Below are 113,391 nucleotides of genomic sequence, written 5' to 3'. Positions count from 1 at the left end.
AGCCGTCGGTTTCCGGGCGAACCGTGACCGTCACGTCCTTGGCTTCAAGGCGCTCGGTGAGCGCCGTATCGACGGATGGCGCATAGGTCTGGAACGTTGCGCCGCTTTCAGAATAGCTGCCGATCACTTTCGAGCCGGTGATCACGACTTCCTTGACGCGGCTCGCATCCACGTCCTTGAGGAATTGCGAGAACGGAATCTCGCGCGAGCCGGTGCGCTCCGTCGGCTGCTGGAACATGCTGAACAACGCGATCAGCAGAAGCGCTATGATTGCCCAAAGGGCAAGATTACGAAAATTAGGGTTCATCGAACTCCCCGGAACCTGTCACGGCCCGCGCATTTCGCCGGGCCGCTGTCTTGCTCCCTAACATAGGGTTCTGGCGACGCATTGCCAAGGCAAACCGGCTTCTACCGTTCCATTTCTGTCAATAGATCGTGAACCGGTGGCGGAAGATAACGCTCTCGTCCGAACAATCCCGCGATCCTGTCCGCCATGATCCTGTCGAAACTCGGCAAAAAGGTGTCGTAGAGGCCGATCCTCGGTTCGATTGTGGCAGATGCGACATTTTTGACGTCGTCGGACACGATGCGGGGCGCCGACAACGACACACGACCGGCAACGCCCGGTGGCAGGCCTGCGGCAATAAGTCTCTGTTGTTGTGGTCCGTGACCACCTTCCACGGTCAGCGCAAGAGGACCGTCGCCAGCATTGCGGATCAGAAAGCGGTCATCCCAGACGCCGGTTTGCCCAGCCTGCACCGTCAGATCCTCGATACCGCGCGCCTCGCGATAGAGATAGAGCCCGGTCGAGCGCCGGTCGAAGACGACGCGTCCCGCGGTCAGCCGGCCCGGTGTCCCTTGCTCCAGGAAATCTACCAGCCGTTCCACGGTCACGGCCGCAGGCAGATGTGCACGGCCGCCGAGGACGGTCGCCAGCGCAAGCAGCGCCCGTTGCCAATCGATGTCGCGGCATTGGCCGGCCATCGACGAAGGGATTTCCGCGACCAACCCCGCATGCACCCGCACGTCCCGTTCGAGCAGGGCGGCGGCAGCTGCCGACGATCGCGCCCGGGACCGGGCGTCCCAGGCGCCGGCACCGGTCTCCAGCGAAGATGCCAACGCGGCCCGCGCACGTACCCGCTCGAAGCGCGTGTTCAGGTTGCTCGGATCATCGAACCAGCCGACTTTGCGGTCGGTGAGAAAGGCGCGAATGGCTGTGCGGTCGACCGCGAGGAACGGTCGCAGCACCCAGATGCGCCGGTCATAGAGCGTGGCCTCCGCCATGCCCGCGGCACCGGGTCCCTCCCCGCGCTGTGCGCGCATCAGGATCGTCTCTCGCTGGTCGTCGAGCGTGTGACCGGTGACGATTGAGGACGCTTCGAAGCGCTGCGCAGCGTCGGCCAGCAATGCATAGCGCGCCTCGCGCGCCGCTGCCTGAATGCCGGTCTTGGGCTTTGGCCCGTCCCATCGGGTGATGATATGCGGTACGCCCAGGCTCTCGCAGAACGCCGCAACACCGCGCGCCTCTTCGGCCGATTCCGGCCTCAGCGCATGATCGACCGTGCAGGCGGCCAGGGAAAACTGTGTGGGCTTGGTTGCCTCGATCGCCTCGTTGAGAGCGAGAAGCAGTCCTTTCGAGTCGCTGCCGCCGGAGACGGCCACGAGAATACGTGCTGGTCTATCGAAGGAGGCAAGAAATCGTTTTGCCGTTTCGACAACGGCCAGTGGCGGGTGGGCCTCAGCAGCCAAAACGGCTCTGCTCGCTCGTCACCTTTGCCTTTACCGCCGGCGAAGCCTTCGGGTAGCGCTTGTTGACCTCGCGCAGCGTGGCGCAGGCCGTTTCCTTGTTGTCGAGCGCACCGAGCGACATGCCGAGCTTCAGCAGCATCTCCGGCGCCTTCGGCGACTTGCCGTGGGCCTGGTGCGCGTTCAGGAAGGTCTTGGCCGCGTCACTGTATTTGCCCTGCGAATATTGCGCCTCGCCCAGCCAGAAGCTGGCATCGGCCGCCTTGTCGCCCTGCGGGAACGCGGCCAGATAGTCGCCGAATTCCTGTTCCGCCATGCTGTAGTCACCGGAGAGAACGTGGCCGTAGGCCGACTGGTAGAGATCGCCGGGATTGTCGAGCGAGGCGGTCTGCTGATTGCCCGGGTTAGCGTTCAGGCCACCATCGTCGGCGGGCAGGCCCGCACCGGCTTCGACACCCGGAGGCGTTGCGTTCGCGCCAGGCTGAGCATCGGTCGTCGCCGAAACCGGATTGCCGCTCTGGTCGAAGACGATCTGGCCAAGCGTGGTCGGCGCAGCCGCGCCATTGGAACCCTGGCTACCAGCCGGAGGAAGACCGGCGGCAGCCATGTCGCTGCCGCCGCCTGCCGGTGCCATCGTCTGGCTATCCGTCACCCCGGGGGTGACGGACGCCTGATCGCTGGTCTTCGGCGTCTGCAATGCGCCGCTCTTCTTCGGGGAGGCCTTGCCGCTTTCCAGGTCCTGGAAGCGGAACTCGTTGTCCTCCTGGAACTTCCGGATCTGCTCTTGCATCTGCAGCAGCTGGAAGCTCATTTCCTCGATACGCCCGTTGAGCGAGCGGATCTGTTCCTCAAGCTGGCCAAGCCGTGCGGTCTCGGCCGACTGCACCTTCACCACGGGCAGGTTCTGCGCGCCGGCTTGAGTTTCAGTCGTTCGGGCCAGCAGCCCTGAAAGCGGCATGGCGTTCGCCGTCTGGCCCAGGCCCGCAAGGGCCGCAAGACCGATCAGCCCCGCCACGACAAATTTCTTCATTTCATTTGTCCTGTTCGAATACCGGTTGTCCCACCCTTGACCAGGGGCCCGCAATACATCTCGCCGAGTCAACTGGGTGATTGCCGCACAGTTTTCCAATTGCCCTGAAAAAGCAACGGAGTTCGGCCAAAGTGTGGTAAAAAAGCAAAGGGCGGCTGAGAGCCGCCCTTTTAATTTAGAAGTCTGTGATCTTAGGAACACGGTGTGTTCCCTGGAACACGGGCATTCCCCCGAACACGTCATGCTACCCGACCGAGCCAGGCTCGGCCGTGAGATTACATGCCAGCGCCACCGAGGACGGTAACCGCGCGGCGGTTCTGCGACCAGCACGAGATGTCGTCGCAGACGGCAACCGGCTTTTCCTTGCCGTAGGAGATCGTCTTCATGCGGTTTGCCGGAACACCCTGGCTGACGAGGTAGTCGCGCGTGGAGGCCGCACGGCGGGCGCCGAGCGCAAGGTTGTATTCGCGCGTGCCGCGTTCGTCGGCATGGCCTTCGATCGTGATTGCGTAGTTCGGGTACTTGGCGAGCCACTGAGCCTGGCGGGCGAGCGTCTGCTGCGCGTCGGCACGGATCGAGGTGGAGTCGGTGTCGAAGAAGATGCGGTCGCCGACATTGACGGTGAAGTCCTGCTGCGAACCCGGCGTTGCGGCGCCCGCGCCGCCGAGGCCGAGCTCGTTGGCATTGTTCGGCATGTTCTTCTTCGATGCACAGCCAGCGATAGCAAGCGTCATGACCAGGGCGATCATGACCGGGTTGCGAGCGATGGTCTGCATGCGGCCTACGGCCGGGGTGTCAATTCGGCTCATGCGCCGGTCTCCTTGGGAAGTGTCTGAATTCACGGTTGCCAGACTGTAACCGGAAGCGGTTAATCGCTTTTCAACAGTTATGGTTAACAAATCGATAATTTTAGCTCGGCGCCTGCTAGACCAGCACTTTGCGGCGAGAAAGCGGCATCGCTGCCACATTTTCCCGCAGCAAAACGGGTCAGACCGGAGCGGGATGAGGAAAAGTGTGTGCGGTTTTCCGCCCGCATCCCGCTCCTCACCGTGATCTACTCAAGCAGCGGCGACCAGGCCGGGTCGGATGCGAAGCCCTGCGTCTGGATCGGCTGCTCGTTGTAGCCGGAAATATCGATCGAATAGAGCTGCGGTCCGCCGGCACCGGCGCCCTGACGGAAGAACATCAGCACGCGGCCGTTCGGCGCCCAGGTCGGCCCCTCGTTGTGGAAGCCGGTGGTCAGGATGCGTTCGCCCGAACCGTCGGGCTTCATCACGCCGATCGAGAACTTGCCGCCCGACTGCTTGGTGAAGGCGATGAGGTCCCCGCGCGGCGACCAGACCGGCGTCGAATAGCGACCGTCTCCGAAGGAGATACGGCGCTGGCCCGAGCCGTCGGCACCCATCACGTAGATCTGCTGGCCGCCGCCACGATCGCTCTCAAAAGCGATCTGGCTGCCGTCAGGCGAATAGGACGGTGCCGTGTCGATCGCGGCCGTGTTGGTTAGGCGTGTCGTCGTGCGCGAGCGCAGGTCCATCGTATAGATGTTGGCGTTGCTGTCCTGCTGAAGGCTCATGATCACGCGCTGGCCATCAGGCGAGAAGCGCGGCGAAAACGTCATGCCGGGGAAGTTGCCGACGACTTCACGCTGTCCGGTCTCGAGCTGCAGCAGGTAGACGCGCGGCTGCTGGTTTTCGAACGACATGTAGGTGACTTCCTGGCGGTTCGGCGAGAAGCGCGGCGTCAGAACGATGTCGTTGGAATTGGTGAGAGCGCGGGCATTGAAACCGTCCTGGTCCATGATCGCCAGCTGACGCTTGCGCGCCGTCTTCGGGCCGCTTTCGGCGACATAGACGATGCGCGTGTCGAAATAGCCCTTTTCACCGGTGACGCTCTCATAGATGGCGTCGGCGATGATGTGGGCGACGCGGCGCCAGTTTTCCGGCTGGGTGAAGAACTGCTGGCCGGTCATCTGCTTGCTACCGAACGTATCCCACAGGCGGAACTCGGCCTTCAGCCTGCCGTCACCTTCCTGCGTCACGCGGCCGGTGACAAGCGCCTGCGCATTGATGACCTTCCAGTCCTCGAAGCGCGGCGTGGCGTCAGGATTGCTGATCTTCTCGATGAAGGCGCCCTTGTTGATCGGTGCGAATAGGCCGGACCGCTTGAGGTCGGCTGCGACAACGTCGGAGATCTTCTGGCCGAGTTCACCCTGAAGGAAGTCGGTAACCGCGATCGGCAGGGGCTCGACCTTGCCCTTGTTGATGTCGATGACAACTTCCGCGTTTGCGGGCGCTGCCGCCACGACGGCGACCAACATGCCCGCAGCCACCATCAGGGCACGGAAAAGAGAGACCTTGATCATAGAGACAAGCCTTTCAGCTTAGTATGAAGGGTTTGCAGGGTTGGTTTGCTATCCGGCATGGGTTCCAATCCCGGCAGCGTTAAAGCGCGAATTCCGAGGGGTCGAAATTCAGCACGAGGGTATTCCATCCTTTTTCGCCTTCATATTTTTCGGGCGGCAGGTTTTGTAGCGGAGCTGAGCGACGGAGCGCGCGCATGGTGCTGCTTTCAACAGCGCGGCGCGTACCCTCAGGCCCGCCAGTTGCAGTGACCTCAGGCTCGCCGACGATGTTGCCGGCCGGATCCAGCTGTACGCGGATCGTGACGCGAACCTCCGCGACACCAGTCAAGCCGGCGGTCAGCGCCCAATTGCTCTGGATCTGGCCCTTCACGCCGTCGATCTCGTTGGCGCTGAGGCCCACGCCGACGGTCTTCTTGCCGCCGAGCGCCGCCTCTTGCGTCGAGCGCTTTTTGCCACCGGCGGACGGATCCTGCCGGTTGAGAAGGGCTGCAATCTCGTCGGCGTTGAACTTGCTTTCCTCGGTGGAGGCCTGCTTCTTCTGTTCCTTCGGCGTCTGCTCGTCCTTGCGCTCGGGCGTCTTTGCGCTCTGGGCCGGCTTCTCGACCTTCGGCTTTGCAGCCGGCGTCGGCACCTTCTCAGGCAAGGCTTCTGCTTCCGGGTTCTCGGCCGGCTTTTCTTCGGCGGGCGCCGGATCCGGCTTCGTTTCCGGCTTCACTTCCTGTTTCGGTTCAGGCAGCGCCGCCACTTCGGTCGCCGGTTCGGAGGCGGGCTTGCTCTCCTCGACCTTCTTGATTTCCTGCTCGACCGGATCGGGCGTCGGCTCGGGCTTTTCGTTCTTTTCCGGAGAGGCCGTGGCTTCGCTCTTCGACGGCTTGGCGTTCGGCGTCGGCGGCGTCTTCAGGTCCGTGTCGTTGTCGCCGACGTTTTCGGCGGGCTGGTTCGTTTCCGGACGCTTGGTCGGCACCGGCGAAGACGTCTCCTTCTTCGGTGCCTTCTTGTCGCCCTGCTGGACCTGCGTCATTTCCGAATAGGGAACGATGTCGACAGGCAGAGCCTCGACGTCGGCGACCTGGAAGTCAGCCGGGCTGCCAAGCGACACCAGCGCCCAGGTCAAGACCATGGCGTGGAGGACAGCAGATGTAGCGAGACTGCCCTTCATCGTGGACGATCACTTTTCCTGTTCTTGCAGCGTCACGAGGCCGAGGTTCTTGAACCCGGCCGCCGAGATGCGTGCCATGACCTTCATCACCGTGCCGTAGTCGGCATTGGTGTCGCCACGAACATAGATGCGTTCGTTGTAACCGGTGGTGGCAATCGCCTCGAGCTTCGGCACGACCTCTTCGATCGCGATCGGCGTTTCCTGCAGGAAGATCTCGCCGGCCGGATTGACCGAAACGGTGATCGGCTGCGTATCGGAGTTGAGCGCCTTGGCCTGCGTTTCCGGCAGGTCGATCGGCACGCCGACCGTCATCATCGGTGCTGCCACCATGAAGATGATGAGCAGCACCAGCATCACGTCCACGAAGGGCGTGACGTTGATTTCGCTCATGATCGCTTTCTTGCCGCCGCGGCGACGACGACCGCCGCCCGAACCTTTGGCTCCGCCAACCGACATACCCATCAGCGTGGTCTCCGTGCTCTCTGGCGATTATTGCGCGGCCTGACGCGGGCTCTGCAGCTTCTCGTCGATCTGCCGCGACAGGATGGCGGAGAACTCGTCGGCAAAAGCTTCCATGCGCGCCGAGAGCTTGCCGGCGTCGGCCGAAAACTTGTTGTAGGCGATAACCGCCGGGATAGCGGCGAGAAGGCCGATTGCGGTGGCGAGCAGCGCTTCGGCGATACCGGGCGCCACGACCGCAAGGTTGGTCGACTTCGAACCGGCGATCGCCTGGAACGAGGTCATGATACCGACGACCGTACCGAAGAGGCCGATGAAGGGTGCGGCCGAACCGATCGTCGCGAGCGAGCCGAGGCGGGCTTCGAGCGATTCCGATTCCCGTGAAAGCGTCACGTCCATGGCGCGGTCGATACGCATCTGCAGGCCGATCGGCGAGCGGGCGCCGCGTTCGAAGCTCTTCTTCCATTCGCGCATGGCGGAAACGAAGATCGCCCCCATGCCGGCGGTCTGCCGGTCGGCAAGCGTGCGGTAGAGCTCTTCCAGCGACTGTCCGGACCAGAACACCTGCTCGAAGCTATCGAGCTGACGGCGCACACGGCCGTAGTTCAGCGTCTTGTCGACGACGATCGCCCAGGTCCAGACCGAGGCGGCAATCAGCCCCAGCATGACCAGCTTCACGACAAAGCCCGCCTGCATGAACAGCGACCAGAGGGTCACATCGTGCGTCGCAGCGGCCAATCCAACCTGTTCCATCGTCTTCAGTCCCCGAATCCAAACACCCGGCAAGAGCTGCTCATGCTCGTGACCGGGTAGCCCAAACGTCCTGTTTGCAAGAATGCCCGGCACCGCCGTAGATCGCACCATCGCGACCTTTATTAGCCTTAGGTTGCCTTCTTGCCGTCAATTTTGGTCAAAGGATGACGTGCACTGCACAAATCCTGATGCAGTGATTAAGACACCATTATGGTTAAGCAACCGTTACCGAACTGTGTCTTTGCAGTATCACCTGGCCGCCGGAACTTACGTTCGCCGGGCACGTTTCTTCGCCATGGCTCAGCAGACGACACGACAGCGCGACAAACGGCCCTCCTCACCGCATTTTGATCCACGGGACCGGCTGATCCTGGCGCTTTACGCCCAACTCAAGGCCGAGCGCGAAACCCGCGCGGCGTTGGAGGACGCGCTTGCCCACGGCGTTCTGTCGTCCGATGTCCTTCAGGCAATCATCTCCGATCCAGTTCCGGTTGTCACAAGCGAGGATATCGCCCACATCGAACGGGCCCTCGCCCACGAGACCCGACCGGCTGAATCCCCTGATGGGACGCCAACCCTCCGACGATTGAGTGGAGGCGGGTAATGGCTGCACGCCGTGATCCGCTCGCCGAATACAACAAGCGCCGCGATTTCAAGGAGACCCGCGAGCCCAAAGGCAGCCGCAGCCGCAGCCGGTCGAACCGCAAGCGCTTCCTGGTGCAGGAACATGACGCGACGCGCCTGCATTACGATTTCCGCCTGGAATGGGACGGCGTGCTGAAAAGCTGGGCCGTCACCCGCGGGCCCAGCCTCAACCCGCAGGACAAACGTCTCGCCGTTCGAACTGAAGACCATCCGCTTGCCTACGGCGACTTCGAAGGAACGATCCCCGAGAAGCAATACGGCGGCGGCACCGTCATGTTGTGGGACACCGGCTGGTGGGAGCCGGAAAACGATCCGGATGAAGGATTGCGCGAAGGCAAGCTGACGTTTCATCTGCACGGTGAGCGCCTGCAAGGTAGTTGGGCGCTGGTCCGCATGCGGCCACGTCCGGGCGAGAAGCGCGAAAACTGGCTGCTCATCAAGGAGGGTGACGACATCGCCACCGAAGATGGCGAAATTCTCTTGGAGGATCATCAGACGAGCGTCACCACCGGCCGGACCATGGACGAGATCGCCGCGGGAGAAGGCGAACGGAAGAAACATGTCTGGGCTTCCAACAGGAGCACATCAGAGAACCTCAGGGCCGGCGCAGTCGATCCGCCGTCGACGAAACAGAGCAAATCGCCCACACTCTCGACCAGGACGATTTCCGAGGGGCAACGGAAGCGCAAGGAGGCAAGTGCCGTGACACCCGAAACGCCGAAACCGGCAACGAAGTCCCGGGGCAAATCCCAGGTGAAAGCCGCGAAGGCGTCGAGCACGAAAGATAGCTCGAGCGCAGCAGAGGAAACGGTCCTCGGCGTGCGGATCACCCATCCGGAGCGGATCCTGTTCGAAGGTCAGAGCATCAGCAAACTCGATCTCGCCCGCTACTATGCCGTCGTCGCGGATCGGATGTTGCCATACGCCGTCGAGCATCTGCTGTCGCTTGTCCGCGCCCCGCAAGGCGTCAAGGGACCACGTTTTTACCAGAAGCATGCGAGTGAAGGCTTCCCGGACGAGATCAAGGAAGTTCCCGTCACGGAGAGCTCCGGCGAGACCGAGAACTACATGTATGTGCGCGACGCCAAAGGAGTGGTCGCTGCCGTGCAGATGGGCACGCTGGAGTTCCACATCTGGGGCTCGCGCTTCGACAAGCTTGAGACCCCCGATCGGCTGATCTTCGACCTCGACCCCGATGAAGGCCTCGACTTCGCGGTGGTCAAGACGGCGGCCGTGGCGCTGCACGACGCGCTCGACGAGATCGGGCTGAAATCGATACCGATGGTCACGGGCGGCAAGGGCGTCCATGTCATCGTGCCATTGGTAGCGCGGGCCACCTGGCCAGAAGCCAAGGGCTTCGCCAAGACCTTTGCCCAGGGTTTTGCCGAGCGCGAACCGGACAATTTCGTCGCCACCATGTCGAAGGAGAAGCGCAAGGGCCGCATCTTCATCGACTGGCTGAGGAACGAGCGCGGCGCGACCGCGATCGCCCCCTATTCCACGAGAGCACGATCCGGCGGACCGGTGGCAACACCCATCAGCTGGGACGAGCTTTCCGCGCTTGAAGCCGCCAACGGCTTCCGGATCCCCGACATTCTCGAACGGATTGAAAGCGGCATAGATCCCTGGCGGGACCTGGCGAAGGTCAGGCAATCCCTGACCAGGAAGATCCTGGACAAGCTCGGAGTCGAGGACGTCGACTAAACCGTGTTTGTCGAGGACGTGCCGGGCTGGCCGGCGCTCTCCTTGGCGTGATGGAACTTGTAGGCTAGCGCCTCCGGCAGCCGCCGCGGCCGGCCCTGGCCGTTGATGACGGCGATGATCACCTTGGAGGCGATCAGCAGTTGCTCGCCGCGACGGATTTCCTGCAGCAGCACCATCTTGGCGCCGCCGGCCTTCTCCGTGACCGTGGTGATCGTCAGGATATCGTCCATACGCGCAGGCAGCTTGAAGTCGATTTCCATGCGGTGGACGACGAAGACCAGACCTTCGCTGTCACCTTCGATCGCGAGCGTCGCCTGTTCGACGCCGAGCAGGCGCAGGAAATCGGTGCGGGCGCGCTCCATGAAGTGCAGGTAGCGGGCGTGATAGACGACGCCGGAAAAATCGGTGTCTTCGTAATAGACGCGCTGGATCAGCCGATGGCCGTTTTCGGTCAGTTCGCCTGCAAGCGAAATCAGGGACATGCTTTTCTCCGCAAGTACATCCCGTTTCCTGTGCAGGAACAAAAAGCCATTTGCAAGCATTGCAGCGTTGTCACAATCCTATCCTATCACGTGACGGACTTCCTTCCCTCGATCAGGAGAACGTGCATGAAGATTGCGATTCTCGGTGGCGACGGTTTCGTCGGCTGGCCTACGGCTCTTCACCTGTCCGATACGGGCCACGACGTCCATATCCTCGACAATCTCTCCCGCCGCTGGATCGATACGGAACTCGGCGTACAATCGCTGACGCCGATGGATTCGATCCAGGAACGTACCCGCATCTGGCATGCAGAAACCGGCCGGCGCATCCATTTCAATCTCATCGATCTTGCCCGCGATTACGAACTCCTCAAGAATTGGCTCGCCGAGCATCGCCCTGATGCGATCGTGCATTTCGCCGAGCAGCGTGCCGCGCCCTATTCGATGAAGAGCGACCGCCACAAGAACTACACGGTCAACAACAACGTCAACGCCACGCACAATCTCCTGAACGCGCTGGTCGAACTCGGGCTCGACGCCCATCTCGTGCATCTCGGCACCATGGGCGTCTATGGCTATTCGACCATTGGTGCTGCGATCCCCGAAGGCTATCTGCCTGTCGGTATCGAAACGATGGGCGGCGAGACCGTCAGCCAGGAAATTCTGTATCCGTCCAATCCCGGCTCGATCTACCACATGACCAAGTGCCTGGATCAGTTGCTCTTCCAGTTCTACGCCAAGAACGACGGCCTCAGGATTACCGACCTGCACCAGGGCATCGTCTGGGGCACCCATACCGAGCAGACGCGCCGCCACGCCCAGCTCATCAACCGCTTCGACTATGACGGCGACTATGGCACCGTCTTGAACCGTTTCCTCATTCAGGCGGCGATCGGATATCCGCTGACGGTACATGGCACCGGCGGCCAGACGCGCGCCTTCATCCACATCCAGGATTCTGTCCGCTGCATCGAGCTGGCGCTGAAGAACCCGCCCGCCCGCGGCAGCCGCGTCGAGATATTCAACCAGATGACCGAGACCCACCGGGTGCGCGACCTCGCCGAGATGATCGCAGCGATTTCAGGATCGCAGATCGCCTGGCTGCCGAACCCGCGCAAGGAAGCGGCCGAGAACGAACTCGTCGTGCACAATGAGAAGTTCTTAGGCCTCGGCCTCAACCCGACGCGGCTGCAGGACGGGCTGCTGTCGGAAATCGTCGATGTCGCGAAGAAATTCGCCTATCGTGTCGATAGAACGCGCGTGCCTGCCGTCTCCGCCTGGACCAAGGACATCGCGCCGCTGATCAACCACGACCCAGAGGGCAAGCGGCTGAAATCCGTTTCATGACATCAAACGACCCTTCGGAGGGGCTGCGCCCCTCCTCGCCACCCTTGGCCGATCATGCCTTCGTGACGCTCGTCACTAATGCCGACTATGCGCGCGGTGCCCGCGCGCTCGCACGCTCCATCCGGCTCACGAGCACCAAGGCGGATATCGTCGTGCTCCATACGGGCGGCGTAGCGCTCGAAGCACTGGCGCCGCTGGCCGAGTTCGGCTGTCGCCTGATCGAGACCGATCTCTTGCCGCTTTCCGATGCCTTCAACGAGCGTCATCAGCGCCGGAACGTGCATGAGAAGGCACCCTTCACCAAGGGCCGCAAACCGGCCTTCCACTCGCCGCTCGACAACTTCTGCAAGCTCAGGCTCTGGCAATTAACCGAATACTGCCGCTGCGTCTTCATTGATGCCGACGCGGTTGTGCTCCGCAACATCGACCGGCTGTTTGCCTATCCGGAATTCTCCGCGGCCCCGAATGTCTATGAAAGCCTCGCCGACTTTCACCGGCTGAATTCCGGCGTCTTCGTCGCCGAACCGTCGTTGGCGACATTCGACAGGATGCTCGACCGGCTCGACGCACCCGATGCCTTCTGGCCACGCACCGACCAGACCTTCCTACAAAGCTTCTTCCCGGATTGGCACGGCCTGCCGGTGACGATGAACATGCTGCAATATGTCTGGTTCAACATGCCCGCGCTCTGGGACTGGCGCTCGATCGGCGTGCTGCACTACCAGTATGAAAAGCCCTGGGAAAAAGACCATCCGCGTGCCGGGGCCCTGCGGCCACTGATCGACCTCTGGTTCGCCTACCTGACCGGGGACGACATTCCGGAGATCGCCTCCCTCCCCAATCCGGCGCACCGATGAGCAGGGTGCTGGTCTCCGGCGGCACCGGCTTCGTCGGCCGCTTCATCGTCGAGCATTTGATCGCCCATCGCTACGAGGTGATCGTTAGCGGCCGCCATCCCCCCGATAACAGCTTTTTCTCGCGCAACCTCCCCTTCGTTCCGCTCGTCCTCGATCTGGATCGCGATCAGTCCGCCGCGTTCGATGGCATTGACGGCTTTGTTCATGCCGCCTTCGACCATGTCGAGGGCAAATATCGCGGCGGTGAAGGCGATGATCCGGAGGGCTTTCGCCGTGCGAACATCGATGGCTCGATCCGCCTGTTCGAGACCGCTCGCGCTGCCGGCGTCAAACGCTGCGTCTTCCTGTCGAGCCGCGCCGTCTACGGCAGCAGGCGCCCAGGCCCCATCGACGAGACATTCGCACCCGATCCGGACACGCTCTATGGCGCGGTGAAGGTCGCCGTGGAAGATCACCTACGCCTGCTTGCGACCGAGGATTTCAGCGTGGCAAGCCTGCGCGTCACCGGCGTTTACGGCGCGGCCGCTCCTGGCAGGCAGCACAAATGGGCCGAGCTGTTTGCGAACTATCTTGATGGAAAACCGATCCAGCCTCGGATCGGCACCGAAGTTCACGGCGACGACGTCGGCGCCGCAGTACGGCTCATGCTGGAAGCGGATAGCGACACCGTGCGCGGTGAGGTCTTCAACGTTTCGGACCTGCTGCTCGATGTCAGGCAAATCCTGTCGGTGGTGCAGACGCTGACCGGGTCTCGGCACCCATTGCCGGAGGCCGCTTCAGCGGATGGCTATCTCGTCATGTCGACCGAAAAGTTGCGCCGGCTTGGCTGGCAACCCGGCGGATCCGAGCTGTTGGCGACGACGATCAGGGAGTTGGTCACAGACAGCAAGTCGGCGTAAAACCCCCGACGCCTGACCGGGCTAACCGAGGTCGATGACGACGATCTCCGGCGGCACGCCGAAACGGACCGGTGCAAGCGAGCAGCCGAGACCGCCGGAGACGATCAGGTTGCGGTCGTCCTCGACCATGTGCCCATAGGCATAGCGATCGCCGAAACGCGAAGGCACCACGGGCGCGAAGCCGAGAAGCCGCACCTGCCCGCCATGGGTATGACCCGACAGTGTCAATGCGACCCGTGGGGGAACGCTCGGGAAGATGTCCGGCTCATGTGCCAGCAGAACGACCGGATCACCGTCATTCACCTGTGCGAGCGTGCCGTCGAGATCGTCGAGACCCGCCATGCGCTGGCGCTGCCACTTCTTGCCCGGCACCAATGCAAGCTGGTCTTCGAGACCGGCGATCCAGAAGCCCTGCCCGTCCTTTTCCAGCCGGATTGCCCGGTTGCTGTAAACGTTGATGCCGACATCCTGCAGCGCCTTGTGCCCGAAGGTCGGACCGCCGCCATTTTTCTGCGCGGTCTTGTCCTCCCACCAGTCGTGATTGCCCATGACGGCATGCACGCCGAGCGGCGCCGAGAGGGTCGCAAGCGCCTTCGCCCATTCGCTGGAATGCACGTAGCGGGTCACGAAGTTCATGCCGGCCGCATAATCGCCGAGCAGCACCGTCACGTCGCCGCCCAGCGCGTTGGCCTGACGGCAGATCGAAGCGATGCGACCTGCCGGCATCCAGGGCTCGCAGGCATGGATATCGGCGAGCGCGACGACGCGCAGCTTCAACCCGGGCGTCCAGCCGGGCGGCGTCAGGGTGTAGCGGGTCACGTTCAGCCGGGCCAACGGCTCGACGGCGAAGGCGTAACCGCCGAGCGCCGCCATGCTGGCGATACCGCCGCCGATCACTTTCAATAATCCGCGGCGGGTAATCATCTATTCGTCCTCGAGTGTCAGCCGGAACTGCGTCGCCTCGACCTCTTTCGGCGGGTTGAGGCCGATATGTTTCCAGGCATTTGCGGTCAAGATACGACCGCGCGGCGTACGCTGTATGAAGCCCTGCTGGATCAGGTAGGGCTCGATGATGTCTTCGATCGCATCACGCGGTTCCGAGAGACCGGCGGCGATGGTTTCGATGCCGACAGGCCCGCCGGCGAAATTCTGTGCGATCATGAAGAGATAGCGGCGGTCGAGCTGGTCGAGCCCCATATTGTCGACCAGCAGCCGCGTCAGCGCCTCGTCGGCGATCTTCCTGGTCACGGCTTCGGCGCGCGCCACTTCGGCGAAATCGCGCACCCGCCGCAACAGCCGGCCGGCAATACGCGGCGTACCGCGGGCGCGGCGGGCGATCTCGCGCGCGCCATCGTCTGTCATGCCGAGGCCCATCAGCCGGGAACCTCGGCGCACGATCGATTCCAGTTCCTCGACCGTGTAGAAGTTGAGACGCACGGGAATGCCGAAACGGTCACGCAGCGGCGTGGTCAAGAGGCCGAGGCGGGTCGTCGCCGCGACCAGCGTGAACTTCGACAGATCGATCTTTACCGAGCGCGCCGCCGGGCCTTCCCCGATGATCAGGTCGAGCTGGAAATCTTCCATCGCCGGATAGAGAATTTCCTCGACCGCCGGATTGAGCCGATGGATCTCGTCGATGAAGAGCACGTCGCGCTCTTCGAGATTGGTAAGCAAGGCCGCAAGGTCGCCAGCCTTGGCGATAACCGGACCGGAGGTCGAGCGGAAGTTGACACCAAGTTCCTTGGCCATGATCTGCGCAAGTGTCGTCTTGCCGAGGCCGGGCGGGCCAACGAACAGCACGTGGTCCAGCGCCTCGCCACGGTTCTTGGCCGCTTCGATGAAAATCTTCAGGTTGGCGCGCGCCTCGGCCTGGCCGGTGAATTCGTCCAGCGACTGCGGGCGCATCGTCGCATCGAGATCTTCACCGCGCTTTTCCGGCGTTATCAGACGTGCCGCGTCAGTCATGCATTCGTTCCAATTGGTCGGTCGTCATGGCGCAGGTACCCACCTGCGCCCGGCCCTCTTCCGTTCTGCCTTGAGCGCCCCGCCAAGGCAAGCGATCATCGCGCCAGTTCCTTGAGGCCGAGGCGAATGAGCTTGGCACTGTCGCCCCCCTCACCGCCATTCTTCAGCGCGGCGGCCACCGCATTGGCCGCCTGGTCGCGTGAATAGCCGAGATTGGTCAACGCAGAAACGGCATCCGATACCGGCGCGGACGCAACGCCTTCGCCGAGTTCCTGCTTGAGGCCGATCGATGCCGCCATCTCGCCGGCAAAGGACGGCGCCTTGTTCTTGAGCTCGGTGACGATACGAACCGCAACCTTGGGCCCGACGCCCGGCGCACGCGAGACCGAGGTCTTGTCCTGCAACGCAATTGCATTTGCCAGTTCGCCCGGCGTCAAGGTCGAAAGTACCGCGAGTGCCACTTTCGAGCCGACGCCCTGCACGCTTTGCAGGAGGCGGAACCATTCCCGCTCCAGCGCAGTCAGAAAGCCGAAGAGCTTCAACTGGTCCTCGCGCACATAGGTCTCGATGAAGAGCATCGCCGCCTCGCCGGCCGATCCGAGCTTGGACAGCGTGCGCGCCGAACAAAAGGCGACATAGCCGACGCCATGCACGTCGAGCACGACATGATCCTCGCCGATCTCGTCGATGGTACCCTTCAATTTGCCGATCATATGGCGTCTCTCGCGGTGGGCTGGGATGGTCGCTCAGACCATCGGAAAATTTCTTGTCTACAGTGCCGCGCGTCTACAAGACTCGCTAAGGTCGCTTTAACACTTTAGATCTGCTGCAACTACGCCATCAATGCGGCGAGCCGGCTTGTCACCGATTGGCGGTTGTGAGCATGACAAATGGCGATGGCCAATGCGTCCGCCGCATCGTTGCCCTTGAATTCGACCTTCGGCATCAGAACCTTGATCATCATGTGGATCTGCTGCTTCTCGCCGTGGCCGACGCCGATCACAGCCTTCTTGACCGCGTTCGGTGCATATTCGGCGACCCTGAGGCCCGCGCGCGCCGGCACAAGCATCGCAATGCCACGCGCCTGGCCGAGTTTCAGCGTCGCGGTTGCATCCTTGTTGACGAAGGTCTGTTCGACCGCCGCCTCGTGCGGCTGGTAGCTGTGCACCACCTCGGCAAGCCCGTCGTGCAGCTGGCAGAGTCGCGAGGCGAGATCCATCTCGCCATCGGAGGTCACCGTGCCGGAGGCCACGAAGCGCAGCGAGTTGCCGAGCGTCTCGATGATGCCCCAGCCGGTACGGCGGAGGCCCGGATCGATGCCGATGATGCGAATCGTGTTCTGCATGAAATTCACCCTATGATGCTCGCCCGGACGCTGCCAGCAAAAAGTGAACAAAACAAAAACATACGCACAGGTGAGACGGGCTTCAGGATTTCTTCGCCACTGCCCTTGGATTGAGGAAAATTGAGCTTACATAGCCTTTCATCAATTTCCCTCAATAAAGGGCTCCATGCCATGGCGACTTTCTCCGTCCTCGATCTTTCCCCGATCACGCAAGGAGGCAGCATCGCCCAATCACTCGAAAACTCGCGCCGTCTGGCCCAGGCTGCCGAGGAAAACGGCTACCAGCGCTTCTGGCTCGCTGAGCATCACGGCATGAAAGGCATTGCCAGTGCGGCGACCTCGCTGGTGATCTCGCATGTGGCCGCAGCCACGAAGACGATCCGCGTCGGCTCCGGCGGCATCATGCTGCCTAACCATTCGCCGCTGGTGATCGCAGAACAGTTCGGCACGCTGGCCGCACTCTATCCCGGCCGCATCGACCTCGGCCTCGGCCGCGCACCCGGCACCGACATGCGCACCGCCCAGGCGCTGCGGCGCAACATGGAAGCAAGCGGCAACAACTTCCCGAACGACGTCGTGGAACTGCAGGCCCTGCTCGGCCCTGTCGCAGAGGATCAGAAGATCATCGCCGTTCCGGGCGCCGATACCAACGTGCCGATCTGGCTGTTGGGCTCAAGCCATTTCAGCGCTCACCTCGCCGGCATGCTCGGCCTTCCCTTCGCCTTCGCATCGCATTTCGCGCCAGACATGCTGCTTTCGGCGCTGGAGATCTATCGCGAGCGCTTCACGCCGTCCGAGACGCTCGACAAGCCGCATGTCATGGTCGGTGTCATGGGCGTCGCCGCCGATACGGACGAAGAGGCCAACTATCTCTTCACCTCGATGCAGCAATCCTTCGTGGCGCTGCGGCGCAATGCGCGCGGACAGTTCCCGCCGCCGGTTCAATCGATGGATGGGCTCTGGAGCTATGACGAAAAGATCTTCGTCGACCATTCGATGATGTATGCCGTCGTCGGCGGGCCCGAGACGATCCGCCGGAAAATCGGAACCTTCCTCGATCAGACGAAGGCCGATGAACTGATCATTTCCATGCCGATCTTCGACATGGAGGCGCGCCTGCATTCGCTTCGCCTCTTCGCCGACGCGCAGAAGGAACTCGTCAAGGCCGCATGAAGCCGCAATCAGATCGCTCCGAAGGCCGGGGCGATTTCGTCCATGCGTGAAAAGAACCGGTCCGGTCCGAGCCCCTGCAGAAAGTCCGGATCGGCATAGCCCCAAGAAACGGCGCCAGCCGCCACGCCAACCTTGCGCGCAGCCTCGATGTCGCGCGCCTCGTCGCCGATCGCCAGCACGCGCGCCGGATCAAGACCGGAGTGACGGATCGCCCGCTTGAAGTGCTGCGCCTTGCCGAAAAGCGCCGCGCCACACTCATAGAGATCGACGGTCGCCGCCACGTCGCCGAGCGCGGCGCGAATGCCCTCCTCCGCGTTCGAACTGACAATCGCAATGCCGATGCCTGCCGCCTTCAATCGCAAAAGCAGATCGGCCGCACCTGGAAACAGCCGCACGGACGCGGCCTCGGACGCCATGGCCCGGCGCATGAAGCCGGCAATCTGCGGCAGCTTCCACATTGGCACGCCGAGATGCGCGATGATCTCGCGATTGCCCATCGTCCTCAGTGACTGGAATTCCTCGACGGAAAGCTCGCGGAAGCCGTAGCGCCGTGCAGCACTGTTGCACGCGGCCATGAAGCTCGCCGCCGTGTCGGCAAGCGTGCCATCGAAATCGAAGATCGCGAAGTCATAGGTCATCGGGCCATCCAAAGAAAAACCCGTGCCCTTTCGGACACGGGTGCATATTCCGGTAACGATAGGCCGTCCGATCAGGCCGACAGCTTCGCCAGGATCTCGTCCGACACTTCGAAGTTCGAATAGACGTTCTGGACGTCGTCGTCGTCTTCGAGCGTGTCGATGAGCTTCATCAGCGACTGCGCCTTTTCTTCATCGACCGGCACGGTGTTCTGCGCCTTCCAGATCGCATTGACAGTCTCGGCTTCGCCGAGCGTGTCTTCGAGCGCCTTGGAAACGTCGCCGATCGCTTCGAAACCGCAGATGATGGTGTGGCCGTCCTCGTCGGTGGTCACGTCGTCGGCACCGGCCTCGATCGCCGCTTCCATCACCTTGTCGGCGTCACCGGCGGAGAGCTTGTAGGTGATTTCGCCGACACGATCGAAGGAGAACGAAACCGAACCGGTTTCGCCAAGCGCGCCGCCGGCCTTGGTGAAGGTCGAGCGCACGTTGGAGGCGGTACGGTTGCGGTTGTCGGTCAGCGCCTCGACGATAACGGCAACGCCGCCCGGGCCGTAGCCCTCGTAGCGGACTTCTTCGTAGTTTTCCGCGTCGCCGCCGGAGGCCTTCTTGATCGCCCGTTCGATGTTGTCCTTCGGCATCGACTGTGCCTTGGCGTTCTGGATCGCCAGACGCAGACGCGCGTTCATGGCCGGATCGGCCATGCCGGACTTGGCGGCAACCGTGATTTCGCGCGCGAGCTTGGAAAACATTTTCGAGCGCACCGCATCCTGACGGCCCTTGCGGTGCATGATGTTCTTGAACTGTGAATGGCCAGCCATGGCACCCTCTGCATGCATGAATTTGAATGGAATGGGGCGCCTTATAGTTTTATTGCTGCTTTCCGTCCAGCCGGGGCGCGGCTTTTCAGTCGGCAGAGACCTGCGCACGGCTGAGCAGAAAGCTGTGTCCGTCGTCGCGGCGACAGGAAAGGCCGGTGCGTTCGGAAGCACACGCGAACGGCCCCCGTGACCAGCTTTGCCCATAGTCGAGCACCTGAGCTGCCGAGCAGCAGCTCGGATCGCCAACGGCGTGATTGAGTGTGGCGGCCCCTGCACGGCCGAGCGTGGCGCGCACATAGCGCGGCGCGACGATATCGCAGGCAAGCTCAGGCCCACCGTCCTGAGGCTGGTACACCGCGGTGCCGCCGGCCGGCGTGTAGACGCAGCCGATATTGCCCGACGGCATCATGAACATCTCCTGTTCGCCCACGGGCTGTGCTGCCGTCTCGGGTAGACTTTGCTGCTGTTGTCCTTCGGGAGAGGGCATGCGCGGTGGCGGTGCGCCGCCCGCCGCGGCAAGGGTCGAAAGGGAGAGAAAAATCGAAACGCCGACCACAAGCAACTTCATTGGGCGATCCTGAGTGTTCAGACGCCCTTGAGAATATAAATCAATGGTTTGCTTGGCAAGGAACGCAACGATACTTTGATGCTGGCGCTGTCAGCGAAGCGTTTGTCGTAGTCGTCGCCAAACATGTCCAGAAAGGCGTCGATCGGCGGGCCACGGCGGTGCATCGGCAGGATCAGCGAGGCGCGCAGCCGGCTGACCACCCGGCTCATGCTCTCGGCACCCATGGTCAGGCCGCCATCGACAGGCACCATGAGCACATCGAGCCGGCCGATCTGGCGGTAGTGGCTGTCGTCGAGCTCGTGATGAAGATGGCCGAGGTGACCAATGCAAAGATCCGCTACCTCGAAGATGAAGATCGAGTTGCCATCGTGCTCCATTGCGCCACCCGCACGGATATCCGTCGTGACGTTACGGATATAGGTGTCGCCCACCACGAGGTCGTGACGGGCGGGTACGCCGTTCTCGCCCCAGCCATGCAGCACATTCTTGATCGCCGGGTCAGGCGCCAGCGTATAGTGGCTCGAATGCGCCTTGTTCATCGTCGCGACCGTCGGAGGCGACGAGGGCGCGAACCAGCCATTGTAATCGGTCGCGATCGACACGCCGTCTGGCGTCTCGATCAGAAAGGTGGAATGGCCGAGATAGGTGATCGTTACCTCACCGACCACGGCCTTTCCCTTGGTGGCAGCAACGGGCGTGAAGCTGGCGAAGGTCGCCTGCGGTATGGCTTCTGCAATCGCCTGGCACTGACTGACATGGCGGGGTGGTTGCTGCGCATGCGCGACCGACGGCCAGAACGCGTGAATGAGCCAGATGGCGGCGAACGTGTAGACAAGGTACCGGAGCATCAGCCTTCACCTCTCTCACTTGCTTTTCTGACCTCGGGCCCGAAGGGCACGTGGCAGATAGCCGTTGCACAGCGAATGGAAGCCTTTGCCTTCGCTCGGCCTGATGATGGCGTCACGGGCAGGGAGAGAATTGTTCAAGGGCCTGTCTGCGTCCAGTTACAAACGGCTGCCCGTGCTCACATTTGCGTCACCGCCCTCGGCAGGAACAAGGAAACCTGACTCGTCCAACGACAACGCCCCGGCATTGCTGCCGGGGCGTTGCAACCTTGCGATTGCGTCCCGCTACTCTGCTGGATGGGGCGCCGGTTCGGTCATCGTCGCCGGCTTGCGCCGCCGGAAGGACCTGAGCGCGACGTAAAAAACCGGCGTCAGGAACAGGCCGAGGAAGGTCACGCCGAGCATTCCCGAGAACACCGCGGTGCCGAGCGACTGGCGCATTTCCGCGCCGGGACCGGTGGCGATCATCAGAGGCACCACGCCGAGGATGAAGGCAAAGGCCGTCATCAGGATGGGCCTGAGGCGGAGTTGGCTCGCCTCCACCGCCGCCTCGATCGGGGTCTTGCCCTCGTCCTCACCTTGGCGTGCGAACTCGACGATCAGGATCGCGTTCTTGGCCGCAAGGCCGATCAGAACGATCAACCCGATCTGCGTCAGCACGTTGTTGTCGAGACCGCGGATGGACACGCCGACCAGCGCCGAGAGCACGCCAAGCGGCACGATCAGGATAATCGCCAGCGGCAGCACCCAGCTTTCGTACTGGGCCGCCAGCGCCAGGAACACGAAGACCACCGACAGTGCGAAGATGAACACCGCGGTGTTGCCCGTCTGGCGTTCCTGGAAAGCGAGTTCCGTCCACTCAAAGGTCGTGCCCTGCGGCAGGATCTGGGCGGCGAGCGCCTCCATCTTGTCGAGGGCTGTGCCGGTCGAGACGCCCGGCGCAGGGTTGCCCTGCACCGGAACCGATACGTACATGTTGTAACGCTGCACGAGCGTCGGACCGGCGGTGTCGCGGATCTCGACGAGCGTGCCCATCGGCACCAGCGCACCGGTCGCGGAGCGAACCTTCAGCGCCAGAATATCGTCGCGCTCGATACGGTACTGCTGATCGGCCTGCGCCCGCACCTGGTAGACACGACCGAAGGCGTTGAAGTCGTTGACGTAGGAGGTGCCGAGGTTGATCGACAGCGCCTCGAAGATGTTGGGGATCGGCACGTTGAGCGTGCGCGCCTTGTCGCGGTCGATCGCCAGGAAGTATTGCGGGCTGGAGGCTGAGAAGGTGGTGAAGACCCCGGTCAGCCCTTCCGTCTGGTTGGCCGTACCCATCATCTGATAGGCAAGCCCCAGCGCGCGCCGCATGTCGGCGCCCTGCCGATCCATGATCTGCATCTTGAAGCCGCCGGAGTTGCCGATGCCGCGCACCGACGGTGGCGGTACGGCAATGATAAAGGCTTCCTGGATGCTCTGCAGGCTGCCATAGAGCTGGCCGATGATCTGGTTGGCACTCTGGCCGTGCTTCAACCGTTCTTCGAAACTCTCGAAGGGGGCGAAGACCACGCCCGAATTGGACGCGTTGGTGAACGTCGCACCGTTGAAGCCGGCAAAGGCGACGGCACTCTTCACTCCAGGGACGTCCTGGATGATCTTCGACGCCCGCTTGACCACCGCATCGGTGCGGTCGAGCGAGGCACCGTCTGGAAGCTGGATGACGACGATTGCGTAACCCTGGTCCATGGTCGGCACGAAGCCGCTCGGCACGATCTGTGCCATGTACCATGTGGCCCCGAGCAGGCCCACAAAGACGAGGAGCGCCGCGGCCACTGCCGTCTTCGTCGACACCAGTTTGCGCACGATCCAGGCATAGCCTTCGGCCATGCGGTCGAAACCGTTGTTGAAGCCGTTGGCCAGTGCCCGGCCGAAGCGCGTCAGCGGGTTGCGGCTCTCGTGATGGCCGTTTTCGTGCGGCTTCAAGAGGATCGCCGCCAGTGCCGGCGACAGCGTCAGCGAATTGAAGGCAGAGATCACTGTCGCCACCGAGATCGTCACGGCGAACTGCAGATAGAACTGGCCGGCGATGCCGGGGATGAAGGCCGTGGGCACGAAGACGGCGGTCAACACCAGCGAGATCGCGATAACAGCGGCACCCACTTCGTCCATGGTCACATGCGAGGCTTCGCGCGGGGTCATGCCGCGCGCGAGGTTTCGCTCGACGTTCTCGACGACCACGATCGCATCGTCGACGACGATACCGATCGCCAGCACCAGGCCGAACAGCGTCAGCATGTTCAGCGAGAAGCCGAAGGCGTAGAGGAAGGCGAAGGTGCCGACCAGCGACACGGGGATGGCGACGATCGGGATGATCGCCGTGCGCCAGGACTGCAGGAAGACGAGAACGACGATGGCGACGAGCAACGCCGCTTCGCCGATCGTCTTGTAGACCTCGTTGATCGATTCCGAAATGAACTCGGTCGGATTGTAGACGATCCGGTATTCGAGCCCTTCCGGGAAATCACGCGCGACGTCGGTCATCACCTTCTGGATCTGCTCGGCAGCGTCGAGCGCATTGGTGCCCGGCCGCGAGAAGATGCCGAGCGCCACCGCCGGGCTGCCGTCGAGATAGCTGTTGTTGACGTATTCGCGGGCACCGAGCTCGACGCGGGCGACATCCTGCAACTGCACGAGGCGACCGGTTTCCGTCGCCTTGACGATGACGTAGCGAAACTGCCGCGCATCGCTGAAGCGACCGTCGGTGGTGACGGTGTACTGGAAGGCGCTGTCGCCCGGCGCCGGCGGACCGCCGATCGAACCGCCGGAGACCTGCACGTTCTGCTCGCGCAACGCTTGCACCACGTCACCGGCCGTCATGCCATAGGCGGACAGTTTTTCCGGATCGAGCCAGACACGCAGCGCATATTCGCGCTCGCCGAACAGGATGACGTCGCCGACGCCGTCGAGCCGCACCAACAGATCGCGGATGCGCGTGCGGGCATAGTTCGAGACGTAGAGCTGGTCATAACGTTCGGTCGGCGAGAGCAGATGCACGACCATCATCAGGTCGGGCGAGCTCTTGGCCGTGGTGATGCCGATGCGTCGGACCTCTTCCGGCAGGCGCGGTTCGGCGATCGACACGCGGTTCTGCACCAGCACCTGTGCCTGGTCGAGATCGGTGCCGAGCTTGAAGGTAATCGTCAGCGCCATCGAGCCGTCAGCGGTTGAATAGGAGGACATGTAGAGCATGTTCTCGACGCCGTTGATTTCCTGTTCGAGCGGCGTCGCCACGGTGTTGGCGACCGTATTGGCGTCGGCGCCGGGATAGGCCGCCCGCACGACAATGGTCGGCGGCGCGATTTCCGGGTACTGCGCCACCGGAAGCTGGAAATAGGCAATGCTGCCGACGATCAAAAGGACGATCGAAAGCACCGACGCGAAGATCGGTCGATCGACGAAGAAGTGAGCGAACCTCATTGCGTCGTCCCCGCCGCTTGCGCCTCAGGGGGAAGCTGAATCATCTCGGGCTTTACCTTGCTGCCGGGGCGCGCCCGCATCAGGCCGTTGACGACAATGGTCTCGTCGCCCGTCATGCCGCTGCGGATGACCCGATAGCCATGCAGTTTCGGTCCGAGCCGCACGGGCTTGGTCACCACCGATCCATCGGCTGTCACCTCATAGACGATCCGCTCGTTCTGGTCGGCGCCGATCGCCTCATCCGGAATGAGCACGGCCTTGTAGGTGTTCGAGCCTTCGATCTGCACACGGCCGAAGAGACCAGGCTGCAGCACCAGCTTCGGGTTGTCGAGACGGGCGCGCACGCGCATGGTGCCGCTCTGCGGGTCCACACGGTTTTCGGCGAAGTCGAGCTTGCCCTTGAACGGTTCCTCCTGCGAGTCGGCGATTGTGACGAGTACCTCGAGCGCACCGCCGCCTTCCTGCAACGCACTGCCGCGTTCGCGCGCGACCCGCGCATAGGACAAGAGCCGCCGTTCGTCGACGTCGAAGTAGAAGTCGATCGGATCGAGCGAGACGATCGTCGTCAGGACGGTCTGGTCCGCCTGCACCAGGTTGCCCGTCGACAGCAAGCGCCGGTCGACGCGGCCGCTGAGCGGCGCGGTTATGGTCGTGTAGTCGAGGTCGAGCTTGGCGCGCTCGACCGCCGCTTCCGAACCGCGCACCAGCGCCTGCGCCGAAAGCAGCGCACGACGATGATCGTCAAGCGTCGAAACCGACAGCGTGCCGGTGCCCGTCAGCGATTGCGTGCGCTTGAACTGGGACTCGGCGAATTCCAGCGTTGAGCGCGCCGATTCCAGGGTCGACTCGGCCTGGGAGAGGGCCGTGCGGTAGGGACGCTGGTCGATGACGAAAAGCTTGTCGCCCTTCTTCACCAGGGCGCCGTCAGTGAAATTGACCTCGTCGAGATAGCCGCCGATGCGGGCGCGAACCTGCACCTCGTCGACCGGCTCGAAGCGGCCGATGAACTCGTCGCTGTCGATCACGTCACGCACGACCGGCTTGGCGACGGTCACGACAGGCAATTGCGCGTCCTGTGCTTGGGCACCGACAGAGGAAAGAAGGGAAAGAGAAGCGCCGACGATCATCGGCAAATGCCACTTAGACAACATGCACGCCCTCCGAATGCACTTTGGATGGCGGTGAGCAGCCGGACCGACCAACCACCGCAATCGCTTTGAATACTTCAGAACAGGACATGAGCGGAAAATCGCCGCATCACTCTCCCGCTCCGCACAAATACTCGGATCGGCAGCGACCCAAGAGGCAAAGTCACACAAGCAATTAAATGATACAGCGGTCCCCGCTCTGGGCCGGCGAACGCTGTTGGATCGAGATCGCCGGGCAGAGAGCGCCTGCTCCCGATTGTCCGGTGTCGGCAGCACAAGCCCGCAATTCAGGACTGCGGACGGTATTCATCACTGGAAAACACTCGAATACATCACGCCCCGGCCCGGCGTGATTTCGCGATAACCTGCCATCATTTGATGGGGTTGTCACCTTGAAAAAAATCAATTCCCGGAAGGCGATACGTGGCAGCGCGCGCTTCAACCGGAAGCGCGTTCGACAAGCAGGCGGTGCTGCTGGCTTCGTTTTTTTAGGACCAGAAATCCGGGATCGTCTCGGCCAGCCGCGGGCCGAGGCGCAGCGGCGCGATCTTTTCGGCAAGCCCGGTGCGGTCGGAGATCTCGACGCCAAGCCCGCAGATGGTCGCGGGACCGGAGGCCGCCTCGAAACGCCCCTTCGGCATCTTCGAAATGAACCGGTTGAGCGGCTCTTCCTTGTCCATGCCGAGCGAGGAATCGTAGTCGCCGCACATGCCGGCGTCGCTCATATAGGCCGTACCGCCATTGAGGATCTGGTGGTCGGCGGTCGGCACGTGCGTATGGGTGCCGACGACGAGGCTGGCCCTTCCGTCGACGAAATGGCCGAAGCACTGCTTCTCGCTGGTGGCTTCCGCATGGAAATCGAAGACAATTGCATCCGCCTGCTCGCCGAGCGGGCAGGCGTCGAGGATGGCTTCCGCCGTCTTGAAGGGATCGTCGAGCTCCGGATGCATGAAGACGCGGCCCATGACGTTGGCGACCAGCACGCGGGCGCCGTTGCGGGCGAAAAATAGGTTGGAGCCGCGGCCAGGTGTGCCGGCCGGATAGTTGGCAGGGCGCAGGAACTGATCGTGCCGTTCGCAAAAGACGACCGCTTCCTTCTGGTCCCAGACGTGATTGCCGGTCGTCACCACGTCGGCGCCGGCGTTGATCGTCTCGAGAAAGATGTCTTCGGTGATGCCGAAACCGCCGGCCGCATTCTCGCCGTTGACGACGACGAAATCGAGCTTGAGGTCACCAACCAGTCCTGGAAGCCGCTCCCAGACCGCCGTACGGCCCGTCTTGCCCACCATATCTCCCAGAAACAGAAGCCTCATGCTCGCTCAAATCCCACCAGGGCAGCCCGGCGGAAGCGCGTCAGCGGTTGTTGCGTCCGGAACTGCGTAAAACAAAGAGATAGAGCGTCTACACGATCCCGACCGCGCAGGAAACGCCTTAGATGAAATCAGCGAAAACCGCGCAACGACCTGCCGCCCCGACCTCTGCGGTCTCAAGGCTTTAGCCCACTCCACGGTCTTGGCGAAATGAACTCAGAAATGCCGAAACCCGCTCTCGGTGAGCACGGCGTCGAGCGCGACATCGTGCGGTTCGGCCGGCACGGATGTCACTTCCTGGCAGTCGAAGGCGATGCCGATCAGCTTTGGCAGGTGGCCCTTGTTGCGCAGCCGGTCGATGGCGCGGTCGTAATAGCCGGCGCCATAGCCGATCCGGTGGCCGGTCGAATCGAACGCGGAAAGCGGTACGAGCATGATATCCGGATCGAGTTCAGGTGCGTCCGGTCCCGGACCTGTCGTGCCGAATCCGGTGGCGATGACGTCAATGCCATCGAGCAATTCGCGGAAGATGATCGTCTGCTTGTCCATGATCACGGGAAGGCAGAGCCTGGCACCACGCTGCTTCAGCCGCGCCATCAGCGGCCGGATGTCGACCTCGGAGCGGATCGGCCAGAAGCCGGAGACGATGTGTCCGGGATCGAGCGCGATGACGTCGCCAGCGTGATCGGCCATGGTCAGGCTCGCTTCGATCCGCATCTCCGCCGACATTGCATCGCGCAATGCCAGCCTCTCCTTGCGCAGTGCTGCCTTCAAATCCCTCGGTGACATCGCGTCCTCTCCTGCCAACCCGCCGCCCGCCATCGTCGCCGGAGAAAATCACTTCCCGAAATGGCACAAGTTCCCCATCTCTCGCCGATTCCCGGGCCGGCCACCAGCCTGTTTACGCAATGGCATCTTTCGCCCACCCACCGGCATCGCCGCATTTGCAGCAGTTTGCGACAATCATGCCACCTCCTTCCCGGTTCGGCACAGCATTAGCTTTCCATTCATCATGGGCAAGGGTTCCGCTTTCGCGAAACATGAGCCGCGTGCAAATAAGGACACGATTTCAAATAATTAGCAGGAACTAATGCCCGTGTTCGATGTATGGACGCGCTCCTGCAGGCAGCAGTGGAAAAGCCGACGTCCATGAAGGACCAGATGAACGAACTCGACCCGTTGGAACTGCGTTGCCTGACGCTCGCCGCACGCGGCCGCACGCGCCAGGACATGGTGCGCGAGACCGACATTCCGCTCGATCGGATCGATCGGGCACTAACGGATGCCATGCGTAAGTTGCAGGCGGGCAATCTCGCCGAAGCGGTGTTTCGCGCCGCCAGGCTGGACCTCATCTCCTAGAGCATCCCGCTCTCAAGTGGAATCACTGGAGGCGGAAAGATGCTCTAGAATCAAAGTGCTAAAGCGTCTTTGTGCGTTCACCTGAACGCACGGCGCTCTAATCCCGTATCTGCCGGTAAGATCGCTCACAACAGCCAGTGCGACCGGTAGGCGATCGCCAGCTTTTCCCGCTGCATCATGTCGGCTGCCTCATGATAGATCCCCGCATCGCGCAGGAGCGCCGGCTTGCCTGATGGCACGTCCACCGGCACCTCGGGAAACAGGACGTCGCAAGACCATTGCATCGCTCGACGCCGGAGCGCGATGGAGGCTTCGGAAAACGCGAAGAGGGCAAGCACGCTCATGGAGAATGACCCTGCGCAAGATGATCGAACCAGCCAATCTTCGTCCTCGCGTTGACATCTGACAAACGAATTGCGAGCATGGCTGCTATCAGAATTTCTGATGGATACAACCATGTCCCTCCCCCTCGACAGCGAATTGCTCAGAACCTTTCTTGCGGTCGTCGACACCGGCAATGTCACACGCGCCGCCAATATTGTCGGGCGCACGCAATCCGCCGTCAGCATGCAGATCAAGAAGCTCGAGGACATGCTCGGCGACGCGCTGTTCGAGCGCCACTCGCGTGGCGTCGTGCTGACGCCGCAGGGATTGCGGCTGCTCGACAATGCCAGACGCATCGTCACGCTGCTCGACGACACGGCCACCGCGATGCGCCAGCCCGCTCTCGACGGCGCGGTCCGGATCGGCATACCCGAGGAATACATCAACTCTACCCTGCCGAAAGCGCTCGGAACCTTCGCCGCCATCCACCCCGGCGTCGAAGTGACCGTTCAGCAGGGCGCTTCGATGACCAACATCGCGGCACTGGAAGCCGGCGAGCTCGACCTCGCTGTCGTCTTTGAACCCGGCGGGCGAACGAAGAACGAAGTGCTGATGATGGACCCGACCGTCTGGGTGACCTCGGAGCAGCACCGCACCGACGAGCGGCGACCGCTGCCGATCGCCACCTATACCTATCTGGAAGGCGGCTGGTGCGACGACCTCGCCCAGCGCAATCTCAGGAAATGTCGCCTGGAAAGCCGCGTGGCCTATGTCAGCCGCACCAGCGGCGGCTTGATGGCTGCCGTGGTGTCGGGCCTTGCCATTGCGCCGCTCGCCCGCAGCAGCATTCCGGCCGGGTGCCGCGAACTGACGGCCGATGACGGCTATGAAGTGATCGACCACTCGAACGTCGTGTTGCGGGTATCGAAAGCGGGGAACGGCAAGGACCGGATCGTCGAGGCCATGGCCGACGCCATTCGCCGGGCCTTTGCCGGAGATTGAACGGCTGCCTGAAGGGGGCGAGAAGGTGCGATCCACACAACCGATGGATAGTTTACGATCCCGGGTACCTACAAAGTAGGTGGGCGCCATGTGTCCAGACCCACGAGCCCGGACAGGGACGGCTCCCTTGAGATCGAGTATGGCCCCGGGGATTGTGGTTCCTGTCGGGAAGCGCAGACCGCAGTCGATATATAAAGTGTCTCGGTGCTTCGCGCCAGAGGCTCGCCACCGAAACCTTTAGCTTGCCGGTGTCGTGGTGCGGCCGTTCAGCTTGGCGGCAATGCTGTGGATCTGGGCGGTGACTTCGCTGAGCGCAGAGGCCAGCGCCTCCTCGCTCTTCATCTGGTCGGAAAGTGCGGCATCGCGACCATCAGTCAGATTGCCGACCTCGGCCTCGAGGCTCTTCAGCCGGCGGTTGACCTCGCTGAGCTCGTCCATGACCATGATGCCGGCCATGACGGTGAGGCGCAGATCGCCGATCTCGCCAAACTGGCTCTTGAGATGTCCGACATACTGATCGAATTTCGTGGCAAGCTCGGTCAGGTGACCTTCCTGCCCTTCCTCGCAGGCCATCCGGTAGGCCTTGCCGTCGATCGATACTGTGACCTGCGCCATGTCGCTTTATCCTAGCGGTCGAGCACCGCCCGAATGGTTTCCATCGCCGTCACGAGGCGGCGGGAAACCTCGCGGTTAACCTCCTCGAGCCGGTTCGCCCGGAACTGCGACTGGTCGAGTTCCTGTGCCAGTCGCGACCGGTCGGTGTTGACACGCCGAACCTCGCCTTCGAACTCGCCGAAATCCCGTTCCCTGTCAAACCGACCGTCGATCGCATTCTCCAGGGATTGCACTGCGTTCCGCAGTTCATCGATCGCCGCTTTGACAGTCTTTGCCGGCATGTGTTCCGAATACCTCGCCCGTGAGGCCGAATCGCCCGAATCCCGTCCGCCGCTTCGGCTCGATCTTTTTTAAACCTATTACGTAAGTCTCAACAATGCCAAGCTCCGCAAACAACTACGGAAGCTGTGGATGGATTGCGTAGCCGGCTTTCTTCAACGGCAGTGCGAAAGCTCTGTTGCATTGCGAGACAAGGACCGGAACGACCTGCCGTCAAATGGCCGCGGAAGGCCCGTATTTATTGACTCGCACGGCGCACCTGCTATGTGTCAGCCGCTTCTTGCGCGGTCTTTGGAGGATAGAGACCGTTCCCTGACCACCGAACGCAAAACGGAACAGTCATGATCTCTCGCGAAAAACACGACCGGATGGCAAATGCGATCCGTTTCCTTTCCATGGATGCCGTCGAGAAGGCAAATTCCGGCCACCCAGGCCTGCCCATGGGTGCAGCCGACATAGCGACAGTCCTCTTCACGCGCTATCTGAGCTTTGACCCCAAGAACCCCTCCTGGCCGAACCGCGACCGCTTCGTGCTGTCGGCCGGCCATGGCTCGATGCTGCTCTATTCGCTGCTCTATTTGACCGGCTACGAAGACATCACCATCGACGAGATCAAGAACTTCCGCCAGCTTGGCGCCCGCACCGCCGGCCACCCGGAATACGGCCACGCCGCCGGCATCGAGACGACCACCGGTCCGCTCGGCCAGGGCCTTGCCAATTCCGTCGGCATGGCGATCGCCGAGCGCAAGCTGCGCGACGAATTCGGTTCCGACCTGATGGAGCACTATACCTATGTGCTCGCCGGTGACGGCTGCCTGATGGAAGGCATCAGCCAGGAAGCGATTTCGCTCGCCGGCCACCTGAAGCTCAACAAGCTGATCGTCTTCTGGGACGACAACAACATCTCGATCGACGGCCCGATCTCGATCGCCGACTCGACCGACCAGCACGCCCGCTTCCGCGCCTGCCACTGGAACACCATCGCCGTCGACGGCCATGACCCGGAAGCGATCGCCGCCGCGATCGATGAGGCCCAGAAGTCCGACAAGCCGACGATGATCGCCTGCAAGACGACGATCGGCTTCGGTGCGCCGAACAAGGCCGGCACCCACAAGGTCCACGGCTCGCCGCTCGGCGCCGAGGAAATCGCCGCCACCCGCAAGGCGCTCGGCTGGGAAGCCGAAGCCTTCGTCGTTCCCTCCGACGTGCTCGACGCCTGGCGTCTGGCCGGCCTGCGCTCGACCAAGACGCGCAAGGAATGGGAAGAGCGCCTCGAAAAGAGCGATGCTGAGAAGAAGGCCCAGTTCGTTCGCCGCTTCTCCGGCGAGCTCGAAGGCCGTCTGTCCTCCGCCATCGACGACTACAAGAAGAAGCTTGCTGAAACCAAGCCTTCGCCGGCAACCCGCAAGGCTTCCGAAGACGCGCTCGAAGTCATCAACGGCGTTCTCGCCGAAACCATTGGCGGCTCGGCCGACCTGACCGGCTCGAACAACACCAAGACGAGCCAGACCAAGTCGATCACGCCTGACGATTTCTCCGGCCGCTACATCCACTGGGGTGTGCGCGAGCACGGCATGGCCGCTGCCATGAACGGCATGGCGCTGCATGGCGGCGTCATCCCCTATTCCGGCGGCTTCCTGATCTTCTCGGACTATTGCCGCCCGTCGATCCGGCTCGCCGCGCTGATGGGCATCCGCGTCATCCACGTGCTGACGCACGATTCCATCGGCCTCGGCGAAGACGGCCCGACCCACCAGCCGGTCGAGCACATGGCAGCACTTCGCGCCATTCCGAACCTCCTGATGTTCCGCCCGGCCGACGCCACGGAAACGGCCGAATGCTGGCAGCTGGCGCTCGAAAGCCACAACCGCCCGTCCGGCATTGCGCTCACCCGCCAGAACCTGATGGCCGTTCGCACCGAGTATGAGGAAGAAAACCTCTGCGCTCGCGGCGCCTATGACCTGATCTCGGCCGCCGACGCCAAGGTGACGATCTTCGCCACCGGCTCGGAAATCGAAATCGCCGTCAAGGCCTGCCAGGCACTGACCGCCAAGGGCATCTCGACGCGCGTCGTCTCCGTTCCCTGCTTCGAGCTCTTTGCCGAACAGAGCGAAGACTACCAGCAGGCGATCATCGGCAACTCGCCGGTCAAGATCGCCGTCGAAGCCGGCATCCGCCAGGGCTGGGACCACTTCATCGGCAGCGACGGCGCCTTCATCGGCATGTCGTCCTTCGGTGCCTCCGGTCCCTACAAGGACCTTTACAAGCACTTCGGCATCACGCCCGAGGCGGTGGTCGCCGCTGCGGAAGCCAAGCTTTCCTGATCAAGTTGCGGGGNCGCCCCGATTTTTTCGTACTACGTCATCCAGACAGGGAGAGACCCGATATGACAGTAAAAGTCGCAATCAACGGTTTTGGCCGCATCGGCCGCAACGTGCTCCGCGCGATCGTCGAATCCGGCCGCACCGACATCGAAGTCGTTGCCATCAACGATCTCGGCCCCGTTGAAACCAACGCCCACCTGCTGCGCTATGACTCCATCCACGGTCGTTTCCCGGCCGAGGTGAAGGTCGAAGGCGATACGATCACCGTCGGCGGCCGCAAGCCGATCAAGGTCACGGCGATCAAGGATCCGGCAACGCTTCCGCACAAGGAACTCGGCGTCGACATCGCGATGGAGTGCACCGGCATCTTCACCGCCCGCGACAAGGCTGCAGCGCACCTGACCGCCGGCGCCAAGCGCGTCATCGTTTCGGCTCCGGCCGACGGCGCTGACCTGACGGTCGTCTACGGCGTCAACCATGACCAACTGACCAAGGACCACCTGGTCATCTCCAACGCATCCTGCACCACGAACTGCCTGGTTCCGGTCGTCAAGGTCCTGAACGATGCCATCGGCATCAACCACGGCTTCATGACCACGATCCACTCCTACACGAACGACCAGCCGTCGCTCGACCAGATGCACAAGGACCTCTACCGCGCCCGCGCTGCCGCTCTGTCGATGATCCCGACCTCGACCGGTGCTGCCAAGGCCGTTGGCCTGGTTCTGCCGGAACTGAAGGGCAAGCTCGACGGCACGTCGATCCGCGTTCCGACCCCGAACGTCTCGGTCGTCGACTTCAAGTTCGTCGCCAAGCGCAACACCTCGGTCGAGGAAATCACCAACGCCATCAAGGCTGCGTCGAACGGCGCGCTCAAGGGCGTTCTCGGCTACACGGAAGAGCCGCTCGTTTCGCGCGACTTCAACCATGACAGCCACTCCTCGATCTTCGCGATCGACCAGACCAAGGTCGTCGAAGGCAACTTCGTGCGTATCCTCACCTGGTACGACAACGAGTGGGGCTTCTCGAACCGCATGGCCGACACGGCGGTCGCCTTCGCCAAGCTCATCTAAGTCAGATGTTTCGCGCCCTTTCTCCAAAGACGGTCCGCTGGCGTCCGCTGGAAGGGGAAGGGCTCGAACACCTGACGCTGACGCAAACCGAAACAACCGACGGCGCGGTCATCCGCGCCGTCGGCGTTCTCATCGGCAACCGCGGCGGCACGCCCTATGGCGTGCGCTACCGGATCGATTGCGACGACACTTGGCACGTTCGCAAGCTCATGGTCGACACGACGGACGGCCGGAGCCTGCATCTGCGCTCGGACGTCCCAGGCCAATGGATGACGGCGCGAGGCGCTCCCCTCTCCGAGTTCGATGGTTGCATCGATATCGACCTCGCCGGTACACCCTTCACCAACACGCTGCCGATCCGCCGGCTCGACCTCGGTCGCCAGTCCGGCACTGTAAAGCTCAAGATGCTCTACGTGCCGTTCGACACGTTCGAGCCCGTCGTGGACGGCCAGCACTACACCTGCCTCGATGATTTCAGGCTCTACCGCTACGAGGCCGAGGATCGCAGCTTTGCCGCGGACCTGCCCGTGGACGAGGACGGCCTCGTCATCGACTATCCCACCCTTTTCCAAAGACTATCACCGGAGACTATCTGATGACTTTCAAGACCCTCGACGATCTGACCGCCATCGCCGGCAAGCGCGTGCTGGTGCGCGTCGATCTCAACGTGCCGGTCAAGGACGGCGTGGTGACGGACGCGACCCGCATCGAGCGTGTGGCGCCGACCATCCGCGAACTGTCCGAGAAGGGCGCCAAGGTCATCCTGCTCGCCCATTTCGGCCGCCCGAAGGGTGAACCGGTCGCCGACATGTCGCTGAAGACGATCGCGCCGGCCGTCGAAGATGTGCTCGATCAGCGTGTCCACTTCGGCGCCGACTGCATCGGCGACAAGGCGAAGAACGCCATTGCCGATATGAGCGACGGCGACGTGCTGCTGCTTGAAAATACCCGCTTCCACAAGGGCGAGGAAAAGAACGAGCCGGCCTTCGTCGAAGCGCTTGCCGCCAACGGCGACATCTACGTCAACGATGCCTTCTCCGCCGCCCACCGCGCCCATGCCTCGACCGAGGGCCTTGCCCATCACCTGCCCGCCTATGCCGGCCGCACCATGCAGGCCGAACTCGAAGCACTCGAACAGGGCCTCGGCCAGCCGAAACGGCCGGTCGTCGCGATCGTCGGCGGCGCCAAGGTCTCGACCAAGATCGACCTCCTCCAGAACCTCGTGACCAAGGTCGACGCGCTCGTCATCGGCGGCGGCATGGCCAACACCTTCATCGCCGCCAAGGGCATCAATGTCGGCAAGTCGCTCTGCGAGCATGACCTCGCCGACACCGCCAAGGCGATCATTGCTGCCGCCGACAAGGCCGGCTGCGCCATCGTTCTGCCGGACGACGGCGTCATCGCCCGCGAGTTCAAGGCCGGCGCCGACAACGAAGTGGTCGATATCAACGCCATTCCCGCCGATGCCATGGTTCTCGACGTCGGTCCGAAGTCGATCGCCGCCGTCAACGACTGGATTTCCAAGGCCGAAACGCTCGTCTGGAACGGTCCGCTCGGCGCCTTCGAGATCGCCCCCTTTGACAGGGCGACGGTTGCCGTTGCCAAGCACGCGGCCGCCCGCACCCGCCAGGGATCGCTGGTCTCGGTTGCCGGCGGTGGTGATACCGTCGCAGCACTGAACCATGCCGAAGTCGCCGACGATTTCAGCTATGTCTCGACCGCCGGCGGCGCATTCCTCGAGTGGATGGAAGGTAAGCCGCTCCCGGGCGTCGACATCCTCAAGCAGAAGTAACGCATCCAATCGGCGCGCGGACACAACCGCCGCGCGCCGGTCAACCAAGAAAAAATCTTGATTGTTCAATCGATTAAAAAATTTTAAATCGTTTTAGTCGCTTTTCTCGCCATTTTCCTGGACAATTTCGCCTGTTACGCCCTCGTTTGGAGCGTGGCGGCTGCCCTGTGCGCCGTCGGTCCGAAACTGTTTGTTTCAGTACCTGCCTGGTCCCTGGTGATCAGCGCTGTCTAGGGAGAAAAACATGAGCGAAAGACTGGAAGACATCGCAATTGCCATGGTCGCCAACGGCCGGGGGCTGCTCGCCGCCGACGAGTCTACGGCCACGATCAAGAAGCGTTTCGATACGATCGGCCTCGAATCCACCGAGACCTCCAGGCGCGATTACCGCGAAATGCTGCTGCGCGCCGACAAGGCGATGCGCAAGTACATCTCCGGTGTCATCCTCTATGAGGAAACCCTGTTTCAGCATGCCGTCGACGGCACGCCGCTGGTCGAAATCATCCGTGCCGCCGGCGCGATCCCCGGCATCAAGGTCGACGCCGGCGCCAAGCCGATGACCAATTTCCCGGCAGAGACGATCACCGAAGGCCTCGATGGCCTCGCGCAGCGGCTGGCGAAATATTACGAAGCCGGCGCGCGCTTTGCCAAATGGCGTGGCGTGATCGCCGTCTCCGATACCCTGCCGAGCCCGGGCGCCGTTCGTGCCAACGCTCATGCGCTCGCCCGTTATGCCGCCCTTTGCCAGGAAGCCGGCATCGTGCCGATCGTCGAGCCGGAGGTGCTGATGGATGGAGCGCCAGGCGACCATTCGATCGACCGCGCGGAGGAAGTGACGGAGTGGGCGCTGCGCACCACCTTCGAGGAACTGGCCGCCATGCGCGTCAGACTCGAAGGCATGATCCTGAAACCGAGCATGGTCATCGACGGCAAGAAGGCCCGCAAGGCTTCCGTCGCCGAGGTGGCCGAGCGCACGATAAGGGTGCTGAAACGCACGGTGCCTTCGGCCGTGCCTGGCATCGCTTTCCTTTCCGGCGGTCAGTCGACCGAAGAGGCGACGGCCCATCTTTCGGCGATGAACGCCACCCACGACCTGCCGTGGAAACTCACCTTTTCCTATGGCCGAGCCCTGCAGCAGGAGGCACTCAACGCCTGGCACGGCAAGGCCGACAACATCGGCGATGGCCAGCGTGCCTTCTCGCATCGCGCTGAGATGTGCAGCCTTGCGGCCAAGGGCACCTGGAAGAAGGATCTCGAGAAGGCCGCATAAGGCATGGTCGAGAGATGAGATCCGAGGGGCCGCAAGTCGGCCCCTCTTTGCTTCGGCTACATCCGCAGCAGGAATGCGTCGTCAACATCGCGGAGCGCCTGGACAGCAGGGCCAGCCAAGAGCTGGCTGCCCGTGCCGGATGGAACTTGTCACCGGAACAAGTTGGCGCCTTTGACGCGTGCGAACGCTGGCTTAAGTCTTGGCTTCACAGCCAACCGTAGAGAAAGCCGGTGCCATGACCTCCGCCGCCTCGCCACAATCCATCGCCTACGTCACTGTCGACGTCTTTACCGCTGAGCGTTTCGCCGGCAACCAACTCGCGGTCATCCCGGATGCCCGGGGCCTGAGCGACCAGCAGATGCAGGCGATCGCGACCGAGTTCGGCTACTCCGAAGTCACCTTCGTGCTGCCGCCGCGCGACCCCGCCAACACGGCGGAGGTCCGGATCTTCACGCCGACGATGGAAATTCCCTTTGCCGGTCACCCGAATGTCGGCACCGCCTTCGTGCTCGGCCGACAGAAGGAAATCTTCGGCCGTGTGCCCGGCGGCATCCTGCGCTTCGAGGAAAAGGCGGGGCTCGTCGAGGCAACATTGTCGCGGGAGAAGGGCGAGGTCATCGGTGCCCGCATCGTCGTTCCGCGCGGTCTGACGGCCGGCCCGGAAATCGACGCCGGGACGATCGCTGCCTGCGCATCGCTCACATCGGAAGCCATCAGCACGCGCATCCATACGCCTATCCGGCTTTCCGTCGGCCTGCCCTTCGCGGTCGCGGAAATCAGTGATATCGCGTCACTTTCGACGGCGCGGCCGAATGTTACGGCCTTCCATGCAGCGAATGCGCGCTACAAGCCCGAGGAAGACAGCTTCAGTCTGTTCCTTTATGCACGATCGCCGCAAACGCCGTGGCAGATCCGGGCGCGCATGTTCGCGCCACTCGACAATGTCAACGAAGACCCCGCCACCGGCAGCGCCTCGGCCGCCCTTTCGGCCTATCTCGTCTCGCTGCTGCCGAACCAGGATATCGATGTCGAAATCGCGATCGAGCAGGGCGTGGAGATGGGCCGGCGGAGCCTCATCGGGGCGCATGTCCGCAAGCAGGGCGGCATCGTTCGCCAAGTCAGCCTTTCCGGCAATTGCATCAGTGCGATGCGCGGTCTGATCGACCTGTAGCGCTTTCCCGCGGCGACCGTTAGAGCATTTCACTGTTTCAATGAAACAGTGAAATGCTCTAACTGTTTGAAATTGCGCAATTCCGGACGGAAAACCGTTTCACACTTTTCCTCGAATTGCTCTAGGCGGCCTCGCCGGGCTCCGGCAACAGCTTCAGAATATCGGCGAACATATCCTGCCATTCGGCGTCGTCCATCTCGGCGAAACCGAAACCGCGCAACAGGAAGACGCCCTCGGTGGCGAGGAAGGCAAGCCGCGCCCGGCGCCCAGCCTCCGTCGACAGGTCGATGCCATCGAGACGCGCGCGGTACCAGGCGCGGTTCTTCGCCATATGCTCTTCCCGCTGCAAAAGGGCTGCCATCATGCCGGATGTGCGGGCATTGTCGGCCGTGTTCATTCGCGCAGTCACCGACGCGTGGGCGCGCATCGCCTTTACCGGATCGGGATCGTCGCCGCCCTCGGCCGCAACCGCGGTGTCGAACTCGTTGAACCAACGCTCCATCATCGCGTCGATCAGACCGTCCTTGTTGCCAAAGCAATATTGCACGCCGCCCTTGGTGATGCCGGACGCCTTGGCGACGGCATCGATCGTCAGGCCGGCGGCGCCGACGGAATTCACGATCGCCTCCGCCGCATCCAGAACCTTGTCACGATCGATTGTTCGACGTCGTCCCATCTTGACTTCCTATTTCAAATCCATACGTACGTATTTAAATAATGACCCCGACGTTAACAAGACTTAGCCCCCAATTCCCTGTGGGTGGCCATTGAGGTGTACTATGCATCCGCAAAATCGCTGGCTCATTCTGGCCATCGTATCGAGCGCACTCCTTTTGATCGTCGTCGATATGACGGTGCTCTATACTGCCCTTCCCCGTCTGACCCATGACCTCGGCGCCAGCGCCTCCGAGAAGCTCTGGATCGTCAACGCCTACGCCCTCGTCGTCGCCGGCCTTCTGCCCGGCCTCGGCACGCTCGGCGATCGGCTCGGGCACAAGAAGCCCTTCATCGTCGGTCTCGCGGTCTTCGGCGTCGCTTCGCTGATTGCCGCCTACGCCCCCACCCCTGCGATCCTGATCGGCGGGCGTGTACTGCTTGCAGTCGGCGCCGCACTGATGATGCCGGCAACGCTGTCGATCATCCGCCTTACCTTCACCGACGAGCGCGAGCGGGCGCTGGCGATCGGCGTCTGGGCCGCGATCGCCTCCGGTGGTGCCGCCATCGGACCGGTGCTTGGCGGCTTCCTGCTCGAGTATTTCTGGTGGGGCTCGGTCTTCCTCATCAACGTGCCGATCGTCGCCATTGCCCTCATCCTCGCCCTCGTCGTGCTGCCGAACAATCCGGGCAATCCGAAACATCCGTGGGATGCACTCGGATCGTTCCAGATCATGGTCGGCCTCGTCGGTCTCGCCTATGCCGTCAAGGAAACGAGCAAGCGCGAACCGTCGCTGGAAGCTGGCCTCGCCGCTGCCGTGATCGGCGCCATTGCGCTCATTCTTTTCGTGCGCCGCCAGCGCCGGAGCCCGCATCCGCTGATCGATTTCAGCCTCTTCCGCAATGCGGCGTTTTCCTCCGGCGTCGCTGCCGCGCTGGTCGCATCCGCCTCCATCGTCGGCATCGAGCTGGTCCTGAGCCAGCAGTTGCAGCTCGTGGATGGTCTTTCGCCGCTTCAGGCCGGCCTCTTCATACTGCCAATCCCACTCGCGGCCTTCGTCGCCGGTCCGCTGACCGGCACCCTGCTGCCGCGTCTCGGCGCGGAAGTGGTGCTGCGCTCCGGCCTCATTCTCGCGGCCCTCGGTCTCGGCGGATACCTGCTGGCCCATGAGGCCGGCGCGCTGACCCAGATCGTCACCCTCGTCGTCCTCGGCCTCGGCATCGGCGCCTCGATGACCGCCGCCTCCAGCGCCATCATGTTCAACGCCCCGCCGGAGCGGGCAGGCATGGCGGCATCGATCGAGGAGGTCTCGTTCGAGCTCGGCGGCGCGATCGGCATTGCCGTTCTCGGCACCGTCATGTCGGTCGTCTACACCGCCTTCCTCGTGCTGCCGGAGGGTGCAGCCATTTCGCCGATGGCCCGCGACAGCCTCGACGAAGCCTTGCTTCTTGCCGAGAAACTGCCGGCGGATGTGGCTGGCGAACTGGTAACCCGCGCTAGGCTCGCGTTCGAGCAGGCCTTTACCGCAGTCGTGATCGTGGCGACGGCCATGCTCTTTGTCACCGGCGCGGCCATCTGGTGGTTGACGGGTGGCCGCAATACTGCGCCGGCGCAATCCCGTCAGGCAAGTCACCACTGAAAGCAACCGCCGGCACCCTCCGGCGGTTAGCGCAACCCCGCCTCGCATTTCGCGATCGCCTCGACCATCGCCTGGAAGCGGACATGGTGGCGAACCGCGTTAAGGTCGGAATCCTGCTTGAACCAGAGCAGCTGGTAGCACGAACTCTGTGGCAGCAAGGTTTCGAGCAGGTCGAGCGCCGCGTCGGTATCGCCGAGGATGGAATAGACGCAGGCTGTATTGTATCGCGCGACCACGTCGTCGGGATCGATTGCCAGCGCGCGCGCCGCCCATTCCCGGGCGCGCTGGGCTTCGCCCATATGAGCGAGGGCCAACGCGCCGCGATGCGCGGGGCCGGAGTTTTCCGGATTGAGCTCCAGCGCCCGCTCCGCCCGAGATATCCCGATCCTTGCCCATTGCGCACGTTCGACGTCACGGCCGAGCGATTTATAGGCGCTCATGAGATGAATCGGCGAAAGATAGTCGTCCGGCCGAATGTCAGCAGCGCGCTTGAAGAACTGGATCGCCGTTTCGAAGGCACCCTGCATAAACAGGAAACGGGCGTAATGGAAATTCGCCTCATAGAGGCCGGCATCGAGCGTCAACGCCCGCTCGAATTCGGCGACCGCCTCATCGTCCTGGCCGTCCTGGTGCAGCACCAGGCCGCGTGAGGCATGAGCCTCCGCAAGGTTCGGATCGATCTCCAGCGCTTTCGCGGTTGTGGAAAGAATGCTTTGCAGCGGGAACTCGTCCTCGTGCCAGTCGCGCAGCGCCGACTCGCAATCGGCGATGCCGGCATAGGCGCGGGCAAAGTTTGGGTCGAGTTCCACCGCCTTCAGGAACATGCGCCGGGCCAAGAGCAGATAGGACCGGGTCCAGGCATGCGAAAACTGCCGGCCGCGCAGGTAGTAGGTATAAGCTTCGACGCTCGTGGTCGGGTCGTTCTCGATCGCTTGTCTCTCCGCCGGCAAAAGCTTGATCTTGAGCTGATCGACGATAGCGTGGGTGATCTCGTCCTGAATGGCGAAGATATCGGTCAGGTCGCGGTCGTAGCGGTCGGCCCAGAGATGTGTACCGGTCAAGGCATCAATGAGCTGGCCGGTGATGCGCACCCGCGAACCCGCCTTGCGCACGCTGCCCTCGAGGATGTAGCGGACGCCCAGTTCCTGGGCCACCTGCTTCACCTTCACCGACCGCCCCTTGTAGGTGAATACCGTGTTGCGGGCGACGACATGCAGCTTCGAGATCTTCGAGAGATCGGTGATGATGTCTTCAGTGATGCCGTCGGAGAAGTATTCCTGCTCGGGATCATGGCTCATGTTGGTGAACGGAAGCACGCCGACCGAGAGCCCGTAGCCGTCATCAAGCACGATGGGGCCGACCCCGCTTGGCGCCGCCGCAACTTTCGTCGGCGCACCGAGCGCCACCGAATAGACATGCACGCACGCGGCAATGTTCTTCAGCGTGTGCTCACCCTTGTCGATGAAGCCGATATCAAGGCGGGTGCCGACGTGATCGCGCACCGTGGCGGAAACGGCAACGCCGGATGGCTCCGCCAGCCCTTCGAGACGGGCGGCGACATTGACGCCGTCGCCGAAGATATCTCCGTCCTCGACGATGATATCGCCGAGATGCACGCCGATGCGCAGCTCGATGCGCTTTAGCTGCGGCACGCTTTCATTGCGGATCAGCATGCCGCGCTGAATATCGACGGCGCAGGCGACCGCATTCACCACGCTCGCAAATTCGACGAGAATGCCGTCGCCGGTCAGTTTGACGATGCGGCCCTTGTGGCGGTGGATTTTGGGATCGACGAGTTCATTCTTGTGTCGCTTCATCGCGGCGAGTGTGCCGGTCTCGTCAGCGCCGATCAGGCGGCTGTATCCCACGACATCGGCGGCGAGAATGGCAGCGAGACGGCGTTCCAAGAAACCCTCGAATTCACTTCCGGAGTGAAAGAGGTAATCTAGCGCGTTATTCCCCATCTGTCCTGCGCCCTTTTGTAGTTGTAGCGAATATACGTACAACCCAATAGCATCGCGCAATCGGCTCCGGAGTTTCCAAAGAAACGGGTACTTAGAGGCAAGATGGCCCGGTTAAGGCCGGATCAGCACGGTCACCATCATCATGACGATGGCGAAGACCGCGATCTTCCAGAAGTCGCGGCGGCGGCGCAGACCAGGGATGCCGAGCGGCCACAGAAGCTGGATCACCATTGCCAGGAGCAGGATTAGGGCGAGCGCCTTCTGCATATTGCCCTCGTCTTCCGGGAGGCTGCCTCAACCGGCAAAGCGTTCGCAACGCCGGCACTCTTCGTCGCACGGAGCACCGCTTCCCCCAAAGGCTAGCGATACGCTGCGCTTGGCAAAAAGGGCTAGTGTTTTCGCGGACGATTTGCAATGACCGGCAACCGCTTGTTTCCTTCAATCGTCTCCGGTCGAAGGAAACAGGCGGCAAATCAAGGCACTGTAATCAAAGCGCTGTAGAGAGAAACCGGCTGGCAATTCACCAGGCACCGCCCTAACTTGCTGACGGCAGAACGAATTTCGGATGGATGATGAGAAAGAACCTGCTCCCGGTCGCTGCCCTCCTGCTCGGCACCTTGTTTCTCTTTCTGGGCAATGGTCTTCAGGGACTGCTTCTTCCCGTTCGCGGTACTGCTGAGGGATACCCGACCACCATCCTCGGTCTGATCGGTACGTCCTGGGCGGCCGGCTTCGTCCTCGGGTGCTTCTTCGCCCCGAATGTCGTCAAGCGCATCGGCCATGTGCGCGCCTTCAGCGTCTTTGCTTCTCTCATCGCCATCGTCGCGCTGTTGACCGGCATCATGATCGATCCGACCTGGTGGCTGATCCTGCGCGCGCTCACCGGCTTTGCCACCGCCGGCACGTCGATGATCATCGAAAGCTGGCTGAACGAGCGCGCCACCAATGAGAGCCGCGGCGTCATCTTCTCGCTCTATATCGCCATCACGCTTTTCGGCGTCGTCGGCGGCCAGATGATGATCCCCTTTGGCGACACCTCGACCAGCATCTTCTTCATGATCTGCGGCATCCTCTATTGTGTCGCCATGCTGCCGACCTTGATGTCCAAGGCCGCCTCGCCGCAACCGCTGAAGAAGGTCAGCCTCGACCTGCGCGGCCTCTACCGGAACTCGCCGGTTTCGTTCCTCGGCATCCTGCTCGTCGGCATCGCCAATGGCGCCTTCGGCACGCTTGGCGCCGTCTTCGGGCGACAGGCCGGCCTTTCCGACAGTACCGTCGCGGCCATGATGAGCGTGGCGATCTTCGCGGGCGCGGTGATGCAGCTTCCGGCAGGCCGCCTCTCCGACCGCATCGACCGTCGCTATGTCCTGGCCGCCCTTGCCGGTGTCGGCGCCGTCGCCGGCCTGCTCATCTTCCTGATCGAGCCGAGCCAGGTCTGGATCGTGCTGACGCTGATCGCAATCTATGGCGCCGCCGCCAACGCGCTCTATCCGATCGCCGTTTCCCACGCCAACGACTTCGCAACCGCCGAAGACTTCGTGAAGGTCTCCGGTGGCCTGCTGCTGCTCTATGGCATCGGCACGATCATCGGCCCGACGATCGGCGGTCCGGTCATGACGGCAACCGGTCCGTACGGTTTGTTCATGATTACCGCCTGCGCCCACATTTTGATCACAGCCTATGCCATCATCCGCAGCCGGATGCGCGCGCCCGTGCCGGTCGCCGACCGCGACGCCTTCTCGCCGGTCAATGCCGGTGCGCCGACGACACCGGAAAGCCTGCAGCTTTCGCCGCGCGCTGCCCCGTTCGAGGAAGCGCATAGCGAACCGGACAACAACCAGAAATGGGAGGATCAGACGGATGAGCCTGTTTGACGACGACCGACCACAAAAGAAGCTGGTGCACGAAATCGGCAGCGATCTTTCACTGCTTTCAGTCGATGAACTCACCCAGCGTATCGCCCTGTTGACGGAGGAAATCGCCCGGCTCGAAGCCGAGCGGACGCGCAAATCCGCGAGCCGCTCAGCCGCCGAAGGCCTGTTTCGCTGAGACCTTGCGGGAGCGGCCGCAGCGCAGCAAAACGAGGCGCGTTTAACGGCAAATTAAGCATTATCTGCGATTGTCGGGGTATCCGGAGCTTTCCGGTTTCAGACAATTTCTCCGACTGGCGAATGGGTCTGATTTTTCTCCCTGTTTTACCTTGAGAGCCGCTTTTCGCGGCTCTTTTTTTGTTTTGGCATAGCTTTCGCTAAAGAACTGTGGAGATTAACCCTTTCTTAAGAATACCCTTGCGCGAAATGCGCTATCGGATCATTCTTCGAGCATAGAGACGGGCAAGGATTTATTTCCTATAACTGTCCACTACCTGACTGTCGTGATGCGTTTGAACCAGGGAAAACAGGTCATGTCCGAGAGAGGATTGAATACGGTCAGTTTCGCAGGACACGCAGCGTCCTCGGCACAATTCAAGACGCTCTATTCGGAAGGCATGGGTCTGGTCGAGGAAACGGCGACATACCTCGATGGTCCCGGCCGCGCCGCCTCGAAGGTTCTGCCGCGCATGGCGTCGGTGCTCTATGCAGCCGAGTCCATGCGGCTTACCACCCGCCTGATGCAGATGGCCTCGTGGCTGCTCCTGCAGCGCGCCGTCAACAACGGTGAGATGAGCCGTGACCAGGTGATGTCGGAAAAGAGCAAGGTGCGCCTCGACAGCTTCAACGTCGACAAGTCCGCTCCCGGCTGGGCCGAACTGCCGGAATCCTTCCGCGACCTCATCGAGCGCTCGCTGCGCCTGCAGAACCGCGTCGCCCTGCTCGACCGCGAAATCTACCGCCCGCACGAAGCCGCCGCCATCGTTCCGGACAACCAGAACGGCGTCAAGGCGCAGATCAAGCTGCTGCAGACGGCCTTCGGCACCAACTGATAGCTCTTCGCTTCAGCGTGCGGAAAACAGAACCCGGCCATCGCCGGGTTTTTTGTTTCTCGCGTCGCTGGTGTCACTATCGCGCGCGCCGCATCTTCGCCAGCAGAAGCAGCACCAGCACGCAACTAAGGAAACCAAGAGCCAGCGGCAGTCCCCGATGGCCAAGCCACTGCATGGCTAGTCCTGTCGCGGGCGACCCCACGATGCCGCCGAGACCCCACGCAACCGCGAACGCCGCATTGCCGGCGATCAGGGCCTGGCCGGTGAAACGCTCGCCGAGCTGGATCAGCGACATCGTGTAGATGCCGAACGAGACCCCGCCCCAGAGGAAGACGAGCGGCCAGACGAGCCAGGAGTTGAAGGCCCATGGCAGCAGCAGGCACCCGACCAGCGAGACCAGCACACAGAACAACATCGTCCGCATCGAGCCCATCTGCTCGGCCATGCGCCCGAGAAATACCTGAAGCAGCGCATTGCCGGCGATGAAACAGGTAATGAGAGAGGCGATCCGCTCCTCGGCACTTCCGAGCGTGGCGCCATAGGTGGCAAACATCGAAAGCAGGATCTGCTCGAAAGCGGCAGCGGTGAAAACCGCAAACAGAAGAAGAGGCGCCAGCGCCAGGAAAGCGCCGACGGAAGTTGCCTCGCCATCCTGCGGCATGTCAGGCAGGCGCGGCACGACTGCGAGCAAGATCATGCCGCAGAGAAGGAAGGCCACGATGCCGATGAGGAAGGGCGACCAGCCCTCCGTGCCGACGAGGCCGAGCGACAGCGGACCGATGGCGAAGCCGCCCGAAACAATCGAAGAATAGAGCCCCATGATGCGGCCCCGGCGCGACGGCGGGGTGATCGTGATCAGCCAGGTTTCGCTGATCACGGAAAGCGGATTGGCAAAGAAGCCGAGCAGGAAACGCAGCGGCATCCAGGCCCAGAGCTCCTGGGTCCAGGCGATCGCGATCAGCGTTAGCGCGGCAAACAACGAGCAAAGAATAGCAAGCCACGCCGCGCCGAAGCGCCGAACCAGCGCCGGAATGAGGGGAGCGGAAACGATGAAACCCAGCGGCGTCATCGCCGCCGACAGGCCGATCAGTCCCGGTGTCGTTCCCTGCCGCTCCAGAATGAAGCTGAGCAGCGGATAGGTCAGCCCCTGGGCGACCGCAAACACCGTGACCGTTGCGATGGTGCCGGCTATCGCCGCCCACAGGATTGGCTGTTCGCGCGGTAAGGTCATGTCGCGTAATTGACGACGCTGCGTCGCACGCAGAGACTCTTGGTCCGATATCATTTCGACACGCGCCTCATGCCTGCCAGAGATGTTTGGCGATTTCGATCTCGACCTGTCGCCGTGCGAGGCCGATATCGTCGATCAAATGCGGGTCGCTCCTCGAGACCCGTTTGAGGTCCCGGCGAAAACGGGCCCTCCTGTCCCAGGTCGCGATAACGCCTCTGAGCGTTGCGAGGCCGGCGCGCAAAGGCATCGGGTTTTCTTCGCGCACGCGTGCCTGATGCCGGAATAAAGGAATGGGAATGTGGTTCATGGCAGCCTCCATATCGGCCCGAAAGACCGACGAATTCTGCAGGACACGAACTGGGGCGTAATTAAGCGCGTCCAAAAAGTTCTCAAAAACCTCCAAACGAACTATAGATGCGCCCATGCAGGAAACGCGCTTCGCCTTTGGTCCCTTCGTACTTGATCCGGGTGCGGGAACGCTCCTCCGGGACGATGATCCTGTCGCGATCGGCTACCGTGGACTGAGGCTGCTTGCGGCGCTCGTCGGGCGGCCCGGCGAAATCCTGGGCAAAGCCGAACTGATGGATGCGGCCTGGCCGGAAACGGCTGTCGAGGAAGGCAATCTGACCGTCCAGATCGCGCAGCTCAGAAAGCTGCTTGGCCCCGCCGCCGATGGTGGCGAGTGGATCTCGACGATCCCGCGCGTCGGCTATCGCTTCACGGGAAGTTCGAGGACGCTCGGTGCGGCAAAGCGGCGCCTCCCCCTGCCGGACAAGCCGTCGGTCGCCGTTCTGCCCTTCGTCAACGTCAGCAACGATCCCGAGCAGGAGCCCTTCACGGATGGGCTGACCGAGGACCTGATCACCGACCTTTCGAGGATCCCCGGCCTGTTCGTCATCGCGCGGAACTCGTCCTTCGTCTACAAGGGCAAGGCGGTGGATGTGCGCGCGATCGCGGAAGACCTTGGCGTGCGTTACCTGCTGGAAGGCAGCGCCAGGCGCGCAGCGGGACGCGTGCGTATCAATGCCCAACTGGTCGACGCACTGAGCGCCGACCATCTCTGGGCGGAGCGCTTCGATCGCAGCCTGGAAGACATCTTCGCCGTTCAGGACGAGGTTACGGCCAAGATCGTGGAAGCGTTGCTCGGACAATTGCGCCCGCCGCCGCTGCCACGCAACCGGCCCGGCAACATCGAGGCCTACGATCTCTGCGTGCGCGCCCGCAGGTTGATGGATGATACGCCGCAGGCCGCCCAGGAAGCGCACCTGATGCTGACGCGTGCGGTTTCGCTCGACCCCGATTATGCCGAAGCCTACCGCTGGCTGGCGATGAACCAATGGATGGGACGGGTGCACTCCGGCGGACCGACGGAGGCCGCCCGCAGCCTTGCCCTGGAGCTCGCGCGCAAAGCCGTCACGATCGACCCAAACGATGCCGGCAGCCGCTGGATCCTGGCCTACCTGCTCGCATATGAGCGCAGCTTTACCGAGGCGGAGGCGGAATTCGCCAAGGCGATCGAACTCGACCCGAACGAGGCCGACACCTGGGCGGCGTTGTCCGACATCGACGTTCTCGCCGCGCGGGTCGAAGAGAGCCTCGCGCATATCCGCAAGGCGTTCCGGCTGAACCCGTTTCCGGCAAGCTGGTACTATCTGACGCTCGGCCAGGCGCAATATGCGGCTGGTGACTACGAGGCCGCTGTCGAGACGCTGCGCAGGGACGAGACCTATCGCACGAGCTCACGCCGGTTCCTGGCGGCAAGTCTCGCCCAGCTCGGCCGCCTCGACGAGGCGCGCACGGAAGCAGAGCTTTTTCTCGTCGCCAACCCGGGCTTCACGATCCGCCACTGGGCCGCGACCGAGCCGTTCCGAGACGACGCCGTGCTCGCGCATTTCGTCGATGGCTTTCGCAAGGCCGGTCTTCCCGAGTGATACTCAGGCGCGGCTACCCCGCATGGCCAACAAAAAGCCCGGCACGATGGCCGGGCTTTAAGAATGCCGAGAGGCGTTCGATTAGAGGCCGAGGCCTTCGAAGCGCTTCTTGAACTTGGAGACGCGACCGCCGCGGTCCATGAGCTGCTGGTTGCCGCCCGTCCAGGCCGGGTGCGACTTGGGGTCGATTTCCAGGTTCATGGTGGCGCCTTCAGAACCCCAGGTCGAGCGGGTTTCGTATTCGGTGCCGTCGGTCATGACTACTTTGATGACGTGGTAATCGGGATGGATGTCTGCCTTCATAACGATCTTCCTAGAGTTCCAGGGTCCAATTGTCGCAAGGCATTGCGACTTCGAGACCGAACACGTAAATGAAACCGCGGACCGGCTGAAGGGCCACGGCTTCCCAATTCGATGCCGTGCCTATACATCAAGGTCTGCGGGATAACAAGTGCCGCGCGGAAGACTCATGGGCAAAGCCTTTCCTCCGTGGTTGGCGAAAGGGGTCAAGTGTCCGAACGAGAAATCCAGGCGCCAGCGCGTAAATCCATCCGCCCGCTGGCCACGCTCCTACCTTATCTCGCCCGCTACCGCCATCTGGTCGTCGGCGCAAGTATCTCGCTGATCCTCGCCGCGGTCACGACGCTGGCGCTGCCGCTCGCCGTCAGGCGCATGGTCGACAACGGCTTCTCCAGTCCCGATTCCGGTTTCATCAACACCTACTTCTCGATGTTGATGATGCTCGCCATCGTGCTCGCTCTGGCAAGTGCGGCGCGCTACTACTTCGTCATCACACTCGGCGAGCGCATCGTCGCCGACCTCAGGCGCAACGTCTTCGATCGCGTCACCCGGCTTTCCGCCTCCTTCTTCGACGTCAACCAGTCCGGCGAGATCGTCTCGCGGCTGACGGCCGATACGACCCAGGTCAAGTCGGCGGTCGGCGCCACCGCCTCGGTGGCGCTGCGCAACCTGATCCTGTGTCTCGGCGCCATCGGCATGATGGTCTATACCAGCCCTAAGCTCTCGAGCCTGGTGCTGATCGCGATCCCGATCATCGTCTTCCCGCTTGTCGGCTTCGGCCGCTCCGTCCGCCGCCGATCGCGCGAGGCTCAGGACACACTCGCCAAGGCGTCCGCCTATGCCGGCGAGGCAATCGCCGCATCCCGCACCGTGCAGGCCTTCAATGGCGAGGCACTCGCCAACAACCATTTCGGATCCGCTGTAGAAGATGCCTATGGCGCTGCGCGCGCCGCGATCAAGGCGCGCTCGGTGCTCACTGCCTTCGCCATCACCATGGTTTTCGGCAGCGTCGTTGCGGTGTTGTGGTTCGGCGCGCATGATGTGCTGTCGGGCAATCTTTCCGCCGGCACCCTCAGCCAGTTCCTGCTCTACTCGGTCTTTGCCGCAGGCAGCCTCGGCTCGCTCTCCGAAGTCTGGGGCGAGCTCTCTCAGGCCGCCGGTGCCGCCGAACGGCTCAACGAACTGCTGACGGAGATCCCAGAGATCCAGGCGCCGGCAAACCCCGTCGCCATGCCCGCACCGGCCGCCGGCGCCATTGCCTTTGACGACGTTTATTTCGCCTATCCGGCGCGACCCGACTACAAGAGCCTGAACGGCCTCAGCTTTGCGATCAACCCCGGCGAGACTGTCGCCATCGTCGGCCCTTCCGGCGCCGGCAAGAGCACGGTCTTCTCCCTGCTCCTCCGCTTCTACGATCCCGCCAAGGGTGCTGTAACCGTCGACGGGCTCGATGTCCGCACGGTCGATCCGAAGGAACTGCGCGACCGGCTGGCGATCGTGCCGCAGGATGTCACCATCTTCGCCTCCTCGGTTCATGACAACATCGCCTTCGGCGTGCCTGGCGCGACCCGTGAGGCGGTGCGCGCTGCGGCCGTCGCCGCCCAGGCAGACGAGTTCATCAACCGCCTCGACAACGGCTACGACACGCTCGTCGGCGAACGCGGCATCACGCTATCCGGCGGCCAGCGGCAACGCATCGCCATTGCCCGCGCGATCCTCAGGAACGCACCGATCCTGCTCCTCGACGAGGCCACCTCGGCGCTCGATGCCGAAAGCGAGACGCTGGTGCAGAAAGCCCTCGATGGCCTGTTGCGCGAGCGCACGACGATCATCATCGCCCACCGGCTCGCAACGGTTCTGAAGGCGGACCGCATCCTGGTTATGGATCATGGCCGGATCGTCGAGGAGGGAACGCACGTCTCCCTCATCCGCCAGGGTGGCCTCTACGCCAAGCTTGCGCGGCTGCAGTTCGACCACGGCGCCGAGGCCCTGTTCGTCGCCACGAAAAACTGAGGCGTTGCGACGACGACCCTCCCGATTTCACACGTGGCAGTTGCCGGCTGAGAAGCGAGCCCTATTGTTATGGGGCCGGCCTGCCAAAGGCCGTTCTCTGCGGTTCGCAGACATGATCGGGAGGAAATTCGCATGGCATTTTCGCAACTGACCCGGCGCGCAACGCTGATGCTGGGCCTGATGGCGCTATCGGCGCTGCCCTTTAGCACCCCGGCCCTCGCCCAGGGCTTCCCGGACCGACCGATAACACTGGTCGTTCCCTTCGCCGCCGGCGGGTCGACCGACGTGGTCGCCCGCATCATCGCGCAGAAAATGTCTGAAGACCTCGGCGAGCAGGTGATCGTCCAGAACGTCGCCGGCGCCGGCGGCAATCTCGGCGCGGCCAATGTCGCGCGCGCCGATGCGGACGGCTACACGATCCTGATGGGAACCGTCGCCACCCACGCGCTCAACCCGCTGATCCTCAAGACCAAGCCCTATGATCCGCAGAAGGACTTCGCTCCGATCTCGCTGCTGGTCATCGTGCCCAACGTGCTGGTCGTCAATCCGGAGCTTCCAGCCAAGAACGTCGAGGAACTGCTGGCGCTCTTGAAAGCCAAGCCCGACGAATACAGCTATGCCTCCTCCGGCAACGGCACGCCGCTGCATCTCTCCGGCGAGCTTTTCAAGAAAATGGCCGGCGTCAGCATGCAGCATATCCCCTACAAGGGCGCCGGTCCGGCGCTGAACGACGTCATCGGCAACCAGGTGCCGATCATGTTCGACAACCTGCCCTCGTCCTCCGGGCACATCAAGGCAGGCACGCTGAGGGCACTTGCCGTCACCACGGCGGAACGCGCGCCCTCCTTCCCCGATGTTCCGACGGTCGCTGAATCCGGCATCCCAGGCTATGAGACCTATACCTGGAACGCGCTCTTCGCCCCGGCGAACACGCCGCAGCCTGTGGTCGCCCGCCTCAACGAGGCAGCAAACAAGGCCCTGAAGGATCCCGCCGTCATCGAACGCATGAAGGAATTCAGCGCCAAGATCGTCGGCTCGACGCCGGAAGAGCTCAGTGCGCATGTGACGGCAGAACTGGCGAAGTGGACGCCGGTCGTCCGCGACGCCAACGTGCAGATGGATTGATCGTCAGCCGACTTGTCCAGACATTCGAAGCATTTGCCAAGTTTAGCTGCACGCTCGGCCGTCCCCTCTCCCCGCGTGCGGGGAGAGGGCTAGGGTGAGGGGCAGCCCAAAAGCGAGCGGCGGGAAGCGATCACACCCCAGCAGCACCCCGCCCCGCCACCCGGCCGGAAAAGATGCAACCGCCGAGGAAGGTGCCTTCGAGCGCATTGTAGCCATGCATGCCGCCGCCGCCGAAACCGGCGACTTCGCCGGCGGCATAGAGGCCCGGCACCGGCTCACCCGATTGTTCGAGCACCTGGCCCGAGAGGTTGGTCTGCAGGCCGCCCAGCGTCTTGCGGGTCAGGATATGCAGGCGAACGGCAATCAGCGGCCCGGCTTTCGGATCGAGCAGCCGGTGCGGCTTGGCAGTACGCAGCAGCCGATCGCCGCGATAGGCGCGGGCGCCGCGGATCGCGGTGACCTGCGCATCCTTGGAGAACGGGTTGGTGATCTCGCGATCGCGCGCCTCGATCTGTCGGCGTAGATGGTCGAGCGACAGCCGGTTCTCGCCCGTCAGTGCATTCATCGCCGGCACAAGGTCCTCGAGCCGGTCCCGGACGATGAAATCCTCACCCTTGTCCATGAAGGCCTGGACCGGCGCTGGCGGGTTCTTGCCGAGCCGCTTCAGGAGCAGAGAGATGCTCTTGCCGGTCAGATCCGGGTTCTGTTCCGAACCGGAAAGCGCAAACTCCTTCTTGATGATCGCCCGCGTCAGGATGAACCAGCTGTAGTCGTGACCACTGTCGCGGATCGCCTGCAATGTGCCGAGCGTATCGAAGCCCGGCATCGCTGGCGCGGAAAAACGGTTGCCGTCGGCGTCGCACCAGAAGGATGATGGGCCGGGCAGGATGCGGATGCCATGATCCGGCCAGATCGGGTCGAAGTTCCTGAGCCCCTCGGTGTAGTGCCACATGCGGTCTGAGTTGATGACCGAGCCGCGCGCCCGGCTGCTGATCTCCAGCATGCGTCCGTCGACGTGATGCGGCACGCCCGAGACCATGGTTGCCGGCGGTTGGCCAAGGCGCTTGCGCGGCCAATTGCGGCGAACGAGATCATGGTTGCCGCCGATACCGCCCGAGGTGACGACGATCGCACCCGCCGATATCTCGAAATCGCCGGAGACGTCGCGTGAACTGCGCTCGCCCCGCCCGACCGGATCCTCCTTCAGCAAGGCACCGCGGGCGCCCGTCACCGTTCCATCCGTGATGATGAGCTCATCGACCCGATGGCGGAATCGGAAGCGCACCAGACCGCGGCTTTCCGCCTCCCGCGTCAGCCGCACGAACGGATCGAGTACCGCTGGCCCCGTGCCCCAGGTGACATGGAAGCGCGGCACCGAATTGCCGTGGCCATGGGCAAGGCCGCCGCCGCGCTCGGCCCAGCCGACGACCGGAAACCAGCGCATGCCGAGGGAATGCAGCCAGCGGCGCTTTTCGCCTGCGGCAAAGTCGAGATAGGCTTCCGCCCAAAGCCGCGGCCAGTGGTCCTCCGGACGGTCGAACTGCGAAGACCCCAGCCAGTCCTGCCAGGCAAGCTCACGCGTGTCACGAATGCCCATGCGCCGCTGCTCGGGGCTATCGACGAAGAACAGACCGCCCAGCGACCAGAAAGCCTGACCGCCAAGGTTTTGTTCGCCTTCCTGATCGAGAACGATGACCTTGCGGCCAAGGGCGGCCGCTTCCGAGGCGGCAACCAGGCCGGCAAGGCCCGCACCGATGACCAATACATCGCAATCCACGAAATGCCCTCCCCTGCACCCCATACAGCGCCGCCATACGAATGGCTGCAGCAACTGTTACGCGTACGTCAAGGTCAATTCAAGGGTCGGGCGTTGGCCGCGGTATGTTTCGCGGCCGCGGCCTATTTTTCGGTCAGCTTGAGTTCGATGCGGCGGTTCTGGGCCCGGGCCTCCGGGGTCTCGCCCGGCGCAATCGGCTGATACTCACCGAAGCCGGCCGCGACCAGGCGATCGGCAGGCACCCCCTTCGAGATCAGAAATTTGACCACCGAGGTGGCACGCGCCGAGGAAAGTTCCCAGTTGTCCGCATAGCGGCCTGTTCCGGAAAGCTGGACATTATCGGTATGGCCGTCGACGCGCAGCACCCAGTTGATCTCCGCCGGAATCTCCTTGGCGAGATCAAGCAGCGCCGAGGCGAGCTTGCCCATCTCCGCCTGCCCCTCGGGATTGAGTTCGCTGCCGCCGGATGGGAACAGCACTTCCGACTGGAACACGAAGCGGTCGCCGACGACGCGGATGTTTTCGCGGTCGGAGAGGATTTCCCTCAAGCGTCCGAAGAAATCGGAGCGGTAGCGGTTGAGCTCCTGCACGCGCTGGGCAAGCGCCACGTTCAGGCGGCGGCCGAGGTCGGCGATCTTCGTCTGCGACGCCTGGTCCTTCGCCTCCGATGCCTGAAGCGCGACCTCGATGGCGGCGATCTGGTTGCGCAGCGCGGCGATCTGCTGGTTCAGGAGCTCGATCTGGCTCATCGCCCGGGCGCTGATCTCACGCTCGTTCTCAAGCTCCGAGCCGAGGCGCCCGATCTTCTGGTTGGCGACATCGGTACTGCCGGCGCCCTGATCGAGCAGCGCCTGCAGCCGCGAGCGCTCGCCTTCCGACTGGGACAGGGAAGCCTGGAGATTGGCGAGCGAATCCTCGAGATCCTGCTTGCCGCTCTTTTCGAGCGCCAGGAGCTGCGTGAGCTCGTTGATCTGGCTGTTCAGCCGGGTCAGCACTTCGTCCTTGCCGCTGATTTCGCGGCTCAGCAGAAACTGCCCGAGAACGAAGACGGTGAGCAGGAACATGATCGAAAGCAGGAGCGTCGACAGCGCGTCGACGAAGCCCGGCCAATAATCGATCGTGCGCTGCGTGCGGCCTTTGCGGGCGAGCGCCATGGATTACTCTCCTCCGGTCTCGTCCAACTGTCCGAGCTTGGCCGGCAATGACGACCTCTCGCTTGTCACGGCGATCCGCTCGCCTCCGATGCGCGACGACAATTTGTCGAGCGTCCTGCGCATCGCCTTGGCCTCTTCCTGCTGGGCTTCGATCCAGTCCCGGAGCATCTGCTGCTCGCCGCGCATATTTTTCACCAGGCCCTGGATACCCTCGGCAAGGCTTGCCATGGCGGCGGTCGTGCGCTGGCTCGAACCGCCCTCCTGGTTGAGGCGGACCAGCTGATCCGTAAGCTTTTTCAACTCCTCGACCGGCGCACCCGACGGCGCATCGAGCGCAGAAGTCAGCTCGGAGCCGACATCGGTCACGGAAGAAAGCCAGTTTTCAAGCTCGGTATAGAAACGGTTCTGGGCGCGGCCGGCCTGCAGATCGAGGAAGCCGAGGATCAGCGAACCGGAAAGACCGAACAGCGATGTCGAGAACGCCGTACCCATGCCGGTCAGCGGCGCCGACAGGCCGCTCTTCAAGGCCGCCAGAATGTCTTCGGTGGTTCCCGAACCGGCATCCAGCGATTGGATGACCATGTTGATCGAGCCGATGGTGCCCAAAAGACCCCAGAAGGTGCCGAGCAGACCGAGAAACACGAGAAGGCCGGTCAGATAGCGCGAGATGTCGCGGGATTCATCGAGGCGGGTCGCAATCGAATCCAGAATGGAGCGCAGCGCCGTCGTCGAGATCGCCGTCTGACGGGCACCGATCAGTGCCCGCATCGGCGCCAGCAGCACCGGATCGCGGCCCACCTTGTCGGCACTGCCGGCGGCGCGAAAGGAGTTGAACCAGCGCACTTCGGGACGCAAGCCCAGCACATGGGTGAATACGAGCAGGATGCCGATCAGCAGCACCCCAAGGATCAAGCCGTTGAGGCCGGGGTTGGCCAGAAAGGCGTTGTGTGCCTGCCGAAAGAGGATTGCGCCCACGAAACCGACGATGATCAGGAAGACCACCATGGTCCAGAAATAGTGCATGGGGCTCGAAAGCTTGTGCGGATTATAGCCTTCTTCCATGCCTTCCCGACCGTTCCATCCGGACAGATGCAGTTTCGTCATGGGTGTAAGTATCTCCCGGTTTTTACTTGTCGGAACGGCGCGGCGCCGGCCCGGAGACTACTGCATAATTCCCGAAACCGAAATCGATTCAAGGACGAAATTCAGCCGTTCCCAAAGTGGGGCGACGGCCGCGACGCGCGTAGATAGGCACAGGCATGTGGCACTGTCGTGTTGCCCCATTCCGGATCAAGCGGAAAAACAAAGCCTCCGGCGGGTGAGCGCCGGAGGCCGAGCATAGGAATAGGGTCGCTGATTACTTCGTCGGCACCGGGCGGTGCACGACGTCGTTCAGCGCCTTGACGATATATTCGTTGCCGCAGACGACCGAACCGTCGTCGACCGGCTTGGCGCCGCCGTTGATATCGTGCGCCCAGCCGCCGGCTTCCCGGATGAGAAGCACGCCAGCCGCGATGTCCCAGGCGGCGAGGTCGCGTTCCCAGTAACCGTCGTAGCGGCCGGCGGCCACATAGGCGAGGTCAAGCGAGGCGGCACCCATGCGGCGGATACCGGCCACTTCGCCCATCACGTGGCGCAGTTCGATCAGGTACTTGCCGTGGTTGCCGCGGCCGAGATGCGGCGTGCCGGTGGCGATCACGGCATCGGAAAGATGCTTGCGCGAGGCGACACGCAGGCGACGGTCGTTGAGGAAGGCGCCACCGCCACGCTCGGCGGTGTAGAGTTCATCGGTCGCCGGGTTGAAGATGACGGCGCCGACGATCTCGCCCTGGCGCTCGAGTGCGATCGAAACGGCGAAGTGCGGGATACCGTGTAGGAAATTGGTGGTGCCATCGAGCGGGTCGACAATCCAGCGATGCGCGCCGTCGGTGCCGACGATCTCTTCACCTTCCTCGCCAAGGAAGCCGTAGGTCGGACGGGCCTTGAGGAGTTCCTCGCGGATGAGCTTTTCGGCCTTGCGGTCGGCCTGCGAAACATAGTCGCCCGGTCCCTTGAGCGAGACCTGCAGGTTCTGGACTTCGCCGAAATCGCGGGCCAACGACTTGCCGGCCTTGAAGGCGGCCTGAACCATGACATTGAGAAGTGCTGAACGGGCCATCTGGCGATCCCTTGATAACGAAGGCCGATCGAAAACAATCGATCGGACGTTGAACCTGCTTGACGGAACGCGGCCGCATTGCCGGCCCTACTTGCAAATTCCCTTGATCGGAACCGATCCAAGGACGCAGGGCAAGCCGCAGATTGAGCTCCGTCGTCAAAAAACCGAGTGAATTCTCACTCCGCTCGCCGTCGCCGCCAACTGTCGCGGCACCACGAGCAAAACCGCGGCCTCAGAACCACAAATGGCCCGCAAGTTCAAGCGAAATAGCATTTCCGCCGAACGACCGCCAAAGATTCGACCGCGAGCGGCGCCGTTCAGCTCCGGCGATATTTGTTGGCGGCACTGAGTGCCTGCTTCTGCTGCTCTTCGTTGAGACCGAGATAGAAGTCTTCGAGCGCGTCGTCTTTCAGACCGGCGCGACGCGAAAGCACATACCATTTCGCCGCCTCGACCGGATTGGGCCGGGTGCCGATGGCGTTGACGTAGAGATGCGAAAGCCGGTTCTGTGCAACCACGTTGCCGCCCTCGGCCGCCCGCCGCATCCAGCCGAAACCCTCTTCGAGATTACGCTCGCCGGCAATGCCCTCGATCATCCAGATCGCGATGTCGAGTTGAGCGGTGTCGTACCCCGCCCGCGCCGCGCGGATCAGCCATTCGCGCGCCCGCGTCCGCTTGCTTTCCTCGATGCCATCGACATTGACCAGGATCTGCGACAGCGCATATTGCGCATCCGCGATGCCCTGTTCGGCCGACTTTTCGTAATAGGGCATCGCCAGTTTCAAACCCTTGGGTCCGGGATTGTCGGCGACGAGCGTCTGGCCGTAGTTGAATTGCGCCGAGCCATTGCCGAGATCGGCCGCCTTCTTCATCAGCTCTTCGGATTTCTTCCGGTCGCGCTTGACGTAACGGCCCTCCATCAGGATCAGCGCGTATTTGAACATCGCGGCCGGATCGCCTTTTTCCGCGGCCTGAGCGTACCAGAAGGCAGCCTGCTGGGGATTGCGCACGACGCCCAGTCCCTGCTGCAGGATCTCGGCGATCAGGGTCTGCGCCGCCGGGTCGCCAAGCTGCGCGCGCGGCAGCGCCAGATCCATCGCGGTCAGGTAGTAGCCGCGCTGGAACGCGCCATAGGCATCGTCGACCTTGCCGGTAAAGGGCTTTTCCGCTGGCAGTGCCGGCAATTCGGCACCCATGCGATCGAAAACAGTGACGCCGGACGATGGGACAGAGCCGTCGGCCGGCTTCTTATTGGGGCCGACAGCGGACTTGTCGTCTTTCTGGTCGGTCGGCGTCGCGCCCTCCGGCATCGCCGCCCCGTTGAAGGGCGTGATGCGGCCGCGCTTTTCGACGCCGGCGTCCTCGCCACTCTTCTGCTCCTGCGCATGCGCAGGCATAGCCAGGGCGACGGCCATGGCAACAAGGGAAAAACCTCGACTCAATCTGGAAGGCAGACGGCTCAACATCGAAACGTCTTAATCTTCAAACCGTGGCGCTTTTTCGTCAAGAAGTGCGTTGACCGCAGCAACGACGGAAGGCGCCTGGCCGGGTTCGCCGAAGACGGCAAGACGAAGCGCCACGAACTCAGCACCGGTCTCCGCCACCGCAAGTGCCGATTGCGGGTCCGTGCCGCCCATGACGATGCAGGGAATCTCGATCATCGACGCCCACCATTCGGCCAGCGCCAGGTTCTTCGGATGCGCCTCCGGCTTGATGTCGCCATCCGTCTTGCCGAAGAACACGTAGTCCGGGCGCACTTCGCCGATTTCCAGCGCGTGGTGACGGTCGGCCGCATTGCCCCCGCCGACGATCAGCTTCGGCGTGTGCTTCTCGACCGCCTCACCCAGCACTTCCGCATTGCCGGCAACGTGCAGGCCGTCGGCCTTGGCACGTCCGGCCACGCGGGAGTCACCCTCGATGAGCGCGGCGGCGCCGGCCTCCTGGATCACCGGCACCAGACGCTCGGCGTGCTTCTGGAACTCGGAGTCATCAAGTGCGTATTGCGGCACGATCACCGAGGCGACGTCGCCGCCCTTCAGGGCATCGGCGAGCACGTTTGCGCGTTCCGCCGCATCGGGCATGTCGGGCGCGATCAGCACCAGGCGGCAACGTTCTGTTGTCATATCAAGACATCCATTTCCGGCTGCATCCGCCAGGATGGCGAAACCAGCGCTCGATTTCATTTGGGAAAACCGATAGACGGAGACTGCAAAAGGATCAACCGCCCCCCATGCTTCCTGATCTCGACTTCTATCTTATCGCCATTCCGGCAGTTCTGCTCGTTGGCCTCAGCAAGGGTGGCATGGGGGAAGCGCTTTCGCTGATGGGCGTTCCGATCCTGTCGATGGCGGTGTCACCCGTCCAGGCGGCCGCCCTCCTCCTCCCGATCCTGATCGCGATGGATCTCGTCTCGCTTTGGATGTGGCGCAAGCACGGCGATCGCACCACCCTCTTCATGCTGTTGCCCGGCGCCATCGCCGGCATCTTCATCGGCTGGGCGACCTCGGCCTACGTCTCGCGGGACCTCCTTCGCCTGATCATCGGCCTGATCACCGTGCTCTTCGTGCTGCGATACGTCTACAATGTCTGGCGCACGCGCCTTGGCATCACCATCGCGCCGAAGAAGCAGCGGGCCGGTCCCGCAGCACTCTGGGGTTCCTTTGCCGGTTATGGCAGCTTCGTCGCCCATGCCGGGGGCCCGCCTTTCCAGATCTACGCGCTGCCGCTGCAGCTCGACCCGCGCGAATACACCGGCACCATCGTGCGCTTCTTCGCGATCCTGAATGCGGTGAAGCTCATCCCCTATTTCGCGCTCGGGCAACTGGATCTGAGCAACCTGAAAATCTCGGCGACGCTATTTCCGCTCGCCATTGTCGCAACCATGTGCGGCGCCTGGATCGTTCGCCGCATGAAGCCGCAGATCTTCTACCCCTTCATGTATACCATGGCCTTCATCGCGGGCTCGAAACTGCTTTGGGACGGTATCAACAGCCTGGCCGCAGGCGGGTGAGCCGCGGACCCAAGTATTACGGAAATATTGCAAAGCAAAATTAGCATTTCGCATCGCACAAATTTCTTGCTGCTTCGCAAAATTTCGCCTAACGTCCGCGCATGACGATCGCGGACCCTTTCGATGCCATTGCGGACCCGAACCGGCGCCACCTGCTGGAGGAACTGCGGCGCGCGCCGAGAACCGTGAACGAACTGGCGGAGGGCCTGCCGATCAGCCGCCCGGCCGTATCGCAGCACCTGAAGGCCTTGCTGGATTGCAATCTGGTCTCGGTTTCGGCGAGCGGCACCCGGCGGATCTATGCGATCAACCGGCCGGGTTTCGACCGTCTCAATCTGTGGCTCGATCAGTTCTGGTCCTGAGCCCGGCGGCGCGAACGCTGCGCCCGAAAGAAACAGACCGGGCGTCAAGCCCGGTCCAAAATTCCGTATATTCCACTGTGGGGGGATTGGTTCTAAACCTTGTTGCGCCTACTCAGAGGGGAGATGGCGCCTCCCGATAGTCCTGGGAAATACCGTTGATAATCAGTGAGTCGAGGAACGAAGCCTTTCGATTTCGTCCTTGATGCGCAGCTTCCTCCGCTTGATGTCGTTGATCAGTTCGTCTTCCACCGACGGCTGATTCAATGCCGCATGGAGCTCCTGCTCCAGGACGCCATGTTTTTTCTCAAGCGTTGCAAGATGAGCCTCAACAGTCATTTGGCAGTCCCTTCCTTTTGCTTGCATCCGGCATGCGAATGCCGGATGTTCCATGGTTTGTAACCTTACTACTGTGCCATGCCATTTTTCATTTGTCGAAGGCGAAATGATGACGTCGGATAACTTCCCGTTACCGCCCAAGATGTGATAGAGCGACGCATGGAATTCCGGTTCGAGGAGGACTTCGCAACCGGGCTGATGGGGATCGCTTTGCATGCCGGACCAGGACCAGGCCGAACTCAGACTGACCGCCGCGCGGCTGAGGCAGGAACATGAAGACTACGACGCTGCCATCAACGCTATGATCGAGACCGGCTGCGACGCGCTGAGAATCCAGCGCATGAAGAAGAAGAAGCTGGCGATCAAGGACAAGATCAGCAAGATCGAAGACCAGATCATCCCCGACATCATCGCCTGAACGCGGAACAGGACAGACGTGATCGACACCACGACCCCACCCGTCGCCATCATCATGGGAAGCCAGTCGGACTGGGAGACGATGAAGAACGCCGCCGACACGCTCGACGCGCTCGACATTGCCTATGAGGCTCGCATCGTTTCCGCCCATCGCACGCCCGATCGGCTGGTCAATTTCGCCAAGGGCGCTCGCGACGAGGGCTTCAAGGTGATCATCGCCGGCGCCGGCGGCGCTGCCCATCTGCCGGGCATGTGCGCCTCAATGACGCCGCTGCCGGTCTTCGGCGTGCCGGTGCAGTCGAAGGCGCTTTCCGGCCAGGACAGCCTGCTCTCGATCGTGCAGATGCCCGCCGGCATCCCCGTCGGGACGCTGGCGATCGGCCGCGCCGGCGCCGTCAATGCCGCGTTGCTTGCTGCAGCCGTGCTCGCGCTCAGCGACGACGATCTCGCCGACAGGCTCGACGACTGGCGCGAACAGCAGACGATTTCGGTCGCCGAATACCCGGTGGACCAGGCATGACCACCATCGGCATTATCGGCGGCGGCCAGCTCGGCCGCATGCTGGCGATGGCAGCTGCCCGATTGAACTTCCGCACCGTGATCCTCGAGCCGCAGGTCGACTGTCCGGCGGCACAGGTGGCGAATGAGCAGATCATTGCTGCCTATGACGACGAAGCCGCGCTCAGCCAGCTCGCGACCGTGAGCGACATCATCACCTACGAATTCGAGAATGTGCCGGTCGCGGCCGCCGAACGGCTCGCCGCGAAACGACCTGTCTTCCCGCCGCCGAAGGCGCTGGAAGTCGCGCAGGACCGCCTCGTCGAAAAACGCTTCATCAATGACTGCGGCATTGCGACGGCGCGTTTTCACGCCGTCGACAGCCAGGCCGATCTCGAAGCAGCACTCGCCGATTTCGGCGGATCGGGCGTGCTCAAGACCCGTCGCCTTGGCTATGACGGCAAGGGACAGCGCGTGTTCCGCTCCGCAGCCGACAGTCCTGCCGGCGCCTTCGCGGAGCTGGGCGGCGTGCCCCTGATCCTGGAGAGCTTCGTACCCTTCGAACGGGAGATCTCGATCATCGCCGCCCGCTCCACCGATGGCACGGTCGCCTGCTTCGATCCGGCCGAGAACGTGCATCGCAACGGCATCCTCCACACCTCGACGGTACCGGCAGCACTCGGCGACGGCACGGCGGACGCGGCCCGCAAGGCCGCCAAGGCGATCCTCGATGCACTTGGTTATGTCGGCGTCATCGGCGTCGAATTCTTCGTACTTGCCGACGGCAGCCTGATCGCCAACGAGATGGCGCCGCGCGTGCACAACTCCGGCCATTGGACGGAGGCGGCCTGCGTCGTCTCGCAGTTCGAGCAGCATATTCGTGCCGTCTCGGGATTGCCGCTCGGCAATCCCCGCCGCCATTCCGACTGCGTCATGCAGAACCTGATCGGCGACGACCTCAACGATGTCCCGGCATGGCTTGCCAAGGACGATGTTCTGGTGCACCTCTATGGCAAGATCGAAGCGCGCGCCGGCCGCAAAATGGGCCACGTCACACGGCTCGTCCGCGGCTGAAGACCGCAGAAATGCGGGGCAAGACGCCAAAATGGAGCGTCTTGTGGTTGACACCTTAGGGGGGACACGGTATGTGCCATCCCACCTTAAAGGAGCGCGCTGAACGGCGCGCTTTTGATTGTTAGAAGATACCGGGCGAATTTTCGTTCCCCGAAACCTGCGGATCAGGAAAATGAAGATCAAGAATTCGCTCAAGTCGCTGAAGACCCGTCACCGCGAAAACCGTCTGGTTCGTCGCAAGGGCCGCATCTACATCATCAACAAGTCGAACCCGCGCTTCAAGGCTCGTCAGGGCTGATCTAAGCCGGGTGGCAGACATCGCTTCGGCGATGTCCCAAAATTGATTATGAAGTTGATCCATGGCGGGCTAACATGCTCGCCATGCGAGTTTTTGTACCCCTGATTCTGGCGTGTTCCGCCCTGCTCGCCACCTCCATCGGAGCTGGCAGTTTCTCCTTCGCGGCGGAAGCATCGACCCAAACGGAATCGGCCAGCCTCACCACACCCAAGCAACGACTGGACGGCCTGTTCGCGGACCTCAAGAAGGAACGCGATGCCGACAAGGCGCGTGAACTCGCCAACCAGATCCGTGTTGAATGGCAGGATTCCGGCAGCGCCACCGTCAATCTCCTGATGCAGTGGGCCGACAAGGCCATCACCGACAACAAGCAGGCGGCGGCGCTCGACATCCTCGATCAGGTGATCACGCTTGCGCCCAACTATGTCGAAGGCTGGAACCGTCGCGCGACCCTGCATTACACGATGGGCAACTATCGGAAATCGATGTCGGACATCAACCGCGTGCTGACGATCGAGCCTCGTCATTTCGGCGCGCTTGCCGGCATGGCAGCGATCCTCGGCGCCTCCGGCAAGGACGAGCTCGCCATGCGGGCATGGGAGCAGTTCCTGGACATCTATCCCGCCGATCGCAAGGCGCAGGAGCAGCTGGGCGAGCTCGCCGAGAAGCTCGCCGGCAGCAAGACCTGACTGAACGCGACACACTCGACCCTAGCCTTCAATGCCCCTCTGCACCAATGAAAGCACTCTTCTCGAAGTAGCGACAGCCGCTCGGCGTTTCATTGAGCCGATCTGGCTGGAATGGCACCGGGCTTGGGGTGGCGATCTCCCCGCGATCGCTTCACAATGGACCTGCGGCCGCTCGAGCCTGTTCCTGGCACGTGTCTTGATTGCCCAAGGCCTCGATGCCCATTGGGCCTCTGGAGCGCCGCGGAGTGCGCCTTCCGGGCCTGACATCGGCCCCTACGGCTTCTTCTGCGGGGAACGCTGGCAAAGCCATGCCTGGGTCGAATGCGGCGATTACATCGTCGACATCACCGCCGATCAGTTCGGCGCCCCTCCGGTGCTCGTTGTCGACAGCACGGACACCCGCTACAACAAGGGCGACCGGGATACCGCGCTGCCTGAGTTCGTGCTTGCCCGCCAGCGCGCCGTTGACGCCATCTGGCCACGATGGCAGTCGATGGGCTCCCCTGCCCCTGAAGGCTCGCCAACGCAGACGCCTTGACGGGCCTACGGACGCCGGAAGACAGATTGAGACAATGGTACCAGCCACATTCCTGCTCATTGGACTAGCGCTCGTCGGCATTGCCTACAGCCTCTGGCACGCGCGAGCCTTCACCCGGCGGTTTCCGAATGCCGGCGAACTGATCGACATCGGCGGTTATCGCATGAACAGCGTGCACCTGCCGGCAGGCGAGCAGGCCGATCTCCTGCCCGTCATCTTCATCCATGGCGCCAGTGGCAATCTGCTCGATCAGTTGCATGCCTTCGCCCCAGCCCTTGATGGCCGCGCCGAGATGCTGTTCGTCGATCGTCCGGGTCACGGCTACTCCGAGCGGGGCGGAGCGGAAAACGACCTTCCGGACGGCCAGGCGACGGCGATCGCAAAGCTGATGGAAAAGCGCGGCATCCGTCGCGCGGTCATCGTCGGCCATTCCTTCGGCGGCGCCATCGCTGCGAGCTTCGCCCTGCATCACCCGGAAAAGACGGCCGGCCTCATCCTGCTGGCGCCCGCGACGCACCCCTGGCCAGGCGGCATCGAATGGTACTATCGCCTCACGGCGCTCCCCCTCGTCGGCTGGCTCTTCGCCCATACGCTGGTGACGCCCCTGGGGCAGCGCCGCATCGAAGGCGGCACACACTCGATTTTTTCACCCAATCCGCGGCCCGACGACTACATCGACAAGACCGGCCCGCATCTGGTGCTGCGTCCGGCGACCTTCCGCAACAATGCGCGCGACATAGCCAATCTCCATGCCTATCTGACCGCGACGGCACCCCGCTACCGCGAGATCACGGCACAGACCGTGATCATCACCGGCGATAGCGACGGCATCGTGCTGGCCGACATCCATTCCCGCGGGCTGGCGCGCGATATCCCCGGCGCGGAACTGCTGTGGATCGGCAATCTCGGCCACAAGCCCGACTATGTGGTCACGGACGTGGTCGTGGCTGCGCTCGAAAAGATGGCGGGCCAGCCGACGGATCTCGAGCAAATAAAAAGGCGGGCCGAAGCCCGCCTGATCATGTCGTCCGAAGCCATCGGCCAAGTCTGACCCGCTTCGCACTTTGCCAAGGCTGCATCAGATGCCGCTCATGCCGTCCGAACCGATATAGGCGATGCGCAGCATGTTGGTGGCGCCAGGCGTACCCAAGGGCACGCCGGCAGAGATGATGACGCGTTCGCCGGGCTTGCCGAAGCCTTCGGCCGCAACGATGCGGCAGGCACGGTTGACCATATCGTCGAGGTCCGTCGCGTCCTCGGTGACGACGCAATGCAGGCCCCAGACGACCGAGAGACGGCGTGCCGTCTGGACGATCGGCGAGAGAGCGATGATCGGAACCTGTGGCCGTTCGCGGGCGGCGCGAAGACCGGTGGTGCCGGACGAGGTGTAGCAGACGATCGCGGCAAGACGGAGCGTCTCGGCGATCTGGTGGGCAGCGAGCGAAATCGCGTCGGCACCGGTTGCCTCCGGCGGCGTGCGCTGCGCGTAGATGATGCTGGAATAGTGCGGGTCGCGCTCGACGTTGCTGGCGATCGACGCCATGGTCGACACGGCCTCCACCGGATACTCGCCCGAGGCCGATTCTGCCGACAGCATGACGGCATCGGCGCCTTCGAAGACGGCCGTCGCAACGTCGGAAACTTCGGCGCGCGTCGGAACGGGTGCGGAGATCATCGATTCCAGCATCTGCGTGGCAACAACCACCGGCTTGCCAGCGCGGCGACACGCGCGCGTCAGCTGCTTCTGCAGGCCCGGCACCGATTCCAGCGGCATTTCGACGCCGAGGTCGCCGCGCGCGACCATCAGCGCGTCCGAAAGCTCGATGATCTCATCAATGCGGTCGAGTGCCTGCGGCTTCTCGATCTTCGACATCAGGCCGACGCGGCCGCGGGCGATCTTGCGGACTTCGGCCAGGTCTTCCGGCCGCTGCACGAAGGAGAGCGCCACCCAGTCGATCTCGCCGGTGGCGAGAACGGCGTCGAGGTCAGCGCGGTCCTTGTCGGTCAGAACACCGACCGCGAGCAGCGTGTCCGGCAAGCTGACGCCCTTGCGGTCCGAAATCTTCGTTCCCGCGACGACCGTGGCCACGATGCTCTTGCCGTCGGTCTTCTCAGCGCGCAGATGCAGCTTGCCGTCGTCGATCAACAGGCGATGGCCGGGCTTGACCGCTTCGAGGATTTCCGGGTGCGGCAGGTAGACGCGCGTGTTGTCGCCGGGCACGTCCTTGTTGTCGAGCGTGAAGGTCTGGCCGACCTTGAGATCCACCTTGCCTTCTGCGAACTTGCCGACGCGCAGCTTCGGGCCCTGAAGATCGGCGAGAATGCCGATCGGCCGACCACAGTGGCTTTCCACCGTGCGGATGCGCTGAACCAGCGTGCGCATCACGTCGTGGCTCGCATGGCTCATGTTGATACGGAACAGATCAGCCCCGGCCTCGTGCAGCTTCTGGATCATCTGCTCATCGGAAGACGCCGGTCCGAGCGTGGCGAGGATTTTGACTTTTCTGTTCCGCTTCATCAATTCTGGCTTTCCTGCGTGCCGGGCGTTTCGGAGAGCTGAACCATCCAGCTCCCTTGCCGCCCCGTGTCGTATTCCTTGAATCCCATGCGCTGGAAGCCGCGGGCGAAGCAGTCCTGAACGCCCGCGATCTTGAACTCGTTCTCGGCGACGCACATGTTGACGTCACCGGTCCAGCGGCCGCCGCGGGCCGCATCTTCCGCGTAGAGATAATAGTATCGTGACTCAAGCTCGCCCTCGATCAGGGTCGCGCAGGTGGTGGCCGGAACCTGCCACCAGCCCTCCGTTACCCAGCCTTCCTTGGCCCGGTAACCGATCGCCACTCCGACGAGATTTTGCGTGCCGTTGCAGACGCGAAAATCGGCGCGCGCTTCATCGGCAAAGAGAAATGAGCTTGAGGTTGCCAGGAAAAACAGGAGGATACCTCCCAGTGTCGTCAGCCCCGGCTTCGCTTTGGAAAAAGGATTTCTGGACACGGTTTCCGATGGAACTCCGTTTTGATTTGCGTGGCACTTTCTTGCGACGGCCAGCCCCGAAAGTCAACGTAACTCTAATCGATTACAATCGGCAAATTGCGTTCAAATTGCGCTAAACAGTTGCGCGTTTCTTGCGATTGACGCGCGTGCGTGCGATCAGCGAGGACGAGGCTAGACAAGAGACTGGACCGGCATGCAACACTATTCTCCCTATGAGATTATCGAAGCCAAGCCTGCAACCGGGCTCGTTTTGCTTGCCGACCACGCGATGAACCGGTTACCGGCCGAGTACGGCAGTCTCGGCCTGCCCGCCTCGGCGTTCGAGCGACATATCGCCTATGACATCGGCGTCGAGGCACTGGTGCGGAAACTCTCGCGAATGCTCGATGCGCCGGCCGTGCTCGGTTGCTTCTCCCGCCTGCTGATCGATCCCAATCGCGGCGAGGACGACCCGACGCTGGTCATGAAGATCTCCGACGGCGCGATCGTGCCCGGCAACCACCCAATCAGCGCAGAGGAATGGGAGAACCGGCTGAACCGGTTCCACCGCCCCTATCATCGCGCCGTTTCCGAGACGATCGGCCGAAGCGCCGAGGCGCATGGCGCGGCACCGCTGGTCATTTCGATCCACTCCTACACACCGGCCTGGAAGGGTGTGGCCCGCCCCTGGCACGCTGCCGTCCTCTGGGACAACGATCCGCGCGCCGTCCTGCCGCTGATCGCGAAACTAGAGGCGTCGGGCGATATCGTCGTCGGCAACAACGAACCCTATGACGGTGCGCTGCGCGGGGATACCATGTTCCGGCACTGCATGATGCCGGGCATTCCCCACGCCCTGATCGAGGTGCGCCAGGACCTGATCGCCGACGAGACGGGCGTTGCTGGCTGGGCCGAGCGGCTGGCGCCAATCCTTGCGGGTCTCAACGCCATGACCGAATTGCATCGCTACGAGCGCCACGCCTCCCGTACCGGCGCCTATTAGAGCTTGGGTCCGGAAGCACGCCGTAACTGAAGAGGATCAACGTCCATGACCGAACTGACCCCGGAGCAGCAGACCGCATTCGAGGCAGCCGCCTTTCGCCGTCTCGTCACCCATCTGCGCGAGCGCGCCGATGTCCAGAACATCGACCTGATGAACCTCGCCGGCTTCTGCCGCAATTGTCTTTCCAATTGGTACCGCGAAGCCGCCGAAGAGGCGGGCGTTGTGCTCGCCAAGGAGGAATCGCGCGAGATCATCTACGGCATGCCCTATGAGGAATGGCGCGAGCGCCACCAGAGGGAAGCGACCGCCGAGCAGAAGGCAGCCTTCGAGATCAACAGGCCGAAGGAATAAGGGCGTTTCGCCGGCGCTTGCCACGGAATTGACCGCGTTGTTGCGCATTGACCCTTGACCTTGGCGGCCGTTTTCGGCACGTCACGGCACCCACGAAATTCAATTCCCCGTATCAAGGAGAAGACCATGTCGGATGCTCACGGCGTCGCACGCGATCAGCTTCGCGCTTTCATCGAGCGGATCGAACGCCTGGAAGAAGAAAAGAAGACCATCGCGGACGACATCAAGGACGTCTACGGCGAAGCCAAGTCCATGGGCTTCGACACCAAGATCCTGCGCAAGGTCATCTCGATCCGCAAGCAGGACCACGACGAGCGCATGGAACAGGAAGCGATCCTCGACACCTACCTCCAGGCGCTCGGCATGGTGCCGGCAGCCGCCGAAGAATAAGCAGGCTTGCAGGGCCGCCGACAGGCGGCCTCGTCCGGACAGCGATGGGGAGCAGGCTGCCCCCGACCCGACCAGAGACGACAGCACTCGAAAGCACGATACAGAATCAAAAAGCCCGCCGGTTCGGCGGGCCTTTTCGTGTCTGCTGTTCGGCCGAAGCTCAGTTCGTGCTGAACTTCTTCACTTCCATGAAGTTGACCGCATTGCCGCTGAAGCGGGCCGTGTCCACCGTGCCAGCGCCGTTCGAGAAGCCGGCGGCATAGACCGTGGTCGGTGCGGTGCGGAGCGACTTGCTGACGAAGCGCGGCGCCTTGACCGGCTTGGAGAGCGTCGCCACACGACCCGTCGTCAGCGCCCATTCGGAAATGATCTTCTGGGTCAGCTTCGGCTCGGTGCGGACCGACGAGCGGGTCGCTGCGTCGGCGTCGTTCTTCTTCGGTCGACCGCCCTTTGCCGGCGCTTCGGCCTGCGTGTCGAAGGCGTTGTCGAAGACGGCCGCACGGGCGTTCGTGTTCGACTGCGGCGCATAGGCCGCCATTTCGATCGGCTGTTGCGATACCGGCTCGCGCTGGGCCGGCGTCGGAGCAGCAAGCGCCACACGGGTCGCAGCCTCGGCGGCAACGTCACGCGGCGGCTCTGTGGACGCAACCACCGGGCGCTCCGCGAAGGATGGAACCACGACCTGCGCATCGGCAACGGCGGCAAGGGCCGCGTCACCCGCAGGTCGCATCGCCGGAACCGGAACGAAACCAAGCGCCTGCACATCCGCGGAAGGATCGGCCGAAGCGACAAGCGTATTCATGTCGCGACGGTCAAGCATCTGCGGCACCGGCACCTTCATCGAGCCGAGATCGGCGAATTCGCTCGGCATTTCCGTGGTCTGCGGCAGGGCAGCAGCAAGCGCATCCTGGGCCGCGTTCTTCTGCGGCGCCACCAGCGCAACGGCTACGCCGCCATCGGCCGGCGCATCCTTGAAGGCAGGACGAACGGCCGGAACCGGTGCATTGATGTTCTGTTCGGCTGTTGCAGTGGCAGCAGCTGTCGGTTCGGCAGCAACCGAGCCGGCGACACCTGGCAGCGCTTCTTGGGCAGCAGGAGCGGAAGCCGTCTGTACCTTGGCCGGCGCAGCGCCGCCTTCATCGTCAGCGCCAGGACCGGCTGCGATCGCCGAGGGTTCTTCATCCTCGTCGCCGCCACCACCGCCAAAGAGCATGGCGAACAGGTTGCCGCGACGCTTGCCGCTTGCGCTATCGCCAGGACCGGTTGCGCCGCCACCGGCGACTTCGATCGCCGAGGCACCGACGCGACGTTTGTAGTCGGCGACCGCCTGGTCATAACCCGGAAGCGGCTTGCCGTCGGACGGCAGATGCATGGTCTTGCCATCAGGGAAGAGGCGTGCGAGTTCGGCGCGGCTCATGCGCGGCCAGGCGCGAACGCCGCCAACATCCATGTGAACGAAAGGCGAGCCGGAGGTCGGGTAATAGCCGACGCCACCCACCTGGAACTTCACGCCGATTTCGCGCAGCGTCTTCAGCTTCACGTCGGGAAGGTAGAAGTCCATCGCCTTGCCGAGCATGTGCTGGCTCTTCTTGGCGACGCCCTTCGAGCGCGAACGCAGCATGCCGTTGGTTGCCGGCGAACGATAGGCCGAGACGACGTGGATATAATCGCGCGAACCGCTCTTCTGGTAGACTTCCCAGACGAGGTCGAGCAGGCGCGGGTCCATCTTGGTCGGTTCGTTGCGACGCCAGTCGCGAAGGAATCGGTTGATCTCCTGCAGGCCCTTGGTGTCGTAACGGCCATTGCGCTTGAAGGTGATCTGCGCCTTTTCCTGGGTATGAATGAAATAGAGTTTCAGTGTCCGGGTCTGGCCCGCGGCCTCTACGGGAGGCGCGAAACCTGGCGTCACGAGGGAAGCCGCAATAGCAACGGATGTAAGAACCTGCGGCACCTTACGGGTAAAGGCCGCGCAGACTCTCGCTAAGGAGCCGAGCGGCTTCTTAAAACCGAACAAATTTGGCATTCAATCCCCGTCCGACGGACAACCGTGCTTCGCTGTCTCAGATGACTGTCAAATAAGGTGACAGCATGGCAAATATGCCACAGTCGTCACCGCCCCTTATAATATAGTGAACACTTCACTAACAAGGTCTAAACGGCGGTGACTGAATAGCAGGGCTAATGAATTGTGAATGCGTCGATTTTATGCCGCCTCCCTCAATGGGTTCTCGGGATCGATGCCATAATCCTTCAGCTTGCGGTAGAGAGTAGACCGGCCGATGCCGAGCTTGCGAGCCACCTGGCTCATCTGTCCGCGGTAGAATTTCAGCGCAAAACGAATCAGTTCCTCTTCCACTTCGGCGAGCTTACGGACGTCACCACCCTCGTCGACGCTGGCGATCGCGTTGTCCATCCGCGGGTCGTGCCCGGCATCGCCTTCCATCGATTTCGCCGCACTCGCGAAGTCCGGATAGACATTCGGCACCTGTTCCGCCGGCCCGCTTTCCCGTTCCGGACCGGCTTCGCCCCAGGAGAAGCCGGAGCGGTCGGAAACGACGTAGCCCGGGATCTGGGTGGCGATCTGCGGAAAATCCTTCACCGTCAGCTCGTTGCCTTCGGCAAGCACAACAGCCCGGAAGATCGCGTTTTCGAGCTGCCGGATGTTGCCTGGCCAGTCATAGGCAGTCAGCAGCGCCAAGGCGCCGCTCGAAATGGCGAGCGGTGTGTGCAGGCGCTGCTCGGCGGCAAAACGCTCGACGAAGGAACGCACCAGAACCGGGATGTCTTCCTTGCGCCGACGCAGCGCCGGGATGGTGATCGGGAAGACGTTGAGGCGGTAATAGAGGTCCTCGCGGAACCGGCCCTCGCGCACTTCGTTGATCAGGTCCTTGTTGGTGGCCGAGATCAGCCGCACATTGACCCGGTGCGGATGGCGCGCGCCGATCGTCTCGATCTCGCCCTGCTGCACGGCACGCAACAGCTTCACCTGGACTTCGAGCGGCAGGTCGCCGATCTCGTCGAGGAACAGGGTGCCGCCGTCGGCATCGACGAACTTGCCGGTGTGTTTTTCCGTCGCGCCGGTAAAGGCGCCCTTTTCGTGGCCGAAGAGAATGCTCTCGACCAGGTTATGCGGGATCGCGCCACAATTGACGGTGACGAAGGGCTTGCCGACCCGGTCGCTCGCCGACTGGATGGCGCGGGCCACCATTTCCTTGCCGACGCCGGACTCGCCTTCGAGCACGATCGGAATGTTGGACTGGGCGGCACGGCGCGCCAGGTCGATCACCCGGATCATCGCCGGGCTTGCCGAAACGATGTCCTCGAAGCCGACGGCGCCGCCGCGCGGACGGCGCGAGGTTTTGACCTTGCCGTCGCGGCTCGCCATCTTCAGCGCATTGCTGATCGCGACCGACAGCCGCTCCGGAGAGACGGGCTTCACCAGGAAGTCGAAGGCACCCGCCTGCATCGCGTGAACCACGGTTTCGATGCCGCCCTGGCCGGTCTGTACGATGACAGGCATATCGACGCCGCGCTCGGCCAGCGCTTCAAGGAAGCCGTGCCCGTTCATTTCCGGCATCAACAGGTCGAGCAGAATGACATTGATCATGCCGCCCTTGCGCTCCAGGAGCTCCAGACCGCTGCGGCCATTGTCGGCGAGATGCGCTACATGGCCGAGACGCTCGATCATGTTCGTCAACAACCGGCGCTGCACCGGATCGTCATCAATGACCAGAATATGTGATGTCACGGAAGCCTCCTGCTTTGGACACGCAGTACTATTTGGCCAACCTCATGTGCCAAATGACGTCAGGCATCTGTGCCATAAAGGGCTGAACATCATGTTTTGAGAAATGCTTGCATTTTATCCATTGCCGGCGATAGCAATGGAACCCATATCGCTTGCCTTCTTCCTGTCACGAACGAGAGAAATCCGACGATGACCTTCCGCCCCTTCGCTCCCGAGCAATCCGCTGTCCGCGCCGCCGCCGGGCAATCCCATGGCGCTACCGCGGATCTCGGCGACCTGCCCTCCTGGCGGCTCGAAGATCTCTATCCGTCGGCCGCATCGGATGCCTTTCGCAACGACCTGAAAAAGGCCGAGACCGAAGCGACCGCCTTCGAAACCAAGTGGAAGGGCAAGCTGGCCGAGGCCGCGACGAAGCGTGGTGACGACGGCATCGGCGCCGCCGTCCGGGAGTTCGAAGCGCTCGAAGATGTCATGGGCCGCATCGCTTCCTTTGCCGGCCTCACCTATTTCTCGGACACGTCCAAGCCCGAGAACGGCAAGCTTTATGGCGACGTACAGTCGAAGCTCACCGACATGTCGGCGCATCTGCTGTTCTTCTCGCTGGAGCTCAATCGGATCGATGACGCGGTCCTCGACAAGGCGCTGGAAAACGATACGCTTGCCGCGCACTACAGGCCCTGGCTGACCGACCTGCGCATGGACAAGCCCTATCAGCTCGACGACAAGCTGGAGCAGCTTTTCCTGGAAAAATCGATGACGGGTGCTGCCGCCTTCAACCGGCTGTTCGACGAGACGATGACGAGCCTCACCTTCAGCGTCGATGGCGAAGCGCTGCCGCTGGAAGTCGCCCTGAACCTGTTGCAGGATCCGGCGACAGAGGTCCGCAAGAAGGCGGCGATGGCGCTTGCCGAAACCTTCAAGGCCAATATCCGCACCTTCACGCTGATCACCAACACGTTGGCCAAGGACAAGGAAATCTCCGACCGCTGGCGCGGTTTTCAGGACATCGCCGACAGCCGCCATCTGGCGAACCGCGTCGAGCGCGAAGTTGTCGATGCGCTGGCCGAAGCCGTCAAATCCGCCTATCCGCGCCTGTCGCATCGCTACTACACGATGAAGGCAAAATGGCTCGGCATGCAGGAGATGGATTTCTGGGATCGCAATGCGCCGTTGCCGGAAACGCCGAACGCGCTGATTTCCTGGAACGAAGCCAAGGACACGGTGCTCTCTGCCTACAAGGCCTTCGATCCGGAAATGGCTGCGATCGCCCGCCGCTTCTTCGACGAGAGCTGGATCGACGCGCCGGTGCGGCCGGGCAAGGCACCGGGCGCCTTCGCCCATCCGACGGTACCATCCGCGCACCCCTACGTGCTCGTCAATTACATGGGCAAGCCGCGCGACGTCATGACGCTCGCACACGAACTCGGCCACGGCGTGCACCAGGTGCTGGCCGGGGGACAGGGCGCGCTGATGGCGTCTACTCCGCTGACCCTGGCCGAAACCGCGTCCGTGTTCGGCGAGATGCTGACCTTCCGCGCGCTGCTCGACCGGACGAAGGACAAGCGCGAGCGCAAGGCCATGCTTTCCCAGAAGGTCGAGGACATGATCAACACGGTCGTGCGCCAGATCGCCTTCTACGAGTTCGAGCGCAAGGTCCACACTGCCCGCAAGGAAGGCGAACTGACGGCTGACGACATCGGCAAGCTGTGGCTGTCGGTGCAGAACGAGAGCCTCGGGCCGGCGATCCGAATCTCCGAAGGCTACGAGACCTATTGGGCCTATATCCCCCACTTCGTCCACTCGCCTTTCTACGTCTACGCCTATGCCTTCGGCGACTGCCTGGTGAACTCGCTCTACGCCGTCTACCAGAACGCCGAAAAAGGCTTCCAGGAGAAGTACTTCGAACTGTTGAAGGCCGGCGGCACCAAGCACCATTCCGAGTTGCTCGCGCCCTTTGGCCTCGATGCCACCGATCCGTCGTTCTGGGCACAGGGACTGTCGATGATCGAAGGGCTCATCGACGAACTCGAGGCGCTTGATAAGGCCTGATCCGGGCACAGGTCCGGATCACGGCGCGATCGACAAGACGACTTTATGAGCGACACCGCACCCTATGTGCTGTTCCGGGACGACAGCGAAAACCGCACCACGGTTTTCGCTGAGCCTTCGCGCATCGTCACCGCGCGCACGAAAGCCGAATTCACCCGCGGCCTTGCCGAGCTCGAGCGCGCCCACAAGGCGGGCAAGTGGCTCGCCGGCTTCATGTCCTACGAGGCCGGCCACCTCTTCGAGCAGAAACTCGCAAGGTTTGCCGAGGAGGGCCGCGAAACGCCGTTGATGTCCTTCGGCATCTTCGACGCGCCCTCGGAAGACCATCCCCTCGCCGAGCCGCAGCGCCGGACCGAGAACGAACCCTTCCTCGCTGAGCCACGCGCGGGCTGGGACTTCGGCACCTACCGCGAGCGCTTCGATCGTCTGCACCAGCATCTGCGCCAGGGTGATTGCTACCAGGCCAACCTGACGATGCCGATCCGTGCCCGCTGGTCTGGCGATCCGCGCGCCGCCTTCTGGTCGCTGATCGACCGCCAGCCGGTGAAATACGGGGCGCTGGTTGCGCTTGACGGGCCGGTCCTCCTGTCGCGTTCGCCGGAACTCTTCTTCCGCGTCGATGCGGACGGCTGGATCGAGACGCACCCGATGAAGGGTACGGCCAAGCGCGGCGCCTCTGCGGCCGAAGACGCCGAGATCATCGCGACCATGCGCGCCGACGAAAAGACCCAGGCTGAAAACCGGATGATCGTCGATCTCCTGCGCAACGACATCTCGCGTATCACCGAAGTCGGCACGCTGAGCGTCCCCAAGCTCTTCGAAATCGAGACCTACCCGACCGTGCACCAGATGGTGAGCCATGTTCGGGCAAAGCTCCTGCCCGAGATCGGTATCGAGGACATCTTCGCCGCCCTGTTCCCCTGCGGCTCGATCACCGGCGCGCCGAAGATGCGGGCCATGGAAATCCTGCACGACCTCGAAGACGGACCGCGCGACGCCTATTGCGGCGCCATCGGCTTCATCGCCCCGAGCGGGATCATGCGCTTCAGCGTCGCCATCCGCACGATTTCGCTTTTCCCCAACGGCGAGGCTATCTTCAATGTCGGCGGCGGCATCGTCTTCGACAGCAACGCCCAATCCGAATATGACGAATGCCTGCTGAAGGCCCGCTTCGCCATTGGCGACGACAAGATCGCGCTCGGCGACGACAAGATCGCGCTGGGCGATGACGAGATCGCACGATGACGGACTTCTCGCTGATCGAAACGCTGCGCTACGAGCCCGAAAACGGCTTCGTCCGATCGCGCCTGCATTTGGCGCGGCTGAAGCGATCGGCGCGACGTCTCGGCATTCCAGGAGCGGAAGGCGCAGAAGCGGCCCTGTTGGCAGCGGTGGAGAGCGGCGACGACAAGCTCGTACTCCGCGTGCGGCTCGAGCTTTTCCCCGACGGACGCATCGAGGTAAAGGCCGCACCGTTCGTACCGTTGTCGGACGATACGATCTGGCGGGTGCGGATCGCCGCCACCCGGCTCAACTCGCGTGATCCGCTGCTGCGCTACAAGACCAGCCGCCGGGCGGCCTATGAAACGGCCCGTGGCGAGTTCGCAGCAAGCGAGGCTGACGAGGTTCTTCTGCTCAACGAGAAGGGCGAGGTCTGCGAAGGCACGATCACCTCGGTTTTCCTCGACGACGGTAGCGGTGTCCTGAAGACACCGCCGATCGCCTGCGGCCTGCTCGCCGGTGTGCTTCGTACCGAACTCATCTGCCAACGACGCGCGCGGGTAGCGCGCCTTTCGCCGGCGGATCTCACAAGCGGAACGGTCTATGTCGGCAATTCGCTACGCGGTATGATCCGGGTGAGACTCCTGGTCTGAACCGGGAAGCGTGTAGCGTCTGACACGATCCCGCCCATCGCGCTTGGCGAGGTAGAGCGCCTGGTCGGCGCGCGCATAGAGATCGCTGACGGAATCGCCATCACGATATTCCGCAAGCCCGACCGAACAGGTGTAGAAGAACTCCGGAATATTCTCGAGCGGCCGGGAGCTTCTGACCCTTTCGAGCAGACGGTCGAGAATGCGATTGCCTTCGCTGATGGTGGTATCAGGCAGGATGAGCATGAATTCCTCACCGCCGATCCGGCCGAAGCAATCCGAGCGGCGCACGAATTCCTGCATTTGACGCGCGAAATCGAGCAGAACCTCGTCGCCGCGCTGGTGCCCGTGGCGGTCGTTGATCGCCTTGAAATAGTCGATGTCGATGATCGCGACGCAACCCCACATATGCGGATTTTCGGCACAGTTGGCGATGAATTCAGTCAACCGCCCCATTGTGTAGCGACGGTTGGGCACACTGGTCAGCTCGTCGACCTGGGCCGCCCGAAGCGCGAAATCGCGGTCCTGCCGGAGCTCGCGCTCCCCCGCATGGATGGTGGTGACATCGACGGCAATGCAAAGCATATAGCCGTCGGAATCCACCGTCTCCGTCATCCACAGCCAGCGGCCGTCATGCAAGTCGGTTTCCATGGCACGAAAAGGCACTTTGCCGCGCCGGTGAGCCGTCGAGGCGATCCAGGCGTTGACGTCGTCGGTTTTCAGGACGGTCCCCTGGCCGGCTGCGTAGTTCCGGCGCATGATCTCCGCCCAGGTAGGGCTCTCGTCTGGACCGACGTGATAGGCCGCGCGAAATGCCGTGTTGGCAAATCGCAATCGATCGTGCTGATCGTAGAGCGCGATCAGTACGGGTGTTTTGCTCTGTAAGGCCGCAAGAGCCTTGAGATGACTACCGGTCACGGTCTGTCAGGCCTCCGGGTCGGACAATATCAATCATGGCGCGAAGCGGATGCTTCAGACGAAGCTATAGCACGAAGTGCTTGTGACAAGCGTTTACGCGTGTGAAACGATGGGGATATGGTTAAATCACCGTCTTGGACCGGCCGAAGTGCATGAAGCATACGCGCTACGACGGTTCCTCCAAGCCCTTCACCATCGGCCTTGCCCAACTCGATCCCGATCGCTGGATCGAGCCTGACGAACAGCTACAGCACTAGCTCTCAGAAAAGAAGTGCCTTCTTGCGGAAGCGTGAGGCAGTCGCGGCCCTGCTTTCGATCGCCGGTTAAGCACTATCTCAGATAGCGGTTGACCCGCCGGCTCTTTATTGTGACAGCGATCTATGCTCTACAGCGCCCGCGTGCCGCATTCGGCACCGAAGCCGCTGCGGCACACCCGTCAAGCTGGAACAGCGGCACCAGCCGCTTCCTCATGCTTAGTCACCCACCGTCACAGGAAAGTTTCCTCAGGAGTAAGACAAAAATGGCAGATACCACCTATCCGGTTTACGGCGAGATCACCGGTCCGATCGTCATGATCGGTTTCGGTTCGATCGGTCGCGGCACCCTGCCGCTGATCGAGCGCCACTTCAAATACGACAAGAACCGGTTGATCGTGGTCGAACCCCGTGAGGACGCCGCCGACAACGAGATTTTCGAACGGCATGGCGTACGTCACGTTCGCGCTCATGTGACGAAGGACAACTACAAGGAACTGCTGAAGCCGCTGCTCACCGAAGGCGAAGGCCAGGGCTTCTGCGTCAACCTGTCGGTCGATACCGGCTCGCTCGACCTGATCAAGATGTGCCGCAAGCTCGACGTTCTCTACATCGACACGGTCGTTGAGCCGTGGCTCGGTTTCTATTTCGACGCCGAAATGGACAATTCCGAGCGCACCAACTATGCGCTGCGCGAAACCGTTCGCAAGGAAAAGGAAAAGAACCCGGGCGGCACCACGGCCGTTTCCACCTGCGGCGCCAACCCCGGCATGGTCTCCTGGTTCGTCAAGCAGGGCCTCTTGAACCTCGCCAACGACCTCGGCGTGAAGTTTGAAGAGCCGCATCAGGACGACCGCGAAGGCTGGGCGAAGCTGATGAAAAAGGTCGGCGTCAAGGGCGTGCACATTGCCGAGCGCGACACCCAGCTGACCAAGAAGCCGAAGCCGCTCGACGTGTTCTGGAACACCTGGTCGGTCGAGGGTTTCATCTCCGAAGGTCTGCAGCCGGCCGAACTCGGCTGGGGCACCCATGAAAACTGGATGCCGAAGAACGCCAAGAAGCACAAGAAGGGCTGCAAGGCTGCAATCTACCTGGAGCAGCCGGGCGCCAACACCCGCGTACGCACCTGGTGCCCGACGCCTGGCCCGCAATACGGCTTCCTCGTCACCCACAACGAGGCGATCTCGATCTCGGACTTCTTCACCGTTCGCGATAAGGACGGCGAAGTGACGTACCGTCCGACCTGCCACTACGCCTACCATCCGGCCAACGACGCGGTCCTGTCGCTGCACGAGATGTTCGGCAACGGCGGCAACGCCCAGCCGGTCCATCACGTTCTCGACGAGAAGGAACTCGTTGAGGGCCTCGACGAACTGGGCGTCCTGCTCTACGGCCACGACAAGAATGCCTATTGGTTCGGCTCGCGCCTGTCTCTGGAAGAGACCCGCCGCATCGCTCCCTACCAGAACGCCACCGGCATGCAGGTAACCTCTGCGGTTCTCGCCGGCATGGTCTGGGCGATCGAAAACCCGAAGGCCGGCATCGTCGAAGCCGACGAGATGGACTACAAGCGCTGCCTGGAAGTACAGCTTCCCTATCTCGGTCCGGTTGAAGGCCACTACACCGACTGGACCCCGCTCGACGGTCGTCCGGGCCTGTTCCCGGAAGACATCGACACCAAGGATCCCTGGCAGTTCAAGAACATCCTCGTTCGCTAAGCTTTTGACGTAAAACGTCATCCGGCCCGGGGCACGACCGTGTCCCGGGCCTTTTCATCTGTGCAGGAAAAGGCGCCGGCCGCCCCCTGCCGCTCTTGCTTTCAACTCATGATCGCGGCATGGTCATGCCGGAATGAAACAGTCCGCTCGGCCCAATGCGGGGGAAATCGCCTATGAAGCCATTCGCAGTTCTGACCCTTATCGCAACCGCCGCGGCCTTGGCATCCTGCCAGTCGTCGCCCCGGATCATCGATGAGGGCGGGCCGTCGCGCCAGGCGACCGGCGTCGAAGGCTCCTGGGTAGACCCGAACGGCATCGTCTCGACTTTTGCGGGCGGCACCTTCTCGACCCGCACGACCGACACCAACCAGCTGCTTGCTTCGGGCAACTACATCAAGACGAGCCCGACGCTCGTCGAGATCAACATGACCTCGCTCGTGCGCAATACCCAGTCCAAGGTCGCTTGCGCCCTGGTCACCCAGAACCAGCTCAATTGCACCACCGATGCCGGCGCGCAGTTCTCGCTGGCGCGGCGCGGCTAAAACAGCGCATACGCAAGTATCGAAGCCCCCGATCGGGGGCTTTTTTTGTTGCAGGATCGCAGCTTAACCTCGTTATAAATTGACAAAGCGAGCTTGGTTTTAGCGCTTGAAGTCACCTTCAAGTGATGAAAACATCCGGCCCGGCAAAGCCACTCCGACCGTGGGGAACGGTTCCGTCTTCACGGCTCCGGAAACGGTCGGCTGACAACCGGCAAACAGGAGAACATCATGATCAGACACATGCGGACCGGCCTGATGACCGCGTCCATTCTTGCCCTCTCCTCGGGCGCAGCCTTCGCCGATTATGAGCTGAACATCCTGCACATCAACGACCTTCATTCCCGCATCGAGTCGATCAACAAGTTCGACTCGACCTGCTCGGCGGAAGAGGAAGGCAAGAACGAATGCTTCGGCGGCGTCGCTCGCTTGAAAGCCCTGATCGACACGAAACGCCAGGAACTCTCCGGCAAGAACGTGCTGCTGCTCAATGCCGGCGACAACTTCCAGGGCTCGCTGTTCTTCACCACCTATAAGGGCCTGGCCGAAGCCGAGTTCCTCAACCTGATGAAGTTCGATGCGATGACCGTGGGCAACCACGAATTCGACGAGAGCGAAGACGGCCTGGCCGGCTTCCTCGACAAGATTACCTTCCCTGTCGTCACCGCCAACGTCCTGCCGAGCCACAAGTCGAAGATCGGCGACCGCATCAAGCCGTCGATCGTGCTCGACGTCGGCGGCCAGAAGGTCGGCATCGTCGGCGCCGTCGCCAACGACACGCCGGAACTCTCCTCGCCTGGCCCGGACATCCTGATCGGCGACGACGTTGCCACCACCACGGCCGCTGTCGAAGAACTGAAGAAGCAGGGCGTCGACAAGATTATTGCGCTGACCCATGTCGGCTATCCGCGCGATCTCGCGGCAATTGCCAAGATCCCCGATGTCGATATCGTCGTCGGCGGCCACTCGCACAGCCTCTTGTCCAACACCGACCCGAAGGCCGAAGGCCCCTACCCGACGATGGTCGACAATCCCGGCGGCTACAAGGTTCCGGTCGTCCAGGCCGCATCCTACACCAAGTATCTCGGCGATCTCGTCGTCACCTTCGACGACAAGGGCGTCGTCAAAGCCGCCAAGGGCGATCCGATCCTGGTCGACTCGTCCGTCAAGCCGGATGAGGCCGTGCTGGCGCGCGTCGCCGAACTCGGCAAGCCGATCGAGGAATTGCGCTCGAAGATCATCGCCAAGACCGAAGCGCCGATCGACGGCTCGCGTGAGAATTGCCGCACCAAGGAATGCGAAATGGGCAGCCTGCTCACCGACGCCATGCTCGACCGCGTCAAGGGCCAGGGTGTCACCATCGCCATCACCAATGGCGGTGGCCTGCGCGCCTCGATCGACGCCGGCGACGTTTCGATGGGCGAAGCCATCACCGTTCTGCCGTTCCAGAACACGGTCGCCACCTTCCAGATCAAGGGCGACGGCATCCGTGAAGCGCTGGAAAACGGCCTCAGCAAGCTCGAGGAAGGCGGCGGTCGCTTCCCGCAGGTGGCGGGCATGAAGTTCTCCTTCGACAAGTCGAAGCCGGTCGGCAGCCGTGTCGTCTCGGTCGAGGTAAAGGAAGGCGAAGGCTACGTCGCCCTCGATCCGGCCAAGACCTATTCGCTCGTCACCAACAACTACATGCGCAATGGCGGCGACGGCTACGACGTCTTCAAGGAGAAGGGTGAAAACGCCTACGACTACGGTCCGGGCCTCGAAACCGTGCTCGCCGACTATCTCGCCGCCCACCAGCCGTTCAAGCCCTATACCGATGGCCGCATCACCGAGGTCGCTTCGGCTGCAGGTGCTGCACCGGCAGAACCGGCGACGGAAACGAAGCCGGCGACGGGCACCGACACCACGGCAACCCAGCCGGCGGCAACCTCCGGCGATGCATCAGCGCCCGCGGCAAGCGGCCCGCAGAAGCACGTGATCGCCAAGGGCGATACGCTCTGGGACCTCGCCAAGTCGTTCTACGGCGAAGGCTCGCTGTGGAAGAAGATCTCCGAAGCCAACGGCAAGCCGGCGCCGCGCGCGCTGCATGTCGGCACGGAACTGGAAATTCCGGCAAAGTAAGACAATTTTCCTCTACTTTCAGAGCCGGCGCGGGCTTCCCCGCGCCGGCTTTTCTTTTTAGAAGGATTTGAAACCGAAAGCAGTGTCCCGATTGAACGGGGCCGACGAGGACCGAGATGACCGAACAGCTTGCCGTGATCGCCCCTGCCGACCACCCTTCCGTCAAATCCGGAAAGGTCGGCATTCTGCTGGTCAATCTCGGCACGCCCGACGGCACCGACTATACCTCGATGCGCCGCTACCTGAAGGAGTTCCTGACGGACCGCCGGGTGATCGAATGGTCGCGGCTGTTCTGGTACCCGATCCTGTTCGGCATCGTGCTCAACACCCGTCCCGGCAAGGTGGGCAAGGCCTATGAGACGATCTGGAACAAGGAGCTGAACGAAAGCTACCTCAGGACCTACACCCGCAACCAGGCGCAACTGATCGCCAAAACGTTCGCCGATCGCCCTGAGGTGATCGTCGACTGGGGCATGCGCTACGGCCAGCCATCGATTGCCTCGCGCATGGAGGCGCTGCAGAAGGCCGGTTGCGAACGCATCCTCGTCTTCCCGCTCTATCCGCAGTATGCGGCCGCTACCACCGCCACCGTCAACGACAAGGCCTTCGAGGCGCTTTTGAAGATGCGCTGGCAGCCGGCGCTGCGCACGGTTCCGCCCTACCACGACGATCCGGTCTATATCGACGCGCTCGCGACCTCGATCGAGCGCCATCTGGCGACGCTCGACTGGGAACCGGAAGTGGTTCTGACTTCCTTCCACGGGATCCCGAAGAGCTATTTCGACAAGGGCGACCCCTATTATTGCCAATGCCAGAAGACCGCGCGACTACTGCGCGAAAAGCTCGGCTGGTCCAAGGACAAGCTGCAGGTCACCTTCCAGTCGCGCTTCGGCCCCGAGGAATGGCTGCAGCCCTACACTGACAAGACGGTCGAGAAACTCGCACAGGAAGGCGTCAAGCGCATCGCCGTCATCAACCCCGGTTTCGTCTCCGACTGTCTGGAAACACTGGAGGAGATCGCCGAGCAGGCGGCCGAGAGCTTCCACCACAATGGCGGCGACAAGTTCACCCACATTCCCTGTCTCAACGACAGCGCCGAAGGCATGGCGGTCCTCGAACACGTCGTGCGTCGCGAACTCGCCGGCTGGCTCTAGCTCCCATTCCTTGCCGCGCCGCTTGAAAACGGTGCCCCGATCACCACTTCTGGATGAATGGAACACGCACGCGCTCACCGGCGAGTGCGCGTCCCTAACATTTTGAATCTATGCGCAATCCGCGGAAACCGATTCCGGACCGACAACTATTGCGCTAAAGTGCTGTCTCGGGTCGGGATTGCAAATTTAGGGGGCATCTCTTGGGCGGGTTGGATATCGTCGTCGTCGGTTTCGTGGTTCTCATCATCCTGGTCCTCTTCATGGGGATCAAGACGGTGCCGCAGGGCTACCGCTACACCATCGAGCGCTTCGGTCGTTACACGAAGACGCTGGAGCCAGGTCTGAACCTGATCGTGCCCTTCATCGACCGGATCGGCGCCAAGATGAACGTGATGGAGCAGGTGCTCGACGTTCCGACTCAGGAGGTCATCACCAAGGACAATGCCAGCGTCTCGGCCGACGCCGTCGCCTTCTACCAGGTGCTGAACGCAGCGCAGGCCGCCTATCAGGTCGCCAACCTGGAAAACGCCATCCTCAACCTGACGATGACCAATATCCGCTCGGTCATGGGCTCGATGGATCTCGACGAACTGCTTTCCAATCGCGATACGATCAACGACCGATTGCTGCATGTCGTCGACGAGGCCGCCAACCCCTGGGGCATCAAGATCACCCGCATCGAGATCAAGGATATCGCACCGCCGAAGGACCTTGTCGACGCCATGGCAAGACAGATGAAGGCCGAACGCGAAAAGCGCGCCCAGGTATTGGAAGCGGAAGGCTCGAGAAACGCGCAGATCCTGCGCGCCGAGGGCGCCAAGCAGTCGGCGATCCTCCAGGCCGAGGGCCAGCGCGAAGCGGCCTTCCGCGATGCGGAAGCCCGCGAACGTCTGGCCGAGGCCGAAGCCAAGGCGACGCAGATGGTCTCTGCCGCGATTGCCGCCGGCGACATCCAGGCGATCAACTACTTCGTCGCGCAGAAGTACACCGAGGCGCTCGCCTCGATCGGCACCGCCAACAACCAGAAGATCGTGCTGATGCCGATGGAAGCCTCCGCACTGATCGGCTCGCTCGGCGGTATCGGCGCCATCGCCAAGGAGGTTTTTGGCGATGGACAGACGGCACCGGCGACACGCCCGCGCCCATCGACTCCTCGGACCACGCCCGCCTTCCCGGCAGATCCCTCGCAAGGGAAGTAGGCGATGATCGAACGCGCCATTCAAGAACTCGGGCCCTGGAGCTGGTGGGTTCTCGGCTTCGTGCTGCTGGCAGCCGAACTCGTGGCACCCGGCGTGTTCCTGATCTGGATCGGCATCGCCGCGCTCATTATCGGAATTCTCTCCCTTATGCTCTGGGAGACCGGCTTCTGGATGTGGCAGGTGCAGTTCGTCCTCTTCGCCGTCCTCTCGGTGGTCGCTGTGCTGCTCGGCCGCCGCTTCGTTCTGTCCTCAGCCGAAACCACCGACGAACCCTTGCTGAACCAGAGAGCGGAAAGTCTCGTCGGTCGTACCGCGGTACTGGAGAAACCGATCGCCGAGGGACGCGGCCGTATCCGGCTCGACGATACGTTCTGGATCATCGAGGGACCGGACCTGCCGGCTGGCACCCGAGTCCGCGTCGTTTCCAGCCATGGCCGAAACCTGACCGTCGAAAGCGCCTGATCGGCAAGCGGCTGATGCCACGACGTTTTTCCCATTTGGAAACGATTGCTTAACCACGTCGCTTTACGATTGCGAAAGGATTGCAATCAGGCTTCGTGGACAAACGGCATATGGTGCCAGGCTCATCTCGCTCGACCAAAGGAGACGCGCGGCGTTCGACCTCGCTGGCGTTGCTATTGGCCGGCACTGCCCTGTTCGCACCATCGTCATTGCGCGCGCAAACGGCCACGGCCCCGACGACCTCCTATGGCGTCGCCACCACCCCGGCAACAGTCCCGGCCACCACGCCCGCAATCGCCGATCCGCAAACCACCGGCGCCGTCAGCGGCGACGATCTTCCGCCGGCGCAGAACGAGGATTTCCTCCGCCTCAACCAGCGGGAGCCGACGATCGATGGCCTGAGGCTTCGAACCGATACGGAGGGGTATCGTACCACGCCGGGCGTTCGCATCGGGACCTTCACACTGCGCCCCAGCGTCAGCGAGACCATCAACCATGAATGGCGCAACGACGGTGACACCAAGACGAACCGCGGCTATCTCGAAACCGGCATCCGCGGCACCCTGACCTCCGACTGGTCGCGTCACCAGTTGACCGTCACCGGCGAAGGCATCCTGCAAAACAACATCTCAGGCGAAGGGGAGGAAGAGCCGCGCGCCGATGTAGACGCGGAACTGCGCCTCGATCTCTGGGACGAAACGATTGCACGACTCCGGGCCGGATACAGTTTCTACCGAGAAGACGCCGACGACCCGAACGCGATTTCGAACGCCAAGACCCAGTCCGCGGTCAACACCTACCGCCTCGGTGCCGCCATCGAGCGCGATTTCGGTCTGATCCGCGGTTCGGTCGGAATCGATTTCGACCGCCAAACCTATGGCGATGTCGAACTCGAAAACGGCACGACACTGTCCGAGAAGGACCGCAACCGCAACACCGGAAACTTGATTGCCCGCGTCGGCTACGAACTGTCGCCGGCGCTGATCCCGTTCCTCGAAGCCTCCGTCGGCAAGTCGCTTTACGACCTGCGCGAGGACACGTCCGGCTTCGAGCGTTCCTACCAGACCTATGCCGGACGCGGCGGTATCGAGGTCGATCTCGGCGAGAAACTCTATGGTGAGCTCGGCCTCGGCTACGAGACCTATCGCTTCGATGATGACAGGCTCGAAGACGTCAGCGGCCTGTCCGTCGACGGCCGCCTCAACTGGTCGCCGCAGCGCGGCACCGATGTGCTCTTCGCGGTTTTGACGGATCTCGATCCGTCGACGACGGCGGGCGTTTCCGGATCGATCGACTATACCTTGACCAACATCATCACCCACCAGATGCGCTCCGATCTGGTCGCACGATTGTCCAACACTCTGATCATCCGCAAATATCCGTCGGACTCCCGCTCCTCCGACGAGACGACCTGGCGCACGGGCGCAGGCCTCACCTGGGATATGAACCGTTACCTCGCATTGACCGGCGACGTCAGCTACGAGCGCACCACGCCCGACGTCGGCGATCCGACCGACATCACCCGTGTCGGCGTCGGCCTCGTCCTGCGGCGTTGAGCCAAAGGTCAGCCGCCGGCAAAGCTAGAGCGGTAACAACACTCATTGCCAGCAGCCAATGAAAAAGGCCGCATTCCTCGGGGAACGCGGCCTTCTCGTTTCGGTGGAACCGAAATTACCTCAGGCTGCCGAGCAGCGTCTTCAGCGGCCCCTCGACGCTCGGGCGGATGTCGCCGCGTTCCAGAGCAAAGGCAACGTTTGCCAGGATGAAGCCGTCCTTGGCGCCACAGTCATAGGTGTCGCCACGGAAGTGATAGGCGGCGAACTGCTGGCTGTCGGAGAGCTTGAGCATGCCATCGGTCAGCTGGATTTCGTTGCCGGCGCCGCGTTCCTGCTTTTCGAGGATCGGGAAGATCTCCGGCTGCAGGATGTAGCGGCCGTTGATGAAGAAGTTGGACGGGGCTGTGCCCGGTGCCGGCTTCTCGACCATCTTGGTGATCTTGAAACCATCGCCCACCTTGTCGCCGACGCCGACGATGCCGTATTTGTGGGCCTGGTCGGGTGCGCATTCCTCGACGGCGATGACGTTGCCGCCGCTCTGCTCATAGAGCTCGACCATGCCCTTGAGGCAGCCCTTTTCGCCCTTCATGATCATGTCGGGCAAGAGCAGCGCAAACGGCTCGTTGCCGACGAGGTCACGGGCGCACCAGACCGCGTGGCCGAGGCCGAGCGGGGCCTGCTGGCGGGTAAAGCTGGTCGTGCCGGCCTTCGGCAGAATGCTGTCGAGCAGGGCGATCTCGGCCTTCTTGTTGCGCTCGCGCAGCGTCTGATCGAGCTCGACCTGAATGTCGAAATAATCCTCGATCACCGCCTTGCTGCGGCCGGTGACGAAGATCAGATGCTCGATGCCGGCTTCCAGCGCCTCATCGACCACATATTGAATGACCGGCTTGTCCACCACCGTCAGCATTTCCTTCGGCACGGCCTTGGTAGCCGGCAGGAAACGTGTGCCCAGCCCTGCGACTGGGAACACGGCTTTGCGGACTTTACGCTTGTCGGTCATCGATACCTCCTTGATAGGAACTCACTCATAAGTCTTGCCGGATGGTCCCGGACGGCAATCCGTCTGAAACCATACAGCGCTCCGTAATGGAGCCGCAATCTCTATGCCGTCAGCTGAACACAGCCTGAACCGACGGAACAAATGCATATGCGAACTCCACGACCATGGCTTGACATTTTCTACAGCGGAAGACGCCACCACAATTTCATGGTAAAGGGTTTGTTGACCACGTTTCTGTAGATTCGTTGCAATCCGGCAATGCAACAATCGCGGCCGGATCCGAAACAGGAGCCGCCGACGACTGCCCCCACCGTCGAGGCTGGCCCCAGACTGCCACCTTGCGGAGTGATTCGGGCCATGACGGCCGAAGCCCCCGCAGAGAAACGGAACCGACAGCTGATGATCAGAAACCGCAGGACGTTTTTCCGTCATATCGCAGCCGCCCTCGTCCTATCCGCCGCAACACTCGGCACCTCGCCCGCGCGCGCCGATGCCGGATTCCAGAACTGGATCAACGAATTCTACACGACGGCCGCCAAGGCCGGCATCAGCAAGTCGACATATCGCCAGGCCTTCGCCGGCGTGAAGTCGCCTGACCAGACGGTGATCGAGAAGGCGAACTACCAGCCGGAGTTCAAGCACAAGATCTGGGAATACATCGATTCCCGCGTGAACCCGTACACCAAGCGCGTCGGCCAGGAGATGGCGACGAAGCACGCCCGCACGCTGAACGCGCTGGAAAAGCACTTCGGCGTCGACAAGACCATCCTGCTGGCGATCTGGTCGATGGAATCCAACTACGGCGCCGTGCTCGAGAAGGATGACCGCCTGCACTACGTGCCGCGCGCCCTCGCCACCCTTGCCTATGCCGATCCGAAGCGCTCGAACTACGCCAAGAAGCAGCTGATCGCCGCGCTGAAGATCCTCCAGAGCGGCGACATCACGCCGCGCGAGCTGACCGGCTCCTGGGCGGGCGCCATGGGCCACACCCAGTTCATCCCGACGAGCTACCTGCTCTATGCGGTTGACGCCGACGGCAACGGCCACCGCGACATCTGGAACTCGGTGCCGGATGCGCTGGCGACCGCCGCCAACCTTTTGAAGAAGAACGGCTGGCAGCCGGGCGAAACCTGGGGCTACGAAGTCGCGGCGCCGGCAAATGCCGCGAAATATTCCGGCCAGACGAAGACGCTCGCCGAATGGGCGTCGCTCGGCTTCGGCCGACCCAACGGCAAGGGCTTCCGCAACGGCAGCATACGCGCCGAACTCAAGCTGCCGAGCGGTGGCGAGGGTCCCGGCTTCCTGATGACCAAGAACTTCTTCGTCATCAAGCGCTACAACGCCTCCGACAGCTACGCTCTCGGCGTCGGCCTTCTTGCCGACCAGATCGCCGGCTATCAGGGCATGCAGCAGCGCTGGCCGCGTCCGGACGGATCGCTCGACATCAGCGAAAAGTTCGAACTGCAGAACCGCCTGAAGGAGCTCGGCTACTACAGCGGCGAAGTCGACGGCAATTTTGGTTCCGGGTCGAAGGCCGCGATCCAGGCGTTCCAGTCGAAGAACGGCCTGCCGCCGGATGGACAGCCGACCCAGATGCTGCTGCGGGCTCTGCGCAACTAGCAGGATCAAGGTTTCACGATCGCCGCATCCGTGAGATAAACTAAGAGAAGCGCGCTGCACCCGTGCGGCGCGCTGCAACGTGACAGCGGTCCATGGCCGCCCGAACACGCAATGGACGGGCAAAAAACAGATGACAAGCAAGCGTCGCAAACCACACGGGCGAAAGCCGTTCGCAATCGCGATGGTCTGCATGGCCGCTCTGGCGATGCTTGTCGTTGGCCTCTACGCCGGTTTTGCCGAAGCACAGGAGCGCGTCCAGCGGCGCACTCTCTTCCAGGTGCTTTTCGGTGGCTTGGCGCGCGAGCGGCCGGTCTACGAGGATCGCTCCTATTTCCCTGAGCAGCCGCGCCCAAAACGCCAACGCCAGCAGCAACAGCGCCAGAAGGGCCAGGGGCAACAGAAGCAGAAGCCGAAGATCGCCGATACGCCGGCAGTCGCGCCGGTGGTGGTGGAGAAAGCGGCCGACGCCAAGAAGGTTCTGGTCGTCGGCGACTTCATGGCCGGCAGCCTCGGCGACGGCCTGAAGACCGCCTTCGAGATGACGCCCGGCATCGCCGTCGAGACACGGGCGAATGGCTCGTCCGGCCTGGTGCGCGAAGATTACTTCAACTGGCCGGGCACCCTTCCCGGCTACGTCGGCGAATTAAAGCCATCCGTGATCATCATCAGCCTCGGCGCCAACGATCGGCAGCAGATGCAGATGGGCGACGTCAAGGAGAAGTTCCGCAGCGATCTCTGGACCGAGGAGTATCGCAAGCGCGTCAATGCGCTGGCGGCCCTTGCCCGCAAGGAGAAGCTGCCGGTTCTCTGGGTCGGCATGCCGCCGTTCCAGTCCGCCGCAATGACCGCCGACATGGTGACCTTCAACGGCATTTATCGCGAGGAGATCGAGAAGGTCGGCGGCCAGTTCGTCGACATCTGGGATGGCTTCGTCGACGAGGGCGGCAAATTCGTCCTGACCGGCTCCGACATCAACGGCCAGCAGGTTCGTCTGCGCGGCGCCGATGGCATCAACCTCACCAAGGCCGGCAAGCGCAAGCTGGCTTTCTACGTCGAGAAGGACATTCGCCGGTTGCTCGGCGATGCCGCCGCGACGGACAAGAACGTGCCCGGGGCGGGCGAACTCAAGGACCTGGTGGTGACGGCGCCGCTCGGCAACGAGGATATCGTCAAGACCCAGCCGATCGGCTTGACCGATCCGGCGCTGGATGGCGCGGGGTCCCTGCTTGGCAACGCCGCCCCGGACAAGGGCAATGGCAAGAGCCCGCGCGACCTTTTGGTCGACAAGGGCGATATCGCCGCCGCACCGACCGGCCGCGTCGACGACTTCCGCCTGTCGAAGCCAAGCACTGTCATCAGCAATCCGGTGATCCGCAACTAAAGCCTGTTGCGCAAAAGTGCGCAGCGGTTTTGCGGTATGCGATATATCAAAAACTTAAAGCGCAAGGAGCGAATCTGAAAGATCGCGACGCGCTTAAGAGCAATTCCAGGAAAAGTGTGAAGCGGTTTTCCGTCCGGAATTGCGCTATTTCAGAGACTTAGATCATTTCACCGTTTCGACGAAACAATGAAATGATCTAGAACCAGCCGCGGCCCAAGGCTGTCGGGCCTCCGGCAACAGCCCACAAAAAAGCCCCGCATCTCTGCGGGGCTTTTTTCATGCTTGGGAGTAAACCGTTTATCGCGGCAGGGTGGTTGAGCCCATCAGCGCCTCGTCGATCGCACGCGCCGCCTGGCGGCCTTCGCGGATCGCCCAGACGACCAGAGACTGGCCGCGACGCACGTCGCCCGCGGTCCAGAGCTTCTCGACCGAGGTCTTGTAGTCGCGCTCGTTGGCAACCACGTTGGTCGAGCCGCGGCGGTCGGTGTTGAGCGTCAGCTTGTCGCCGAGATCCTTGAGCACGCTGCTGGTAAACGGACCGCGGAAGCCGATGGCGATGAAGGCAAGATCCGCCTTGATGATGAACTCCGTGCCGGCGACCGGCTTGCGGCGATCGTCCACTTGGCAGCACTTCACGCCGGTGAGGTTGCCATCCTCGTCGCCGATGAATTCGAGCGTCGCCACCTGGAACTCGCGGATAGCCCCTTCGGCCTGGCTGGACGAGGTGCGCATCTTCGTTGCCCAGAACGGCCAGACGGCAAGCTTGTCTTCCTTCTCCGGCGGCTGCGGGCGGATGTCGAGTTGGGTCACCTTGACCGCGCCCTGGCGGAAGGCGGTGCCGACGCAGTCCGACGCGGTATCGCCACCGCCGACGACCACGATGTGCTTGCCGCCGGCGAGGATCGGCTGCGACGGCCAGCCGACGCTGTCGATGTTCTCGCGGCCGACGCGGCGGTTCTGCTGCACGAGATAGGGCATCGCATCATGCACACCGGCGAATTCGACACCGGGGATGCCCGCGTCACGCGGCGTCTCCGAACCGCCGCAATAAAGCACAGCATCGTGGTCGTCGAGTAGGCGCTGCATCGGCACGTCAACGCCGACATTGATGCCGCAGTGGAAGGTGACGCCTTCGCCCTTCATCTGTTCGACGCGGCGGTCGATGAAGTTCTTCTCCATCTTGAAGTCCGGAATGCCGTAGCGCAGCAGGCCGCCGGCCTTGGTCTCGCGCTCGTAGACGTGAACCTCGTGGCCGGCGCGGGCAAGCTGCTGGCCTGCCGCCATGCCGGCCGGGCCGGAGCCGATGACCGCGACCTTCTTGCCGGTCTTGGTGACGGCCGGCTGCGGCACGATGTAGCCCATCTCATAGGCCTTGTCGGCGATCGCCTGTTCGATCGTCTTGATCGCCACCGGCGTGTCTTCGAGGTTCAGCGTGCAGGCTTCCTCGCACGGCGCCGGGCAGACGCGGCCGGTGAATTCCGGGAAGTTGTTGGTCGAATGCAGGTTGCGGATCGCCTCATCCCAGTTGCCGTTGTAGACGAGGTCGTTCCAGTCCGGGATCTGGTTGTGCACCGGGCAGCCGGTCGGCCCATGGCAATAGGGGATGCCACAGTCCATGCAGCGAGCAGCCTGCTTCTGCACTTCCGGTTCTGACATCGGAATGGTGAATTCACGGAAATGGCGAATGCGGTCGGATGCCGGCTGGTACTTTGCCACTTGCCGGTCGATCTCGAGAAATCCAGTTACCTTACCCATCGTACTATCCTGAAAGCTTTGCGTCTGAACAGGCGCTTTTGACAAGCGCGCGTGAGGGACCCCCGAACCAGTCTGTGATGAACCGGGAGCCTTGGTCACCGGGGCCTCCTATTCAGCCGCCTCTGCCATTTTCATGCGTTCCATATCCTCGAGCGCACGGCGGTATTCGACCGGCATGACCTTGCGGAATTTCGGCCGGTAATCCGTCCAGTGATCGAGAATCTCCTTCGCCCGGGGCGAACCCGTGTGGTGAAGGTGGTTGGATATCAGCTGATAGAGCCGCTCTTCATCGTGACGCGTCATGTCGCCGGAGACGTCGACCATGCCCTTGTGCATGATGTCGCCGCCGTGGTGATGCAGCTTCTCGAGCATGTCGTCCTCTTCCGGAACCGGCTGCAACTCGACCATCGCCATGTTGCAACGACGGGCGAAATCACCCTCCTCGTCCAGCACATAGGCAACGCCGCCGGACATGCCGGCCGCGAAGTTGCGGCCCGTCGTGCCGAGAACGACGACGACGCCGCCGGTCATGTATTCGCAGCCATGGTCACCCACGCCCTCGACGACCGCGACCGCACCGGAGTTGCGCACGGCGAAGCGCTCGCCGGCAACGCCGTTGAAGTAGCACTCGCCCGAGATCGCGCCATAAAGCACGGTGTTGCCGACGATGATCGATTCCTGCGGAACGATCGTCGCGTTTTCCGGCGGCCGGACGATGATGCGTCCGCCCGAAAGACCCTTGCCGACATAGTCGTTGCCGTCGCCCACCAGGTCGAAGGTGATACCGCGTGCCAGGAACGCGGCGAAGGACTGGCCGGCCGTGCCCCTCAGGGTCACGTGGATGGTGTCGTCCTTCAGGCCCTTGTGGCCCCAGCGCTTGGCAAGCGCACCGGCGAGCATCGCACCGGCCGAGCGGTCGACGTTCTTGATCGCAGCTTCGATCTTGACCGGCGCCTTGGTTTCGAGCGCGACCTTGGCTTCCTCGATCAGCTTGCGGTCGAGAATGTCGTCGATCGGGTGCTTCTGGCGTGTGGTCCAGTAGGTCTCTTCCTTGGCGGCTTCCACCTTGTGGAAGATCTTCGAGAAGTCGAGGCCGTTCGCCTTCCAGTGGGCAAGCGCACCGTCCTTTTCGAGCAGCTCGGAGGCACCGATGATCTCGTCAAGCTTGCGCACACCAAGCGAAGCCAGGATCTCGCGCACTTCCTCGGCGACGAAGAAGAAGTAGTTGATGACGTGCTCGGCCGTGCCCTTGAAGCGCTTGCGCAGAACCGGGTCCTGGGTGGCGACACCGACGGGACAGGTGTTGAGATGGCACTTGCGCATCATGATGCAGCCGGCAGCGATCAGCGGCGCGGTGGCAAAGCCGAACTCATCGGCACCGAGCAGCGCCCCGATGATGACGTCGCGGCCGGTCTTGAGACCGCCGTCGACCTGAAGGGCGACGCGCGAACGCAGGCCGTTCAAGACCAGCGTCTGCTGGGTTTCGGCAAGACCGATTTCCCACGGGCTGCCGGCGTGCTTCAGCGATGTCAGCGGCGAGGCGCCGGTGCCGCCGTCGAAGCCGGCGACGGTGATGTGGTCGGCGCGCGCCTTGGCGACGCCGGCGGCAACCGTGCCGACGCCGACTTCCGAGACGAGCTTGACCGAGACGTCCGCTTCCGGATTGACGTTCTTCAGATCGTAGATCAGCTGCGCCAGATCTTCGATCGAATAGATGTCATGGTGCGGCGGTGGCGAGATCAGGCCGACGCCAGGCGTCGAGTGCCGGGTCTTGGCAACCGTCGCATCGACCTTGTGGCCGGGCAGCTGGCCGCCTTCGCCGGGCTTGGCGCCCTGCGCCACCTTGATCTGCAGCATGTCGGCATTGACCAGGTACTCCGTGGTCACGCCGAAGCGGCCGGACGCGATCTGCTTGATCGCCGAGCGCTCGGGGTTCATCGAACCGTCCGGCAGCGGCAGGTAACGGTCGCTCTCCTCACCGCCCTCGCCGGTATTCGACTTGCCGCCGATCCGGTTCATGGCGATTGCGAGCGTCGTATGCGCCTCGCGGCTGATCGAGCCGAAGGACATAGCACCGGTCGAGAAGCGCTTGACGATGTCGGTAGCCGGCTCGACCTCGTCGACCGAGATCGGCTTGCGGCCGAGAGCCTCGGCGCTCTTCACCGTAAACAGGCCGCGAATGGTGTTCATGCGTAGCGCCGAGTTGTTCACCATCTCGGAGAATTCGCGATAGCGGTCCTGCGCGTTGCCGCGCACGGCATGCTGCAGAGATGCGATCGCGTCCGGGGTCCAGGCGTGGCTTTCACCGCGCATACGGAAGGCATATTCGCCGCCGATGTCGAGCGTGTTGGCGAGAACCGGGTCGGCACCGAACGCCGCCTTGTGGCGGGCGACGGTCTCGGCGGCGATCTCTTCGAGGCCGATGCCTTCGATCGTCGTCGCCGTGCCGAAGAAGAACTGGTTGACCAGCTTCGACGACAGACCGACGGCGTCGAAGATCTGCGCGCCGCAATAGGACTGGTAGGTCGAAATGCCCATCTTGGACATGACCTTGAGGATGCCCTTGCCGACGGCCTTGATGTAGCGATAGACGACCTCGCTCGCATCGACCTCCTTGGGGAACTCGCCGCGCTTGTGCATGTCGATCAGCGTGTCGAAGGCGAGATAGGGGTTGATCGCCTCGGCGCCGTAGCCGGCGAGCAGGCAGAAGTGGTGCACTTCGCGCGGTTCGCCGGATTCGAGCACGATGCCGACTGACGTGCGCAGGCCCTTGCGGATCAGGTGGTGGTGCACGGCGGCGGTCGCAAGCAGCGCCGGGATCGCCACGCGGTCCGGACCGACCTGGCGGTCCGACAGCACGATGATGTTGTAGCCGCCTTTCACCGCCGCTTCCGCGCGTTCGCAGAGACGGTCGAGCATATCGGGCATGCCTTCGGCACCGCGCGAAATGTCATAGGTGAAATCGAGCGTCTTGGTGTCGAAGCGATCTTCCGTGTGACCGATCGAGCGGATCTTTTCGAGATCGCCATTGGTCAGGATCGGCTGGCGCACCTCGAGCCGCTTGGCATGGGCCATGCCCTCGTGATCGAGGATGTTCGGGCGCGGTCCGATGAAGGAGACGAGGCTCATCACCAGCTCTTCGCGGATCGGGTCGATCGGCGGGTTGGTAACCTGCGCGAAGTTCTGCTTGAAATAGGTATAGAGCAGCTTGCGCTTGTCCGACATCGCCGAGATCGGCGTATCGGTGCCCATCGAGCCGATCGCCTCCTGGCCGGTCGTCGCCATCGGCGACATCAGGATCTTGGTGTCTTCGAGCGTGTAGCCGAAGGCCTGCTGGCGGTCGATGAGCGAGACGTCGCGACGCAGCGCGCGCGGCTCCACCGGCTTCAGTTCTTCGAGGATGAGCTGGGTGTCTTCAAGCCACTTGCTATAGGGGTGCTTCTGGGCGAGCGAGGACTTCACCTCCTCGTCGGAGATGATGCGGCCCTGCTCCATATCGATCAGCAGCATCTTGCCCGGCTGCAGGCGCCACTTCTTGACGATCTTGTCCTCGTCGACCGGCAGCACGCCGGATTCCGAAGCAAGGATGACGCGATCATCAGAGGTGACGATGTAGCGGGCCGGACGCAGGCCGTTGCGGTCGAGCGTCGCGCCGATCTGGCGGCCATCGGTGAAGGCGACTGCCGCCGGTCCGTCCCACGGCTCCATCAGCGCCGCATGGTATTCGTAGAAAGCCTTGCGCTCGGGCGACATCAGCTGGTTGCCGGCCCAGGCTTCCGGGATCAGCATCATGACAGCATGCGACAGCGAATAGCCGCCCTGCACCAGGAACTCGAGTGCGTTGTCGAAGCAGGCGGTGTCCGACTGGCCCTCATAGGAGATCGGCCAGAGCTTTGAGATATCCTCGCCGAAGAGCGGCGAAGATACCGACGCCTGACGCGCGGCCATCCAGTTGACGTTGCCGCGCAGCGTGTTGATTTCGCCGTTATGCGCGACCATGCGGTAGGGATGCGCGAGCTTCCACGACGGGAAGGTGTTCGTCGAGAAGCGCTGGTGCACGAGCGCCACCGCGCTCTCAAACCGCGGATCGGACAGGTCCTTGTAATAGGCGCCGACCTGGTACGCCAGGAACATGCCCTTGTAGACGATCGTCGAGGACGACAGCGATACCGGGTAGAAATTGCTCTCCTCGCCCTTGTATTCGTCATAGATGCGGTTGGAGATCACCTTGCGCAGCGTGAAGAGACGACGCTCGAACTCGGGGTTCGTGGCGGCGTCGCGGCCGGCACCGATGAAGATCTGGACATGGCGCGGCTCGGTCGCGGCAATCTCGGGCGCCTTCGACAGCGACGCGTTGTCGACCGGCACGTCGCGGTAGCCGATGAGCACCTGGCCCTCTTCGGCGACGACGTCCTTGATCACCTGCTTGAAGTGTTCGACGAGCGCATCGTCCTGCGGCATGAAGATATGGCCGACGGCGTACTCGCCCGCCTTCGGCAGGGTGATGCCCTGCTTGGCCATCTCCTCGCGGAAGAAGCGGTCGGGAATCTGCACGAGAATGCCCGCGCCGTCGCCCATCAGCGGGTCGGCACCGACGGCACCGCGGTGCGTCAGGTTTTCGAGCATGAACAGGCCGTCGCGCACGATCTGGTGCGACTTCTGACCCTTCATATGCGCGACGAAACCGACGCCGCAGGCGTCATGTTCGTTGCGCGGATCGTAGAGACCCTGTTTTCGCGGCAGGCCAGTCGGGAATGCGGGCGTTTTTTCAGCCGTCGCAACGCTGTGTGCGAGGTTGAGCCCAGATTGCTGTGATGGCGAATGATCCGTCATCGTTTTCCCTCCTGTTAAACCCGGCACCGCCGGGCATGGCACCGCCCGCGCATGGCTCTTCGTTGCGCGCAAAGGCACGCCAAAAAGCCGGGGCACTATCGTCTCATGATCCTGATCAGGTCGCAAATAAGCACGGCATCATCAGGCACTGATGTCTGCGACCATCCTGACGGCAGGCGATAACAACCGGATGAAATCCGGCAAATCCCCCCGCTTCGCACGCCGGGTGCCATTTTTTTAGGCACTCGCGGCGATTGTTCCGGTCCCTAGACCGAAATAGGACAGCAAACCTGTCCTATTTCATGTGCTCTATGCCAGAAACTCCCCCCCTCCGCAAGAGGCATATCAGCAAATAATAGAGAAGATTTTGCCGAACATTGCCGGAAGTTTCCGGCTTTTATAATTTAATTACGGCTTTCCGGCGTTTTCTTCCTTTTGGTTTCAAACTGGTCTCCAGTTGGCCTTTCGGCCGCCGACCGTGATTGATCCGGCCGAGAACTCGGCTAAGGTCGGCCAAATCCGTCGAAAAGACTGTAATACAGGGTGGAATGTGATGATTTTTTCGTCTGACAACTGGGCTGGCGCCCATCCCGCGATTGCCGAAAGCCTGATGGCGCATGCCGGCGGATATGCGTCCGCCTATGGCACCAGCGAGCTTGACCGGAAGGTGGAGAAGAAGTTCGCGGAAATCTTCGAAAGGGATGTCGCAGTCTTCTTCGTCGGCACCGGAACGGCTGCCAATTCGCTGGCACTTGCGACAGCCAATCGCGCAGGCGGCATCGCCTTCTGCCATCGCGAAGCGCATGTCATCGCCGATGAATGCGGCGCGCCGGAATTCTTCTCGCACGGCGCCAGGCTGAAGCCTGTCGATGGACCGCGGGGCAAGATGGAGGCCGCGCGCCTCGAAGCCGAGATCCGGCGCTTTCCGCTCGACAATGTCCACGGTGGCCAGCCGACAGCGGTCTCGCTGACCCAGGCAACGGAAAGCGGCACGGTCTATTCGCTCTCGGAGATCGAGGCGATCGCGGCCGTTGCCAAGGCGCACAAGTTGCCGCTGCATATGGATGGTGCCCGCTTCGCCAATGCGCTCGTCGGCCTTGGCGCAACGCCCGCTGAAATGACCTGGAAGCGCGGTGTCGATCTCGTCTCCTTCGGCGGCACCAAGAACGGCTGCTGGTGCGCCGAAGCGCTGGTGCTCTTCGATCTCTCGAAGGCGCACGAAATGCATTTCCTGCGCAAGCGCTCGGCCCAACTCTTCTCCAAGTCGCGTTTCGTCTCCGCACAGTTCGACGCCTACTTCGCCGGCGATCTCTGGCTGAACCTCGCGCGCCATGCCAACGCGATGGCTGCACGCCTCGCCGAGGGCATCGCCGCCTCGAAGACGAGCCGCCTCGCCTGGCAGGCGGACGCCAACGAGGTTTTCCCCATCATCAGGAAAGACGTGGCCACGAAGCTCAGGCAGGATGGCGCCGTCTTCTACGACTGGCCCGTGCCCCACGACCTCGATGGAAGTCTTGCGCCGGATCAGGGTCTCTACCGCCTCGTGACCAGCTTTGCGACGAAGGCCGACGACGTCGACCGGTTCGTCGCCGCGTGCTGAAGCAGTTCCAGGAAAACGGCCAGCTTTTCCATCCGGACGACCATCTCGCGACCTGAGCGGGGTGATCCCCCGCATCAAGCCTGTCCCTGCAGTGTCCTCACATTGGAGAGGATCTCGGCCGATAGTGCTGCACTCAGCTTGCGGTCCACGCCCTTGCTCGGCACCAGCACGAACTCGACGTCTTCGAGCGGCGGCAGGGCGCCGGCGGGGATCTCCTTCAACCCCTGCGGCACCATGCTGCGCGGCTGCACGAGCACCCCCATTCCGGCGCGCGCGGCCGCCGTCAGCCCGCTGAGGCTGCCGCAGGTGCAGACGATGCGCCACGGCAGGCGATGCCGGTCGAGCACTTCGAGCGCGACGCTGCGGGTGATGCTCGGCGGCGGAAAGGCGATCAGCGGCAGCACCTTGTCACGCCTGATCCTTTCGGGGTCGCGGGCGAGCCAGACGAGCGGCTCGCGATAGACGAGCTCGCCTCTCACGTCGCCGAGCCTGCGCTTGGCGAGCACGAGATCGATCTCGCCGTTGTCCTGCATCTGGTAAAGCACGCCGCTGAGCGCCACGGTCAGTTCGAGATCGACCGACGGATGAGCACGGACGAAATCTTCGAGTACCGCCGGCAGCCGGCTCATGACGAAATCCTCGGAAACACCAAGCCGCAGGCGACCACGCAGACTGCTTTCGGCAAAAAGCGCACGCACCTCGCCGTCGATCGTCAGCATCGAACGCGCATGGGCAAGCAGTGCCAGCCCATCCGCCGTCAGCGAAACACGGTGGGTATCGCGGGCAACCAGGGTTCGCCCGAGCGATGCCTCAAGCCTTTGAATATGCTGGCTGACGGTCGATTGCCCAAGCGACAGTTTCTCCGCCGCGAGTGTGAAACTGCCCATCTGTTCGAGCGCGACGAAGCTGCGCAACTGCACGAGATCCAGCATGGCTCATCCCAAATCGCGATAACTGTTATTCCTTGCATCCTGCTTCATAATGAGTGATCCCGGCAAGACGTTTGATAACAGCAAGTGACCGGATATGCGCCGCTACCTTCCCGATACCTTCACCATCCTGCTTCTGGCGACGGTGCTCTTGGCATCCGTCCTGCCGATCCATGGTGAGGCAACCGCCTGGTTCGGTTTAGCGACCAAGGTGGCGGTCGGCATGGTCTTCTTCCTGCACGGCGCGCGCCTTTCGCGCGACGTGGTGATCGCCGGCATCCTGCACTGGCGGCTGCACCTGACGATCCTCGCCTCCACCTTCGTGCTCTTCCCGCTGATCGGTCTTGCAATCGGCTTCGTCCCAACCTCGATCCTTCCGCAGTCGCTCTACACCGGCATCCTGTTCCTCTGCGTGCTGCCCTCGACGGTGCAGTCTTCGATCGCCTTCACCTCGATGGCCGGCGGCAATGTGCCGGCGGCGATCTGCTCGGCCTCCGCCTCCAACATATTCGGCATGTTCCTGACGCCGCTTTTGGTCGGGCTGCTGTTTACCGCCGGCGGCCACGGCGGCGTGACGCTCGATGCACTGGAGCAGATCCTGCTGCAACTGCTCGCCCCTTTCGTCATCGGCCAGCTGCTGCAGCCCTTGATCGGCAACTGGATCCGGGCGCGCAAGGGACTCTTGGCGCCCGTCGATCGCGGCTCGATCCTGATGGTCGTCTATCTCGCCTTCAGCCAGGCGGTGACATCGGGCCTTTGGCAGACCTATTCGCTGGCAGATCTCGGCGTCCTGGTCGTCATCGAGATTGTCATGCTGGCGCTCGTGCTCGCCGTCACCATGTTCGGCAGCCGACTGCTCGGCTTCGACAAGGCGGATGAGATCGCCATCACCTTCTGCGGCTCGAAGAAGAGCCTTGCGAGCGGCGTTCCGATGGCGAGCGCCATCTTCGCCGGGCAGAACATCGGCGCGATCGTGCTGCCGGTGATGCTGTTCCACCAGATCCAGCTGATGGCCTGCGCCGTCATCGCACAGCGCTACGCCGCCAAGAAGCAGGCCTCCGCCGTGCCCGCGCCGGCCAGATCCTAAAGCCTGTCGCGCAAAAGTGCGCAGCGGTTTTGCGACAACGACATGCGAAACATCAAAAACTTAAAGCGCAAGGAGCGAATCTGAAAGATCGCGACACGCTTTAGAAAGTCAGGAAAATCTGACGCGGGCTGCGTTCGGAACTGCGTGATTTCAATGAGCCAATAAAAAAGCGGCGCNGGGGCGCCGCCTGTCTTGGGAGATTGTCTTCGCGGTTAGAGGGTCTGGGCCTCGATCTGCTTCGGCTGCGAGGCAACGGACGAAATCTCGATCCGGCGGGGCTTGGCTGCTTCCGGAATCTCGCGGGTGAGGTCGATGTGCAGCAAGCCGTTCTTCAGCGAAGCGGACTTGATCTCCACGTGATCGGCGAGCTGGAAGCGGCGCTCGAAGGCACGCTTGGCAATGCCGCGATGGAGAAACTGGCTTTCGTCGCCCTTTTCCTCGGCTTTTTCGCCCTTGACCGTCAGCGTGTGCTCACGGGCCTCGATCGAAAGCTCGCTCTCGTCAAAGCCGGCAACGGCCATGGTGATGCGGTAGGCGTTTTCGCCGGTGCGTTCGATGTTGTAGGGCGGATAGGTCTGAGCTTCACCCGGCTGGCCGAGGCTGTCGAGCATCGTGAACAGGCGATCAAAGCCAACGGTGGAACGGTAAAGGGGAGAGAAATCAAAGTGACGCATTGTGTCCTCCTTGGAGCAACGGTTTGCGATGTCTGGTCGGCCACCCCATTCTGGCAGCGGCAAGACCGGTGAACGGACCCGTCTTCGGCGCCCGTGACCCTGATTTGGGGAGGAAAATTCGCGACTTCAAGACGCGAGCGCTTACGATTTTCCCGTGAACCCGACATGAACGGCCGCTTCGGCTTCCGTTCAGGCCCGGTGGGCTAGAAGAAAACTCTGGGCGGCAACTCCCAGGCTGAAGTGATACGTCCCTTCCTCTTCAGCAGCCGGAAACGGTGATCGTCCGGATTTCACCCACCGTTTCCGGCTTTTTTCTTTGACGACTGAGACCCTGCCGCCTATCCCTTGATGATACCGATCAACCCGCTCTTGGCCGTCACCACGTCATGACCTCGATCCTCCACTCGACACCGGACAATCCGACCCCGGAAAACTACGTGGCTGGGTTCTTCGATGGCGTCGGCGGTCGCAAGATTCGCTACGCGATCTTCAGGACGAAACAGCCTGTTGCGCGCGGCACGGTCGTCCTGCTGCAGGGCCGCAACGAATCGATCGAGAAATATTTCGAGACGATCGCTGATCTCACGGCTGCAGGTCTTTGGGTCGCAACCTTCGACTGGCGCGGCCAGGCGGGCTCCGAGCGGCTGCTGCCACACCCGGGCCGCGGCTACGTCGACCACTTCTCCGACTATGAACGCGACCTCAGCACCTTCCTCGAACAGATCGTGCTGCCGGATACGCGCCTGCCCTTCTCGATCGTCGCCCATTCCATGGGTGCGCTCGTTGCCCTGTCGCTGGCACCGATGCTAGCAAGCCGGATCGACCGGCTGGTGGTGCTGGCACCCTTCGTCGGCCTTGGCGGACAGGCGCTCGGCGAGCCCAGCATTGCGGCGATTGCGACCCTCATGCGCTGCATCGGCCTCGGCACCCTGCCGGCCCATCCCGACAAGGGCAACCGCCCGTTCGAAAGCAACGTGCTGACGGCGGACCGGCGCCGCTACCTGCGCAACATCGCACTGACCGACACGCATCCGGAACTGAGGCTTGGCCCGCCCACCGCGCGCTGGCTGAGCGAGGCCTTCCGCGCCATGCGCCGCGTCATCCGTCGCGAGCATCTGACGCGCATCACCCTGCCGACGATCATCCTGGCGCCGACGGCTGACCGTCTGGTGCCGCATCTCGCCGTCGAGTGGTTGGCGCGCAACTTCCGCGCCGCCCAGATGATCCCGATCGATGGCGCCCGCCACGAACTGCTGCATGAAGCGGATCGCTATCGCGCCCAGGCGATGGCCGCGATCCTTGCCTTTGTCATCCCCGAAGAGGGTGACGAACGCGAAAACAGCGCCGCCTGATACAGGCGGGCACACTCGCCAATCGTTTGATTTCGCATCTCGCTTCGGTATCAGCGCCGGAGCGTGGCGGCCTCAGCCTTTGAGGATTTCCAGCGCCTGAGCATGCAGTTCGGCGCTGCCGGCAGCGATGACTTCGCCGCCCATTTCCGCCGGTCCGCCTTGCCAGTTGGTGACGATACCGCCGGCCTGCTCGATCAGCGGAATGAGGCCGCCGACGTCGTAGGGTTTCAGTCCGCATTCGATCACCAGGTCGATATGACCCGCGGCGAGCAGCGCGAAGGCGTAGCAATCGCAGCCGTATCGGAAGAGCCGGACCTTGCTCTGCAGCGCCTCGTAGCGAGTCTTGAACGCGCCGGTGTAGAGGTGCGGCGATGTGGTGAACAGCACCGCATCCGAAAGCGAATTGCATGCACGGGTCGAAAGCACCTTTTCGCCACCGGGACCCCGGTAGGTCGCCTTCTCACCATCGGCGAAATAGCGCTCCCCGGTGAACGGCTGATCCATCAGGCCCATGACCGCTTCGCCATTGCGATAGAGGCCGATCAGCGTGCCCCAGACCGGCAGGCCGGAAATGAAGGCGCGCGTGCCGTCGATCGGGTCGATGACCCACACATATTCGCGGTCGAGCCCGACATTGCCATGCTCTTCGCCAAGGATGCCATGCTCCGGAAAATGCTTCTCGATCAGCGCACGGATCGCAGCTTCCGCCGACTGGTCCGCCTCCGTTACCGGATCGAAGCCGCCTTCGATCTTGTTGACCACGCTGGTGCCGATCCGGAATCGCGGCAGGGTCTCTGCCTTGGCAGCTTCAGCAAGGCGATCGAAGAAGGCGCGGTCAGGCAGCATGGCTCTCTCTCAGGGAAGCATGGACGAAGGAAGGTTCGTCCTGCATAGACGAAATTTACCGAAAGGCAAACGCGCTGATGCGATGGCAGCAGCCGCCAAATCGCCTGTGTTTTCATATTTCTAGCGTTTCAATCGGTTCAGATACCGCTTTCGACTGAAAAACGTTTGATGCACTGCAAAAGTCTTCACTGCTTCAACTTGACATTTGTGCAGTGCAATATTAAGGTTTGGGTACAGTCACCTGTGACTGTAAATACCCTCCTTGGGTGTTTCCTCCCTAGACTTGACCGCGCCGTTGGCGCGGTTTTTTTTGAAGCTCCGCGACAGAAAATCCGAAGGTCACTCCGCTGCGAGCGGAAGGTAGGCGCCGTAGTCTTCGACATGGCGGGCAAGCGACGCGACGAAGGTCGTGAGATCTGCAACCAGCACGCCGAAGCCGGGCTTGCGCACCAGCGTCGTCTCATCCACATAGAGCGCCCGGTTGATCTCGATCTGCAGCGCATGCAGCCCGCGTGTCGGGCGACCGTAATGCTCGGTGATGAACCCGCCCGCATAGGGTTTGTTGCGCACGACGCTATAGCCGAGCTGCTGCAACAGATCGACTGCGGCGCGCGACAGTTCACCCGCGGCACTGGTGCCGTAGCGGTCGCCGATGATGAAGTCGGGACGCTGGGCGCTGCCGGGCAGATGCACGTTCCCGGGCATCGAGTGGCAATCGATCAGCACCGACAGGCCGAACTGCACGTGGGTGCGCGCGATCAGTTTGCGCAGGGTGGCATGGTAGGGCTTGTAGATCGTCTCGATCCGCGTCAGCGCGTCTTCCACCGGGAAACGTCCGCGGTAGATCTCCATGTTCTCGGCGACCAGCCGCGGTATCGTGCCGAGGCCGCCGGCGACGCGCATCGAGCTGATATTGGCGTGCGGCGGCAGCGGGCCGTCGAACATGCGCGGGTCAAGCTCATAGGGCTCACGGTTGACGTCGAGGAAGGCGCGCGGGAAATGCGCCAGCAGCATCGGCGCTCCGAGAAAAGTCGCGTTCTGAAACAGCTCATCGACATAGTGGTCTTCCGACCGGCGAATCGAAACAGCGTCGAGCCGCGACTGATCGAGAAAGCGCTGGGGATAGGACCGACCGCTATGCGGTGAATTGAACACAAAGGGAATGCGCTGGATCGGAGGTTCCAGGACCTCAAACAGTTCCCTCTCCGCAATTTCCCCCATCTGAACCCTTTTTTACCATATGCGGTTCTTACAATTGTCATCATGTTGCCAGTTGGTCCGCTCTGTGTCCATAGTGACCAATCACAGCTCCCGGGGAATTGACGTCCCGCGTTCACGAGATATTTACCGCGTTGGGGTTTGGATAAAACGCCGCAATCTACGCGCAATAAACTGAAAAAAGAGAAGCACGGCCGAATTCATGACTGCGAAAATCCTTCTTGCCGAAGACGACAACGATATGCGCCGGTTCCTGGTCAAGGCGCTCGAAAAGGCCGGCTACAAGGTCATGTCCTACGACAACGGCGCCAGCGCCTATGACCGGCTTCGCGAGGAGCCATTCTCGCTTCTCCTCACCGACATCGTCATGCCCGAGATGGACGGCATCGAGCTGGCGCGCCGCGCGACCGAACTCGATCCGGACCTCAAGGTCATGTTCATCACCGGCTTTGCCGCCGTTGCGCTCAATCCCGACTCCAAGGCGCCGAAAGATGCCAAGGTGCTTTCGAAGCCCTTCCACCTCCGCGACCTCGTCGACGAGGTCAACAAGATGCTGGCCGCGGCTTAAGCGACTAGTTTTCCACAGTCGCTGCCGCTTGCGGCACACTGTGGCGACAAGCCAAGACGATTTCCGATCGACCGCCGCGATCCACAAGGATCTCCGGCGGTCTTTTCGTTTCAAGGCCTTAGCAGGAATCCCGCAAATCCGGGCCCTCGCCACGCCGCCGCGACCGACCCCCGGATGGGAAAAAACATGCCTTCGAAATTTCTGTCAAAAAACCTTCGAAAACCCTATTGACGCGACAACGGGTTTTGTGGTCTATGCGCCGACATCGGATGGGCGTGTAGCTCAGCGGGAGAGCACTACGTTGACATCGTAGGGGTCACAAGTTCGATCCTTGTCACGCCCACCATTCGAATTCCAAGGGCCTTTCGAGAAATCGAGAGGCCCTTTTCGTTTGTCCCGGGACGCGCCGGTTGGCGACACCCTCCACCCATCCCAATTCTGTACGAAGTTTAATGTCTTGCGCCATGGAAGCGCCCCGTTCCGCGCCCTAGTTTGCATTCGCAATCCGATCGCACCCGCAGACCTTTAATCGCATCCGTGACCAACGGCCGGCCACCCATCTCGCGTCTCGATACGCGAACGCGACGTCGTGCCGACCACATCTTCTCTGAATGAGAAAGGAACGGACAATGCCTGCCGTCAAGAACATCCTGCTCGTACACGGCGCCTGGGGCGATGCTTCCCATTGGCGTCACGTGATCCCGCCACTCCACGCCAAGGGCTACAGGATCGCTGCAGTGCAGAACCCACTGACCTCGCTTGCCGACGACATCGAGCGCACGCGCAAACTGGCGGAATCGCTTGATGGCCCGACCCTGCTTGTCGGCCACTCCTATGGCGGCGCGGTGATCAGCGGCGCCGGCCATGCAGCCAATGTCGTTGGCCTCGTCTATGTCGCGGCCTTCGCGCCGGATGAGGGCGACAGCCTCGGCAGCATTTTTGCGCGGCGTAATCCACCCTCCGGTGCTGCCAGTATCCGCCCCGACAAGGATGGCTTCCTCTGGTTGGCGCAAGACACCTTCCGCCAGAGCTTCGGCCAGGATTTGAACGAGACCGACGCGCTGGTCATGGCGGTGACGCAGAAGCCGATTGCCGGGCGTTGCTTTGAAGACGAGGCCGGCCCCCCGGCCTGGAAGGAAAAGCCGAGCTGGTACCAGGTATCGCGCCACGACAACATGATCCCGCCGGAAACCGAACAGTGGATGGCTGAACGCATCAAGGCAAAGAAGATCATCACCCTCGACGCCAGCCACGCCTCGCTTGCATCGCATCCAAAGGAGATCGTCGCGCTGATCGACGAGGCGATCGCTTCACTCGGCTAAAGTATGTCGCGCAAAAGTGCGCAGCGGTTTTGCGATAACATCGCGACGAAAAACCCCGTCGATCACCGGACCGACGGGGCCTTGTTCCAGGATCACCGCCAACCGCCGTCGACGGCCAACCATCCAAAGTCGACGCCTTAATGCACCATGGCGGAGGCGGCGGACATCAATTCGTCGCGACGCGGGGCTCCGAACATGTTCTGGCCGCCGTCCGGTACTTCCGTGAAACTCCAGCGCACAACGCCATCACGATCGAGCAGGAACTCGCCGACGAGTTGCCCGGCCCCGGTCGCCATCATCCGTTCGTCGGCCTCGGTGATCTGGTAGCCTTCCGCCTTGTCGAGATAGGCCATAGCTGCGATCGGGTCCATCGGTTCCGGCAATTCGCCCGGCATATTCACCTTCATCGCCATGATCGTCTTCTGGGCGATCTTGTACGGCCAGGCGTCCTCGTCCTCGGTGAATTCGAGGTTGGGCAGCCCGAACGCCCGATGCGAGACCCGTTCGGGATCGGCGGCGGCCAGCAAATTCGGCACAGGATGATAACGGAAATAGAGGCGCGCTCGATCGATCGGCGTATTGACCACCGTCAGGCTCTCGATGCCCCGCTCCCGCAAGGCGCCGTCGAGTTGCGCCATGGCGGCGATCTGCCGTCTGCAGAACGGACAATGCAGGCCGCGGAACAGGCCGACCAGGACCGGTTTGCGGCCGCGAAAATCATCAAGGGCGATCTGACCTTCCTGCGTGATTGCGTCGAGCACCACATTCGGCGCCCGATCCCCCGGCTGCAACGGCCGTCCACTCAGCGGCTCAACCATGTTTCATCTCCTCATCCCGGCCGGAACGCTCCTGGTACGCCTTGTGGCAAGGCAGGCGCTTTTTCTCCGGCAAGCTGTGCGCAGCAATCAAAACGTGGACGCCGCGCCCCAGGCGACGATCGGAAATATCAGTCGAGAAACGGCAAAATCATCAACGCCTCGGGATCGAGACCATGTTGCGCACATATGTCTCTCGCCAAGGCGAAGTACCTTTCCGCTGCATCGAGATCGCCGGCGTCCAGGCAAAGCGTCGCCAAGCCATCATAACACGGAAACAGGAGCTGCGCCTCTTGCGTTTCTCCGCAAAGGTCGAGCGCCTCCTGATAAAGGCCGCGGGCGACATCTGCCCGGCCATGACACTGATGGATCTGGCCGAGCACCAGCAGCGACACCGGCAAGTGGTCGCGCTGGTCGAGTTCCCGGTCAATCGCAATCGCGCGCTCGGCTGCCGGCACGCCGTCCGGCGCACAGCGATCGGTGAAGGTGCAATAGGCGACGGCAAGGTTGGCGAGCAGGCGCGCCTGAAAACCGAGGTCGCCGATACGCCTTGCCATGTCGAAACCGCAGCGGCAAACCTCAATCGCACGTCTCGGATCGGTGACCGCGTAGAACACCGCCAGATTGGTATAGCCGCGGCAGGCGGCATTCAACAGGTTCGCGCCTTCCGCTGCCGCGACGCTTCGCTCGACGATACCGATCGCTTCGGCGCTGCGGCCAAGGCGGGCAAGCGTCACGGCCTTGGTGTTCAGCGCTTCGGCCGTGACCCGCATCGCCTCCCGCTCAGTCTCTGGGGTCTCCGGCGTATAGGCCGCAATGCGATCCAGGGCGTCGTCCGCCGCCTTGAGGGCGCCGGCATAGTCTCCCATGCGGAAGGCGAGGTGGCCGCATTCCTGTGAAAGATGCGCACCTTCAATCGGCGCGCTCACGCCTTCGAGCAGCTCGGCGGCGGCCGCGAAGGAAGCCAACGCCTCGTCACGCCGCCCGGTTTCCCAGAGATGATGGCCGAATTTGCGCCGGATTCGTGCCGCGGCAATCCGGTCGTCCATCGCGCTGTAAATCTCCAACAGTGCGCCGTAGTGCTGAACCGCCGCCTCGCGCTGGCCGGTCGGGCCCAGGAGATCGGCGACGCGTTCGCGTGCGGCAAGCCATTCGGGCCCCTGTTCGCCGGTGGCCGCCAGTGCCGCCATCGCCTGTTCATAAAGCCGGATGGCATCATCATTGGCATAGAGCGCCCGCGCCCGGTCTCCAGCCGCGACCAGGTAACGTGCGCCCTTGGCCTTCTGTTCGGAGAGGCCGAAATGGTGGCCGAGCAGCGCCATTTCCTCGGGCCGGTCGGTATCCTCGCCGAACCGGCGCTCCAGCACCTTGCCGATCAATGCATGCCCGTCCGTGCGCCGACTGAGCAGCAGATTGTTGTAGACCACCTCCTGCAGCAAAGTCTGGGTAAAACGATAGGTCTGCGTGCCCAGGAACCCGCCGCCGTCCCTGGCTTCTTCGATGATCTCCGCATCGCAGAGCAGATCAAGAACCGTATCCACCGGCGTCCGCCCCGAAACCGCTTGCAGCAGATCCGCATCGAAGCGCGGCCCGATCATCGCAGCGTGGTGCAGCATTCGGCGGGCGTCCGGCGGCAGCCGATCGACGCGGCCGAGCAGTATCGCCTCGATGGTCACCGGAATGTCGGCGGCCGCTTCGCGCTCCACCACCCGCCAGGTCGAGCCGACCCGCTGCACGGCGGATACATCGATCAGGCCGCGCACGATTTCCTCGATGAACAGGGGATTGCCCCCGGCCCGTGCCAAGATGCGCTCGGCGAGCGCCTGAGGCAGCCCATCCCTACCGAAGAATGCCGCAAGCAGCCGACGCCTGTCGGCTTCCGAAAGCGGTGCGAGGCGCAACGCCGTCAAGTTTGTATGGCCGGGCTTCAGCTGATCGGCATCGGCGTCGGGCCGCTGGGTGGTGAGCAGCATCAACGGGCTGCCTTCCGTCCGCTCGAGGACGAAGGATATGGCCTCGAGCGAGGCAGCGTCGGCCCAGTGCAAATCCTCGATCACGAGCAGTAAGGGCGTTCGTGACAGGCGTCGTTCAAAAATCGCCCTCACCCCCGCGAAAAGCTGCCGGCGCATTTGTTCCGGCTCCACATGGCGCAACAGCTCATCCTGGGAATCCATGCCGAGGATCCGCAGGAACAGCGGCACGAGCTGTTCGAGCTTGTCTTGCGCAAATCCGATCTCGGCCAGTCCCGCGGCGAGTAGCTCTGTCGTCCGCTGCAGGCTGTCGCTCATCGAAATCCCGTAGGCACCGCGCAGCACCGCCGCGAGAACGCCATAGGACGGTTCTCCGAGTGACGAACTGCCGGCACGACGAACGACGACGTTCGAGAAGCGCGGATCCGCGGCCACCCGTTCGAGGAATTCTTTGACCAGCCGCGACTTCCCGAGCCCTGCCTCACCCGTCAGGCGCACCAGCTGCGCCGTCCCGCCGCAGGCAAGCTCGAGGCAATCAATGAGGCGCTTCATCTCCGCCTCACGTCCGATCAGCGGCGCACCGAGCCCCAGCGCTTCGAGACCACGTGCCGTGCGTGGTGCCTCCAGAGACTGCGTCAGCCTGTAGACCTCGACGCTTTCCGCTTTGCCGCGCAACGTCGTCGCGCCAAGCGCCTCGTAGGCAAAGGCGTGGCAGGTCAACCGATAGGTCACCGGCCCGACGAGGATCTCCCCAGGCCCTGCCAGCGTTTGCAGCCGCTGCGCCGTGTTGACTGCGTCGCCGGTCACCGAATAGGCTTTGCCGTCGCCAGCGCCCAAACGCCCGGCCACGACCGTTCCGGTGTTGAGCCCGATATGGAGGTTCAGTGGCTCGCCGATCCGCCGCTGCCAGCGTTCGCCGACCCGCCTTGCCCGACCGACCATGTCGAGCGCGGCACGAAGCGCTCTCTCGGAGTCGTCCTCGTGCGCCACCGGCGCGCCGAAAAGGGCAAGCAACGCGTCGCCAATGAATTTGTCGACGAAGCCACCGTAAGCCTCGACCGCCTCGGTCAGTTCTTCGAAGAGTTCGTTCTGGAAGGCCCTGAGGACCTCCGGATCCACCTGCTCGCTGAGACCAGTAAAGCCGCAGAGGTCGGCAAAGAGAATGGTGGCTGTGCGGCGGTCGGCGCCCGCCTCCTCTCCGCCAGAAGGTCGCGCCCGAGGCGTCTGTGCCGTCGCAGGTGGCGAAACCGTCGGCTTTATTGGTGCCGGGCTTCCAAGCCGGGTGCCGCAGGTGGGACAAAACGAGAAGTGTGGCGGGCAGAGTGCGCCGCAACCGGGACACGGGCTATGCTGCTTGGCACCGCAATTCGGGCAAAACGCAAACCCGCCTTGGATCTCGCAACCGCACTCGTGGCAGTTCATCGACGACGAACCTTCGAACGAACCAGGCTGGCACGGCGAATGCGGAGCCAGCCGGGACATGATGGCTTCGCAAGAATGGACCCGCATCACCTGCTTTGCAAGCAACAGCAAGAATTGCGATGGGAGACCGCGAATGCGGCCTCCTCCAGGGCCTCCCGACGGTTTCCCGATCGATCAGTCCGGCAATGGTTCGTCGGCAATCTCGGCCTCAAGCGCTGTCAGGAGTGGGCACGGCGCGGCTTCGGTGGACGGGAAAACGTATCGAGATCGATAGCTGCACCTTCCGGCGCGCGGCACACCTCCTCCGGATGCCGATCGCTGGCCTCGACGGCGAAGTGGATCGCCGCCGTCTCGTTGGTGAAGAGGCCGCCAACGACGCCCTTGCGGTCGGAAACGACCCACCAGCCGTGCCTGTCGCGGCCAACGACGAAACGTGCGCGCGCGCGAAAACCACGCCGAATCTGCTGCGTACTGCCCATGATGGAATGATCCTCGTTGATCGGAAAAAGGCTTAACCGGCAATCCACGGAATGGCGGCCTGGATGCCATAGGCAAGGCCGAGAACGATACCGAGGCGGACGCCGATGCCGAGAAAGACGTCGCGAACCGCGCTGTCGTTATCCTGGCGGTTCTCGATGTTTTCGTTGCCCTGGGCGCGTCGGCGCTGTTCGGCCTGAGCGGCAAGATGCGGCAAGCGTGACATGATCTGTCTCCTTTTTGACATAAGGTCCCGCGCACCGAGCTCAACGAATGAGGGGATGCTGGCAGGACGGGAATTGTTGAGGGAACTCAGCTCGCGAGCGCGATGCGGACGCCGCGGCCGATATGGGTGGAGGACGGAAGTTCGGTGAGCGGCTCGAGTGCCGCACGAATCTCGGCCGCCGTTTCCGCCGCAACCGGCGTCAATGGCAAGCGCAGTTCGGGGCTGAGGGCGCGCGCCAGATGCAGCGCATATTTGATCGGTCCCGGATTGGTCTCGCGCTCCAGTGCCACCAGCAACGGCCTTATCCGTTCATGGATGGCAAGCGCCGCCCCTGTATTGCCGGTCGTGATTGCCTGATGCATCGCCACCACCAGCCGCGGAACGACATTGGACGCCACCGATATGGTGCCGTGTCCGCCGCAAAGATTGAACGGCAGCGCCGTCTGGTCATGGCCGGAAAGCGGACGAAGGCGGTTTTTCAGCTCAGCCGACATCGAAAGAAGCCAGCCGATGTCGCCGGTCGCATCCTTGATGCCGACGATGCCGGGAAGCTCCGCCAGCCGCTCAAGCGTTCGCGGTGTCAGATCGACGCCGGTGCGGGCGGGCACGTTGTAGAGGATGACCGGCAAATCGACCGCCCTGGTGACCGCCTCGAAGTGCCGATAGAGCCCCTCCTGCGACGGCTTGCTGTAATAGGGCGCGACAATGAGCACCGCATCGGCGCCGAGCGCCTTGGCTTCCGCCGTCAGGTCGATCGTCGTCTCGGTACTGTTGGTGCCGGTTCCGGCGATAACGGGGATCTTCCGCTCGGCGACCTCGACGCAGCGCTCGATCACCATTGTCCGCTCGGTACGCGACAGCGTCGGCGCCTCGCCGGTGGTACCGCAAGCGACGATGCCGGAGATGCCGTGGCGTATCTGCCATTCGACCAGCGACATCAGACCGGCGACATCGACCTTGCCGTCGCGAAACGGTGTGACGAGCGCCGTGATCGCCCCGTCGAGGCGCAACGAGTGCATGTTCATGGAAATATCCTTCAGGTGGGAAACTGGCCGCGGTCGGTAGCCGCGATGGCAAGCTGATAGCTGCGGCAGGAGCGCAGGAAGGCGCCGAGGATTGCGGCGGCCAGATCGGCATGCCGCGCCTTGAACGTGAGCCGACCCGCACCTGGCGGCTGATAGCGCAGCGCACAGGTCCAAAGCCCGAGTTCGTGGCTGAGTGTTCTGAGACAGAGCTTTGCCTCAGTCGTAGACGTCAGGTGGATGACCGCATCGACCTGGGCATCGGCCGCCATCAGATCGCGGAACCGACGCGACGGCCACTCGTCCACGGCGAGACCGGGCAGTTCCCGGATCACGCGGACAGCCTCCCAGACATGATGCTCACGCAGGCGGCGAACCGCGCTCAGCCGAAGCAGTAGCACATCCAGGGGATCTGCATTCGCCTCGACAGTAACGGGCCGCTGGCGCAAACCCATATCGGGCAGAAGGCTCCGGACATGATGACGCAAGCTGAAATCGTGAAGAGACATGGAACTCATCCGTATTCGATGAGGGGAACCTAGCTCCATCAGGCGTCCGGATTCGATTCCGACTTCGCGCGCCCGGCATAAGATTTCCGTAAAGCCTCCCGATTGGTGCTGTCCAAGGCATTCATGCGCGGCTAGATTGACACTCGAAGGGACAGAAAACCCCGCGAAATGCAGGCGCGCGGCGTCGAAATAATCTGACGCAAAAGATGACGTGCACGCAATTTTGCGCTAGGTAGCCCCTTCTGTGGCGATAAGGATCGCCATATTTCGCGCAATGCCCTGTCCGTGAAGGAACATGCCCATGCCTGCCTATCGCTCACGTACCACCACCCATGGCCGTAACATGGCCGGTGCCCGCGGCCTCTGGCGCGCGACGGGCATGAAGGACAGCGATTTTGGCAAGCCGATTATTGCAGTGGTGAACTCATTCACCCAGT

106 protein-coding genes, 1 tRNA gene, 1 other RNA gene and 1 pseudogene (2 of these 109 running past the window's edge) are annotated in these 113,391 nt (G+C 62.6%); 53 read left to right on the top strand and 56 right to left on the bottom strand.

Annotated elements, in window-relative coordinates:
- The 8 genes from ftsH to tolQ form a co-directional block, all read right to left on the bottom strand.
- A protein-coding gene (ftsH, locus tag ACTJKM_RS03605; protein WP_440659920.1) for an ATP-dependent zinc metalloprotease FtsH crosses the window boundary here: on the bottom strand, nt 1-307 show its beginning. Its footprint begins 1,634 nt before the window's first position; only the first 307 of its 1,941 coding nucleotides appear in the window; its start codon is at nt 305-307; its stop codon lies beyond the left edge, outside the window.
- 101 nt (nt 308-408) lie between these two features.
- Complete coding sequence (gene tilS / locus ACTJKM_RS03600; protein WP_058325882.1) at nt 409-1,749, bottom strand: tRNA lysidine(34) synthetase TilS; 1,341 nt, start codon at nt 1,747-1,749, stop codon at nt 409-411.
- Nucleotides 1,739-2,776 (bottom strand): tol-pal system protein YbgF, encoded by a 1,038-nt coding sequence (gene ybgF / locus ACTJKM_RS03595; protein ID WP_058325883.1) that lies wholly within the window; start codon nt 2,774-2,776, stop codon nt 1,739-1,741. The genes tilS and ybgF overlap by 11 nt, the downstream gene beginning before the upstream one ends.
- A gap of 275 nt (nt 2,777-3,051) precedes the next feature.
- Entirely contained in the window at nt 3,052-3,585 is a 534-nt protein-coding gene (gene pal, locus ACTJKM_RS03590) for a peptidoglycan-associated lipoprotein Pal (protein WP_057254697.1), read from the bottom strand.
- A 245-nt stretch (nt 3,586-3,830) separates the two neighbouring features.
- A complete protein-coding gene (gene tolB / locus ACTJKM_RS03585; RefSeq protein ID WP_113513243.1) occupies nt 3,831-5,141 on the bottom strand; it encodes a Tol-Pal system beta propeller repeat protein TolB in 1,311 nt (436 codons plus the stop codon).
- Nucleotides 5,142-5,220: 79 nt separating this feature from the next.
- Entirely contained in the window at nt 5,221-6,300 is a 1,080-nt protein-coding gene (locus ACTJKM_RS03580) for a hypothetical protein (RefSeq protein WP_058325885.1), read from the bottom strand.
- Nucleotides 6,301-6,309: 9 nt separating this feature from the next.
- A complete protein-coding gene (gene tolR, locus ACTJKM_RS03575) occupies nt 6,310-6,762 on the bottom strand; it encodes a protein TolR (RefSeq protein ID WP_025424730.1) in 453 nt (150 codons plus the stop codon).
- Nucleotides 6,763-6,789: 27 nt separating this feature from the next.
- On the bottom strand, nt 6,790-7,512 hold the full coding sequence (gene tolQ, locus ACTJKM_RS03570; protein WP_057254694.1) for a protein TolQ: 723 nt from the start codon (nt 7,510-7,512) through the stop codon (nt 6,790-6,792).
- Between the two features lie 295 nt (nt 7,513-7,807).
- Between tolQ and ACTJKM_RS03565 the strand changes: the two genes are divergently transcribed.
- A complete protein-coding gene (locus ACTJKM_RS03565) occupies nt 7,808-8,116 on the top strand; it encodes a hypothetical protein (RefSeq protein ID WP_058321042.1) in 309 nt (102 codons plus the stop codon).
- Nucleotides 8,116-9,861, top strand: a complete 1,746-nt coding sequence (gene ligD / locus ACTJKM_RS03560) for a non-homologous end-joining DNA ligase (protein WP_058325887.1) — start codon at nt 8,116-8,118, stop codon at nt 9,859-9,861. The genes ACTJKM_RS03565 and ligD overlap by 1 nt, the downstream gene beginning before the upstream one ends.
- Here the strand turns inward: ligD and ybgC are convergent.
- Complete coding sequence (gene ybgC / locus ACTJKM_RS03555) at nt 9,858-10,343, bottom strand: tol-pal system-associated acyl-CoA thioesterase (RefSeq protein ID WP_058321040.1); 486 nt, start codon at nt 10,341-10,343, stop codon at nt 9,858-9,860. The genes ligD and ybgC overlap by 4 nt on opposite strands.
- A gap of 126 nt (nt 10,344-10,469) precedes the next feature.
- Between ybgC and ACTJKM_RS03550 the strand changes: the two genes are divergently transcribed.
- The 3 genes from ACTJKM_RS03550 to ACTJKM_RS03540 are packed head-to-tail and all read left to right on the top strand — an operon-like array spanning nt 10,470 to nt 13,446.
- Nucleotides 10,470-11,690, top strand: a complete 1,221-nt coding sequence (locus tag ACTJKM_RS03550; protein ID WP_058321039.1) for an NAD-dependent epimerase/dehydratase family protein — start codon at nt 10,470-10,472, stop codon at nt 11,688-11,690.
- The gene (locus ACTJKM_RS03545; protein WP_440659919.1) at nt 11,687-12,547 is read left to right on the top strand and encodes a glycosyltransferase; all 861 of its coding nucleotides are present in this window, start codon (nt 11,687-11,689) and stop codon (nt 12,545-12,547) included. Before ACTJKM_RS03550 ends, ACTJKM_RS03545 begins: the two co-directional genes overlap by 4 nt.
- Nucleotides 12,544-13,446 carry an NAD-dependent epimerase/dehydratase family protein gene (locus ACTJKM_RS03540; RefSeq protein ID WP_057254688.1) on the top strand — a complete coding sequence of 301 codons (903 nt, stop codon included), beginning with the start codon at nt 12,544-12,546 and terminating at the stop codon, nt 13,444-13,446. Before ACTJKM_RS03545 ends, ACTJKM_RS03540 begins: the two co-directional genes overlap by 4 nt.
- 21 nt (nt 13,447-13,467) lie before the next feature.
- On the opposite strand, the gene ACTJKM_RS03535 is transcribed toward ACTJKM_RS03540, so the two are convergent.
- The 4 genes from ACTJKM_RS03535 to ruvC all read right to left on the bottom strand — a co-directional run bounded on the left by ACTJKM_RS03535 (nt 13,468) and on the right by ruvC (nt 16,756).
- Nucleotides 13,468-14,370 (bottom strand): metallophosphoesterase, encoded by a 903-nt coding sequence (locus ACTJKM_RS03535; RefSeq protein WP_057254687.1) that lies wholly within the window; start codon nt 14,368-14,370, stop codon nt 13,468-13,470.
- On the bottom strand, nt 14,371-15,411 hold the full coding sequence (ruvB, locus tag ACTJKM_RS03530) for a Holliday junction branch migration DNA helicase RuvB (RefSeq protein WP_057254686.1): 1,041 nt from the start codon (nt 15,409-15,411) through the stop codon (nt 14,371-14,373).
- A 95-nt stretch (nt 15,412-15,506) separates the two neighbouring features.
- The gene (gene ruvA, locus ACTJKM_RS03525) at nt 15,507-16,124 is read right to left on the bottom strand and encodes a Holliday junction branch migration protein RuvA (protein ID WP_058325889.1); all 618 of its coding nucleotides are present in this window, start codon (nt 16,122-16,124) and stop codon (nt 15,507-15,509) included.
- 119 nt (nt 16,125-16,243) lie between these two features.
- Nucleotides 16,244-16,756: a crossover junction endodeoxyribonuclease RuvC gene (ruvC, locus tag ACTJKM_RS03520; protein ID WP_057254837.1), complete on the bottom strand. Its 513-nt coding sequence runs from the start codon at nt 16,754-16,756 to the stop codon at nt 16,244-16,246.
- Nucleotides 16,757-16,927: 171 nt separating this feature from the next.
- On the opposite strand from ruvC, the gene ACTJKM_RS03515 reads away from it, so the two are divergent.
- The gene (locus ACTJKM_RS03515) at nt 16,928-17,929 is read left to right on the top strand and encodes an LLM class flavin-dependent oxidoreductase (protein ID WP_057254684.1); all 1,002 of its coding nucleotides are present in this window, start codon (nt 16,928-16,930) and stop codon (nt 17,927-17,929) included.
- 8 nt (nt 17,930-17,937) lie between these two features.
- Here ACTJKM_RS03515 and ACTJKM_RS03510 read toward each other — a convergent pair whose 3' ends face one another.
- The 8 genes from ACTJKM_RS03510 to ACTJKM_RS03475 all read right to left on the bottom strand — a co-directional run bounded on the left by ACTJKM_RS03510 (nt 17,938) and on the right by ACTJKM_RS03475 (nt 27,510).
- Nucleotides 17,938-18,567, bottom strand: coding sequence for an HAD hydrolase-like protein (locus tag ACTJKM_RS03510; protein WP_058325890.1), 630 nt, complete (start codon nt 18,565-18,567; stop codon nt 17,938-17,940).
- A 71-nt stretch (nt 18,568-18,638) separates the two neighbouring features.
- Nucleotides 18,639-19,385, bottom strand: a complete 747-nt coding sequence (locus ACTJKM_RS03505; protein ID WP_057254682.1) for a YebC/PmpR family DNA-binding transcriptional regulator — start codon at nt 19,383-19,385, stop codon at nt 18,639-18,641.
- An 85-nt stretch (nt 19,386-19,470) separates the two neighbouring features.
- Complete coding sequence (locus ACTJKM_RS03500) at nt 19,471-19,953, bottom strand: hypothetical protein (protein ID WP_244495717.1); 483 nt, start codon at nt 19,951-19,953, stop codon at nt 19,471-19,473.
- 17 nt (nt 19,954-19,970) lie between these two features.
- A complete protein-coding gene (locus ACTJKM_RS03495) occupies nt 19,971-20,804 on the bottom strand; it encodes an MBL fold metallo-hydrolase (RefSeq protein ID WP_082616147.1) in 834 nt (277 codons plus the stop codon).
- 279 nt (nt 20,805-21,083) lie between these two features.
- Nucleotides 21,084-24,263, bottom strand: coding sequence for an efflux RND transporter permease subunit (locus ACTJKM_RS03490; protein WP_057254680.1), 3,180 nt, complete (start codon nt 24,261-24,263; stop codon nt 21,084-21,086).
- Entirely contained in the window at nt 24,260-25,414 is a 1,155-nt protein-coding gene (locus ACTJKM_RS03485) for an efflux RND transporter periplasmic adaptor subunit (RefSeq protein ID WP_058325891.1), read from the bottom strand. The genes ACTJKM_RS03490 and ACTJKM_RS03485 overlap by 4 nt, the downstream gene beginning before the upstream one ends.
- A gap of 485 nt (nt 25,415-25,899) precedes the next feature.
- On the bottom strand, nt 25,900-26,724 hold the full coding sequence (locus ACTJKM_RS03480) for a TIGR00282 family metallophosphoesterase (protein WP_058325892.1): 825 nt from the start codon (nt 26,722-26,724) through the stop codon (nt 25,900-25,902).
- Nucleotides 26,725-26,937: 213 nt separating this feature from the next.
- A complete protein-coding gene (locus ACTJKM_RS03475) occupies nt 26,938-27,510 on the bottom strand; it encodes a 5-formyltetrahydrofolate cyclo-ligase (protein WP_057254677.1) in 573 nt (190 codons plus the stop codon).
- 360 nt (nt 27,511-27,870) lie between these two features.
- Between ACTJKM_RS03475 and ACTJKM_RS03470 the strand changes: the two genes are divergently transcribed.
- A complete protein-coding gene (locus ACTJKM_RS03470) occupies nt 27,871-28,080 on the top strand; it encodes a hypothetical protein (protein ID WP_057254835.1) in 210 nt (69 codons plus the stop codon).
- A gap of 125 nt (nt 28,081-28,205) precedes the next feature.
- Here the strand turns inward: ACTJKM_RS03470 and ACTJKM_RS03465 are convergent, their stop codons facing one another.
- On the bottom strand, nt 28,206-28,424 hold the full coding sequence (locus ACTJKM_RS03465) for a hypothetical protein (RefSeq protein ID WP_057254676.1): 219 nt from the start codon (nt 28,422-28,424) through the stop codon (nt 28,206-28,208).
- Nucleotides 28,425-28,536: 112 nt separating this feature from the next.
- On the opposite strand from ACTJKM_RS03465, the gene ACTJKM_RS03460 reads away from it, so the two are divergent.
- Nucleotides 28,537-29,406, top strand: a complete 870-nt coding sequence (locus ACTJKM_RS03460; protein WP_058325933.1) for a LysR family transcriptional regulator — start codon at nt 28,537-28,539, stop codon at nt 29,404-29,406.
- 25 nt (nt 29,407-29,431) lie between these two features.
- On the opposite strand, the gene ssrS is transcribed toward ACTJKM_RS03460, so the two are convergent.
- The 3 genes from ssrS to ACTJKM_RS03445 all read right to left on the bottom strand — a co-directional run bounded on the left by ssrS (nt 29,432) and on the right by ACTJKM_RS03445 (nt 30,302).
- Nucleotides 29,432-29,589, bottom strand: a non-coding RNA gene (ssrS, locus tag ACTJKM_RS03455) — 6S RNA.
- Between the two features lie 54 nt (nt 29,590-29,643).
- The gene (locus ACTJKM_RS03450; RefSeq protein WP_057254675.1) at nt 29,644-30,021 is read right to left on the bottom strand and encodes a cell division protein ZapA; all 378 of its coding nucleotides are present in this window, start codon (nt 30,019-30,021) and stop codon (nt 29,644-29,646) included.
- 11 nt (nt 30,022-30,032) lie between these two features.
- Nucleotides 30,033-30,302: a DUF4164 domain-containing protein gene (locus ACTJKM_RS03445; RefSeq protein ID WP_057254674.1), complete on the bottom strand. Its 270-nt coding sequence runs from the start codon at nt 30,300-30,302 to the stop codon at nt 30,033-30,035.
- A gap of 339 nt (nt 30,303-30,641) precedes the next feature.
- On the opposite strand from ACTJKM_RS03445, the gene tkt reads away from it, so the two are divergent.
- From tkt to ACTJKM_RS03415, 6 genes are all read left to right on the top strand, one after another.
- Nucleotides 30,642-32,624, top strand: a complete 1,983-nt coding sequence (tkt, locus tag ACTJKM_RS03440; protein WP_058321030.1) for a transketolase — start codon at nt 30,642-30,644, stop codon at nt 32,622-32,624.
- Nucleotides 32,625-32,686: 62 nt separating this feature from the next.
- Nucleotides 32,687-33,697, top strand: coding sequence for a type I glyceraldehyde-3-phosphate dehydrogenase (gene gap, locus ACTJKM_RS03435; protein ID WP_058321029.1), 1,011 nt, complete (start codon nt 32,687-32,689; stop codon nt 33,695-33,697).
- Between the two features lie 5 nt (nt 33,698-33,702).
- Complete coding sequence (locus ACTJKM_RS03430) at nt 33,703-34,293, top strand: putative glycolipid-binding domain-containing protein (RefSeq protein WP_058325893.1); 591 nt, start codon at nt 33,703-33,705, stop codon at nt 34,291-34,293.
- Nucleotides 34,293-35,489: a phosphoglycerate kinase gene (locus ACTJKM_RS03425; RefSeq protein ID WP_058325894.1), complete on the top strand. Its 1,197-nt coding sequence runs from the start codon at nt 34,293-34,295 to the stop codon at nt 35,487-35,489. The genes ACTJKM_RS03430 and ACTJKM_RS03425 overlap by 1 nt, the downstream gene beginning before the upstream one ends.
- A 244-nt stretch (nt 35,490-35,733) precedes the next feature.
- The gene (locus ACTJKM_RS03420; protein WP_057254669.1) at nt 35,734-36,759 is read left to right on the top strand and encodes a class I fructose-bisphosphate aldolase; all 1,026 of its coding nucleotides are present in this window, start codon (nt 35,734-35,736) and stop codon (nt 36,757-36,759) included.
- A gap of 235 nt (nt 36,760-36,994) precedes the next feature.
- On the top strand, nt 36,995-37,930 hold the full coding sequence (locus ACTJKM_RS03415) for a PhzF family phenazine biosynthesis protein (RefSeq protein ID WP_057254668.1): 936 nt from the start codon (nt 36,995-36,997) through the stop codon (nt 37,928-37,930).
- Between the two features lie 121 nt (nt 37,931-38,051).
- On the opposite strand, the gene ACTJKM_RS03410 is transcribed toward ACTJKM_RS03415, so the two are convergent.
- A complete protein-coding gene (locus ACTJKM_RS03410; RefSeq protein WP_058325895.1) occupies nt 38,052-38,606 on the bottom strand; it encodes a TetR/AcrR family transcriptional regulator in 555 nt (184 codons plus the stop codon).
- Between the two features lie 103 nt (nt 38,607-38,709).
- Between ACTJKM_RS03410 and ACTJKM_RS03405 the strand changes: the two genes are divergently transcribed.
- Nucleotides 38,710-40,224 carry an MFS transporter gene (locus tag ACTJKM_RS03405; RefSeq protein ID WP_058325896.1) on the top strand — a complete coding sequence of 505 codons (1,515 nt, stop codon included), beginning with the start codon at nt 38,710-38,712 and terminating at the stop codon, nt 40,222-40,224.
- Nucleotides 40,225-40,250: 26 nt separating this feature from the next.
- Here ACTJKM_RS03405 and ACTJKM_RS03400 read toward each other — a convergent pair whose 3' ends face one another.
- Entirely contained in the window at nt 40,251-42,188 is a 1,938-nt protein-coding gene (locus ACTJKM_RS03400; protein WP_113513251.1) for an adenylate/guanylate cyclase domain-containing protein, read from the bottom strand.
- Between the two features lie 111 nt (nt 42,189-42,299).
- Complete coding sequence (locus ACTJKM_RS03395) at nt 42,300-42,455, bottom strand: hypothetical protein (protein ID WP_093233901.1); 156 nt, start codon at nt 42,453-42,455, stop codon at nt 42,300-42,302.
- A gap of 305 nt (nt 42,456-42,760) precedes the next feature.
- On the opposite strand from ACTJKM_RS03395, the gene ACTJKM_RS03390 reads away from it, so the two are divergent.
- The 3 genes from ACTJKM_RS03390 (at nt 42,761) to rcdA (ending at nt 45,111) form a co-directional block, all read left to right on the top strand.
- Nucleotides 42,761-44,062: an MFS transporter gene (locus ACTJKM_RS03390; protein WP_093233947.1), complete on the top strand. Its 1,302-nt coding sequence runs from the start codon at nt 42,761-42,763 to the stop codon at nt 44,060-44,062.
- Complete coding sequence (locus ACTJKM_RS03385; RefSeq protein WP_057254664.1) at nt 44,049-44,237, top strand: DUF1192 domain-containing protein; 189 nt, start codon at nt 44,049-44,051, stop codon at nt 44,235-44,237. Before ACTJKM_RS03390 ends, ACTJKM_RS03385 begins: the two co-directional genes overlap by 14 nt.
- A 355-nt stretch (nt 44,238-44,592) precedes the next feature.
- On the top strand, nt 44,593-45,111 hold the full coding sequence (gene rcdA / locus ACTJKM_RS03380; RefSeq protein WP_043610604.1) for a protease adaptor protein RcdA: 519 nt from the start codon (nt 44,593-44,595) through the stop codon (nt 45,109-45,111).
- A gap of 76 nt (nt 45,112-45,187) precedes the next feature.
- Here the strand turns inward: rcdA and ACTJKM_RS03375 are convergent, their stop codons facing one another.
- Nucleotides 45,188-46,342 carry an MFS transporter gene (locus tag ACTJKM_RS03375; RefSeq protein WP_113513254.1) on the bottom strand — a complete coding sequence of 385 codons (1,155 nt, stop codon included), beginning with the start codon at nt 46,340-46,342 and terminating at the stop codon, nt 45,188-45,190.
- A 67-nt stretch (nt 46,343-46,409) separates the two neighbouring features.
- The gene (locus tag ACTJKM_RS03370; RefSeq protein WP_057254832.1) at nt 46,410-46,589 is read right to left on the bottom strand and encodes a DUF1127 domain-containing protein; all 180 of its coding nucleotides are present in this window, start codon (nt 46,587-46,589) and stop codon (nt 46,410-46,412) included.
- A gap of 175 nt (nt 46,590-46,764) precedes the next feature.
- Between ACTJKM_RS03370 and ACTJKM_RS03365 the strand changes: the two genes are divergently transcribed.
- Nucleotides 46,765-48,273 (top strand): winged helix-turn-helix domain-containing tetratricopeptide repeat protein, encoded by a 1,509-nt coding sequence (locus ACTJKM_RS03365; protein ID WP_058325899.1) that lies wholly within the window; start codon nt 46,765-46,767, stop codon nt 48,271-48,273.
- 81 nt (nt 48,274-48,354) lie between these two features.
- Here the strand turns inward: ACTJKM_RS03365 and rpmE are convergent, their stop codons facing one another.
- Nucleotides 48,355-48,576 carry a 50S ribosomal protein L31 gene (rpmE, locus tag ACTJKM_RS03360; RefSeq protein ID WP_034806140.1) on the bottom strand — a complete coding sequence of 74 codons (222 nt, stop codon included), beginning with the start codon at nt 48,574-48,576 and terminating at the stop codon, nt 48,355-48,357.
- Nucleotides 48,577-48,783: 207 nt separating this feature from the next.
- Here rpmE and ACTJKM_RS03355 point away from each other — a divergent pair, with 207 nt between their 5' ends.
- The gene (locus ACTJKM_RS03355) at nt 48,784-50,586 is read left to right on the top strand and encodes an ABC transporter transmembrane domain-containing protein (RefSeq protein WP_057254661.1); all 1,803 of its coding nucleotides are present in this window, start codon (nt 48,784-48,786) and stop codon (nt 50,584-50,586) included.
- A gap of 132 nt (nt 50,587-50,718) precedes the next feature.
- The gene (locus ACTJKM_RS03350) at nt 50,719-51,711 is read left to right on the top strand and encodes a tripartite tricarboxylate transporter substrate binding protein (protein WP_113513256.1); all 993 of its coding nucleotides are present in this window, start codon (nt 50,719-50,721) and stop codon (nt 51,709-51,711) included.
- A 130-nt stretch (nt 51,712-51,841) separates the two neighbouring features.
- Here ACTJKM_RS03350 and ACTJKM_RS03345 read toward each other — a convergent pair whose 3' ends face one another.
- The 6 genes from ACTJKM_RS03345 to ACTJKM_RS03320 all read right to left on the bottom strand — a co-directional run bounded on the left by ACTJKM_RS03345 (nt 51,842) and on the right by ACTJKM_RS03320 (nt 58,923).
- Nucleotides 51,842-53,488 (bottom strand): FAD-binding dehydrogenase, encoded by a 1,647-nt coding sequence (locus ACTJKM_RS03345; protein WP_093233896.1) that lies wholly within the window; start codon nt 53,486-53,488, stop codon nt 51,842-51,844.
- A gap of 122 nt (nt 53,489-53,610) precedes the next feature.
- Nucleotides 53,611-54,642: a peptidoglycan -binding protein gene (locus ACTJKM_RS03340; RefSeq protein WP_058325901.1), complete on the bottom strand. Its 1,032-nt coding sequence runs from the start codon at nt 54,640-54,642 to the stop codon at nt 53,611-53,613.
- Between the two features lie 3 nt (nt 54,643-54,645).
- The gene (locus ACTJKM_RS03335) at nt 54,646-55,746 is read right to left on the bottom strand and encodes a hypothetical protein (RefSeq protein WP_058325902.1); all 1,101 of its coding nucleotides are present in this window, start codon (nt 55,744-55,746) and stop codon (nt 54,646-54,648) included.
- A gap of 253 nt (nt 55,747-55,999) precedes the next feature.
- Nucleotides 56,000-56,800 (bottom strand): inositol monophosphatase family protein, encoded by an 801-nt coding sequence (locus ACTJKM_RS03330; protein WP_057254656.1) that lies wholly within the window; start codon nt 56,798-56,800, stop codon nt 56,000-56,002.
- Nucleotides 56,801-57,117: 317 nt separating this feature from the next.
- A complete protein-coding gene (locus tag ACTJKM_RS03325; protein WP_440659924.1) occupies nt 57,118-58,197 on the bottom strand; it encodes a tetratricopeptide repeat protein in 1,080 nt (359 codons plus the stop codon).
- A 78-nt stretch (nt 58,198-58,275) separates the two neighbouring features.
- The gene (locus ACTJKM_RS03320; protein ID WP_057254654.1) at nt 58,276-58,923 is read right to left on the bottom strand and encodes a thiamine phosphate synthase; all 648 of its coding nucleotides are present in this window, start codon (nt 58,921-58,923) and stop codon (nt 58,276-58,278) included.
- Between the two features lie 107 nt (nt 58,924-59,030).
- Between ACTJKM_RS03320 and ACTJKM_RS03315 the strand changes: the two genes are divergently transcribed.
- Both ACTJKM_RS03315 and ACTJKM_RS03310 read left to right on the top strand, forming a co-directional pair.
- On the top strand, nt 59,031-59,810 hold the full coding sequence (locus tag ACTJKM_RS03315) for a sulfite exporter TauE/SafE family protein (RefSeq protein WP_058325903.1): 780 nt from the start codon (nt 59,031-59,033) through the stop codon (nt 59,808-59,810).
- Nucleotides 59,811-59,911: 101 nt separating this feature from the next.
- On the top strand, nt 59,912-60,172 hold the full coding sequence (locus tag ACTJKM_RS03310; protein ID WP_057254652.1) for an ArsR/SmtB family transcription factor: 261 nt from the start codon (nt 59,912-59,914) through the stop codon (nt 60,170-60,172).
- 162 nt (nt 60,173-60,334) lie between these two features.
- Here the strand turns inward: ACTJKM_RS03310 and ACTJKM_RS03305 are convergent, their stop codons facing one another.
- Nucleotides 60,335-60,508, bottom strand: coding sequence for a YdcH family protein (locus ACTJKM_RS03305; protein WP_082616141.1), 174 nt, complete (start codon nt 60,506-60,508; stop codon nt 60,335-60,337).
- Nucleotides 60,509-60,722: 214 nt separating this feature from the next.
- Between ACTJKM_RS03305 and ACTJKM_RS03300 the strand changes: the two genes are divergently transcribed.
- The 7 genes from ACTJKM_RS03300 to ACTJKM_RS03270 all read left to right on the top strand — a co-directional run bounded on the left by ACTJKM_RS03300 (nt 60,723) and on the right by ACTJKM_RS03270 (nt 65,073).
- Nucleotides 60,723-60,926: a YdcH family protein gene (locus ACTJKM_RS03300; protein WP_057254651.1), complete on the top strand. Its 204-nt coding sequence runs from the start codon at nt 60,723-60,725 to the stop codon at nt 60,924-60,926.
- 54 nt (nt 60,927-60,980) lie between these two features.
- On the top strand, nt 60,981-61,445 hold the full coding sequence (purE, locus tag ACTJKM_RS03295) for a 5-(carboxyamino)imidazole ribonucleotide mutase (protein WP_057254831.1): 465 nt from the start codon (nt 60,981-60,983) through the stop codon (nt 61,443-61,445).
- Entirely contained in the window at nt 61,442-62,497 is a 1,056-nt protein-coding gene (locus ACTJKM_RS03290) for a 5-(carboxyamino)imidazole ribonucleotide synthase (protein ID WP_058325904.1), read from the top strand. Before purE ends, ACTJKM_RS03290 begins: the two co-directional genes overlap by 4 nt.
- A gap of 172 nt (nt 62,498-62,669) precedes the next feature.
- Nucleotides 62,670-62,795, top strand: a complete 126-nt coding sequence (ykgO, locus tag ACTJKM_RS03285; protein ID WP_034806120.1) for a type B 50S ribosomal protein L36 — start codon at nt 62,670-62,672, stop codon at nt 62,793-62,795.
- Nucleotides 62,796-62,869: 74 nt separating this feature from the next.
- The gene (locus ACTJKM_RS03280; RefSeq protein WP_057254649.1) at nt 62,870-63,484 is read left to right on the top strand and encodes a hypothetical protein; all 615 of its coding nucleotides are present in this window, start codon (nt 62,870-62,872) and stop codon (nt 63,482-63,484) included.
- A gap of 31 nt (nt 63,485-63,515) precedes the next feature.
- Nucleotides 63,516-64,022 (top strand): hypothetical protein, encoded by a 507-nt coding sequence (locus ACTJKM_RS03275; RefSeq protein ID WP_058325905.1) that lies wholly within the window; start codon nt 63,516-63,518, stop codon nt 64,020-64,022.
- 34 nt (nt 64,023-64,056) lie between these two features.
- Nucleotides 64,057-65,073 carry an alpha/beta fold hydrolase gene (locus ACTJKM_RS03270; protein WP_082616139.1) on the top strand — a complete coding sequence of 339 codons (1,017 nt, stop codon included), beginning with the start codon at nt 64,057-64,059 and terminating at the stop codon, nt 65,071-65,073.
- 27 nt (nt 65,074-65,100) lie between these two features.
- On the opposite strand, the gene pyk is transcribed toward ACTJKM_RS03270, so the two are convergent.
- Both pyk and ACTJKM_RS03260 read right to left on the bottom strand, forming a co-directional pair.
- Nucleotides 65,101-66,540, bottom strand: coding sequence for a pyruvate kinase (pyk, locus tag ACTJKM_RS03265; RefSeq protein WP_057254648.1), 1,440 nt, complete (start codon nt 66,538-66,540; stop codon nt 65,101-65,103).
- Nucleotides 66,540-67,016 (bottom strand): DUF1036 domain-containing protein, encoded by a 477-nt coding sequence (locus ACTJKM_RS03260; RefSeq protein ID WP_057254647.1) that lies wholly within the window; start codon nt 67,014-67,016, stop codon nt 66,540-66,542. The genes pyk and ACTJKM_RS03260 overlap by 1 nt, the downstream gene beginning before the upstream one ends.
- A 193-nt stretch (nt 67,017-67,209) precedes the next feature.
- On the opposite strand from ACTJKM_RS03260, the gene ACTJKM_RS03255 reads away from it, so the two are divergent.
- The 3 genes from ACTJKM_RS03255 (at nt 67,210) to ACTJKM_RS03245 (ending at nt 68,739) form a co-directional block, all read left to right on the top strand.
- Nucleotides 67,210-67,998 carry an N-formylglutamate amidohydrolase gene (locus ACTJKM_RS03255; protein ID WP_058325906.1) on the top strand — a complete coding sequence of 263 codons (789 nt, stop codon included), beginning with the start codon at nt 67,210-67,212 and terminating at the stop codon, nt 67,996-67,998.
- A 45-nt stretch (nt 67,999-68,043) separates the two neighbouring features.
- Nucleotides 68,044-68,349 (top strand): DUF1244 domain-containing protein, encoded by a 306-nt coding sequence (locus ACTJKM_RS03250; protein WP_058325907.1) that lies wholly within the window; start codon nt 68,044-68,046, stop codon nt 68,347-68,349.
- A gap of 126 nt (nt 68,350-68,475) precedes the next feature.
- Nucleotides 68,476-68,739: a DUF2312 domain-containing protein gene (locus ACTJKM_RS03245; protein ID WP_057254644.1), complete on the top strand. Its 264-nt coding sequence runs from the start codon at nt 68,476-68,478 to the stop codon at nt 68,737-68,739.
- 160 nt (nt 68,740-68,899) lie between these two features.
- On the opposite strand, the gene ACTJKM_RS03240 is transcribed toward ACTJKM_RS03245, so the two are convergent.
- On the bottom strand, nt 68,900-70,762 hold the full coding sequence (locus ACTJKM_RS03240; protein ID WP_113513258.1) for a DUF882 domain-containing protein: 1,863 nt from the start codon (nt 70,760-70,762) through the stop codon (nt 68,900-68,902).
- Between the two features lie 180 nt (nt 70,763-70,942).
- A complete protein-coding gene (locus tag ACTJKM_RS03235; RefSeq protein ID WP_057254642.1) occupies nt 70,943-72,487 on the bottom strand; it encodes a sigma-54-dependent transcriptional regulator in 1,545 nt (514 codons plus the stop codon).
- Nucleotides 72,488-72,676: 189 nt separating this feature from the next.
- Here ACTJKM_RS03235 and ACTJKM_RS03230 point away from each other — a divergent pair, with 189 nt between their 5' ends.
- The 3 genes from ACTJKM_RS03230 to ACTJKM_RS03220 are packed head-to-tail and all read left to right on the top strand — an operon-like array spanning nt 72,677 to nt 76,410.
- Complete coding sequence (locus ACTJKM_RS03230) at nt 72,677-74,536, top strand: M3 family oligoendopeptidase (protein WP_113513260.1); 1,860 nt, start codon at nt 72,677-72,679, stop codon at nt 74,534-74,536.
- A gap of 45 nt (nt 74,537-74,581) precedes the next feature.
- The gene (locus tag ACTJKM_RS03225) at nt 74,582-75,781 is read left to right on the top strand and encodes an aminodeoxychorismate synthase component I (RefSeq protein WP_058325909.1); all 1,200 of its coding nucleotides are present in this window, start codon (nt 74,582-74,584) and stop codon (nt 75,779-75,781) included.
- Nucleotides 75,778-76,410 (top strand): aminotransferase class IV family protein, encoded by a 633-nt coding sequence (locus tag ACTJKM_RS03220; RefSeq protein ID WP_058325910.1) that lies wholly within the window; start codon nt 75,778-75,780, stop codon nt 76,408-76,410. The genes ACTJKM_RS03225 and ACTJKM_RS03220 overlap by 4 nt, the downstream gene beginning before the upstream one ends.
- Here ACTJKM_RS03220 and ACTJKM_RS03215 read toward each other — a convergent pair.
- A complete protein-coding gene (locus ACTJKM_RS03215; protein ID WP_057254638.1) occupies nt 76,375-77,325 on the bottom strand; it encodes a GGDEF domain-containing protein in 951 nt (316 codons plus the stop codon). The two genes, ACTJKM_RS03220 and ACTJKM_RS03215, sit on opposite strands and share 36 nt — an antisense overlap.
- Before the next feature lie 152 nt (nt 77,326-77,477).
- Between ACTJKM_RS03215 and ACTJKM_RS03210 the strand changes: the two are divergent.
- The 8 genes and pseudogenes from ACTJKM_RS03210 to ACTJKM_RS03175 form a co-directional block, all read left to right on the top strand.
- A pseudogene (locus tag ACTJKM_RS03210) lies at nt 77,478-77,573 on the top strand (heme-dependent oxidative N-demethylase family protein); the annotation flags it as partial.
- 272 nt (nt 77,574-77,845) lie between these two features.
- Entirely contained in the window at nt 77,846-79,297 is a 1,452-nt protein-coding gene (locus tag ACTJKM_RS03205; RefSeq protein ID WP_057254637.1) for a homospermidine synthase, read from the top strand.
- A 173-nt stretch (nt 79,298-79,470) separates the two neighbouring features.
- A complete protein-coding gene (gene omp10 / locus ACTJKM_RS03200) occupies nt 79,471-79,839 on the top strand; it encodes an outer membrane lipoprotein Omp10 (protein ID WP_058321013.1) in 369 nt (122 codons plus the stop codon).
- A gap of 228 nt (nt 79,840-80,067) precedes the next feature.
- A complete protein-coding gene (locus tag ACTJKM_RS03195) occupies nt 80,068-81,954 on the top strand; it encodes a 5'-nucleotidase C-terminal domain-containing protein (RefSeq protein WP_058321012.1) in 1,887 nt (628 codons plus the stop codon).
- 116 nt (nt 81,955-82,070) lie between these two features.
- The gene (gene hemH / locus ACTJKM_RS03190; protein ID WP_058325911.1) at nt 82,071-83,108 is read left to right on the top strand and encodes a ferrochelatase; all 1,038 of its coding nucleotides are present in this window, start codon (nt 82,071-82,073) and stop codon (nt 83,106-83,108) included.
- A 200-nt stretch (nt 83,109-83,308) separates the two neighbouring features.
- A complete protein-coding gene (locus ACTJKM_RS03185; RefSeq protein ID WP_058325912.1) occupies nt 83,309-84,307 on the top strand; it encodes an SPFH domain-containing protein in 999 nt (332 codons plus the stop codon).
- A 3-nt stretch (nt 84,308-84,310) separates the two neighbouring features.
- Nucleotides 84,311-84,769, top strand: a complete 459-nt coding sequence (locus tag ACTJKM_RS03180) for an NfeD family protein (protein ID WP_058325913.1) — start codon at nt 84,311-84,313, stop codon at nt 84,767-84,769.
- A gap of 110 nt (nt 84,770-84,879) precedes the next feature.
- Nucleotides 84,880-86,325 carry an outer membrane beta-barrel protein gene (locus ACTJKM_RS03175; protein ID WP_058325914.1) on the top strand — a complete coding sequence of 482 codons (1,446 nt, stop codon included), beginning with the start codon at nt 84,880-84,882 and terminating at the stop codon, nt 86,323-86,325.
- Nucleotides 86,326-86,440: 115 nt separating this feature from the next.
- Here the strand turns inward: ACTJKM_RS03175 and galU are convergent, their stop codons facing one another.
- Nucleotides 86,441-87,328, bottom strand: a complete 888-nt coding sequence (gene galU / locus ACTJKM_RS03170) for a UTP--glucose-1-phosphate uridylyltransferase GalU (RefSeq protein WP_057254631.1) — start codon at nt 87,326-87,328, stop codon at nt 86,441-86,443.
- 399 nt (nt 87,329-87,727) lie between these two features.
- Between galU and ACTJKM_RS03165 the strand changes: the two genes are divergently transcribed.
- Complete coding sequence (locus ACTJKM_RS03165; protein WP_058325935.1) at nt 87,728-88,948, top strand: lytic murein transglycosylase; 1,221 nt, start codon at nt 87,728-87,730, stop codon at nt 88,946-88,948.
- Between the two features lie 130 nt (nt 88,949-89,078).
- Nucleotides 89,079-90,329: an SGNH/GDSL hydrolase family protein gene (locus ACTJKM_RS03160; RefSeq protein WP_058325915.1), complete on the top strand. Its 1,251-nt coding sequence runs from the start codon at nt 89,079-89,081 to the stop codon at nt 90,327-90,329.
- Nucleotides 90,330-90,626: 297 nt separating this feature from the next.
- Here ACTJKM_RS03160 and ACTJKM_RS03155 read toward each other — a convergent pair whose 3' ends face one another.
- The gene (locus tag ACTJKM_RS03155) at nt 90,627-92,084 is read right to left on the bottom strand and encodes a glutamate synthase subunit beta (RefSeq protein ID WP_058325223.1); all 1,458 of its coding nucleotides are present in this window, start codon (nt 92,082-92,084) and stop codon (nt 90,627-90,629) included.
- A gap of 108 nt (nt 92,085-92,192) precedes the next feature.
- Nucleotides 92,193-96,917: a glutamate synthase large subunit gene (gene gltB, locus ACTJKM_RS03150; RefSeq protein WP_058325916.1), complete on the bottom strand. Its 4,725-nt coding sequence runs from the start codon at nt 96,915-96,917 to the stop codon at nt 92,193-92,195.
- Nucleotides 96,918-97,470: 553 nt separating this feature from the next.
- On the opposite strand from gltB, the gene ACTJKM_RS03145 reads away from it, so the two are divergent.
- Nucleotides 97,471-98,517 (top strand): threonine aldolase family protein, encoded by a 1,047-nt coding sequence (locus ACTJKM_RS03145; RefSeq protein ID WP_058325917.1) that lies wholly within the window; start codon nt 97,471-97,473, stop codon nt 98,515-98,517.
- A gap of 74 nt (nt 98,518-98,591) precedes the next feature.
- Here the strand turns inward: ACTJKM_RS03145 and ACTJKM_RS03140 are convergent, their stop codons facing one another.
- Entirely contained in the window at nt 98,592-99,449 is an 858-nt protein-coding gene (locus ACTJKM_RS03140) for a LysR substrate-binding domain-containing protein (RefSeq protein ID WP_058325918.1), read from the bottom strand.
- Between the two features lie 94 nt (nt 99,450-99,543).
- On the opposite strand from ACTJKM_RS03140, the gene ACTJKM_RS03135 reads away from it, so the two are divergent.
- The gene (locus ACTJKM_RS03135) at nt 99,544-100,533 is read left to right on the top strand and encodes a bile acid:sodium symporter family protein (RefSeq protein WP_058325227.1); all 990 of its coding nucleotides are present in this window, start codon (nt 99,544-99,546) and stop codon (nt 100,531-100,533) included.
- 212 nt (nt 100,534-100,745) lie between these two features.
- Here the strand turns inward: ACTJKM_RS03135 and ACTJKM_RS03130 are convergent, their stop codons facing one another.
- Complete coding sequence (locus ACTJKM_RS03130) at nt 100,746-101,207, bottom strand: Hsp20 family protein (protein WP_057254625.1); 462 nt, start codon at nt 101,205-101,207, stop codon at nt 100,746-100,748.
- A 386-nt stretch (nt 101,208-101,593) separates the two neighbouring features.
- Here ACTJKM_RS03130 and ACTJKM_RS03125 point away from each other — a divergent pair, with 386 nt between their 5' ends.
- On the top strand, nt 101,594-102,559 hold the full coding sequence (locus ACTJKM_RS03125) for an alpha/beta fold hydrolase (protein ID WP_057254624.1): 966 nt from the start codon (nt 101,594-101,596) through the stop codon (nt 102,557-102,559).
- Between the two features lie 72 nt (nt 102,560-102,631).
- On the opposite strand, the gene hisN is transcribed toward ACTJKM_RS03125, so the two are convergent.
- Complete coding sequence (hisN, locus tag ACTJKM_RS03120; RefSeq protein ID WP_058325919.1) at nt 102,632-103,405, bottom strand: histidinol-phosphatase; 774 nt, start codon at nt 103,403-103,405, stop codon at nt 102,632-102,634.
- Between the two features lie 339 nt (nt 103,406-103,744).
- Nucleotides 103,745-104,626: an N-formylglutamate amidohydrolase gene (locus ACTJKM_RS03115; protein WP_058325229.1), complete on the bottom strand. Its 882-nt coding sequence runs from the start codon at nt 104,624-104,626 to the stop codon at nt 103,745-103,747.
- 199 nt (nt 104,627-104,825) lie between these two features.
- Here ACTJKM_RS03115 and cpdR1 point away from each other — a divergent pair, with 199 nt between their 5' ends.
- The 3 genes from cpdR1 (at nt 104,826) to ACTJKM_RS03100 (ending at nt 106,513) form a co-directional block, all read left to right on the top strand.
- Entirely contained in the window at nt 104,826-105,191 is a 366-nt protein-coding gene (gene cpdR1 / locus ACTJKM_RS03110) for a response regulator CpdR1 (RefSeq protein WP_034786813.1), read from the top strand.
- 271 nt (nt 105,192-105,462) lie between these two features.
- Nucleotides 105,463-105,537 (top strand) — tRNA-Val (locus ACTJKM_RS03105).
- Nucleotides 105,538-105,820: 283 nt separating this feature from the next.
- Complete coding sequence (locus ACTJKM_RS03100) at nt 105,821-106,513, top strand: alpha/beta fold hydrolase (protein ID WP_057254621.1); 693 nt, start codon at nt 105,821-105,823, stop codon at nt 106,511-106,513.
- Nucleotides 106,514-106,650: 137 nt separating this feature from the next.
- On the opposite strand, the gene ACTJKM_RS03095 is transcribed toward ACTJKM_RS03100, so the two are convergent.
- The 6 genes from ACTJKM_RS03095 to ACTJKM_RS03070 form a co-directional block, all read right to left on the bottom strand.
- Nucleotides 106,651-107,331, bottom strand: coding sequence for a peroxiredoxin-like family protein (locus ACTJKM_RS03095; protein WP_058325920.1), 681 nt, complete (start codon nt 107,329-107,331; stop codon nt 106,651-106,653).
- Between the two features lie 128 nt (nt 107,332-107,459).
- Nucleotides 107,460-110,720 (bottom strand): adenylate/guanylate cyclase domain-containing protein, encoded by a 3,261-nt coding sequence (locus ACTJKM_RS03090; protein WP_058325936.1) that lies wholly within the window; start codon nt 110,718-110,720, stop codon nt 107,460-107,462.
- 218 nt (nt 110,721-110,938) lie between these two features.
- On the bottom strand, nt 110,939-111,199 hold the full coding sequence (locus ACTJKM_RS03085; RefSeq protein WP_057254619.1) for a hypothetical protein: 261 nt from the start codon (nt 111,197-111,199) through the stop codon (nt 110,939-110,941).
- A gap of 32 nt (nt 111,200-111,231) precedes the next feature.
- Nucleotides 111,232-111,423, bottom strand: coding sequence for a hypothetical protein (locus ACTJKM_RS03080; protein ID WP_058325921.1), 192 nt, complete (start codon nt 111,421-111,423; stop codon nt 111,232-111,234).
- Between the two features lie 86 nt (nt 111,424-111,509).
- Nucleotides 111,510-112,448: a 4-hydroxy-tetrahydrodipicolinate synthase gene (gene dapA / locus ACTJKM_RS03075; RefSeq protein WP_058325922.1), complete on the bottom strand. Its 939-nt coding sequence runs from the start codon at nt 112,446-112,448 to the stop codon at nt 111,510-111,512.
- 11 nt (nt 112,449-112,459) lie between these two features.
- Nucleotides 112,460-112,954 (bottom strand): hypothetical protein, encoded by a 495-nt coding sequence (locus tag ACTJKM_RS03070; RefSeq protein WP_058325923.1) that lies wholly within the window; start codon nt 112,952-112,954, stop codon nt 112,460-112,462.
- Nucleotides 112,955-113,255: 301 nt separating this feature from the next.
- On the opposite strand from ACTJKM_RS03070, the gene ilvD reads away from it, so the two are divergent.
- Nucleotides 113,256-113,391 carry the 5' portion of a dihydroxy-acid dehydratase gene (gene ilvD / locus ACTJKM_RS03065; protein ID WP_058325924.1) on the top strand. 1,703 nt of this gene lie beyond the right edge of the window, so the window shows 136 of its 1,839 coding nt (coding positions 1-136); its start codon is at nt 113,256-113,258; its stop codon lies off the right edge, out of view.

Origin of the sequence: Ensifer sp. 22460, assembly GCF_052044935.1 — a bacterium.
GTDB lineage: Bacteria > Pseudomonadota > Alphaproteobacteria > Rhizobiales > Rhizobiaceae > Ensifer.
The sequence above is the reverse complement of the archived record's forward strand: the minus strand, read 5'-3'. Positions and strand labels throughout refer to the sequence as shown.

Coding starts and splice junctions, on each gene's coding strand:
- ybgF (WP_058325883.1), bottom strand. CDS start 2,776: ATGAAGAAATTTGTCGTGGCGGGGCTGATCGGTCTTGCGGCCCTTGCG.
- pal (WP_057254697.1), bottom strand. CDS start 3,585: ATGAGCCGAATTGACACCCCGGCCGTAGGCCGCATGCAGACCATCGCT.
- tolB (WP_113513243.1), bottom strand. CDS start 5,141: ATGATCAAGGTCTCTCTTTTCCGTGCCCTGATGGTGGCTGCGGGCATG.
- ACTJKM_RS03580 (WP_058325885.1), bottom strand. CDS start 6,300: ATGAAGGGCAGTCTCGCTACATCTGCTGTCCTCCACGCCATGGTCTTG.
- tolR (WP_025424730.1), bottom strand. CDS start 6,762: ATGGGTATGTCGGTTGGCGGAGCCAAAGGTTCGGGCGGCGGTCGTCGT.
- tolQ (WP_057254694.1), bottom strand. CDS start 7,512: ATGGAACAGGTTGGATTGGCCGCTGCGACGCACGATGTGACCCTCTGG.
- ACTJKM_RS03565 (WP_058321042.1), top strand. CDS start 7,808: ATGGCTCAGCAGACGACACGACAGCGCGACAAACGGCCCTCCTCACCG.
- ligD (WP_058325887.1), top strand. CDS start 8,116: ATGGCTGCACGCCGTGATCCGCTCGCCGAATACAACAAGCGCCGCGAT.
- ybgC (WP_058321040.1), bottom strand. CDS start 10,343: ATGTCCCTGATTTCGCTTGCAGGCGAACTGACCGAAAACGGCCATCGG.
- ACTJKM_RS03550 (WP_058321039.1), top strand. CDS start 10,470: ATGAAGATTGCGATTCTCGGTGGCGACGGTTTCGTCGGCTGGCCTACG.
- ACTJKM_RS03545 (WP_440659919.1), top strand. CDS start 11,687: ATGACATCAAACGACCCTTCGGAGGGGCTGCGCCCCTCCTCGCCACCC.
- ACTJKM_RS03540 (WP_057254688.1), top strand. CDS start 12,544: ATGAGCAGGGTGCTGGTCTCCGGCGGCACCGGCTTCGTCGGCCGCTTC.
- ACTJKM_RS03535 (WP_057254687.1), bottom strand. CDS start 14,370: ATGATTACCCGCCGCGGATTATTGAAAGTGATCGGCGGCGGTATCGCC.
- ruvB (WP_057254686.1), bottom strand. CDS start 15,411: ATGACTGACGCGGCACGTCTGATAACGCCGGAAAAGCGCGGTGAAGAT.
- ruvA (WP_058325889.1), bottom strand. CDS start 16,124: ATGATCGGCAAATTGAAGGGTACCATCGACGAGATCGGCGAGGATCAT.
- ruvC (WP_057254837.1), bottom strand. CDS start 16,756: ATGCAGAACACGATTCGCATCATCGGCATCGATCCGGGCCTCCGCCGT.
- ACTJKM_RS03515 (WP_057254684.1), top strand. CDS start 16,928: ATGGCGACTTTCTCCGTCCTCGATCTTTCCCCGATCACGCAAGGAGGC.
- ACTJKM_RS03510 (WP_058325890.1), bottom strand. CDS start 18,567: ATGACCTATGACTTCGCGATCTTCGATTTCGATGGCACGCTTGCCGAC.
- ACTJKM_RS03505 (WP_057254682.1), bottom strand. CDS start 19,385: ATGGCTGGCCATTCACAGTTCAAGAACATCATGCACCGCAAGGGCCGT.
- ACTJKM_RS03500 (WP_244495717.1), bottom strand. CDS start 19,953: ATGAAGTTGCTTGTGGTCGGCGTTTCGATTTTTCTCTCCCTTTCGACC.
- ACTJKM_RS03490 (WP_057254680.1), bottom strand. CDS start 24,263: ATGAGGTTCGCTCACTTCTTCGTCGATCGACCGATCTTCGCGTCGGTG.
- ACTJKM_RS03485 (WP_058325891.1), bottom strand. CDS start 25,414: ATGTTGTCTAAGTGGCATTTGCCGATGATCGTCGGCGCTTCTCTTTCC.
- ACTJKM_RS03480 (WP_058325892.1), bottom strand. CDS start 26,724: ATGAGGCTTCTGTTTCTGGGAGATATGGTGGGCAAGACGGGCCGTACG.
- ACTJKM_RS03475 (WP_057254677.1), bottom strand. CDS start 27,510: ATGTCACCGAGGGATTTGAAGGCAGCACTGCGCAAGGAGAGGCTGGCA.
- ACTJKM_RS03470 (WP_057254835.1), top strand. CDS start 27,871: ATGAAGGACCAGATGAACGAACTCGACCCGTTGGAACTGCGTTGCCTG.
- ACTJKM_RS03465 (WP_057254676.1), bottom strand. CDS start 28,424: ATGAGCGTGCTTGCCCTCTTCGCGTTTTCCGAAGCCTCCATCGCGCTC.
- ACTJKM_RS03460 (WP_058325933.1), top strand. CDS start 28,537: ATGTCCCTCCCCCTCGACAGCGAATTGCTCAGAACCTTTCTTGCGGTC.
- ACTJKM_RS03450 (WP_057254675.1), bottom strand. CDS start 30,021: ATGGCGCAGGTCACAGTATCGATCGACGGCAAGGCCTACCGGATGGCC.
- ACTJKM_RS03445 (WP_057254674.1), bottom strand. CDS start 30,302: ATGCCGGCAAAGACTGTCAAAGCGGCGATCGATGAACTGCGGAACGCA.
- tkt (WP_058321030.1), top strand. CDS start 30,642: ATGATCTCTCGCGAAAAACACGACCGGATGGCAAATGCGATCCGTTTC.
- gap (WP_058321029.1), top strand. CDS start 32,687: ATGACAGTAAAAGTCGCAATCAACGGTTTTGGCCGCATCGGCCGCAAC.
- ACTJKM_RS03430 (WP_058325893.1), top strand. CDS start 33,703: ATGTTTCGCGCCCTTTCTCCAAAGACGGTCCGCTGGCGTCCGCTGGAA.
- ACTJKM_RS03425 (WP_058325894.1), top strand. CDS start 34,293: ATGACTTTCAAGACCCTCGACGATCTGACCGCCATCGCCGGCAAGCGC.
- ACTJKM_RS03420 (WP_057254669.1), top strand. CDS start 35,734: ATGAGCGAAAGACTGGAAGACATCGCAATTGCCATGGTCGCCAACGGC.
- ACTJKM_RS03415 (WP_057254668.1), top strand. CDS start 36,995: ATGACCTCCGCCGCCTCGCCACAATCCATCGCCTACGTCACTGTCGAC.
- ACTJKM_RS03410 (WP_058325895.1), bottom strand. CDS start 38,606: ATGGGACGACGTCGAACAATCGATCGTGACAAGGTTCTGGATGCGGCG.
- ACTJKM_RS03405 (WP_058325896.1), top strand. CDS start 38,710: ATGCATCCGCAAAATCGCTGGCTCATTCTGGCCATCGTATCGAGCGCA.
- ACTJKM_RS03400 (WP_113513251.1), bottom strand. CDS start 42,188: ATGGGGAATAACGCGCTAGATTACCTCTTTCACTCCGGAAGTGAATTC.
- ACTJKM_RS03395 (WP_093233901.1), bottom strand. CDS start 42,455: ATGCAGAAGGCGCTCGCCCTAATCCTGCTCCTGGCAATGGTGATCCAG.
- ACTJKM_RS03390 (WP_093233947.1), top strand. CDS start 42,761: ATGAGAAAGAACCTGCTCCCGGTCGCTGCCCTCCTGCTCGGCACCTTG.
- ACTJKM_RS03385 (WP_057254664.1), top strand. CDS start 44,049: ATGAGCCTGTTTGACGACGACCGACCACAAAAGAAGCTGGTGCACGAA.
- rcdA (WP_043610604.1), top strand. CDS start 44,593: ATGTCCGAGAGAGGATTGAATACGGTCAGTTTCGCAGGACACGCAGCG.
- ACTJKM_RS03375 (WP_113513254.1), bottom strand. CDS start 46,342: ATGACCTTACCGCGCGAACAGCCAATCCTGTGGGCGGCGATAGCCGGC.
- ACTJKM_RS03370 (WP_057254832.1), bottom strand. CDS start 46,589: ATGCCTTTGCGCGCCGGCCTCGCAACGCTCAGAGGCGTTATCGCGACC.
- ACTJKM_RS03365 (WP_058325899.1), top strand. CDS start 46,765: ATGCAGGAAACGCGCTTCGCCTTTGGTCCCTTCGTACTTGATCCGGGT.
- rpmE (WP_034806140.1), bottom strand. CDS start 48,576: ATGAAGGCAGACATCCATCCCGATTACCACGTCATCAAAGTAGTCATG.
- ACTJKM_RS03350 (WP_113513256.1), top strand. CDS start 50,719: ATGGCATTTTCGCAACTGACCCGGCGCGCAACGCTGATGCTGGGCCTG.
- ACTJKM_RS03340 (WP_058325901.1), bottom strand. CDS start 54,642: ATGGCGCTCGCCCGCAAAGGCCGCACGCAGCGCACGATCGATTATTGG.
- ACTJKM_RS03335 (WP_058325902.1), bottom strand. CDS start 55,746: ATGACGAAACTGCATCTGTCCGGATGGAACGGTCGGGAAGGCATGGAA.
- ACTJKM_RS03330 (WP_057254656.1), bottom strand. CDS start 56,800: ATGGCCCGTTCAGCACTTCTCAATGTCATGGTTCAGGCCGCCTTCAAG.
- ACTJKM_RS03325 (WP_440659924.1), bottom strand. CDS start 58,197: ATGCCTGCGCATGCGCAGGAGCAGAAGAGTGGCGAGGACGCCGGCGTC.
- ACTJKM_RS03320 (WP_057254654.1), bottom strand. CDS start 58,923: ATGACAACAGAACGTTGCCGCCTGGTGCTGATCGCGCCCGACATGCCC.
- ACTJKM_RS03315 (WP_058325903.1), top strand. CDS start 59,031: ATGCTTCCTGATCTCGACTTCTATCTTATCGCCATTCCGGCAGTTCTG.
- ACTJKM_RS03310 (WP_057254652.1), top strand. CDS start 59,912: ATGACGATCGCGGACCCTTTCGATGCCATTGCGGACCCGAACCGGCGC.
- ACTJKM_RS03305 (WP_082616141.1), bottom strand. CDS start 60,508: ATGACTGTTGAGGCTCATCTTGCAACGCTTGAGAAAAAACATGGCGTC.
- ACTJKM_RS03300 (WP_057254651.1), top strand. CDS start 60,723: ATGCCGGACCAGGACCAGGCCGAACTCAGACTGACCGCCGCGCGGCTG.
- purE (WP_057254831.1), top strand. CDS start 60,981: ATGGGAAGCCAGTCGGACTGGGAGACGATGAAGAACGCCGCCGACACG.
- ACTJKM_RS03290 (WP_058325904.1), top strand. CDS start 61,442: ATGACCACCATCGGCATTATCGGCGGCGGCCAGCTCGGCCGCATGCTG.
- ykgO (WP_034806120.1), top strand. CDS start 62,670: ATGAAGATCAAGAATTCGCTCAAGTCGCTGAAGACCCGTCACCGCGAA.
- ACTJKM_RS03280 (WP_057254649.1), top strand. CDS start 62,870: ATGCTCGCCATGCGAGTTTTTGTACCCCTGATTCTGGCGTGTTCCGCC.
- ACTJKM_RS03275 (WP_058325905.1), top strand. CDS start 63,516: ATGCCCCTCTGCACCAATGAAAGCACTCTTCTCGAAGTAGCGACAGCC.
- ACTJKM_RS03270 (WP_082616139.1), top strand. CDS start 64,057: ATGGTACCAGCCACATTCCTGCTCATTGGACTAGCGCTCGTCGGCATT.
- pyk (WP_057254648.1), bottom strand. CDS start 66,540: ATGAAGCGGAACAGAAAAGTCAAAATCCTCGCCACGCTCGGACCGGCG.
- ACTJKM_RS03255 (WP_058325906.1), top strand. CDS start 67,210: ATGCAACACTATTCTCCCTATGAGATTATCGAAGCCAAGCCTGCAACC.
- ACTJKM_RS03250 (WP_058325907.1), top strand. CDS start 68,044: ATGACCGAACTGACCCCGGAGCAGCAGACCGCATTCGAGGCAGCCGCC.
- ACTJKM_RS03245 (WP_057254644.1), top strand. CDS start 68,476: ATGTCGGATGCTCACGGCGTCGCACGCGATCAGCTTCGCGCTTTCATC.
- ACTJKM_RS03240 (WP_113513258.1), bottom strand. CDS start 70,762: ATGCCAAATTTGTTCGGTTTTAAGAAGCCGCTCGGCTCCTTAGCGAGA.
- ACTJKM_RS03230 (WP_113513260.1), top strand. CDS start 72,677: ATGACCTTCCGCCCCTTCGCTCCCGAGCAATCCGCTGTCCGCGCCGCC.
- ACTJKM_RS03225 (WP_058325909.1), top strand. CDS start 74,582: ATGAGCGACACCGCACCCTATGTGCTGTTCCGGGACGACAGCGAAAAC.
- ACTJKM_RS03220 (WP_058325910.1), top strand. CDS start 75,778: ATGACGGACTTCTCGCTGATCGAAACGCTGCGCTACGAGCCCGAAAAC.
- ACTJKM_RS03205 (WP_057254637.1), top strand. CDS start 77,846: ATGGCAGATACCACCTATCCGGTTTACGGCGAGATCACCGGTCCGATC.
- omp10 (WP_058321013.1), top strand. CDS start 79,471: ATGAAGCCATTCGCAGTTCTGACCCTTATCGCAACCGCCGCGGCCTTG.
- ACTJKM_RS03195 (WP_058321012.1), top strand. CDS start 80,068: ATGATCAGACACATGCGGACCGGCCTGATGACCGCGTCCATTCTTGCC.
- hemH (WP_058325911.1), top strand. CDS start 82,071: ATGACCGAACAGCTTGCCGTGATCGCCCCTGCCGACCACCCTTCCGTC.
- ACTJKM_RS03180 (WP_058325913.1), top strand. CDS start 84,311: ATGATCGAACGCGCCATTCAAGAACTCGGGCCCTGGAGCTGGTGGGTT.
- ACTJKM_RS03175 (WP_058325914.1), top strand. CDS start 84,880: ATGGTGCCAGGCTCATCTCGCTCGACCAAAGGAGACGCGCGGCGTTCG.
- galU (WP_057254631.1), bottom strand. CDS start 87,328: ATGACCGACAAGCGTAAAGTCCGCAAAGCCGTGTTCCCAGTCGCAGGG.
- ACTJKM_RS03165 (WP_058325935.1), top strand. CDS start 87,728: ATGATCAGAAACCGCAGGACGTTTTTCCGTCATATCGCAGCCGCCCTC.
- ACTJKM_RS03160 (WP_058325915.1), top strand. CDS start 89,079: ATGACAAGCAAGCGTCGCAAACCACACGGGCGAAAGCCGTTCGCAATC.
- ACTJKM_RS03155 (WP_058325223.1), bottom strand. CDS start 92,084: ATGGGTAAGGTAACTGGATTTCTCGAGATCGACCGGCAAGTGGCAAAG.
- gltB (WP_058325916.1), bottom strand. CDS start 96,917: ATGACGGATCATTCGCCATCACAGCAATCTGGGCTCAACCTCGCACAC.
- ACTJKM_RS03145 (WP_058325917.1), top strand. CDS start 97,471: ATGATTTTTTCGTCTGACAACTGGGCTGGCGCCCATCCCGCGATTGCC.
- ACTJKM_RS03140 (WP_058325918.1), bottom strand. CDS start 99,449: ATGCTGGATCTCGTGCAGTTGCGCAGCTTCGTCGCGCTCGAACAGATG.
- ACTJKM_RS03135 (WP_058325227.1), top strand. CDS start 99,544: ATGCGCCGCTACCTTCCCGATACCTTCACCATCCTGCTTCTGGCGACG.
- ACTJKM_RS03130 (WP_057254625.1), bottom strand. CDS start 101,207: ATGCGTCACTTTGATTTCTCTCCCCTTTACCGTTCCACCGTTGGCTTT.
- ACTJKM_RS03125 (WP_057254624.1), top strand. CDS start 101,594: ATGACCTCGATCCTCCACTCGACACCGGACAATCCGACCCCGGAAAAC.
- hisN (WP_058325919.1), bottom strand. CDS start 103,405: ATGCTGCCTGACCGCGCCTTCTTCGATCGCCTTGCTGAAGCTGCCAAG.
- ACTJKM_RS03115 (WP_058325229.1), bottom strand. CDS start 104,626: ATGGGGGAAATTGCGGAGAGGGAACTGTTTGAGGTCCTGGAACCTCCG.
- cpdR1 (WP_034786813.1), top strand. CDS start 104,826: ATGACTGCGAAAATCCTTCTTGCCGAAGACGACAACGATATGCGCCGG.
- ACTJKM_RS03100 (WP_057254621.1), top strand. CDS start 105,821: ATGCCTGCCGTCAAGAACATCCTGCTCGTACACGGCGCCTGGGGCGAT.
- ACTJKM_RS03095 (WP_058325920.1), bottom strand. CDS start 107,331: ATGGTTGAGCCGCTGAGTGGACGGCCGTTGCAGCCGGGGGATCGGGCG.
- ACTJKM_RS03090 (WP_058325936.1), bottom strand. CDS start 110,720: ATGAACTGCCACGAGTGCGGTTGCGAGATCCAAGGCGGGTTTGCGTTT.
- ACTJKM_RS03085 (WP_057254619.1), bottom strand. CDS start 111,199: ATGGGCAGTACGCAGCAGATTCGGCGTGGTTTTCGCGCGCGCGCACGT.
- ACTJKM_RS03080 (WP_058325921.1), bottom strand. CDS start 111,423: ATGTCACGCTTGCCGCATCTTGCCGCTCAGGCCGAACAGCGCCGACGC.
- dapA (WP_058325922.1), bottom strand. CDS start 112,448: ATGAACATGCACTCGTTGCGCCTCGACGGGGCGATCACGGCGCTCGTC.
- ACTJKM_RS03070 (WP_058325923.1), bottom strand. CDS start 112,954: ATGTCTCTTCACGATTTCAGCTTGCGTCATCATGTCCGGAGCCTTCTG.